General features: G+C 35.0%; 73 protein-coding genes (1 of these 73 running past the window's edge). 41 read left to right on the top strand and 32 right to left on the bottom strand.

The window, feature by feature from the left end; all coding sequences use genetic code 11:
• The 3 genes from DIT68_RS10510 to DIT68_RS10500 all read right to left on the bottom strand — a co-directional run.
• Positions 1 to 265 (bottom strand): hypothetical protein (locus tag DIT68_RS10510; RefSeq protein WP_146194188.1); only part of this gene is annotated, 265 nt, incomplete at its 3' end.
• A gap of 361 nt (positions 266 to 626) precedes the next feature.
• On the bottom strand, positions 627 to 3005 hold the full coding sequence (locus DIT68_RS10505; protein WP_109359761.1) for a TonB-dependent receptor domain-containing protein: 2379 nt from the start codon (positions 3003 to 3005) through the stop codon (positions 627 to 629).
• Entirely contained in the window at positions 3002 to 3412 is a 411-nt protein-coding gene (locus tag DIT68_RS10500) for a DoxX family protein (RefSeq protein WP_109359760.1), read from the bottom strand. The genes DIT68_RS10505 and DIT68_RS10500 overlap by 4 nt, the downstream gene beginning before the upstream one ends.
• A gap of 226 nt (positions 3413 to 3638) precedes the next feature.
• On the opposite strand from DIT68_RS10500, the gene DIT68_RS10495 reads away from it, so the two are divergent.
• Together DIT68_RS10495 and DIT68_RS10490 are read left to right on the top strand one after the other, a co-directional pair.
• Positions 3639 to 4670 carry a sensor histidine kinase gene (locus DIT68_RS10495; protein WP_109359759.1) on the top strand — a complete coding sequence of 344 codons (1032 nt, stop codon included), beginning with the start codon at positions 3639 to 3641 and terminating at the stop codon, positions 4668 to 4670.
• The gene (locus tag DIT68_RS10490) at positions 4667 to 5371 is read left to right on the top strand and encodes a LytR/AlgR family response regulator transcription factor (RefSeq protein ID WP_109359758.1); all 705 of its coding nucleotides are present in this window, start codon (positions 4667 to 4669) and stop codon (positions 5369 to 5371) included. Before DIT68_RS10495 ends, DIT68_RS10490 begins: the two co-directional genes overlap by 4 nt.
• Before the next feature lie 17 nt (positions 5372 to 5388).
• Here the strand turns inward: DIT68_RS10490 and DIT68_RS10485 are convergent, their stop codons facing one another.
• The 5 genes from DIT68_RS10485 to DIT68_RS10465 all read right to left on the bottom strand — a co-directional run bounded on the left by DIT68_RS10485 (position 5389) and on the right by DIT68_RS10465 (position 10226).
• Entirely contained in the window at positions 5389 to 5871 is a 483-nt protein-coding gene (locus DIT68_RS10485) for a hypothetical protein (protein ID WP_109359757.1), read from the bottom strand.
• Positions 5872 to 6067: 196 nt separating this feature from the next.
• Entirely contained in the window at positions 6068 to 7033 is a 966-nt protein-coding gene (locus DIT68_RS10480) for a hypothetical protein (RefSeq protein ID WP_146194187.1), read from the bottom strand.
• Between the two features lie 89 nt (positions 7034 to 7122).
• Positions 7123 to 8337, bottom strand: a complete 1215-nt coding sequence (locus DIT68_RS10475; protein ID WP_109359755.1) for an ATP-binding protein — start codon at positions 8335 to 8337, stop codon at positions 7123 to 7125.
• A 587-nt stretch (positions 8338 to 8924) separates the two neighbouring features.
• Positions 8925 to 9863 (bottom strand): DMT family transporter, encoded by a 939-nt coding sequence (locus DIT68_RS10470; protein WP_109359754.1) that lies wholly within the window; start codon positions 9861 to 9863, stop codon positions 8925 to 8927.
• A 6-nt stretch (positions 9864 to 9869) separates the two neighbouring features.
• Positions 9870 to 10226: an arsenate reductase family protein gene (locus DIT68_RS10465; protein ID WP_109359753.1), complete on the bottom strand. Its 357-nt coding sequence runs from the start codon at positions 10224 to 10226 to the stop codon at positions 9870 to 9872.
• A 140-nt stretch (positions 10227 to 10366) separates the two neighbouring features.
• Between DIT68_RS10465 and DIT68_RS10460 the strand changes: the two genes are divergently transcribed.
• Positions 10367 to 10594 (top strand): UPF0175 family protein, encoded by a 228-nt coding sequence (locus DIT68_RS10460; RefSeq protein ID WP_109359752.1) that lies wholly within the window; start codon positions 10367 to 10369, stop codon positions 10592 to 10594.
• Positions 10587 to 11042: a DUF3368 domain-containing protein gene (locus DIT68_RS10455; protein WP_109359751.1), complete on the top strand. Its 456-nt coding sequence runs from the start codon at positions 10587 to 10589 to the stop codon at positions 11040 to 11042. Before DIT68_RS10460 ends, DIT68_RS10455 begins: the two co-directional genes overlap by 8 nt.
• A gap of 160 nt (positions 11043 to 11202) precedes the next feature.
• Here DIT68_RS10455 and fbp read toward each other — a convergent pair whose 3' ends face one another.
• Positions 11203 to 12219, bottom strand: a complete 1017-nt coding sequence (gene fbp, locus DIT68_RS10450) for a class 1 fructose-bisphosphatase (RefSeq protein WP_199223415.1) — start codon at positions 12217 to 12219, stop codon at positions 11203 to 11205.
• A 120-nt stretch (positions 12220 to 12339) separates the two neighbouring features.
• Between fbp and DIT68_RS10445 the strand changes: the two genes are divergently transcribed.
• The 4 genes from DIT68_RS10445 to DIT68_RS10430 are packed head-to-tail and all read left to right on the top strand — an operon-like array spanning position 12340 to position 16177.
• Positions 12340 to 12990: a Crp/Fnr family transcriptional regulator gene (locus DIT68_RS10445; protein WP_109359750.1), complete on the top strand. Its 651-nt coding sequence runs from the start codon at positions 12340 to 12342 to the stop codon at positions 12988 to 12990.
• Between the two features lie 39 nt (positions 12991 to 13029).
• Positions 13030 to 13959, top strand: a complete 930-nt coding sequence (locus DIT68_RS10440; RefSeq protein ID WP_109359749.1) for an ABC transporter ATP-binding protein — start codon at positions 13030 to 13032, stop codon at positions 13957 to 13959.
• A complete protein-coding gene (locus DIT68_RS10435) occupies positions 13952 to 15262 on the top strand; it encodes an ABC transporter permease (protein ID WP_109359748.1) in 1311 nt (436 codons plus the stop codon). The genes DIT68_RS10440 and DIT68_RS10435 overlap by 8 nt, the downstream gene beginning before the upstream one ends.
• 3 nt (positions 15263 to 15265) lie before the next feature.
• Positions 15266 to 16177 carry a Ppx/GppA phosphatase family protein gene (locus tag DIT68_RS10430; RefSeq protein ID WP_109359747.1) on the top strand — a complete coding sequence of 304 codons (912 nt, stop codon included), beginning with the start codon at positions 15266 to 15268 and terminating at the stop codon, positions 16175 to 16177.
• 165 nt (positions 16178 to 16342) lie between these two features.
• Here DIT68_RS10430 and DIT68_RS10425 read toward each other — a convergent pair whose 3' ends face one another.
• From DIT68_RS10425 to DIT68_RS10390, 7 genes are all read right to left on the bottom strand, one after another.
• Positions 16343 to 18016, bottom strand: coding sequence for a T9SS type A sorting domain-containing protein (locus DIT68_RS10425; protein ID WP_109359746.1), 1674 nt, complete (start codon positions 18014 to 18016; stop codon positions 16343 to 16345).
• Between the two features lie 115 nt (positions 18017 to 18131).
• Positions 18132 to 18389, bottom strand: coding sequence for a T9SS type A sorting domain-containing protein (locus DIT68_RS10420; protein ID WP_109359745.1), 258 nt, complete (start codon positions 18387 to 18389; stop codon positions 18132 to 18134).
• 3 nt (positions 18390 to 18392) lie between these two features.
• Positions 18393 to 20510 carry a methionine--tRNA ligase gene (metG, locus tag DIT68_RS10415; RefSeq protein ID WP_255411170.1) on the bottom strand — a complete coding sequence of 706 codons (2118 nt, stop codon included), beginning with the start codon at positions 20508 to 20510 and terminating at the stop codon, positions 18393 to 18395.
• 520 nt (positions 20511 to 21030) lie between these two features.
• Positions 21031 to 21420 (bottom strand): hypothetical protein, encoded by a 390-nt coding sequence (locus DIT68_RS10410; protein ID WP_146194186.1) that lies wholly within the window; start codon positions 21418 to 21420, stop codon positions 21031 to 21033.
• Positions 21421 to 21576: 156 nt separating this feature from the next.
• The gene (locus tag DIT68_RS10405; RefSeq protein WP_109359742.1) at positions 21577 to 21918 is read right to left on the bottom strand and encodes a hypothetical protein; all 342 of its coding nucleotides are present in this window, start codon (positions 21916 to 21918) and stop codon (positions 21577 to 21579) included.
• Positions 21919 to 21999: 81 nt separating this feature from the next.
• On the bottom strand, positions 22000 to 23715 hold the full coding sequence (gene lysS, locus DIT68_RS10400) for a lysine--tRNA ligase (RefSeq protein WP_109359741.1): 1716 nt from the start codon (positions 23713 to 23715) through the stop codon (positions 22000 to 22002).
• Between the two features lie 534 nt (positions 23716 to 24249).
• The gene (locus tag DIT68_RS10390) at positions 24250 to 26361 is read right to left on the bottom strand and encodes a M43 family zinc metalloprotease (protein ID WP_109359739.1); all 2112 of its coding nucleotides are present in this window, start codon (positions 26359 to 26361) and stop codon (positions 24250 to 24252) included.
• A 317-nt stretch (positions 26362 to 26678) separates the two neighbouring features.
• Here DIT68_RS10390 and DIT68_RS10385 point away from each other — a divergent pair, with 317 nt between their 5' ends.
• Positions 26679 to 26945: a hypothetical protein gene (locus DIT68_RS10385; protein ID WP_109359738.1), complete on the top strand. Its 267-nt coding sequence runs from the start codon at positions 26679 to 26681 to the stop codon at positions 26943 to 26945.
• A gap of 82 nt (positions 26946 to 27027) precedes the next feature.
• Here the strand turns inward: DIT68_RS10385 and fumC are convergent, their stop codons facing one another.
• On the bottom strand, positions 27028 to 28422 hold the full coding sequence (gene fumC, locus DIT68_RS10380) for a class II fumarate hydratase (protein WP_109359737.1): 1395 nt from the start codon (positions 28420 to 28422) through the stop codon (positions 27028 to 27030).
• Positions 28423 to 28502: 80 nt separating this feature from the next.
• On the opposite strand from fumC, the gene DIT68_RS16435 reads away from it, so the two are divergent.
• On the top strand, positions 28503 to 28664 hold the full coding sequence (locus DIT68_RS16435) for a hypothetical protein (RefSeq protein ID WP_165366102.1): 162 nt from the start codon (positions 28503 to 28505) through the stop codon (positions 28662 to 28664).
• A gap of 489 nt (positions 28665 to 29153) precedes the next feature.
• Here the strand turns inward: DIT68_RS16435 and DIT68_RS10375 are convergent, their stop codons facing one another.
• From DIT68_RS10375 to dut, 5 genes are read right to left on the bottom strand one after another with little or no spacing between them, the layout of a single operon-like run.
• Positions 29154 to 30470: a murein hydrolase activator EnvC family protein gene (locus DIT68_RS10375; RefSeq protein WP_158276164.1), complete on the bottom strand. Its 1317-nt coding sequence runs from the start codon at positions 30468 to 30470 to the stop codon at positions 29154 to 29156.
• Positions 30463 to 31197: a DUF4292 domain-containing protein gene (locus DIT68_RS10370; RefSeq protein WP_158276163.1), complete on the bottom strand. Its 735-nt coding sequence runs from the start codon at positions 31195 to 31197 to the stop codon at positions 30463 to 30465. The genes DIT68_RS10375 and DIT68_RS10370 overlap by 8 nt, the downstream gene beginning before the upstream one ends.
• A gap of 58 nt (positions 31198 to 31255) precedes the next feature.
• Positions 31256 to 32995, bottom strand: coding sequence for a tetratricopeptide repeat protein (locus DIT68_RS10365; RefSeq protein WP_109359734.1), 1740 nt, complete (start codon positions 32993 to 32995; stop codon positions 31256 to 31258).
• Positions 32995 to 34005: a sugar phosphate nucleotidyltransferase gene (locus tag DIT68_RS10360; protein ID WP_109359733.1), complete on the bottom strand. Its 1011-nt coding sequence runs from the start codon at positions 34003 to 34005 to the stop codon at positions 32995 to 32997. The genes DIT68_RS10365 and DIT68_RS10360 overlap by 1 nt, the downstream gene beginning before the upstream one ends.
• Before the next feature lie 3 nt (positions 34006 to 34008).
• Positions 34009 to 34443, bottom strand: coding sequence for a dUTP diphosphatase (gene dut / locus DIT68_RS10355; protein ID WP_109359732.1), 435 nt, complete (start codon positions 34441 to 34443; stop codon positions 34009 to 34011).
• Positions 34444 to 34879: 436 nt separating this feature from the next.
• Here dut and DIT68_RS10350 point away from each other — a divergent pair, with 436 nt between their 5' ends.
• The gene (locus DIT68_RS10350) at positions 34880 to 35734 is read left to right on the top strand and encodes a multicopper oxidase domain-containing protein (protein WP_109359731.1); all 855 of its coding nucleotides are present in this window, start codon (positions 34880 to 34882) and stop codon (positions 35732 to 35734) included.
• Positions 35734 to 36900: a multicopper oxidase domain-containing protein gene (locus tag DIT68_RS10345; protein WP_109359730.1), complete on the top strand. Its 1167-nt coding sequence runs from the start codon at positions 35734 to 35736 to the stop codon at positions 36898 to 36900. Before DIT68_RS10350 ends, DIT68_RS10345 begins: the two co-directional genes overlap by 1 nt.
• A 470-nt stretch (positions 36901 to 37370) precedes the next feature.
• Here DIT68_RS10345 and DIT68_RS10340 read toward each other — a convergent pair whose 3' ends face one another.
• Positions 37371 to 38282 (bottom strand): class I SAM-dependent methyltransferase, encoded by a 912-nt coding sequence (locus DIT68_RS10340; protein WP_109359729.1) that lies wholly within the window; start codon positions 38280 to 38282, stop codon positions 37371 to 37373.
• Positions 38283 to 38863: 581 nt separating this feature from the next.
• Complete coding sequence (locus tag DIT68_RS10335; RefSeq protein ID WP_109359728.1) at positions 38864 to 42340, bottom strand: PKD domain-containing protein; 3477 nt, start codon at positions 42338 to 42340, stop codon at positions 38864 to 38866.
• A 113-nt stretch (positions 42341 to 42453) separates the two neighbouring features.
• Here DIT68_RS10335 and DIT68_RS10330 point away from each other — a divergent pair, with 113 nt between their 5' ends.
• From DIT68_RS10330 to DIT68_RS10300, 7 genes are all read left to right on the top strand, one after another.
• On the top strand, positions 42454 to 44253 hold the full coding sequence (locus DIT68_RS10330) for an ABC transporter ATP-binding protein (RefSeq protein WP_109359727.1): 1800 nt from the start codon (positions 42454 to 42456) through the stop codon (positions 44251 to 44253).
• Between the two features lie 22 nt (positions 44254 to 44275).
• Positions 44276 to 46114 carry a protein kinase domain-containing protein gene (locus tag DIT68_RS10325; RefSeq protein ID WP_158276162.1) on the top strand — a complete coding sequence of 613 codons (1839 nt, stop codon included), beginning with the start codon at positions 44276 to 44278 and terminating at the stop codon, positions 46112 to 46114.
• A 109-nt stretch (positions 46115 to 46223) separates the two neighbouring features.
• Positions 46224 to 47123, top strand: coding sequence for a glycosyltransferase family protein (locus DIT68_RS10320; protein WP_109359725.1), 900 nt, complete (start codon positions 46224 to 46226; stop codon positions 47121 to 47123).
• Positions 47102 to 48052 (top strand): glycosyltransferase family 61 protein, encoded by a 951-nt coding sequence (locus DIT68_RS10315; protein WP_109359724.1) that lies wholly within the window; start codon positions 47102 to 47104, stop codon positions 48050 to 48052. Before DIT68_RS10320 ends, DIT68_RS10315 begins: the two co-directional genes overlap by 22 nt.
• On the top strand, positions 48053 to 48970 hold the full coding sequence (locus DIT68_RS10310; RefSeq protein WP_109359723.1) for a glycosyltransferase family 2 protein: 918 nt from the start codon (positions 48053 to 48055) through the stop codon (positions 48968 to 48970).
• The gene (locus tag DIT68_RS10305) at positions 48967 to 49710 is read left to right on the top strand and encodes an FkbM family methyltransferase (RefSeq protein WP_109359722.1); all 744 of its coding nucleotides are present in this window, start codon (positions 48967 to 48969) and stop codon (positions 49708 to 49710) included. Before DIT68_RS10310 ends, DIT68_RS10305 begins: the two co-directional genes overlap by 4 nt.
• Positions 49711 to 49726: 16 nt before the next feature.
• Positions 49727 to 50848 carry a glycosyltransferase family 4 protein gene (locus tag DIT68_RS10300; RefSeq protein WP_109359721.1) on the top strand — a complete coding sequence of 374 codons (1122 nt, stop codon included), beginning with the start codon at positions 49727 to 49729 and terminating at the stop codon, positions 50846 to 50848.
• Here DIT68_RS10300 and DIT68_RS10295 read toward each other — a convergent pair.
• Both DIT68_RS10295 and DIT68_RS10290 read right to left on the bottom strand, forming a co-directional pair.
• Positions 50843 to 51739: a glycosyltransferase family 2 protein gene (locus DIT68_RS10295; protein WP_109359720.1), complete on the bottom strand. Its 897-nt coding sequence runs from the start codon at positions 51737 to 51739 to the stop codon at positions 50843 to 50845. The two genes, DIT68_RS10300 and DIT68_RS10295, sit on opposite strands and share 6 nt — an antisense overlap.
• The gene (locus DIT68_RS10290) at positions 51726 to 52676 is read right to left on the bottom strand and encodes an NAD-dependent epimerase/dehydratase family protein (RefSeq protein WP_109359719.1); all 951 of its coding nucleotides are present in this window, start codon (positions 52674 to 52676) and stop codon (positions 51726 to 51728) included. Before DIT68_RS10290 ends, DIT68_RS10295 begins: the two co-directional genes overlap by 14 nt.
• A 206-nt stretch (positions 52677 to 52882) precedes the next feature.
• On the opposite strand from DIT68_RS10290, the gene DIT68_RS10285 reads away from it, so the two are divergent.
• From DIT68_RS10285 to DIT68_RS10235, 11 genes are all read left to right on the top strand, one after another.
• The gene (locus DIT68_RS10285; RefSeq protein ID WP_109359718.1) at positions 52883 to 53719 is read left to right on the top strand and encodes an ABC transporter permease; all 837 of its coding nucleotides are present in this window, start codon (positions 52883 to 52885) and stop codon (positions 53717 to 53719) included.
• 374 nt (positions 53720 to 54093) lie between these two features.
• Complete coding sequence (locus DIT68_RS10280; RefSeq protein ID WP_109359717.1) at positions 54094 to 55407, top strand: M43 family zinc metalloprotease; 1314 nt, start codon at positions 54094 to 54096, stop codon at positions 55405 to 55407.
• A 393-nt stretch (positions 55408 to 55800) separates the two neighbouring features.
• The gene (locus DIT68_RS10275) at positions 55801 to 56748 is read left to right on the top strand and encodes an NAD-dependent epimerase/dehydratase family protein (protein WP_109359716.1); all 948 of its coding nucleotides are present in this window, start codon (positions 55801 to 55803) and stop codon (positions 56746 to 56748) included.
• 219 nt (positions 56749 to 56967) lie between these two features.
• Positions 56968 to 57822 carry a MerR family transcriptional regulator gene (locus DIT68_RS10270; RefSeq protein ID WP_109359715.1) on the top strand — a complete coding sequence of 285 codons (855 nt, stop codon included), beginning with the start codon at positions 56968 to 56970 and terminating at the stop codon, positions 57820 to 57822.
• Between the two features lie 185 nt (positions 57823 to 58007).
• Positions 58008 to 58520 carry an RNA polymerase sigma factor gene (locus tag DIT68_RS10265; RefSeq protein WP_109359765.1) on the top strand — a complete coding sequence of 171 codons (513 nt, stop codon included), beginning with the start codon at positions 58008 to 58010 and terminating at the stop codon, positions 58518 to 58520.
• 36 nt (positions 58521 to 58556) lie between these two features.
• Positions 58557 to 60044: a phytoene desaturase family protein gene (locus DIT68_RS10260; protein ID WP_109359714.1), complete on the top strand. Its 1488-nt coding sequence runs from the start codon at positions 58557 to 58559 to the stop codon at positions 60042 to 60044.
• Positions 60045 to 60881, top strand: a complete 837-nt coding sequence (locus tag DIT68_RS10255; protein WP_109359713.1) for a phytoene/squalene synthase family protein — start codon at positions 60045 to 60047, stop codon at positions 60879 to 60881.
• The gene (gene idi, locus DIT68_RS10250) at positions 60881 to 61405 is read left to right on the top strand and encodes an isopentenyl-diphosphate Delta-isomerase (protein ID WP_109359712.1); all 525 of its coding nucleotides are present in this window, start codon (positions 60881 to 60883) and stop codon (positions 61403 to 61405) included. The genes DIT68_RS10255 and idi overlap by 1 nt, the downstream gene beginning before the upstream one ends.
• A gap of 69 nt (positions 61406 to 61474) precedes the next feature.
• Entirely contained in the window at positions 61475 to 61879 is a 405-nt protein-coding gene (locus DIT68_RS10245) for a 6-pyruvoyl trahydropterin synthase family protein (protein ID WP_109359711.1), read from the top strand.
• Positions 61880 to 62014: 135 nt separating this feature from the next.
• Positions 62015 to 62659: a flavin reductase family protein gene (locus tag DIT68_RS10240; protein WP_109359710.1), complete on the top strand. Its 645-nt coding sequence runs from the start codon at positions 62015 to 62017 to the stop codon at positions 62657 to 62659.
• Positions 62660 to 62867: 208 nt separating this feature from the next.
• Entirely contained in the window at positions 62868 to 64157 is a 1290-nt protein-coding gene (locus DIT68_RS10235; protein ID WP_109359709.1) for a cryptochrome/photolyase family protein, read from the top strand.
• A 199-nt stretch (positions 64158 to 64356) separates the two neighbouring features.
• On the opposite strand, the gene DIT68_RS10230 is transcribed toward DIT68_RS10235, so the two are convergent.
• The 4 genes from DIT68_RS10230 to DIT68_RS10215 form a co-directional block, all read right to left on the bottom strand.
• Positions 64357 to 64623 (bottom strand): hypothetical protein, encoded by a 267-nt coding sequence (locus DIT68_RS10230; RefSeq protein WP_109359708.1) that lies wholly within the window; start codon positions 64621 to 64623, stop codon positions 64357 to 64359.
• Between the two features lie 173 nt (positions 64624 to 64796).
• Positions 64797 to 65324, bottom strand: coding sequence for an AAA family ATPase (locus DIT68_RS10225; RefSeq protein WP_109359707.1), 528 nt, complete (start codon positions 65322 to 65324; stop codon positions 64797 to 64799).
• Positions 65299 to 65919, bottom strand: coding sequence for a nicotinamide riboside transporter PnuC (gene pnuC / locus DIT68_RS10220; RefSeq protein WP_109359706.1), 621 nt, complete (start codon positions 65917 to 65919; stop codon positions 65299 to 65301). Before pnuC ends, DIT68_RS10225 begins: the two co-directional genes overlap by 26 nt.
• 458 nt (positions 65920 to 66377) lie before the next feature.
• A complete protein-coding gene (locus DIT68_RS10215; RefSeq protein ID WP_109359705.1) occupies positions 66378 to 69032 on the bottom strand; it encodes an AsmA-like C-terminal region-containing protein in 2655 nt (884 codons plus the stop codon).
• Between the two features lie 59 nt (positions 69033 to 69091).
• Here DIT68_RS10215 and DIT68_RS16340 point away from each other — a divergent pair, with 59 nt between their 5' ends.
• The 11 genes from DIT68_RS16340 (at position 69092) to rdgB (ending at position 80506) form a co-directional block, all read left to right on the top strand.
• Positions 69092 to 69736 carry a hypothetical protein gene (locus DIT68_RS16340; protein WP_158276161.1) on the top strand — a complete coding sequence of 215 codons (645 nt, stop codon included), beginning with the start codon at positions 69092 to 69094 and terminating at the stop codon, positions 69734 to 69736.
• Positions 69681 to 70346: a hypothetical protein gene (locus DIT68_RS10205; RefSeq protein ID WP_109359703.1), complete on the top strand. Its 666-nt coding sequence runs from the start codon at positions 69681 to 69683 to the stop codon at positions 70344 to 70346. Before DIT68_RS16340 ends, DIT68_RS10205 begins: the two co-directional genes overlap by 56 nt.
• 100 nt (positions 70347 to 70446) lie before the next feature.
• Entirely contained in the window at positions 70447 to 71376 is a 930-nt protein-coding gene (locus tag DIT68_RS10200) for a PfkB family carbohydrate kinase (RefSeq protein ID WP_199223414.1), read from the top strand.
• Positions 71377 to 71387: 11 nt separating this feature from the next.
• A complete protein-coding gene (locus tag DIT68_RS10195; protein ID WP_109359701.1) occupies positions 71388 to 73091 on the top strand; it encodes a DUF349 domain-containing protein in 1704 nt (567 codons plus the stop codon).
• Positions 73084 to 73764: a hypothetical protein gene (locus DIT68_RS10190; RefSeq protein ID WP_109359700.1), complete on the top strand. Its 681-nt coding sequence runs from the start codon at positions 73084 to 73086 to the stop codon at positions 73762 to 73764. Before DIT68_RS10195 ends, DIT68_RS10190 begins: the two co-directional genes overlap by 8 nt.
• Before the next feature lie 188 nt (positions 73765 to 73952).
• A complete protein-coding gene (locus DIT68_RS10185; protein WP_109359699.1) occupies positions 73953 to 75779 on the top strand; it encodes a T9SS type A sorting domain-containing protein in 1827 nt (608 codons plus the stop codon).
• A 102-nt stretch (positions 75780 to 75881) separates the two neighbouring features.
• Positions 75882 to 77213, top strand: a complete 1332-nt coding sequence (rseP, locus tag DIT68_RS10180; RefSeq protein ID WP_109359698.1) for an RIP metalloprotease RseP — start codon at positions 75882 to 75884, stop codon at positions 77211 to 77213.
• Positions 77214 to 77524: 311 nt separating this feature from the next.
• A complete protein-coding gene (locus tag DIT68_RS10175) occupies positions 77525 to 78187 on the top strand; it encodes a hypothetical protein (RefSeq protein ID WP_109359697.1) in 663 nt (220 codons plus the stop codon).
• 39 nt (positions 78188 to 78226) lie between these two features.
• The gene (locus DIT68_RS10170; protein ID WP_109359696.1) at positions 78227 to 78892 is read left to right on the top strand and encodes a hypothetical protein; all 666 of its coding nucleotides are present in this window, start codon (positions 78227 to 78229) and stop codon (positions 78890 to 78892) included.
• A gap of 18 nt (positions 78893 to 78910) precedes the next feature.
• On the top strand, positions 78911 to 79861 hold the full coding sequence (locus DIT68_RS10165) for an alpha/beta fold hydrolase (protein ID WP_109359695.1): 951 nt from the start codon (positions 78911 to 78913) through the stop codon (positions 79859 to 79861).
• 54 nt (positions 79862 to 79915) lie between these two features.
• Positions 79916 to 80506 (top strand): RdgB/HAM1 family non-canonical purine NTP pyrophosphatase, encoded by a 591-nt coding sequence (gene rdgB / locus DIT68_RS10160; RefSeq protein ID WP_317133898.1) that lies wholly within the window; start codon positions 79916 to 79918, stop codon positions 80504 to 80506.
• Between the two features lie 78 nt (positions 80507 to 80584).
• Here rdgB and DIT68_RS10155 read toward each other — a convergent pair whose 3' ends face one another.
• On the bottom strand, positions 80585 to 81235 hold the full coding sequence (locus DIT68_RS10155) for a response regulator (protein WP_109359694.1): 651 nt from the start codon (positions 81233 to 81235) through the stop codon (positions 80585 to 80587).
• A gap of 55 nt (positions 81236 to 81290) precedes the next feature.
• Positions 81291 to 81385, bottom strand: the end of a protein-coding gene (locus DIT68_RS10150) for a tetratricopeptide repeat-containing sensor histidine kinase (protein ID WP_146194184.1). 1723 nt of this gene lie beyond the right edge of the window; 95 of the gene's 1818 nt are visible here — the last part of the coding sequence; its start codon lies beyond the right edge, outside the window; it ends in the stop codon at positions 81291 to 81293.

The following is an 81385-nucleotide window of genomic DNA, read 5'->3' as shown; positions in this document are numbered from 1 at the left end:
TGTTTTTATCAAGGGCTGACAATAACGCAAAACCATCTCTGTAAACTCTACTTGAATTCTTTAATTTGATGTGTAAAACCTTTCTGATCTCATCCGTTTCATCTATTGGACTTGGTTTAGATTGATAATACTCAATTTGCCCTTTTACATAGTTTAAATTGTCGAGTCCATTCAATATTTTATTTTTCACAAAAAACTGACTGCCAACAAGAGCTGATAAAGTAAATATGAAAATAATGTATCCTATTTTAAACTTATTACTCATCAATTGATGTTTGTCAACCTTAATGATAAAGTTAGAATAATTACTGAAAGCAGAACAACAATCTCAAATCCCATTTTTTATTTTGGAAATAGGACGACCTAAAACAAAGCGCTCCGAATTTTGAAATCCAAGGCGTCCCGACGACAAATCGGGACAACTACTTCCAAAACATCCAATAATACAGAAAAACCTTATTCTAATTGAAAATCCTACTTTTGGAAATAGGATGACCAATAGCAAGGCGCTTCGGATTTTGGAATCCAAGGAGTTGACAAATGTCAATGCGATGTCCAGAGCTTGTCAAAGGAACTACTTTCAAAACACCAAGCAACGCAGATGGTGCTTATTCTATTTACAAAAATTATCGTCGACGACCAGTGTAATTCATCGCTTCACCTTTCCCAAACCCATAACTAATTCCAAAAGAAATTTGTCTTTGTCTTTGACCAAAACTGTAATTATCAAAGGTATCTTGACTCACGAAGTTTTCTCTAATTCTAGATTCAAATACATCTCTCACAGAAAGATTCAACATGATTTTTCCTTTGAGCACTTTCTTTCTGATTCCGAAATCTAAAGTTGCATAATCAGAAACTTCTCCTTGCACAGTTTCATATCCTGATTGATATCTTCCTGTTAATTCTAAATCGATGTCATACGGCAACTTAAACTTTGGAGTAAGATTTAATGACCACTGACTTCCAGAAAAATTGAAATTTTGATTTTCAAACTCTCCTTTCCTATCGAAAAAATTGAAATTGAAATCGGCATTAACCGTTAGCCATTTTGTTGGAATATATTTTCCATTTGTTTCAAAACCAACCTTTGAATTTGTACCCACATTGTAAGGACGCGTGAAAACGGTGTTGTCTTCAATGGTAGAAACACGCTCAATAACATCTGTTGTGTATTGGTAATATAAACTAGAGCTAAAAGATGCTTTTCCAATTCTATAAATACTCGTCAATTCATAAGAATCTGTGTATTCTGACTGTAAGTTTGGATTTCCTGCACGAACATTAAAGTTGTTACTTATGTTAAAGAATGGATTCAAATCCCATAAACGAGGTCTGTAAATTCTTCCTGAATAACCGGCTTGAAATGATATTTTATCCGATACTTTATAAGAAGTATGTAAGGTCGGAAAGAAGTCAGTGAAATTTCGATTATTCTCTTCGTTTGTATTCACTAAAAAAGTATTTAATTCAGTGTTCTCCACCCTTAAACCTGCTTTTACTCCCCATTTATCTTTTTCGTAAGCTCCTGTAGTGTAAACTCCTAACACTTTCTGAATATATTCGAAATCGTTGGTCTGACTTTGATCAATTACGTATTCACCATTCGTATAATCTTCTACTTTAAAATCATTTCCAACATTGTTAATCTCATATTGCGATCCCGCTTCAAGTGAAAACTCTTTAGAAATTGGATTCATATAATCCGCTTTAAACGTATAGTCAACTTTATTGAAATTTGTTGCTGTTTTTTGATCTCTATTTTCTTCTAATCCTGAAATTGTTCTAGAAGTAAATTGAGAAGATTGATCTTTCCCAAAGAAGCTTCCCAATCCTGAAACTTGAAGTGTGTGGTCTTTATTATTCTTGAATTGTTTCCTATAATTCAAATCATATTGCCATTTTGGATTTATCGCATCCGTAACTTCATTCCTTGTCCAGCTTGAAATTAAATCTCCATTTGCATCTAAATATTTGAAATTAGTTTCCGATGGCTGGTCTTCAATTTCATAAGCAAAATTCCCAGATAAAGTCAGCACATTATAGTCGTTGATGTGATAATCCGTTCCCAGTGTAATATTAAAAAATGTTTCATTTCGGAAGTTTTCACCTTCGCTTGAGATGGTTTCACCTGTTACTTTATTAAAATTACGTGTTTCGGAAATCCTAGGCATGGAACGATATCCACCGCCCATTTGAGTAAACAAATTAAACTTTTCTGTTCTTCTATTTAAACTCAAACCAACGCTATGACTATATGGATATCCCGTATTAGCAGTAATTGAACCGTTCCATCCTTTTTTCTCCTCTTTTTTCAAGATAATATTCAAAATTCCGGCAGTTCCAGAAGCTTCATATTTGGCAGAGGCATTTGTAATTACCTCAACACTTTCTATCATATCAGCGGTAATTGTTCCCAAAGCATTGCTCGATTCATCGGCTAAAACAGAAGGTTTTCCATTAATTAAAATTTGAACTCCGGCTCCACCTCTCAAAGTAATATCGCCATCAATTCCTACATTTACGGAAGGAACATTATTCAACACTTCAAGTCCGCTCATTCCAGTACTGCTCAAATCTTTTCCAACGTTGAAAACACGTTTATCTAGCTTAAAAACAGTTTTAGAAACTTCACCTCTAATCTCCACTTCTTCCAAATTTTGACTTTCAGATTCAAGTTCTATTGTTCCTAAATCAAGCAAAGCATTTTCAATTTTGAAATCTGAAATTACTTGTGTTGAATAACCCATAAAGCTAATTTCAACGAGAAAATCTTTTTCTTTGGTCGTTAAACTGAACTCTCCTTTGTCACTGGTTGTCGTTCCTACAAATACATTCGAAGTATCTAAATCTTTCACCACAATTGTGGCATAAGGAATGGGCTGACTTGTAGCTTTTTCGATTAATGTTCCTGAAATAGTTATTTCCTTTTCTTGGGAAATAGAAACTCCAACAAACATCAAAGTGAAGACAAGTAATGCTGTATATTTTATTAAATTTCTCATTTTTTAAATTTTAAATTAACCAATGAATCCACTGCGTATTTTCCAGGTCCAGCAACAAACAATGTAATGTATCCCATCAAGTATAGAAATGCTCTTTCAAACCCTGCGAAGCCTTCAGAAAAATGAATATAGAAAACAGCTACTGCCATGGTAACAATCAAGGGAATTAAAGTTAAACGGGTTAATAACCCAAACACAAGTAAGGCTGAACAGAATACTTCAGCAAAAACAGCGAGCACAAGAGAAGCGGTCATTCCAACACCAAAAGGATCTGCAAATTGAATTTCTCCCCCTTCGATTAGTTTAGACCATTTCGATAAACCATGTCCTAAAAGCATTCCCAAACCTAGAGAAACTCTCAAAATTAATAATCCAATGTCTTTTAATTGTGTGTTGTTTTTAAACATAATTTTACTTTTTGAATTCTTAAATCTCCACAAATCAAAGGATTTAAAAACGAGATAAAAAATCAAACTCGATAAACGACATATCGAAACCTGTGAAAGTCAAAATGTAGTGATAATAAAATTGTTCTATTTCGTGGAAAGACAAAAATCTGTCGTTTGAGGTTTAGAAAACGTCGTTTACCTAAAATCCAATCAACTAAACTTTCAATTTCTTATTTTTACCCTCATGATTAAGTCAGGATTTAAAAAGATAAGCCTAAAAGAGATAATTTTTCAAATTGTTTTGAATGTTATTGTCTTCGTCTTTTTTGCATTCGACAGGCGTCATCCGGAAATTGAATTATTCAAAATCTATTTTTATCTCAACTATGCGATTCCCGCACTAATTATCAATTATGTTTTGCTTCCAAAGTATCTTTACAAAGGCAAGCACATCGGATTTATACTCTATTCTTTGGTGTTAATTGGGATCATTATTTTCATAGAAGAAGCGGTTTTAGAACAAATTTACTACCCAGATACACGTGGAAGAAAATTCCTAGGAATCTTCCATAATTTAATGGGAACGATGCCCACATTAACAGTGTTGGTAGGTTTCAAATTTGCTTGGGATGCACTTACGAACCGGAAGAAAATGGAGGAACTAAAAAGCTCTGCCAAAGAAAGTGAATTACAATTTTTAAAATCTCAAATCAATCCGCATTTCCTTTTCAATAACTTGAATAATTTATATGCTTATGCGGTTGAACAGTCACCAAAAACTCCTGAAATAATCTTGGAATTATCAGCTGTTTTGAGGTACATGCTTTATGATTGCAAAGCCGACTTTGTTTCATTAGAAAATGAAATTAAGCAGATAAAAAGCTACATCAGTTTGAGTGAACTCCAAATCGAAGACAGAGGAAAAGTAACTTTTAAAACGAATAACATTTCGAATACAAAATGCATCGCTCCGTTAATTTTGATTGTTTTCATTGAAAATGCATTTAAACACAGCTCTTCAAGTCAAAGTGATAAGATAGAAATTGATATTGTATTGGAAGAGTTGGAGAACGGAACATTGAAATTCAAATGCAAGAACACCTATCGAAATCAAAGTAATATTATTAGTTTAGATGGCGGAATCGGATTAGAGAATGTTCAAAAAAGGTTAGAATTGCTTTATCCAAATGCCCATGATTTGAAAATTGAAACAATTGATAATGAGTGTTTTTTAGTTGATTTAACGATTGATTTAAATAAAACGACCTCAAAATGAAGTGCATAATCATTGAAGATCAATTACCAGCACAGCGAATTCTAAAAAAATACATTTTAGACTTTGAATCACTGCAATTAGAAGCCGTTTTCACCAATGCTTTAGAAGCGATTGAGTTTCTAAAATCCAATGAAATTGATTTAATGTTCTTGGATATTCACCTTCCAAAATTATCGGGAATTGACTTTTTAAAGTCATTAAACAATCCACCACAAGTGATTTTCACCACAGCATTTTCCGAATTTGCATTGGAAGGATATGAATTAAATGTCGTAGATTATCTCCTCAAACCTTTCTCCTTTCAACGATTTGTTCAAGCTGTTTCGAAAGTTAATTTAAGCGACAACGAAGACTCAAATTCAACACCAAATGAAGACCCTGAAAACAATAAAAAAGATATTTTCATTAAAAGTGGATTTGATCATATTCGTGTTAAAATAGACGACATCGTTTATATTATGTCTGACGCCGATTACACAGAAATTCATTTAGAAAACAACAAACACCTTTCATCAGAGACGCTACGTTTTTGGGAACAATCTCTACCAACACAACAATTCAGCAGAGTCCACAAATCTTACATCGTCAATACAGAAAAAGTAATAAAGGTTTCAGGAAATCAAATTTTCCTGGAGAATAAGAAGGTGATTCCAATTGGAAGGGCTTATAAAAATGGATTTTTGGAGGGGTTTGTGAATTAACTGTGTGAGATTTGAAATTAAAAAGAAACACCTATTCCAAAATAAATTCCTTCTGGAACACCAAATCCTGACCTAATAATTAAATTTTTGTCCGGTTTTTGAAATCTCCAACCAATATTTCCTGCAAAAGGATGACCTAAAGGTTCATCACTCCAGCCAATCCTTGGAACATCTAAACTAAAGCCAGCACTTATTTCAAGGTGATGATTATTCTCACCTGTTAGCAGTCCTATTTGAACCATTGTATAACCTCCATCACCACCCCAGTTTTCGAAAACCCCAACTCCAACTCTTCCAAAAGACGAAATATTTTTATTCCATATATGCTGTTTTATTATACGCTCATAATTCACATTTAGGGTTGCATAAACGAATAAATAACCTGCATTAACATATATAGAATTGTTATTTAATTCCCCTGGAATGGAAATCTCCTTTTGCGCATTGACATTAGTCATCAAAAAGGTTGCGAATAGAATAACTGATAAAATTTTCTTCATTTGTTTTAAATTGAAATTAATGATTTTACACAAACCTCTATGCTTTTCCAATTCATATACTCTCTACTGAAATTAATCATTTATTTTCAAATCCAAGTTGTTTCTAAATACAAATCTTTCAAAATTTAAATTCTTAAATCGTCAACTGTAAAAGCATAAAACACTCAGTAGGCTCATAAGTCGTAGTCATATAAATTCAAAATGTGGTGTTATATATCTCTTTATTTGCACGATAGATTTCATCTTGTTCTGTTGGATATGGGCGCCATCCTTTCGGATATAATCGCCAATTATACCCATAATAAGGTGATAACCCCATTGATTTACAATTCATAAATAACAAAAAGGGATCATTAAAATTTTTACCAAAATAACTATTGTATGGACTGACAATCTCATTGCAACTTGTCTCATTAACAAAATAGCGGTCAATTGCCCTGGTCAACGCAACAGGCTCGATGTTTCCTTTTTTCAATTCACCCATAAGATAATAGTAATTCTCAATTATCCAATCACGACCTAAATGTAAAACTACTCTGGAAATGGATTGATCCCAAGCCCCATTTACACCAGCCGGAAAACCGTGCTTTTTAGAATATTCAATTAGCGCAATTCCATTTTTAATATCTTGCGCTCTCATAAGTTTATAGTGATACTCTAACAAAGTATCATTCTCACGTAATGAATAATAAGGTTGAATTGAGTCTGAAATCAACTTTCTAATTCTTTGATCATGATAAGTCAATGAATCTATAAAATCGGTATGTTTCCAGTTTAGCATCACTTCTTTCTCATTCTCTTCCATGATTTTTACAATTCTATTTCGAGTATCTAAAGTCATCCCTTCGAAATAGGTAGTATCGGCCAAAAAGTAATTTGAATAAGCTGATTTATTTAACTCTTTTATTGATTTCTTTGTTTTATCCACCTCCCACAAAGCTCTGCAATAATTATAATGGTGATCAGGTTTTCGAATGTCAACAATTTTAAATGCTTTTTCAAACAAATCAACCGATTTAGGATAGTCCATTTCGTAAAAATTGTATTCGGCCTCATTTACGAAGTTGTAATAATCAATATAATTACTCTTTTCTGACTGCGTGATAGCTTGAGACTGGGCACAAAAAATAAAAATGGACAGGAGTAAAAGTGATTTAATCATTTTCATATGTTTTTGATTTTAATTATCTACATATTTCTACTCAAACTTAACAAAATTATCAAAGCAAAAAAGCCTCAAACCCCAAATAATTAACCCCAATCCATGCTCAAAAAATCACTCACATGCAAATGCTTAACTCCCTCCACAGATTCTTCCCAGAAATCATCCATTGACACAACATATTTAGGATATTGGTCTTTGATTGCTAATAAGTTTCCAAATTCTCGTTCTACAGTTTGTTCATTTTCCAACTTATAACAAACTTGCACATAAATTTTTTCTCCTTGTTTCTCAGCGACAAAATCGATTTCTGTTTGGGCTAGTTTTCCCACATAAACTTTATATCCTCTTCTTTTCAATTCCAAAAACACAATATTTTCCAATATTCCTGAAATCATCTGGTCTTTGTATCCCATTGTAGCATATATCAATGAAACATCACTCACAAAGAATTTCTCTTGGGTTTTTAGAATTTCTTTTCCATTAATATCGTAACGTGAAACGCGGTGAAGAATAAATGCTCCCTCCAATGCATTGAGGTAATTGTAAACCGTATTGATGTCCATTTTACGCTGTTGACTTTTAAAATAATCTGCTACATTTTTTCCTGAAAAAGTATTCCCAATATTGTCAAAAGCAAATTTTATAACCCGCTCTAATAATTCGACATCACGGATTTTATAGCGTTGGATGGTGTCACGTAAAATAACAGAGGAATAAATATCATACACCACTTTATATGCTGATTCACGTGTATAATCCATCGTGTGAATAACTGGAAATCCACCGTAGCGCAAGTACTGCAAGAAAGACTCTTTTGCAGATTTACTTTCATTAAAATAATGAGTTCTAAAAGTTAGAAACTCTTTAAACGACAATGTATAAATAGGAATTTCAACATATCTTCCAGCCAAATAAGTGGCCAATTCCGATGAAAGCAAATGCGAATTAGAACCAGTCAAATAAACATCTACATCAAAATCAACTAAAAAAGAATTAATTGCCTTTTCCCAACTTTCTACCTCTTGAATTTCATCTAAGAGTAAATAATATCGTTTTTTGGATGTGATTTTTTCTTGGATATAATTATAGAGACTCAGTGCATCAAACAATTGAGAAAAATTAAAACTTTCAAAATTGATGTAGATAATTTGTGCATCTTCAACCTGTCTTGCAAGTAGCTCTTCCTTTAACAATTTTAAGACTGTAGACTTACCTGACCTTCTAATTCCAGTAATAATTTTTACCTGTGGCTTGTCGATAAAGTCATTGATGTACGCCGTGTATATTGGTCTTAAAATCATGAAGTTAATAGTTAATATATTTAAAAGTATAAAAATACGATAAAAATATATACATAACCACAAAAAGAAATAAATATTATAAGTTTTTATGGTTACAACCCTAAAAAAATAAATAATTATCTTAAAAAATGGATTACAACCATACAAATCACACTAAATTCATATTTCATCAGCGATTAAGAATGTCTTTCTGCGTCAATAAAGGTTAACTTCCATTTCAACAAAAGCTGTAGAAACAGCAAATCCAATCATTTGTCAAACTTAAAACCTGCTTCTTTAAAAGTCTCGACCTCTTTAAATCCAAACTTTTTGTGGAATTCAATACTTCCTAAAAAAGACGGTTTTATTAAATATGATATATAATTATATCTCAAGATGTGAGAATATTTAGGATTCATGAAGCAAGAAATCCGTGACCATCCGCGTTGCTTGCAGTTCTGCTGCGTAAGCCCAAAGCATCCGTGTCATCAGCGTTCCATTACAGCGCAAACCATTTGCTAGGTAATACATCTTAAATAATTTCATTACTTTATAAAATATTGATAGGCACCTTTCATCAGATTACTACTTCCCACCGAACCAATTTTTCACTTTTCATTCTTCATTTTTAATTTCCTTTCTCGATAACTCGACCTCGAAATCATAAAAACTCCAGCAAAAATCATCAGCATAAAGAGAATCTTTTCTAAACTTATTGCTCCTATAAAGTTTTCTGTCCAACCAATATAGGCGAATAAAAATGTAAAGAACATTACTAAAACAGGTTGGGTATAAATGTAACTTCCGCTGACACTCGGGGTAACGTGTTTTAGGGCAAAAGTGTTTAACAAATAGGTGAAAAACGTAGCTCCAATGATAATATACGCAGTTTTTAACCAAACATCTATCGGGAATATATTGAATTCTGCAACAGCTACTTCCGTCCAAACTGGTGGATACATCATGATGAAAATAAATCCAAAAATGAAGTTGTAGGTAATTACCGTCAAAGGTTTGTACTTGCTCATCAGCGGTTTCACCAACACCAAATACAACCCAAAAGAAAGCGCATTTATGAAAATATATAAATCTCCCAATGGAGAATCAAACTCAGGTTCTTGACCAATTGTAGTTAAAGCAATTGCTCCTATCGCTCCAACAAAGACTCCAAGTGCTTTGAGTTTTGTAATCTTTTCTTTGAGAATAAAATAGGACAGAATAACGACTAAAATCGGAGTTGAAGTCATGATAATTCCAACATTCATGGGAGAAGTCAATGCTAATCCATTAAAGAAAAATAGTTGATTCAAACAGACTCCAAAAAGTCCAGTAATGGCTAAGCGGGGTAAATCCTTTTTGTCTACTTTTTCACGAATAAAACCAAAAAAGATAATCAGAAAAAGTACAGTTGTAATTCCACCACGTAGCAAGATAAATCCATTGGGACCTAAATAATCTGGGGTAACTCCTTTGGCTAATAAATGATTGGCACCATAAATTGCGTTAAGAGCGAAAAGCGCGAAATGCGCAAGGATTACTTTATTCATAAGGTATTAACTCCCGTGATAAGATTTTTTGGCTGCTTCAACAGTTTTCTTCGCATTTCCGATAAAAACCTCATCGTCAAAAATGATAAATGGTCTTTTCAAGAAAGTATATTCCTCTAACATATATTTTTTGAAGTCATCCTCAGAAAGTTCCATTTCATTCAATCCCATCGAACGGTATTTCATCGCTCTTTTAGAAAACAAAGCTTCGTATGAACCCACTTTTTCCATGATGAAATCCAATGTTTTTTCGTCGATATTTTCTTTCTTGATGTCTTGTAATTCAACATCATCACCCAATTCCAATTCTTTTAGAATACGTTGGTTTGTGTTACACGAAGAAAGATGATATATTTTTTTCATGATTATTTACTTTTTGAAGTGACAAAGGTAGGGAAATGATGGAATGAAAGCTATTCTAAAATCACCTTCAATCAAATATTAAGACAGATTATATTGAGTATTGATATTTTGATTTTGTATTTTTGATAAAAGATGTTATTATGAGAACAATTCAATTAAATATACCGGACAATATTGATTTGGAAGATTACGATTTTTCAATGATAATTGCTGCAAAATTGTATGAGGATGCAAAACTTTCGGCGGGACAAGCAGCTCAAATTGTTGGATTATCTAAAAGAGCTTTTATTGAGATGTTAGGAAAACATGGAGTTTCGGTTTTCAGTAAATCAATTTCTGACTTACATTCAGACATAGAAAATGCCTAAAGTTGTTATCTCAGATACTAGCACATTGATACTTTTCCATAAGATTAATCATTTTAGTCTTTTGCAAAAAGTATATGGGGAACTGATTACCACACCTGAAATTGCAGAAGAGTTTGGAGATCATCTACCGAGCTGGATAAAAATTCAATCAGTTGGAGATAAAAAATACCAAGACTTTCTTGAAACTCAGCTTGATTATGGCGAAGCTAGTGCAATTGCATTGGCCGCTGAATATAAAGATGTATTATTATTACTGGACGACTTAAAAGCTCGAAAATTAGCAACTCAATTAAAGTTTAAAATCACTGGAACATTGGGAGTCATCCACAAGGCAAAGCAAATGTCGCATATCACCGAGGTAAAACCTTTGATTGATAAATTGTTGCTGACGGATTTTCGAATAGCCGACAATATCATCGAAGAAATTTTGAAACTAAATAACGAATAAGATATTATTCGAGACCAAATTAACACTTTAATATTTTAACCGTTCCTTCCGCTTTTACATCATTCAACCATGAATCAACATCGGTGATTTTACTGAGATAAGTTGAAGCTTTTTCGACAAGAACAGAAGCCACCAACAACATTCAATACGCCGTTAATAATTAAACATTAATAAAAGCCTCCTTATGCTTCAACATACTCATCGCCTTTTCCACCATCGTTGTAGAACCCACATAATAACCACATCTTTCGTGTAATTCTTTAGGCTCAATATCCAAAATTCTTTGGTGACCGTCTGTTGCGATTCCTCCTGCTTGTTCAGCGATAAATGCCAATGGATTACATTCATAAAGCAGTCTCAATCGACCTTCTGGACAATTGTTTGTTGTTGGGTAAACATAAATCCCTCCTTTCAATAAATTACGGTGGAAATCGGCTACCAACGAACCAATATATCTTCCTGAATAAGGCCTTCCTGTTGATGGATCATCTTCACGACAATATTCTGCATATTCTTTTAATCCTGGATCACAGCGGTCAAGATTTCCTTCGTTGATTGAGTAAATCCTTCCTGTTTCAGGAGATTTAATATCTGGATGCGACAAACAGAACTCTCCTATTGAAGGATCTAATGTAAATCCATTCACTCCATTTCCTGTTGAGTAAACCAACATGGTTGAAGAACCGAATAACACATATCCTGCAGCAACTTGATCAGCTCCTTTTTGTAAGAAATCTTCTAAAACAGCTGGTGTTCCTGGCTTTGATATTCTTCTATAAATTGAGAATATTGTTCCAATTGAAACGTTTACATCGATATTTGAAGAACCATCTAATGGATCAAATAACACAACATATTTACCATTCATTGCTGTTTCATCATCGAAAGCAACGAAATCGTCGTTTTCTTCTGATGCAATACCACACACTTCACCTCCAGTTTTGAATGCCCTAATAAAAGCCTCGTCTGCAATTACATCCAACTTTTGCTGCTCTTCTCCTTGAACATTTGTTTCGCCTTTAGCACCCAAAATATCAACAAGCCCCGCTCTATTTACATCTCGATTTACAATTTTTGAAGCAACAGCTATATCATTCAACAAGCTTGTAAGCTCTCCAGTTGCATAAGCAAAATCCTTTTGACGGTCTAAGATAAAATCATTCAGTGTGGTAATCATCGCAATAATCTTTAATTTATTTTGCAAATATCGTGATTTGTAATGACATCTCAACGAATATTCGTAAAAAGGGTCTTGAAATGATGTCAGAGATGTCTAAATTTCGTTTATTTTTGAGACATGGAAATTCTTGAAAAATTTAAATATACTTTCGAACCAAAACTTTTAGAAGAGTTTGAAAGTATCGCTAAGGAAGTCTCAGTAAAAGCTGGAGATGTGATTTTAGATTATGGTCAAATCGTGAGAAGCATGCCCATTATTGCTTCTGGTACAGTAAAAGTCTCACGAATGGATGATCAAGGAAGAGAAATTCTTCTCTATTATGTCAATGCAAAAGAAAGTTGCGCAATGACTTTCACTTGTTGTATGGAACAATTTCCGAGCGAAATAAAAGCCGTTGCAGAAGATGATGTAGTGATGCTAACCGTTCCTATTACTGTGATGGATGAATGGTTGATGAAATACTCGACTTGGAAAAGCTTCGTGATGGGAACTATTCGTGATCGTTTCAACGAAATGCTGAATACTATTGATCAGGTTGCTTTTCAAAAACTAGATGAAAGACTGAAATACTATTTGCAACAAAAAGCTAAACATACGGGATCGAAGTTATTGAACTTGTCACACGAGGAAATTGCAAAAGATTTAGCGACTTCAAGAGTGGTAATTTCAAGACTGCTGAAGAAATTGGAAAACGACGACCTACTTTTATTGTATCGAAACCAAATCAAGTTATTGAATGCTTTCGAACTAGAGCCAACTAATAATTAATGCAAACATAATTCGTAATTGACAATTCGTAATTGATTCATGATTAGTGTAGAAAACATATCGAAGTATTTTAATCGACAAACGATTTTACACGATATTTCATTTTCTCTGGAAAAAGGGGAAATCCTTGGATTACTGGGTCCAAATGGCGCGGGTAAAACAACATTAATGCGAATTATTAATCACATTATTTCAGCGGATAAAGGGCATGTCACTTATGATGGGAAGCTGCTTAAAGAAAAGCATTTAATCAACATAGGTTATCTCCCAGAAGAGCGTGGTTTGTATCAATCTATGTCGGTTGAAAAACAAATTATTTACCTCGGAAAACTGAGGGGGTTGTCTTCTACCGAGGCCAAAACCCAAATGGAATATTGGCTCAAGAGGTTTGGAATTCAGGCTTGGAAAAAGAAAAGAATTGAAGAATTATCGAAAGGAATGGCGCAAAAAGTTCAATTCATTTGCACCGTTCTGCACGATCCTGAAGTGCTTATTCTTGACGAACCATTTAGTGGTTTCGACCCGATCAATATCGAATTGATAAGAAAAGAATTACTGAATTTCAAAAAGCAGGGGAAATCGATAATCATTTCTACACACAACATGAATAATGTAGAAGAAATCTGTGACCGAGCCATTTTGATTAATGAAGGACATAAGGTTTTGGAAGGTACGGTGCACGAGCTACGTCATCAATTTAAAGAAGGAATTTACAAAATCTCTTTTGTTGGCAATATGATTGCTTTTGCCAATGCGCTTTGGGCAGGATATGAAATAATTGACAAGGAAATTCATGGCGATGATGCATTTACCATTTACTTAAAAATGCGTCAGGGCAACAAAATAAATGACTTACTCAACACCGTAATTGATCACATCAGCATCACTGGAATTGAAGAAGTGCTGCCCAGCATGGAAAATGTTTTCGTAAAATCTATTAACGCTCAAAACGAAATCGTCAGTGAATAAAGTAATTTTAATAGCGAAAAGAGAAATTGCAGAGCGATTCCAAAATCGGTCTTTTAAATGGCTGATGATCTTGGGTCCGCTAGCCGTTTTAGGATTAATCTATTTATTTCTTTCCACAACGACATCCACAAATAAGGAATGGAAAATCCTTTTAATGGACAAAAAAGAGATTTTTGATAGTAAATTGACTTCAAATCCACCAAAAAACCTGCAATTTGACTTCATTAATACATTTGTAGATTATGACGAATTTGCCTACCAAGAAAAATATCAAAGCTATGACATTTCAGTTTGGATTAACGAGAAAATCGTCAGTAATAAAAATGTAATCATTTCCTATAGAGAGCGGCCACCAGAAAATATTCAGCGTAAAATTCGGTATTTAGTTGAGCGCCGAATGGAAGAAATAATGGTGGATCAATTTACTGATTTATCTGTCTCTAAATTCAGAGAAATAAAACAAGCATTAAACTTTAGTTTAAAAGATGTTTATGATCCTAAAAACGAGAAATCTACAACAGCCAGTTGGGTTGGCTTTAGCTTTGGCGGACTCATCATTCTCTTTGTTTTCATGTTTGGAATGACAATTCTGAGAAGTGTATCTAGAGAAAAATCAAATAGAATAGTTGAAGTTTTATTGTCAAGCGTAAACCCAAGGCAGTTGCTCACAGGAAAAGTTTTAGGTGTTGGTTTTTCGGCCTTGGTGCAATTTACCGCTTGGGTAATCATAATCGGGACAGGATTATATTTATTTCGATTAACATTATTTCCTGATATGTTTAGTCCAGGTTTTGTAGCCGATGAAGTATCAAAAACAGATTTCAGTCAAGAACTATCCAACCAAAGTCCTTTTGTAGAGTTAATTTACAAACAAATCCAATATTTGAACATGTTGGTTTTCTTCGCTTTATTCTTTATTGGTGGCTACTTATTTTACGGTTCATTTTTCGCTATGATTGGCGCTTCAATGGGTTCAGAATCTGACGGACAACAATTTATAATTCCATTAACATTGCTTTTATTCGTTTCTGTTTTGTCTGGGTATTACGTAGTTTATTATCCCTCTACCACTTTGAGCTCATGGCTCGGATTCATTCCTTTTACTTCTCCAATGGTGATGATGGTTAATCTGTCGAATGGATTTGAAGACGGAAGTACTTGGCAACTGTTTTTGTCATTGATCGTTCTTTTTATTTCGGCAATTTTCATGTTGATGATTGCTGGTCGAATTTACAAAAACGGAATTCTTCGCTTTAACCACAGACTAAAACTAAGAATGCTAATCAAATGGACTAAAAAATAACTTATGAGAGGAGCCGTCATTGATTTAGGAACAAACACCTTTGGACTTATCGTTTTCGAAGTCATAGAAGGCAACATGGAAATCTTAATCACCGACAAGTCTTTCGTGAATTTGGGTGAAGGTGGAATAAATTCGAACATTATTACTCCAGAAGCAATGGAGCGCGCCTATTTTTCAATTGATCATTTTGTTGAAACTTGTCGCATGTATGATGTTTATCCTGACAGAATTCGAGGATTTGGAACTTCTGCACTTCGTGATGCTAAAAACGCGAAAGAGTTTCTTGATAGAATTGAAGAATTACACGGCCTGAAAATTGAATTAATCAATGGAAATCAAGAAGCTGAACTGGTTTATGAAGGCGTAAATAATATTCATCCTTTTGTAGAATCTTCTTCTTGTATTATGGATATTGGAGGCGGAAGCACAGAGTTTACCACAACAAAAGGAAGCACTGTAGAGGAACAAAATAGTTTTAATATAGGGATTTCGAGAATCACTCAATTATTTGATCTTTCAGATCCACTGACAAACGAAGATCTTAAGCGCATTAAAGTATTCTTAGACTTTCAATCTAAAAGCTATTTCGAAGGACTTTCTGCCGACTGTTTAATTGGTGCTGCGGGGAGTTTTGAAACTTTCTATAATTTGATTTTCAAAACTTCAACTTATGACAGAAACACAACTCATTTGCTACCTATGAAAGAATTAAATCAAGTTTTGAATGAGCTCATTTATTCCACAAGAGCAGAGCGAGATGAAAACTTTTGGATCATAGATTACCGCAAAGAGATGATTAACATTGCGGCTTTCAAAACCAAGTGGATTCTAGACCAAATTGGCGCTACATCTTGTTATTTCTCTCCATCTGGATTAAAAGAAGGAATTATTGCTACTGCTTTCAAGAAAAAATGAAAAGAATGACGCAGAGCGCTGCACTGAGCTTGCTGAATGTGTTAAGCATGAGGGGCGGAGATACGCAGAGAAAAAGAAGTGGAAGAAAGGTGTCTTTACGTTTTTTCAAAATGTTTACTTCATTTGTTTAACGTACCTCTTGGTAGTTAGCAAACTTATCCCCCTCTACTCCTTCACAAACTTTCCATTAAAAACATTCCCCTCTTTTCCAGTCATGCGAATCACATAAATGCCTTTATTCAACTGCTCAACATTTATTTGATTTATCGCTTGACCATTTTCTTGAATGACCAATTCTCCTAAATAATTATAAATGGAAACTTTTTGAATTACCTTATCTGACTGAATATTCAGAATTGAATTTGTAGGATTGGGGTAAATGGTGAAATTATTTTTGGTTTCTTGGTTTACACCAACACCACCTCCTTCGCTAATTCCTTGGATGGTGTAACGGCTTAGATTAATGCTTATGTTGTCAATTGCTCCAAATCCTGTTCCATTCGTTTGGAAATCATAAGGGTCATAATGAGGCGTAAAACCCATTAAGACCACCTTTCCGTCCTGTTGAATGAAACTATTCGCTAACCAATCTAAACTGTCTGAGGAATGAAAATAACTTTCTCTATAAACATGGCCCAAATTACCAAACGAACTTACGGGGTTTCCATTGTCATCAAACAATGCCAAGGCAAATCTTTTAGAAACCTTTCCGGTACTTGGTTCAAATGTATTCTGATAAACACCTCCGCTTACAAGAAAATAATTGTCGTCAATCATCTTCACAGAGTTAATATAGTTACTTTCCGATGAGTCTCTTCTAAAATCAACAACAAAGGAACCGTTATTTGCAAAGCTTGAATCTATACTTCCATCAGATGAATACTTTACAACCATGCCTTTTTTGTTCATCGCTGGACAACTGTATCCAATTCCTGCTACTAAAAAAGAACCATCATTTAGCAGTTCTGTCCTTCTGTGAATAATTGAGCTAAAGCCATCGGGGCCATGAGCAAAGCCAGTATTTGCAGCAATTCCAAGACCACATGGCAGTTCTATGAAACCATTATTACCAAAAGTGCTGCTAGTATCCACTTCGAAATCTGACGTTAATTGATAAAAGCGTGTACTAAAATATGCACGTATTTTATTATTGTACAATTCACAATGAAAATTACCACCAAAATACCCGTTCAGGTTTATTTGCATAAAGCCATTGGTTCCAAATCCTGAATTGAGATTTCCTGTTTGTAAGTCAAAAGAAATAACTCCATGTGCTTGTGGATTAACTATTGTTCCTGTGAGGTAAATACTGCTATCCATTACCATAAATGATCTTAATGAAAAGTTGCCAGGATTTAATTGTGTATGATGAACAATACCATTTACACCAAAAGTGGAGTCTACCGAACCATCAGTCTTAAATTTTATTACGTAGTTATCTGGTTCTCCATTTCCAATATTGTAGTCCCTTACTCCAGCAAGTAATATTTGGCCATTATCTAACTCTGTTATACCAAAAATAAGATTGTTATCTATTGTATCGTAGACCTCTGAAATACCATTTAACCCCCAAGTAGAATCTAAATTACCATTTACATCATAGCGTGTAAGAACGGGATATCCCCCAAAAGTTGAAGCCCCAACAAACTTACCATCCGTTTGTCGTAGAGTATGTAACTTATTCCTAATATGACCATCTGGGTTGATAGTAGTTACCGTTTTACCACTAACTCCAAATGTGCTATCAAGACTTACTGGATTTTGAGCGTTTGAATAAAAGCAAATAAAGACATCACCATAAAAAGCAAATAAGACGAATAAGAACAGTAGGTTTTTCATAGCAATAGATTTTTTAATTTAGGCTAATTTATAACTACTATATCAGTTAACCAACAAAATACAGGTAAAACCCCATACAATCAACCTCTTACGAAGAAACCCGTTAAAAACCCACCTATTCTTTAACAAACTTTCCTGTAAAATAACTTCCGCTTTTTCCAGCCATGCGTATCACATAAATCCCTTTATTCAACTGCTCAACATTTATTTGATTGTTAGACTGACCATTCTTTCCAATAATCAATTCCCCTAAATAATTATGAGCTAACCCAATTTTTAAATTCGAATTTTCAGTAACAAGCGTTGTCCTGAGCTTGCCGATAGAACTGCTTTCCAAAACAATTGCAACGCAGGTAATGGAATTTCTAAACAAAAATCATCGTATTTCAGCTCCGACTTCCATATCCTCACGCGGTGCAATAAAATTCAAGTTCCCTTTCTTATCTTCTGCCATCAAAATCATTCCATTAGAAACTACTCCACGTAATTTTCTTGGAGGTAAATTCATTAAAACAGAAACTTTTTTCCCAACGATTTCATCAATTTCGAATTGTTCTGCAATTCCAGAAACAATTGTTCTTTGGTCAAGTCCAGTATCAACAAGCAATTCCAATAATTTATCGGCTTTCTTTACTTTTTTGGCAGAAAGAATTTTTCCTACGCGAATGTCCATTTTTAAGAAATCATCAAAAACGATGTCTTCTTTTTGTGGTGCTGTAGGTTTTTCTACTTCCTCAACTTCTGTTTCCTTTTCAGATTCGTTTTCTTTTTGTGAAGCGATTAAAATTGCTTTTTCGTTTTCCACAAATTCATCATCTATCTTTTGGAATAGAATTGATGGTTTGTTTGTGATTGTTCCAACTGGTAATAAATCAATTGAACCTGCTTGTGACCAATTAAAAGTTTCCATGTTCAGGAAGTTTCTAATTTTCGCTGAAGTAGCTGGAATAAATGGATCAAATAATATCGCTAAGTTGGCTGTAATCTGCAACGCAATGTGCATGATCGTTTCCACACGTTTTGGATCAGTTTTCACAACTTTCCATGGCTCAGTTTCCGCTAAATAACGGTTTCCAATTCTTGCCAAGCCCATTACTTCACTTTGGGCTTCTCTAATTTTATAGTTGTAAAGTAATTCTTCTACTTTCGCTGGAATCTCCTTAATTGCATCAATTACTTTTTGATCTTCTGCTGTTAATTCGCCCAATGCTGGAACAGCTCCATCGTAGTATTTGTTATTCAAAACTAAAGCACGGTTCACGAAGTTTCCAAGCACATCCGCTAATTCATTATTTACACGCGATTGGAAGTCCAACCAAGTAAATTCACTGTCTTTGCTTTCTGGTGCAATTGAAGTCAAAGTATATTTTAATTCATCCACTTTATCCGGATGTCTTTCTAAATATTCGTGTAACCAAACCGCCCAATTTCTTGAAGTAGAGAATTTAGCTCCTTCTAAGTTCAAAAATTCTGATGCTGGAACATTATCTGGCAATATAAATTCGCCGTGCTCTTTCAGTAAAATCGGGAAAATGATTGCATGGAAAACAATGTTGTCTTTTCCTATAAAGTGTACCAATTTACGGTCGCCTGTCCAGTAATCTTTCCAATCTTTATTGTTGGCTTTCGCCCAGTCTTTGGTTGCAGATATATAGCCAATTGGCGCATCTAACCATACGTAAAGTACTTTTCCATCGGCTCCTTCCACGGGAACAGGAATTCCCCAATCTAAATCTCTGGTCATGGCACGAGGGTGTAATCCTCCATCAATCCAAGACAAACATTGTCCGTTCACCTGATTTCTCCATTTCTTAGGATCATGTTGTTCAACACCGTCTAATTTCCCTTCTTTCACCCATTCTCTTAACCAATCTTCGTGGCGCTCCATTGGCAAAAACCAGTGCGATGTTTCTTTTAGAATTGGCGTTTTTCCACTTAAAGTAGAAACTGGGTTAATCAAATCTGTTGGACTTAATGCGCTACCACATTTTTCACATTGATCTCCGTAAGCATCAGCATGTCCACACTTTGGACATTCTCCAAAAATATATCTATCCGCCAAAAACTGCTCATGTTCCTCATCAAAATACTGTTCAGTAGTTTTCTGAGTAAATGCACCTTTATCGTTCAGCACTTTAAAGAAATCTTGTGCTGTTTTCTTATGTGTCTCTGTCGTAGTACGGTCAAAAATATCGAATTGAATGTCGAATTTATTGAAAGCATCTCCAATTATCCTATGGTATTTATCCACGATTTCTTGAGGAGTAATTCCTTCCTTTTTCGCACGTAAAGTAATTGCAGCTCCATGTTCATCACTTCCACTAATAAAAGCAACATCGTGTTCTTTATGTCGCAAGAAACGCACAAAAATATCAGCAGGTAAATAAACTCCTGCCACGTGTCCAAGATGTAAAGGCCCATTTGCATAAGGTAATGCTGCGGTAACGGTATATTGCTTTTTCTCCATCGATTCAATTTTTCTATGTGCAAAGATAGGGAATCAATTATGAACAGTGAAGACCTCATCCCAGTTAATTGCGTATTTATGCACTGAAAATTCTAGACTGAAATGGAGTGGAGAGGTTTTGCTATTGTTGGTCTAAAATAGCCGCGGTCTTGAAGCGAGACAAATTTTAAAGTTTGAGCTGCACTTTCAATATGCTTCAAACAGAAATCACATAAGCTCTGGATGCCCTAAATTCAATTGCTATATAGTGGTTGGTCGGAAACAGACGAATTTTATAAAATAGATTATTTTTGATGAGAGTTGAATTTATTTTTATGAGGTGATGCCATAGTATCAGGCGATTAAAAATAGAGGGAACTATCGCAAAAAGAAATGTTTTTAATTTTGATGTGTTTCCGTCCAGACACTATAAAGTGTAATCTAACGATAAGTAATTTAGAATGTAGTGCATTCAAAAAAGGACTAAAACCCACAGAAAGAAATCCGTTGTTTAAACGACAAAAACCTCATTATCAAAACGTTGAAAGCCTGAAAAATCAAGCTTTCTTTACTTTTTAATCTTCTGAGATTTTCCGTAGATAATTTTGGTTATGCCGTTCCCATTCAGTGATATTTTCTCCTTTTTATCCTCAGGTATCAACAGTTCATACAATTCATCCTTGTATTTCATATTTATGACGCTCACCTCATCTATGGTCTCCTTAGTCAGAATTTTGTAATCAATTTTCTCAATAATTCCTCCCACATGATCTAGCAATTGATATTCAACTAAACTGTCCCCTACAATAAATTCCATGTAGTAACCTGTATTGTATTCGTTGAGGACTTCATTTGTTTTTTCGTCCACCTCAATCACGTTTATTTGTTTGTAGGCCACAGATTGACAAAATCCTAAATGAGAAAGAAAAATCAATAAAATTGTTAGGCTAGTTTTCATACGATTCTGGTTTAATCCGATAGTTATCAGATGATTTCAGGTGAAAATACTAATTATTGAGTGAAAAGGATTTAAAAATCGAAATATTTTTCTGAATTCCATCTTATTAAATCCTAAATCAAGCCTATCATCAGCTGCATAAAAAAAGCACCTTGGCTATTCACATTCACCCAATGCTTGCTCATACGCTTCAGCAAATTTTTCTTGATCCGCTTTTGATGGATATTTTTCTTTTAATTCTCTTGAAACTTTCTCTGCCTCACCATTAATTTTTTCGCTTTTCATTAATGCGCTAGCATCTCCGTTTTTGGCTTCACCTATTAAGTTCTTCACCTGACATTGTAGTTCTACCAATCTTTTAGCATCTGCAACAATATCGCCGTGGTTCGAACTAGTTTCTATTGCCTCACCTTCCGCAGATTCCATTCCATTTGAACAACTGCTCAAAGTAAATAGAGCGAGTAAAGTGATGGAAAATATTAATTTCAGTTTTATCATAATTGTACTTTTATTTTAAAAAAAGGGCGAAATTCAATTGAAATCCGCCCTTTTCTGATCTTATTTTAAAATTCGGGCGTTTTATCCAACAATTTCAATTGTCAAAACATCATCCGCTTTTGTCACTTTAGTTAAACCGTGTTTTGCTAATCCTTTCACGCCTTTGTCCCATTGTTTGTTGCTCAATCCTGTTTTTTCTTTCAATGAATTCAACTCCATCGATTGTTCTTTGGCCAATAAGTCAAAAATCAATTGTTCATTTTCATTCAATTCAGGTCCTTTCTTCGCTCCGAAATTCTCTGGTTTCATTTGTGGGAAGAAAAGCACTTCTTGTATCGCTTCATTATCTGTTAAATACATAATTAAACGATCCATTCCAATTCCTAAACCAGAAGTTGGTGGCATTCCGTATTCCAATGCACGTAAGAAATCTTGATCAATTAATTCCGTGGCTTCGTCGTCTCCTTTTTGTGCCAAGCGAACTTGTTCTTCAAAGCGTTCTCTTTGGTCAATTGGGTCGTTTAATTCAGAATAAGCATTGGCAATTTCCTTTCCACACACCATCAATTCAAAACGCTCTGTTAATTCCGGATCATCTCTGTGCGACTTACATAATGGTGACATTTCTTTAGGGTAGTCAATGATAAATGTTGGCTGTATGTAGTTTCCTTCACATTTTTCACCAAATATTTCATCAATCAATTTTCCTTTCCCCATGGTGTCATCCACTTCGATTCCCATGTCTTTAGCAGCAGTTCGCAGTTCATCTTCCGACTTTCCTTTGATGTCGAATCCCGTAAAATCTATAATTGATTGACGCATGGTAACGCGGGCATAAGGTGCTTTGAAGTCGATTTCTTTTCCTGCAAAAGTTGTTGTGGTAGCACCGTTTACCTTCATAGCACAATGCTCTAACAAGTTTTCGGTGAACTCCATCATCCAGTTATAGTCTTTGTAGGCTACATAAATCTCCATTGCTGTAAACTCTGGGTTATGTGTTCTATCCATTCCTTCATTTCTGAAGTTTTTTGAGAATTCATAAACCCCATCAAATCCACCAACGATTAATCTTTTAAGGTATAATTCGTTGGCAATTCGCATATACAAAGGAATGTCCAAAGCATTGTGATGCGTTACGAAAGGACGCGCTGCTGCCCCACCAGGAATGGGTTGCAAAACGGGTGTTTCCACCTCCATATATCCCGCTGCGTTGAAGTAATTTCTCATTGCAGAGAATAATTTACTGCGTTTAACAAAAACGTCTTTCACCTGTGGATTAACCACCAAATCAACATAACGTTGACGGTAGCGCATTTCGGGATCTGTGAAAGCATCATGTACTTTCCCTTCTGCATCTGTTTTCGGCAAAGGCAAAGGACGCAAAGCTTTAGACAACATCGTAAATTCCTCAACTTTTACAGAAATTTCACCTACTTGTGTTTTAAAAACTGTTCCTTTAATTCCGATGAAATCACCTAAATCTAAAAGCTTTTTGAACACATCATTGTACATTGATTTGTCTTCACCTGGACAAATTTCATCCCGATTAAAGTACACTTGAATCCTACCTGTATCGTCTTGTAGATCTCCGAAAGAAGCTTTTCCCTGAATTTTACGACGCATTAAACGTCCAGCAATCACAACCTGTTTATCTTCTTCAAAATTATCCTTGATCTGTTTGGCCTTATCCTGCACGGGATATAAAGCTGCTGGGTACGGATCGATTCCATGCTCACGTAATTTGGTCAACGTTTCTCTACGTTGAATTTCTTGATCAGACAATTCTAAATTGCTCATAACTGTTTATTTAACCGTTTTAAAATTCTTCCGTATTCTAATTTTATAGAATCGGATTTGGAGGGCAAAGATAAGTATTATACCAATACATGCTTTCCGGTAAGCAGATTTGTTTGAAAAGCAGAAAGAGCTTCAAAGATTTTCCGGATTTATATGAATTTCTTACGCATTTCTTAGGCGTTTCAGAATATCCACTGAGCACGAAATTGACTCTACATAGTGTGACCAGCATCCTCGATTTTAAAGCTCTGCTGAAATCCTTACGCTTAATTCATGTTCAATTTCCTGAATATTTTTTGACAAAGAAAATGGATATTGAATCGCTTGACAAAAAAACTCCTCAAACCCCAACATTTTCTGATAATATCACGCCAAATGAATGTATTGACTTCTTGCTTGGCTACTCACACCTACATTCATCTTGAATAACTGAGTCAGTTGCGCAAAATCCAATGAACTTATAAGCTTTAAAAATAAAACAACAAAAAAAGGCGAACAAGTTCATGTTCGCCTTTTATTTCAAGAATTGTGATATTACTTAATGATCAATCTTTTGACTTGTTGAGATCCTCCAGTATTCACCTTCACAAGGTAAATTCCTGCTTGAACCTTTTCTGTATTTAACATTACTAGGTTTTCTCCCGTCATTGCTTTCACAGTGCTAGACTGGATTGTTTGCCCCATCATGTTTACCAAGCTTACATTTACGTTTTTATTGTTCTCTAATGAGAATCTGATATTGGCCATTTGATCAGCTGGATTTGGATAAACGCTAAAAGATGTAATTAAATCTTCGTTATCCACACTTAAAGGGTCATCTGCTTCCGCTCCCTCATAGATATTGATATCGTCTAAATAGAAATTGTTTCCTCCATCCGATTCAAATTCGAATTTAAATCTAAAGTTTGAAGACCAATATGCAGAAGTAATGTTTAACATGTGTACTGTAACCCAATCTTCTTGCATTGTTGGTTTCCAGCTACTACTCGCTACTTGGTCTCCTAATGCGTTCCCCCTAATTGTTTTACGTTGAACCCAGTTATCTCCACAATCATTTGAGATGAATATTCTTAACCATTCATCATTTGATGATGATCTTTTGCGGTATGCGTATCTAAAACTTAAAGTAGTTTGCGTTGTAACCGTCGATAAGTCAACAGGACTAGAAACCAATGCATCGAAATTTTCTGGTGACTGACCAAAGTTTTTCAACATTACAGATTTTGAACCTGTGAAAGCCGCCGTTGTTGTAAGATCAAATCGGGCGTTATTTTGGTTATTTTCTACTTGCCAGAAAGTGTTATTCAATGTAGAAAGCGATTCAAATGTCTCTACAACTGGAAGAGTCGCACCCTGTGGCAACACAGTAATGAAAGAATTTTTTGTTACAGACTTTGATGTTGTTCCATCTGTTGCTGTCAAGGTTACCGCAAAAGTTCCAGGTGTGTTGTATGTCACTGTTGGGTTTTGACTTGTTGATGAAGAAGGACTTCCACCCGGGAAATTCCATGTCCAAGATGTAGGTCCTGAATAAGATAAATCTTCATAAGAAACAGTTTCTCCTAAACAAACTTCGCGAGCGCTAGATGTAAATTCTGCTTCACACATTACGTCTGGTAAATTTACTCCAGTAGCCGCTAGGTTTGCTGCCGTGTGAATGTTATTTCTTCCACCAATTGAGCTGTTCAATGCTGCATGCATACGTGCTTTTTGTCCGTTTGTAAACATTTTTGAACAGTAAGAATATTCCATAATATTTTCAACGTTGTCCAATGATCCACAAGAAGTTCCATTTACATTACAAGATTGCCATCCAATTGTATTTGGTGTATCAGCAATTCCGTCATCATCGTTACAGTTTGAGGCTAAACCCGGTGTGTTTGTTCCTCCCCAAAGATGAGGTAAGTCTAACCAGTGTCCCACCTCGTGTCCTAAAGTATGTTTTCCTGATGAACCTGCTGTACCTATTGTTCCTACATAGTTATGTAAAACGTGAATTCCGTTAAACATTCCAGAACCGATTCCGTTACTTGGACGGTAAGTATAACCTGCTGCACCATTAATATCTTTGGCGATATAGAAGTTAATGTATTTGTCACCAGGCCAGTTTCCATGTGCTCCTTGAACCGCAGAAATTCTTTGTTGACCTGTTGCTCCTTCTGTAGCTGTGGTAAAAGTTCTTGTGATTCCGTTAGTACAGTTCCCGTTTCCGTCTAATTTCGCTAATTTGAATTCGATTTCAACATCTGCTACTCTGTCTAAAAATGCAGGATTCACATTAGGCCATCCTGAGTTTGATTTTTGGTAGTCTTCATTTAAATGCTGAAGTGCATTCATGATTTGGGCTTCAGAAATGTTTTCTGGTCCTCCTTGGTGAAGGATATGAAAAACAACTGGAATCGTGTAAGTTATTGCTCTTTGGTTCCCGTTAGACTTTGTTAAAAGTTGTGGATTATTTGCAATAAAATTTTGGATTTCTAAATCGTAGGCTTGTTGATCTGCTTCATGTTGTATCCTTTGCTGCGGAGTTAATGTTTCAAGGAACTCTTGCGTTTTCTCTACCTGATGACAAAAACTCACATCTTGAGCGTTTGTTGCAGTAATGGCTGAAAAAGCAAGAGCAAAGGACAATAATATTTTCTTCATAATTTTGTTTAAATAGTTTAACTAATTGAAATTTACCATTATTTGGAGGATTAGCCCCAAAAGATTCTTTAAACGGTCTTATTCATTGATTAAATGGGACTGTCTGCAAATCGCATGGCTTCTCACCGCTAAATTAAAGGATTTCATTCAATTGTAAAACAACAAAATAGGCATATTGTTTGAATGCTAAAAATAAGTTGCGGGGTTGGAAACTGAAATATTTATTACTTGGTAAATTATGAGACCATTATTTTAAACAAATTCAAGAATTTAAACATTTAAATTCCATAACTTTATCAAAAGTAAATCATTTGCTCATGTATAAACTAACAGTTGCGGCGTTATTCTTCACCTTATTTTCTTGTGATGGATCGGAAAAGCTTGAATCACTAAAGGAGTACAAGGATCAGTTCATTGAAACTAAAAGCAAAGAATTGAGAGAGGAATATGAAAGAGCTATTCAATCTACTGATAGCCTTTTTCAAGAATCTAAAAAAGGTTTAGAAAAAAAACTCGATGAACTACAAATTGACAGTCTAAGCTTGGAGACCAAACAATCGGTCAAGGAATTTTTAAATGAGTAGTGAAATTTAGGTATTCGATGTAGGTATTAAGCGGTTACCCATTCTTTGCGAAATGAGTAACCGCTTTTAAATCAAAAATAGATTATTGGTCTCCTGTCATTTTTTTAGGATCAACCCATTCGTCGTATTCCTCAGAAGTAAGGTGTCCAAGTGCCAAAGCAGATTCTTTCAAAGTAATGCCTTTTTCATGTGCATTTCCTGCAATTTCAGCTGCTTTGTAGTAACCGATTTTTGTGTTTAATGCAGTTACTAGCATTAATGAGTTGTTCACTAATTCATCGATGCGTGCATGATTTGGTTCGATTCCCACTGCGCAATTATCTGCGAAAGAAACACATGCTTCTCCGATCAAACGAGCAGACTGCAATAAATTCGCTGCCATCATCGGTTTGTAAACGTTCAACTCATAATGTCCTTGCATTCCCCCTACAGTTACTGCTACATCGTTCCCCATTACTTGCGCTGCCACCATAGTGATTGCCTCTGCTTGGGTTGGATTCACTTTTCCTGGCATAATTGAAGAACCTGGTTCGTTTGCTGGAATAATGATTTCTCCAATTCCCGAACGGGGTCCAGAAGCCATCATACGAATGTCGTTGGCTATTTTGTTGATAGAAACAGCGATTTGTTTTAAAGCTCCATGTGTCTCCACCAAAGCGTCGTGTGCTGCCAAAGCTTCAAACTTGTTTTCTGCTGTGATGAATGGTAATCCTGTAAATTCAGCGATTTTCTTTGCTACTAATTCAGAATAACCTTTCGGAGTATTGATTCCTGTTCCAACTGCTGTTCCCCCTAAAGCGATTTCAGAAAGGTGTGGCATTGTATTTTCTAATGCTTTTAAACCGTGATCTAATTGCGCTACATATCCGGAGAACTCTTGACCGAGTGTTAATGGTGTTGCATCCATCAAATGTGTTCGACCAATTTTCACAATGTCTTTAAAGTCTTTTGCTTTTTGGTCTAAGATATCGCGTAAATGTTTTACTCCAGGAACTGTTGTTTCAACGATACGCTTGTAAATCGCAATGTGCATTCCTGTTGGAAAAGTATCGTTTGAAGATTGAGATTTATTTACATCGTCATTGGGTGCAAGTGTTTTTTCTCCTTCTCCTAATTTATTCCCTGCAAGTACGTGGGCACGATTGGCGATTACTTCATTGGTGTTCATGTTGGATTGTGTTCCTGAACCCGTTTGCCAAATCACTAAAGGAAATTGATCGTCTAATTTTCCGGCTATGATTTCGTCGCATACTTGTGCTATTAAATCTCTTTTCTCTTCTGCTAAAACGCCCAATTCACAGTTGGTGTAAGCCGCTGCTTTCTTTAAGTAAGCAAAACCATGAACAATTTCTAATGGCATTGAAGCTTCAGGACCAATTTTAAAGTTGTTTCTAGAACGCTCTGTTTGAGCTCCCCAATACTTATCAGCAGGCACCTTCACCTCGCCCATCGTATCTTTTTCTACTCTATATTCCATATTATATCGTTTTGTATTAATTTATTTTTTATTTTTACGGCGTAATTACTTACAATAATAGTTTACAAAAATAATATATCATGAGTATTTTCGGTATTGTTATGTTTCTTTTAATTGCGGGAATGGCTTTTTGGCTGTTACTTTTCTTAATGGCATTCGTTGTTCCTTATTGGATTACATTAGGGGCTATTGAACAAATGCGACCAAAGAAAGTCTTCGACGACGAGGAAGAGGCAGCTTAAAGACTGTTTTTTTAATATAATATTACTGGGAATTCTTAAAAGGAGTTCCCTTTTTTGGTTTGTAGTGGGGTGGTTTCGGTGGATTTTTTTGGGTCGCTGGCGCTCATTTGGGTTCCCGCGGATTTTCGCAGATTGCGCAGATCTTTTTTTGGGTCGCTGGTGCTCAATTATTTTCTCCCGCAGATTTCGTGGATTTCCGTGGATCTTTTTTGTGAGCGGTGCTCTTTTGGGTTCCCGCGGATTTTCGCAGATTGCGCAGATCTTTTTTTTGGGTCGCTGGTGCTCCTTTATTTTCTTGCGCTGATTTCGTGGATCTTTTTTGTGAGCGGTGCTCATTTGGGTTCCCGCGGATTTTCGCAGATTGCGCAGATCTTTTTTGTGAGCGGTGCTCATTTTCTCTTTCTCTGTCTCACTCTGTTTTCACCCGTGGAGGCGCAATGCATTTTCACCCGTGGAGGCGCAATGCATTGCGCCTCTACGGGTGAAAAATTATTTTGCAATCCACAGATTTGGGTTCAATTGGCTTACAGAATTTCCTTTTACGTGGTGAACTTCGAAATGGGCTACGGAAATGTCTCCTGCGGAATTGGGGAGTAATGAGCCAATTGCGGTTTTTGTGTTTACAACGCTTCCTTTCGTTACGTAAACGTCTTGCAGGTTGGAATAAACCGTTCTGTAATCTCCATGCTTGATGATGACTACTTTTCCTGCCCCAGGAATGTTGATTACACTCGTAACTTCTCCTTTGAATACCGCCAATACATTCGCGTTTTTAGGCGTACTGATGTCTACTCCGTTGTTTTGGGTGAAAACATTGGGTAGGCTTGGGTGCTTGTTTTTACCATAGTTTTGAGTGATTGTTCCTTTTTCAACTGGCCATGGAAGTTTTCCTTTGTTGGAAGCAAAATTCTCCCCAATTAATGCTGCCTCGGCGGTTAATGAGAATTCTCGTTCTACTTTTTTCGGAGCTTCTTTTTCTACCGTTGGCGTATTGGCATTCCTTTTGGCTTCTTCTGCTTTCCTCCTGGCTTCGGCAGCGGCGGCTTCACGTCTTGCTTTTTCTATTCTTGCGCGTTCTGCAGCAATTTCCTTTTGAATGGCTGCGGCAATTTCTTGCTTTAAGCGCTCTTTGTCTTCTTCTTGCTTTTTTAACGCCCGAAGTAATTCGTCTTCTTGTTCTTTAAATCGTTTATAGATTTCTTCTTTTTCCTTCTTCGTTTTAATGATTTCAGCGCGCTCTATCCGTTTTTGACCAGCTAGCTCAACTTGTTTCTTTTTCTCTTCGTCCAACGCTTTAATCTCTTCTTTCAATAAATCTGTGTTCTGTTGAATTAAGCGCATTTGCTTTTGCTGAATCTCTGCGAGCTTTTCAAGGTATAGCTTTCTTTTTAATGCTTCTTCAACTGTCTTTGCACTGAAAATAAACATTAAATCTCCATACTTATTCCGTTTTTTGTATGCATAAAGAAGAAGTTCTGCGTATTGCTTTTTTAATCTTTCAATTTCTGCATTCAATTCCTGTATTCTACCTTCCTTTTGTTCTATTTTTAATTCTGAAGAGCGGATCTGATTGTCAATATTTCGCAACAAACGCTCACGATATTCCACTTGACGATCTATTAAATTGACTTCTTCTAATGAAAGCTGTGTGTTTTTTTTAGACTTTTCCAGTAAGGTTTTTGTGGTTGAAATCTGTTTTTCAAGCGCTTTTTGTTCGTTTTTTAAGCGTTGTGATCCTGGCTGAGCCCATAATTGGGCAGCAGTAATAAAAAGAATTGAAAAAAGTAAGATGATGTTCCTATTCACACTTTTCATATTTATTCGGGATAGACAAATACAATACCCTCGGATCATTTACACTTGTTTTATTATATTGAAAGTCTACAAATAGAGTATCGCGAGGAGTTTCTACATTAATATTTCCCTCTAGCGGAATGCTAAATCCTGAAACCATTTCTCGACCATAATAGTTAACTGTGATCGTTGTAGTATCTTTTGGACTGTCGATAATTACCTTTTTCAGAGACTCTGTGTCTTCGCTTAGAAAATAGCGAATAATGACTTCTTCTTCACTGTCTTGCCTTCTTATTCTTCGCTTAGAAAGTGATGAAACCACATAGTTGTATGGGTCTTTGATTTGCTGATATTCTGTGTCCTTATCCCAAGCAATTGGCAGACCTAAGACTAATTCTTCAATGTTTTTATGTTTGAAATCTACTCCAAATGTAGTTTTCAGGTATTCCATGTTTTCTATCATAAAACAATTGTTGCGCTTGTCTACCATGGTTAAAGTGTCGGGTGTAACCATCACGTTGTATATAGGAATACGCGCAAAAGTAATCAAAGCATGAAAAGCACTGTCTGCCCGCATGCGAATGGAAGTTTTAAAAGAAACGTTGTACTTACTATCAGAATATTTAGAACTCAACTTGGTATAAAAGTGATCTGCACGTTGTTTTGATAGACTATCCAAGCGATTGATGAGTATTTCCTCTTTCACTTTTGGAAGTTTATCTGTGTTTTCAAGGTCCATATTTCTCTTGCTTCCACACGCAACAAGCGATGAAAATAAGAGTACTGAGAAAATATATTTAGTAATATTTTGGAGCATAAAGTTTTTCTTCGTTTATCTTTTTTGGTAAATTTTTATTTCGTGATTCAGCTGTTAAAGCTTGGTTCCATGCTTCTTTTGCTTTAGACAAAGATTGATTTTTAAAATGTAAATCTCCCAAATAATCAAGAAGTTCTGCAATATTATGCTTTTTACTAATTCCTTTCTCTAAAAGATCAATTGCTTCTCTTAAGTTATTTTCATTGGCAGCTAACATCGCTTTGGCTAAATAGAAGTCTCTGCCTCTATTCTTTTCCGCTATTTTGCCTAACATTTCCGCAGCAATATCTGTGGCTATATTCGCTTTACTTAAGGCCAAAGCATAAGTAACTTGCGTGTTTTGGTCTTCTGGATTTAGATTGAGTGCTTTCTCAAAAGCGACTATTCCTTTCTTGTACTCTTTGGTGTAAAAATAGACCTCTCCTTTTCGCATGGAAAACAAAGACGCTTTCTTTTTATCGTCTAAAAGGTAAATTTCACCTCCCGCCAAATATTGCATTGCTTCATCTGGATGATTGGTGTACAACGCGCCTTCTGCAGCGGCAAAATAAACAAATGGAATATTGGGGAAAAGTTCTAATGCTGACTTCCCATCTTCATAAAGGGCTTGGTAATCCAGAAAAGTGGACGCTACAGAGAGTGCCATTCGCCAAGACTCGAAATTATTTGAATTATCTTGAGTAGCCTTCCTTGCTACACGCAATGCTTCTTTCGACCTTCCTTCATACATTAGAATATTTACATATTTTGAAGCCACTTCCAAATCTTCTGAATGCCCTTGATAAAATTTCTCTGCCATTGCTAAAACCAAAGGATCTTCTGTTCCTTTTTGCTTTATCAGGTGGTCAAAAACGAAGAGCTTTTGCTCTACATCCACTTGACTGTTCTCTAATATCCCAGGGGCAATTTTAAAGAATTCTTCAAACTTTCCCTGATCTATTAAATTGCTTGCCAAGATAAATTGTGCATTCCCATTTTCGGGATTGTCTTTGGCTAATTCATTCACCAATGCTACGGCTTTTTCCTTTTTTCCACGTTGCTCATAAAAAGCAATAATGTGATTAAGCACTTCCTTATCGGCAGGGTATTCCTTTTTTAAAAGCAATAAAGTTTCCTCTGCTTTTTCAAATTCTTTGATTTCTGAATATAAATCTGCCTTCATCATCATCAACTCAGGAACAATTCCTGCTTGATTTTGCAAGCTATTTAATTCGTCAATGGCCAATTGGTAAGCCTTGTTGTAAATGAGCACTTTACTGTATCCGTATCGAAAATCTAAGTTTCTTGGCTCACGCTCCACCATTTCTTTAAACAGATGTTCTGCTTGTTCGAAATTCGCCCTTTCAAAATGAATGTAGGCCAACTCTTGCAAATAAGAGATGTTTGTTTTGTCAATTTCGTAGGCTTTCTGAAAATTTTCTAAGGCACCTATGACCTTGTTTTCTGCTTTTGCTATTTCTGCTAAACCAAAATAAACCGCGTCGTCATCTTGTTTAATTTCTAAACATTTGTTGAACAGTTTTTTGGCTTCGCTATAATTTCCTGACATTTTTTCTCGAACCGCTTCATGAAACTGCTCGATGTAAGGATAGTTTTTTGATGAAAGCGCTTCAACATCATCCAATACTTGTTCCTGCATGGAGTTTTCCTTCCCCTTTTGACCCAAAATTGGAGTCAGCGGGAACAGTATTAAGGATGATATGAAGAAGAATTTTTTCATTAAATGTCTAACGTGGTATAATCTCCAGCACTTAAATTGTTGGGAGTTTGTTTAATATTCGCATGATTACCTACCATGGAATCTTTCAAGTTTGCACCTTCTATTTTAGTATTCCCTTGAATAATTGTGTTTTGAATTACACTTCCATTCACAGTAGAATCCGCTCCAATAGATACATGAGGACCTACAACGCTGTTGTTCAAAACAACATTCTTGCCAATAAAACAAGGGTGAATTACCACACTGTTGTTGATTTTTGCAGAAGCATCAACCAATTCAACATTTTTCTCTTGATCGAAGTTTAAAATATGTTTGTTGGCATCTACTGTAACAACTTTATTACCACAATCCAACCAAGCATTTACCTTTCCAGGCTTAAATATTTTACCTTTTTCTGTTAATCTTCTTAATGCGTCTGGCAATTGGTATTCCCCGCCCTTGATAACGTCATTATCGATTAAATAGTTCAATTCTGTTCTTAAATCTGCTGCTTCTTTGAAATAATAAATTCCAATCATGGCTAGATCTGAAACGAAAGTTTGTGGTTTTTCTACGAAATCAACAATTTCATTCTTTTCATTCATTTTGATTACGCCAAAAGCACTTGGGTCTTCAATTTGCTTCACCCATAAAATACCATCGTCGTTCGGGTCAATTTTGAAGTCTGCTTTAAACAATGTGTCTGCGAAAGCCACAACAACAGGACCATCCAATTTTTCCTCGGCACATAAAACGGCATGCGCTGTTCCTAAAGGTTCGGTTTGATAATGGATGCTTCCTTTAGCGCCCAAACTTTCCGCTACTGCGATTAATTCTTTTTCAGCTTCTGGGCCAAAATCTCCAATGACAAATGCAATTTCCGTGATTGGATCGCTGCAAACTCCTGCAATATCTTCTACAAGACGGTGCACAATTGGCTTTCCTCCTACAGGAACTAATGGTTTTGGTACTGTTAAGGTGTGTGGTCTAAGACGAGAACCTCTTCCCGCCATGGGTACGATTATTTTCATGATTTATTTTTTTCCGGTGCTTCCAAATCCGCCTTCTCCGCGGTCGGTTTCTGTTAATTCTTCAGTTAATATAAATTCGGCTTGTTTCACTTTCGAGAAAACCATTTGTGCAATTCTGTCTCCGTCTTCAATAACGAAAGGTTCGTTTGAAAGATTCACTAAAATTACGCCTACTTCACCTCGGTAATCTGCATCGATTGTTCCAGGGCTATTTAAAACGGTAATACCATGTTTTATGGCTAATCCACTTCTTGGTCTTACTTGGGCTTCATATTTTTCAGGAATCTCTAAAAACAATCCTGTTTTAATCAATGTACGCTCCAATGATTGAAGTGTAAATGGCTCCTCAATATTTGCACGTAAATCCACGCCAGCAGAAGCTTTCGTTTCATATTTTGGCAAATCGTGCTTAGAGCGATTTATGATTTTTACTTTCATTTTCCTTTTCTGTTAGTTATTAAAGACTTGGTGTAAACAAATCGAACTAATTCCAATTTTTTACAATCTTCAAAAGTAGTTTTTTTCCTGACAATTCGGGTGTTTTTGCCCGATTTTAATTCGGGTGGAGCTTGGGTGACTGCGGTACCCTAAACAAGCTCTGTCAACGAAAAACCATCCTGAGAATTTCGAAACGGCGGGTATTCCCCTTTTTTTGACTTTGTCCCTTTCTGCACCTGTCAACCTGAAAATCGAGAAAGTCTATGATTTTCCGATTGAAGGATCTTTAGCGGTGTTGGGGAGTATCTCGATATATTGAAACAACCGAAATAATGTCTTCTCGAAAACACATCAAAATTAAAAACAGTTTTATCACCTGTGAAATTTATCGTAATTTTATAACCTATTCAGAACACAACTCATTTAATTCGGACAGATGACTTTAAAGACAATCATTTCAATTTTTATCATCACATTTAGTTGTTCCACTTATGCTGCGTTAAATGATACGCTTTTTATCCTTAAAACAAATGTTACTTACAATGGAACGGGTTTTCAGAAAGGAGTTATTTCAGATAGCCTGAATCCTGTGCAATTTGATAATGCAGTTTTGAATTTAACGGAAGGTGTAACAAATGCCTTTACACTTATAAATACGGATACCATTTCTTACGATTTTTATCTGAATACCAATTCATCTTTGACTTGGAATATTGGTTCCGAAGACACAATAACAGTCAATTTGCCCATATTGCCTTCTGGAACACATGCTATTTTATCTTCAACAATTGAAGGTGATTTATTAGGTGCTGCGTGCATTTTAAGAATTGGTTTACACGGAGATTATCTTTACAGTTGGGATTTGTGGGATATGAACGCTGATTTGTCTCAAGAAATCGCATTAACGAATGTGTTGAATATTCCTTCAAATTATCAGCCCAATGTGTTTACGATTAATGCAGATCCTTTGGCGCCAATGGATACGAGCAATGCTATTATTTATGGAAATGTTGGAGACACGATTATAATTTCTGTGTTGAATTCTGGAAATATGGTTCACAATATTCATTTTCATGGATACCACATTACAATAATGGGTGCATCGGTTCAAAGTGACCGTATTGGTTGGTCAAAAGATAGTTTTCCGATTTACAAGAATGAAACAATGACTTTGAGACTTGTGCCAGATCAGCCCGGGACTTATCCAGTTCACAATCATAATTTGGTCACCGTTATTTACAATAATAATTATCCTTCTGGGATGATGACCATGTTAAAAATCAATCCATAATGAAAAATTATACGCTAATCTTCAGCTTTATATTTAGTTTGTCTTTTTTGAATGGACAAGTAAAAGAGGTTTCCCTTGTTTCTAAAATGAACGGACAAAAAACATTAATCGACGGTCAAGACATTGTTTTTTGGGGCTATGGAATCGATGATCCTTCGTCACAGAACAATAAAATATTTTTGCCAGGCCCGGTTCTGAGATTTGATGTTGGCGATACAGTAATTATTCATTTAAGAAACGATTCGCCAGAAGATCATACCATTCATTGGCACGGTTTAGATGTTGATCAAGCCAATGATGGCGTGCCACACACAAGCACTTCGGTCAATGGAGGCGGAGCAGAATTCACCTACACTTTTGTGTGTAAAGAACCAGGAACATACATTTACCATTGTCATGTTTTAACCACTTTGCACTTGGCCATGGGCATGTATGGAATTTTCATTATTGATGCCAATACAGAAAATCAGATTTACAATAACTCAGGAAAATATACGAAAGAATATAATTATTTGTTTTCAGAATTAAACTCTGCTTGGAACACCAACGCACTTTCGCCTGGCCCTTTCTATTTGTATGAAGCAGATTATGGAATGGTGAATGGTTGGGCTGGTCCAGAAATAAAGGTGAAAAATCAATCCATAACGGGAGATATAGAAGATTCAATTGGCATGAGATTGGCAAATACTGGTTATGGACGCGTAGAAACTATTTTTCCAAAGGATTTAGAAGTTAAAGTTTACGGAAGCGATGGGAGAGAAGTCAATAGTTTCGTCACAGACACAATACAAATGTTTCCAGGAGAACGCTTTGGTGTTGTGGGTTATCCGCAAAGCACCATTAACGATAGCATTACAGTAAATTATTACGATTTGAATAATGATGAGCTATATTTTACCAATTATATTCCCGTAGACATTTCACCAACCTCAAGCACAATATCTCAAAATTTAGAAACCCTAATCCTCTACCCCAATCCCTTCGATTCCCAAATCACCATAGACAACATTCCAAAAAATGGCACAGCAACAATCACAGATCTCAATGGAAAAGAAGTCTGGCAAGGTGACCTAAAAAAAGGCCAAAATCAAATTCAATTGAATGTCGATAAAGGGATTTATGTGTTGCGTTTTGGGGGAATGCAGGTTAAGGTGGTGAAAGAGTAGAGAGTAAGAGTTTTGAGGTGGTTCCAACTAGATGTTTCCTGTAAATCTGAAATTGCCTTTTTAGTTGTTGTCATTTAGCAAAGTCCTCCCTCTTTATCTCTCCGTCAGCTGATGAAGTGAGTTTGATAATGCCTTCGATTAGTTTTTATGTTATTGAAAATGTTAAAAGACTCCGTAAAAGTTCCTTCGCAAAAATTAAAAACAAGTTTTTAGAGTTTTACTTCAGGATGACAGTTTGGTATGGTTTGGGGTCAAAACGAGGTGGGTAAAATGATGGCCCTGCGCGCCATCATTTTACCCACCTCGTTTTGATTATATCTCTCTCTGTGCCTGTCATCCTGAAAATCGAGAAAATCTATGATTTTCCGATTGAAGGATCTTTTTTATGCCTATTTTTTTCTAAATGTAAAAATCAAAGAGCCAATCTCATTCCAGCAAGTAGATAAAGCCTATAACCTACAGCCAAAAACCTAAAGTCCATCCCCTTTCCTTAGATAAACCGTCAATTGCATTCCCTTATCAGTAGCTTTCATATAACTTTTCAGTGGACCATGCAGGAATTTCGGCATGTAGTATATCGAACATACTTCATAACGGTGTTTTTCAATACTGAAATTGAGTTTGTTAGATAGTTCTGTAAAAGATTTTAAATCGAATTCATGCAAGTGAAAAGGAGTATGCATTGGACTTAAGTTTGTCACATAATTAGTACCAATCAGCTTAAAGTAAAAGTTCATAAATTTTGGCATTAACCATTTTGAGGAAGGAACTTCAATCTGGATAATACCGTTTGGTTTTAGCCAACCTAGTGCTTTTTCTAAACATTTAGATGGTTCATAGAGGTGTTCGAATACAGCCCCAAATGTGATGAAGTCAAAAGTGTTTTTTTCATAATCTAATTCTTCAATTGATCCTAATTTTAATTTTTCTTTGTCTATTCCCATTTTAGAGATAGCTCTTTCATAAAACGGAATTGAAGGTTCTAGGCCATGAACATCAAATCCTTTATGTTGCATTGAAAGCATAGACTTACCTAGCCCAGCTCCAATATCAAGTGATTTCATGCCTTTCTTAAAACTGATAAGTTCTGAAGCTTCTTCAATTTGTGGTTTGAAATAGGTTGGCTTCCATTCAAAATAATCTTCTTTCCAATACTCTTCTGGTGGAGTTCCATAGTGGTCTTGAAGGTCAAAAGGAATAGGTTGAGGATTAGAATAAATTAGATTACAATTTGTACATTTTACAATTCCAACAGAAATTCCTGTTTTACTCTTTGGTTTGTATCCTTGAGTTTTATTTAACCGTTGACCCAGAATTTTATGGTTCTCTGTTTTGTCACCACACATTTCACAAACGGTAATTTCTTTAAAGTTGTATTTCATAATTTTATTAGGGGTATGAGATTTATATTTTATAAACGATTAAAGCCATTTAAAACTCCAAAGATTAAGCATTTATTAGAAACCAAAAGCAGTCAAATGTCAATTTACAAATATAGAAAATTGAAGATGGTTTGCACTTAAAGTCAATAAAACTTTAGGGATATATTCGGGAGTAAGACTCTCTATGTAGTTATACATGCTCCGATTTTAGTTTTTATGTGATCGAAAATGCCAAAAGACTCCGTAAAGATCCTTCGCAAAACTTAAAAACTCGTTTTTAGAGTTTTACTTCAGGATGACAGTTTGGTATGGTTTGGGGTCAAAACGAGGTGGGTAAAATGATTGCCCTGCGCGCCATCATTTTACCCACCTCGTTTTGATTATATCTCTCTCTGTACCTGTCATCCTGAAAATCGAGAAAATCTATGATTTTCCGATTGAAGGATCTTTATTATGCCTATTTTTTTCTAAAAGTGAAATTGAAATGAAACCCCACTCCAAAAGCCCACAAAACCTCAATTTTAACGCAGTTGAAATTCATCACCAACCCACGTTAAACATTAATAATTAACCATTAAACATTATAATTTAACAAACCCAACACTCGGCACCTCCCCTTCACCTTCATAAACAATAGTATAACTCCCATTCGACCAAGTTCCGGTTTCTACAGTGAAAATTGTCAAACCTTTTTCCAATTCTTGTTTTTCTGTTATTGTATAGATGATCTTTCCATAACTATCATAAACATTTAAAGCAACCACTCCTTTTTTAGGCATCACCACTTTAACAGTCAACTCATCTTTTACTGGATTTGGATACGGGAAAACAATTACTGTCTGATTTTCTGACATTGTTTTACATACCTCATTATTGCTGATGTCTTCTTCTATAAACTGTGCCGGAAGAACAATTGTTCCTGCAATACATAAGAAGTTTTGTAAAGAATCTTCAACTGTGGTTTGAGCGCTTGGCGATGCTGAGAAAATATAGATTTCTTCTTCATCCGCTTGTAACATTCCAACCCAAGTTTCCTTTATAAAACCAGTACTTGGACTGTTCAACACCAAATCTACTTCTGAAATTGGTGTGCTTCCAATGTTTTTTAATCGAACACCGATTGTTAAGAATCCATTGATGTCTTGACTAAAGATTTGAGATATTTCTAAATCTGTTCGTTGTTCTAAAACGGGTAACTTAACACTGATACTGTCTGAACAATTCCATTGATTTTCTACGCGCAGCTCAACTGTTTGTTCTGTTCCGATTAAATATTCTTCAAAAGTTATACTCGTATCTGCTAGTGTTGAATTGGCAATGTTTCCAAAACTCCATAAATAGGCATTTTCACCTGAACTTGTACTCTCAAAAGCAATAGGATATTCTGCGATAAATGCATTAGGTGTGAAAATGAAATCTGCATTCAAATATGGATTAATCGTTATGGTTGAAACCGCCGAATTAATACAGCCAAAACCTGAACTCACCGTTTGCTCCAGTGTGTAATTTCCGCTATTCGTGAAGTTTTTGGTAATGTCAAATCCACTCATTGGTGTCTCATTTCCAAACTTCCAATTGACTTGCGCCACACTACCATCTGGAACAAAAGAATTGTCTTCAAATGATGTTTCAATTCCTGCACATGCCTGATTCATTGAAAACTGGACTTGTGGCGTTGCATGAATTTTAATGTCCTTACTTATGCTGTGACTACAACCGTTATTTGCCGAAGTTGTTAAATCAACGGTATAAGTGCCGTATAAACTATAAGGTTTTTGCGGATTGCTTTGATTTGAATTCGTTCCATCTCCAAAGCTCCATTGATTTGCGCTAATTACCGACGGTGAACTTACAGTAGAATTATTTTGAAATGTCACTGTATTTCCTTCACAAACTTCAGTAAATGAAAAGTCAGCAACAGGAGTGGGTTCGATAGTTTTTGTTTGAATCAAAGTATCCACACATCCAAAAACATCTGTTCCAATCAACATTACATCATAATCTCCGAATGCATTATAGCTATGCGCCACATTTTGTCCATTAGCTGTATTGTCCGTTCCACTTGCAGGATCATCAAAATTCCATTCCCAATTTGTTATGGTCTGCGGACTCATTTGCCCTCCATTAAATTGTATGCTTTCATCCTGACATTGATTAGAAGTCGCATAAGTTAAAATAGGATTTTCCTTCACTTCAATGGTAAATGTTTGGTCGTTAAAACATCCCACCGAAGTTTCTACTGTTAATTCTACATCATAAATCCCACCTGCCGAATAAGCATGATTTCCTTGGTTGAGCAATGATGTTGTGCCATTACCAAAATCCCAATCCCAACCTATGATTGTGGAACCATCGGTTGTGGTGGAAAGGTCTTGGTAGTTGAAATCTTCTGCTACGCAAGTTATGCTTGGAAGTTGTGCATTTATGATTGGTGCGTCTCCTAAAATGGTCACGTTTATGGTGTCTTTGACTTCGCAACCGTTGGCGTTTTGCACGATTACGGAGTAAGTTCCGGAGGTGGTAATGGTGATTTCTGGAGTTGTTTCGTTGGTGTTCCAAAGGTAGTTGGTGGCAGAAGTTGCGCCGGCTGTTAGGGCGATGTTGTTTCCTGAGCAGAGGCTGAGGTCTGGGCCTAGGGTGGCTAATGTTGAAAAAGGATCTTCGGCGAATGTTAAAGTGTCGGATTTGAAGATGCAGCCGTTGGTATCTGTAACGGTTACATAATAATCTCCTGGAGAATCTATTTCTAGGGTGTCTGCTGTTGAACCATCAGACCAGAGGTAGGAATAATGTTGAGCGAGGTTGGTGTTCCAAATGATGGAATCGTTTTGGCAGTAGAGTTGGGTTGTTGGGTATTGTGGTATATTTCTTTCTACATAAATAGTATCCCGAGAGGTATTTCCGAAGATGTCGGTTACTTCCACCCAGTAAATTCCTGAGGTTTGAATAATTAAACTATCGGCATCAGAACCGTCTGACCAGAGGTAAGATTTAAAGTTTTTTCCCGCATATATTATTGAATCACATATTGAGTGAGAAATATCTCTGCCTAGGTTGACTGGAGGAGCATATTTATTATATAAAAATGTTCTAACCAATCTTTCTAAACTATCATTCAATACAGTATTGAATAATAAGGTTTGTCCAATTTCACCATCCAAATAATAGTCGTCTTTAGATTTTCCTAAATAAGAATTTGGTCGAAAGGATACTGAGCCATTACTTGAAGTGTATTCGAAACTATGGTTAATTTTTAAATTAAAAGACTGATTTGAACTCATATTTATAATATGATACTTATCAAGTTCTACAGAACTAGAATGATTTGTAATTGTAAACCTAATGTTTCTACCAAAAGTCGGATACAGATTATTATCCGACCATTTTGGATACCATGGATTGGGCTGGCCTCCTCCAAAGAGCCAAAGACCTGAATGTGTTTTTACAGTAACAGGCATAATACTCCGTTTAACTAGACTAAAAATCTCTCCTTCGTTTAAGTGAGACAAGTTAACTTCAGATAAATATTCTTCATTGTCGGCATTAAAACTAAGTGTTTTGTGATTGCCTAAATTTGGATTTGAGTTTTGAATAGGTCTTTTACTTAGATCTACTTGCTTGAAAATATACCCGTTTGCAGATAAATCCTTCCATTTTTCAACTCTTCCATTAGCATCCAATAATACACTATCAGGATCCAAAATAAACTCAAGTTCTGACCATGTTGTAAAGTCTATTAAGGTAAATGAATAAGTATTTGACCAAGTTCCATTATTAGGCTTTATCCTCCAATAATAAATATTATTAGGTATGAAGTTTTGAGCTAAGTAAGAAAGAGATGTTAAAGAATTATTATTTACAACTAGGTTAATAAAATTGAGATTATCTGAAACCTGCAAATGATAACTATTGGCTCCTACATTGCCGTTCCATTCCAATTGGATTTCTGTTTTATTATAGACTGTACTATCTTTTGGATAAACCAGCAAACCTTGTGTTAAGGATAAAGTACTAATGAAGGTAATGAAAAAAAGTACTATTATTTTGATATTTGACATACTTGGTAAGATGAATTTAAAACAAAAATAGAGAAAAGGATGAAAACAAACCTTATAACTGCTCTCATGTTTTATTAATTCCTTACATTTGGAACTGCTTATACCTTGCACAAATGAAAACCATTAAAAACTTTATAAAAAAGTATTTCTCTTCTTTTGCTTATTTCTATGGTTACCTTAGTCATAGAATATTTGTTATGCTTTTTTTGAGTATTTTGATAGGTGTGCTAGATGGACTTGGCTTGATTATGTTTCTGCCATTGCTTCAAATGACAGACGGCGTTTCGAATCATACAGCAGACAATCTTGGAGGTATGGGTTTCATAATAAGCACTTTAGAAGGCGTCGGTTTAGAGTTGAATATTCGTATTGCACTTTTACTTATGTTTTTATTTTTCATTCTAAAAGGAATTATTTCATTTTATAGTTTACGATATAATGTTAAAATTCAACAAATATTCATATCATCTTTACGTTTTAAATTAACAGACTTATTTACAAAATATTCTTATAAACATTTTGTTTCAGCTGATGTAGGTAGAATACAAAATGCTTTTACAGCTGAAATATCACGTGTTGGAATCGCTTATAAAGGTTATTTGGATAGTATTCAAAATTTAATATTAGTTGTTGTTTATACAACCTTTGTGTTTTTAATTGATTGGAAATTTGGGTTGCTTGTATGTGTAGGAGGAGCAGGGACTAGTTTTTTGTTTAGACTATTTTTTAAAAAAACCGAACAAAAATCAAACGAATTTACTCACTCTGCAAATACTTATACTGGAGCGGCTATGGAGTATATTTATAACTTCAAATACTTAAAAGCTACAGGTTACTTGCAAGCCTATGCTTCGAAACTTAAAAAGAAAATATCTGTTGTTGAGGGGAACAACAGGCAAATTGGCTTTCTTGGAGCAGCTGTAACAGCCATCAAAGAACCCCTGGCGGTGGGTGTAGTTTGTTTAGTGGTGCTTCTTCAAGTTGAATTAATAGGAGGTGGAGTTGCTAGTATTCTAATTAGTTTATTGTTTTTTTATAGAGCACTTTCATCTTTAATGTCATTTCAAAATTCCTACAACGATTTTCTATCAGTCTCAGGTTCGTTGAAAAACATTATAACCATTGAGAAGGAGTTGTTAGAAAATTCAGATCAAAAGGGTATTCATATCTTTAATAGCTTTAAAGATCGGATAAGCTTTAAAAATGTAGATTATGGTTATAAAGAGTCAAATGGTATTTTGAAAAATCTCAATATCGAGATTTTAAAGAATCAAACTATTGCTTTTGTTGGAGAGAGTGGAAGCGGAAAAACTACATTAGTTAATCTTATAAGTGGACTTTTACAGGCGAATAAGGGTGAAGTAAATATTGATGGAATTTCATTTGAAGAATTAGACTTTAGCTCTTATCAGTCTAAAATTGGTTATATAGCTCAGGAACCTGTTATTTTTAATGATTCCATTTTTAATAATGTCACCTTGTGGTCTGAACCTACACCTGAAAATATAGATAAATTTCAAGATGCATTAAAGAAAGCTTCCTTATTGTCTTTTATTGAAAGGTTGCCAGATAAAGGAGAAACTTTATTAGGGAATAGCGGTGTTAATTTGAGCGGGGGGCAAAAACAACGTGTTTCTATTGCTCGAGAATTATTTAAGGACATTGATATTCTTATTTTAGATGAAGCTACATCTGCCTTAGATTCAGAAACAGAGAAAGAAATTCAAGTTAATATTGATGAAATTAAAGGAAGATATACAATTCTAATTATTGCACATCGACTTTCTACAATTAAAAATGTAGATAAGATATACCTTATGGATAATGGACAAATTGTAGGGGAAGGAAGTTTTGATGATTTAATTAATTCTAATTTAAGATTTAAAAGGATGGTTGAATTACAGGATGTCTAATAGTAAAAAACACAAAGTACAATTGAAAAGGGAAATACATACATTAATTATTTGGTCCGCATCAAGTGAAATTAGACCTAAAGTTGACAAACTATTAAATCAGAGTTTTAAAGTTTTAAAAGAATATACTTGTAATTGGAGTGAGAAAAATTTCGAGAAAAATTTAATGAGTTTTTATGCCCATTCACAAATGGGTAAAAATATTATTGAATATAAAAAAATTTTAAGGCAAAAAGCTCACCATTGTGGGATGGGAGAATTTTATTTATTCGTTTTAGAAGATGAAAAACCTATTTATGAGCTGAGGGACACTTCTAGTGGTAAACGAAATGTAAATATTAATTTGTTTGATTTAAAATCGGCATTAAGAGAACAAACAGGTGGTGGGTTTAGAATACATGCTTCTGATAATACCTTTGAAAGTAATAAGGATTTAACAATTTTATTGGGGAAAAACACAAACGATTTTTTAAACAATGCAGATTTTTCAGCACAAAAAGAAAGTTTAAATACTAACTGTCTTGGTACAGACGGGTTTAAATCGATCGAAGAGTTTTTTTATCTTCTAAACAATTCTATAGACTATGTAGTTTTAAGAAATTATGAATATTTGCCTAAGGAATATACACTTGAGGAGCATGATGATATAGATTTGTTGGTTGAAAATCTTAATTTCATTCGTTATTTGACTCATGCAACACCAGTTTATCCAAATTCAGATAATCGTGTTTATTTTAATATTAAAATCGCCAATGAAAATATTCCATTTGATTTTAGGCATATAGGGGATAATTATTATGATTTGTATTGGCAAAATAATATTCTTAAAAATAAACTCACTTATAATAAACTCATAAATGTACCAAATCAGGAGGATTATTTTTATACTTTATTATACCACGCCTATGTTCAAAAGAAAGAAATCAAAGAGGATTATTACCCTAAATTAGAGAAGTTGGCCGTTTCGTTGGGTATTAATTACACTAGATTAATGGCAATAAGTGATGTTAAAACTTTACTTGATAGATTCTTGGTGAAAAATGGTTATAAGTACACTATTCCAAACGATAACTCAGTCATCTTTAATTATACTTTTTCGAAAAGTGATATCAATACAGATTCATACGGTAAACGGCTTTCATCAATGTTGGTTAGACAAGATGATCACGTTTATTTCACGGAAGTATTTTATAATCAAGAGAGCAATAGTATTTATAAGCTCTGCTCAAGTTATTTGGGTAATAATGAGAATAGATTTCTTAAATTATTAGAAAAAGACAACATAGCTCCAAAGGTGATAAGTTATAAAGATGATGGTAAAAACACCACTGTTGAAATGACTTTTATAGATGGAATAGGACTTAATCAATTAAACAGTTTTAGATTTTTTTGGCGTAAGAAAAACATAAATATTGTTCTTGAGAATGCTTTTCATGTTTTAAAAGTATTGCATCAACACGAAATAGAACATCGGGATATTAAGCCAGATAATCTGATCCTAATTAACGATAAAAATCAATATAAGCTGAAGGTGATTGATTTTGCGTGGTCGAAATTAAAAAACGAAAAAAACAGTATTACACCAGAAATTCTAAACGGTAGATTCTGTAACAAAGACGGTGATCATTCCGATGTGTTTTCAATGCAAGAAACACTGCTCTTTGTTTATGATGGTTTCCCAACAATTAAAAAATACATTATCGAGCAATTCTCAAATCTGGATTTAGCAAATAATAAAACATCTATTCAGGAGAAAAAACTTAATTTAACTATAGTAGAAAAAGTTAAGTGGATGATGAAAAATTATCCAAAACTAGATAAGGCGCTTCACGAATGGTATTATAAACTTCGAAAAGGCTAACAACACATCATGAGTATCTATCGATTCTAAACATTTTATTTAAAATTTTATGAACATAACCTTTACAATTTGCTCATCCAACTATCTTTCTCAAGCATTAAGTTTGAAAATGAGTTATTTAAAACACAATAAAGACGCCGAATTCTACATAATTCTGGCAGATAAGAAACCTGAATTTATAAAGGATGAATCAATTGTAGAAGTTGAGAATATAGGAATCATTGCAGAAGTGTTTTCTACTTTATTGAAAGAATATAATATTATTGAATTTAATACAGCAATTAAACCATTTGCCTTTGATTTTTTGGTAAAAAGTAGAAAACCTAACAATATTGTTTATTTGGATCCTGATATTTTAGTTTATCAATCTTTCGATAAATTGTTTAATGAGTTGGAGGGAAATAATTTCATGCTTACACCTCATATTCTGAATCCAATTAAAAATAAAGCTATTTATCACTTGCTATTGGCTACAATAAATACTGGAACTTATAATTTAGGTTTTTTAGGTTTAAATATAAATGAAACAACTATTGGTTTTATTGAATGGTGGAAAAGTCACTTAACGCATTATGGTCATAACCGAATTTTGGAAGGACAATTTTATGATCAGAAAGTCATGAATTTGGTTCCTGCTTTTTATGAAAAAGTCTTGATTACTCGAAATTCGGGTAGAAATATTGCAGAATGGAATTTTCATGAGAGAAGTTTATCAAAGAAGGACGAAAAGTATTACGTGAATTCTGATCTGCTGGAGTTTTTTCATTTTAGCGGGGTGAAAATCACCAGTTATGAGGATAATTTAGGATTAAATAAATTAATTAGATTAGCGGATTCAGTAGAATTGAAAGTATTAATTGAGAATTATATTTCTGAGAACAAATTAAATCATTACGAAAAACTACGCACAATTCCCTGTGCATATCAATTACAACCTAATATACATAGAGCAAGTAAGAAGGAGGTCTACATCTATAAGATTAAAAAATGGCTATCATCAAAAAAATAACTAAATTTCCCCCAGCTCAACAAAATTTTATATTCGAAGAGGAAGATAATGACCCACCTATATCGGAAGAGATACAGATATGGGAAGTGCCGAACGCTTATGTGACTGCGTATGGCTATGTTTTAAAGAAAGGCAGGAATATTGATTTTTTCACGTCGCCAAGACATAGGGAGTCAATAGGTCTTAAAACTATATTTGCTAATTATTTCTTAAAAGAAAAAATTAAAATAAAAGGGACAGTTATAAGTTTTGTCCATGGATGGTATGAGAATTATTATCATTTTCTTGCGGAATGTTTACCTAAGCTATATGTTTTAAAGGATTATCTTGAGGATTCAGTTGTAGCTTTTCCTAAAGAGTATAAAAGCTTTCATAAGGAATATTTAGATATTTTAGGAATAAAGAACATTATTTATATTGATAAAAATCAAGTTATTGATGCTAGTAAAGTGGTTTCTTGTAATTTTATGAACAGAGACTTAAATCATCATCATATTATTACACCTCAGTTTAGAGATTGGGTAATTTCTAAGATTGATTTTCAGGAAAACAATAACCTCCCAAAGTCTTTTTTTATTAATAGAGAAAAAGCTACCTATAGAAAAGTACTAAATAATGAGGAATTAATAGATAATCTTGGAAGTCTTACTAATATTAATTTAGAAGATTATTCAGTTTTGGATCAAATAAAACTATTTTATCACGCCAATGAAATTGAAGCCGTTCATGGTGCAAGTTTAACAAATTTAATTTTCTGTCAAGAAGATACAGTTGTTAAAGAGTATATTCATAAAGATTTCAAACAGCATTGTTTTACTAAGTTAGCTATGACTCTACAGTTGAACTATTCAAGAATCCAATGTGAAGGTAATTCAGTTAATGCTTTACCTGGCTATTGTGACATTATTATACCATTAAATAAAGTTTAAATGATTTCAATAATAATTCCAACATATAAAAGAGGTGATATATTTTATGAGTGTATCGAAAGCGTAGTTGATAGCGTAGGTTTATTAGATGAAATTATTGTAGTGAATGATTTTAAAGAAAAGGAGCTTGACCTTGATCAAATTGATAGAAAAGGTAAAAAGGTAAAAGTTATAAACAACCCCAAACAAGGTGTGGCATCAGCACGGAACTATGGAGCTAAGTATGCAAAGGGAGATGTTTTACTTTTTATTGACGATGATATGTTGATTAATTCAGATGCAATTGAAAAATGTTTAGAAACATTAAAGTCTTCAGATAAATTAGTTGTGAATGCAGATTGGATATACTTCCCTAAGGAACTAGAAAGAATTAAAGATTCTCAATTTGGAAGGTACCTAGTTTCTATAGACTTCACCTCTTTAAAAGGTTGGAATAACGGTCTTAACTGGCAAGAAAACTCTACAATTAAAGCAAATGGGATTACCTCTCAATTTTTTATGATTCAAAAGAAGGATTTTGAATTTTTAGGCGGGTATAATGAAAACTTTCCATTTGCCGGATTTGAAGATAGCGAACTTTATGTTAGAATTAAAAATTCAGGTTATCAACCAATTATAGATACACGATGTTTAATTTATCACAATGAGAAAGATAGAATGGATTTAAAACCATTTTTAGATAGGAAATATCGTGGAGCTGTTACTAGAAGAAAAGCAGTCGATTTAGGTTTTGATGATTTTGTTCTGGAATACTCTTATAAAAAGAAAATATATTACATTGGTTTAGAGAAAGTAGAGTCAATCCTTAGGTTTTTAATAGAAAAAATTCCAAACAACAAACTTTTTGATAATCTTTATGCTAAACTTGTAAATCAGCAAATTGGGTTAAATATATACAAAGGATATACAGCAGAATGAAAAACAAAATAAGAGAGTACATTCAAAACAAACTAGGCTACTGGTTTTATAAGACGAAGCATCTTCCAGTTGGAACAGATGTCTTTATTGATTTAAAGAACAAGGTTGAATATCCCTTAGAAGTTATATTTGATGTTGGGGCTAATATTGGAGAGTTTACAATAAATTTCAATTCGGAATATCCAAAATCAACTATATATGCATTTGAACCATTTAAAAAAACCTTTGACTTTTTAGAAAAAAGTACTAGAGAATTGAGTAATGTTGAGTTGTTTCAACACGCTGTTGGAGACAAGAATGAAAAGGTTGAAATTGAACTAAACTCAGACGATTATTCACCACAAAATTCATTATTAAATAAAGTAACTAATTCACTAAAGAAAACTGAGTTAATTAGTGTGGTGACGATTGACGATTTTTTAAAAGAAAAATATATTGATAAAATAGATTTTTTAAAAATTGATACTGAGGGATATGAAGAGCAGGTTTTATCTGGTGCAACAGAATCAATAAAAAGTGGCAAAATTAAAATTATATACCTTGAGGTTGGATTTTCCAAACTAAATTTGGGTAACACCAACTTTCTTAAATTATACGAAACCTTAGAAAATTTAAATTATACTTTCTTTGGTTTGTACGAAATATCTCAAATTGGCATATCCTCCAATTTACACTATGGAAATGCACTATTTATTCATAATTCCATAAGTTCTAAAATAGAGAATTGGCAATTAAAATAGTATTTAAAAAAAAACTATGAAAATCACAACCATCCTTTTCTCCATTGACAAAGCGAAAGAATTTGAGTGGTATATTGATGAAATCGACCGTAATCGTTTTGAGATTAGCTTTATATCTATCAACGAAAAAGAAGAAACACATTTAAAAGAATATTGTGAAGCGCATAATGTTCCTTTTTACCATGTTTCTTATCAAAGTAAGAAAGATATTCTTCAAGCTATTTTTAAGACACGTAAAATTTTAAAAAAACTCAAACCAAACATTGTACACAGTCATATATTCGAAGGAGGTTTAATTGGTGTCACTGCAGCTTGGTTAGCAGGAGTTAAAAACAGGATTTACACTCGGCATTATTCAGATTTTCATCATGTTTATTATCCAAACGGTTTGAAATATGACAAGTGGATTAATTCAAAAGCAACACATATTGTTGCTGTTTCTGAGGTCGTCAAATCGATTTTAATTGAAAAAGAAAATGTACCATCGAAAAAGGTAAGTGTTATACACCATGGGATTAAAAATATTGATGATTCTGACACCACAATTTATGATAGGATACTTAAAGTAAAGCAAAAGAACTCCATTCCGAATTCCAAGATTGTAATAGGTGTTATTTCTAGATATACGAAACTAAAGGGATTGCAATACATTATTCCTGCCTTTGAAAATTTACTTGAAACACAACCAAATTTACATCTCGTTTTAGCAAACGCTAAAGGAGAGTTTAAATCAGAAATTGATTTAATGTTGAGAAAAATCCCGAAATCATCATATACTGAAATTCTTTTTGAAAACGATTCCGAAGCTCTTTTTAAAGTTTTTGATGTCTTTGTACATGTTCCGGTCTCCCGAGAATCAGAAGCATTTGGACAGATTTATATTGAAGCGTTGAAATTTGGAATACCGAGTATATTCTCCCTTTCTGGAATCGCCAATGAATTCATCAAAGATGAAGAAAACGCTTTGGTTGTCAAACATGAAAGTGCTGAAGATATTAAATTAGCAGTTGAACGCTTGTTGAAAGACGATAAGCTATGTGAAAACCTCATCAAAAATGGAAAAGAGGCGGTTAAAGGGTTCACGACGATGAAGAAAACGAAAGCTTTGGAAGCACTTTATCTTAAAATAGGTTCATAGTATCAAGTGTTTTAACGTCGCATATAAAGTTCTATTAAAAAGTGCTTTTTTATCTGCCTTCAAAGCCTTCTTTAAATATTTTTTCGCTTCTTTTTTGTGTTTATTGGCGGCTAAATCTACTGCTAGAATCAAATAATTTTTCATGATAAAGTAGGAGGCTTTATTTCCTAAGAATTTCATCACTTCTTGATTGGACGTAGTGTAATAAATGAATTTTTCAAAGCGATTGATGAGTTTATTGGCGTCTATCATTGAGGTTACACTTCTTTCTTTGTGAACAATTAATGCCCAAGTAATTTTTTTACTTGTATGAATTTTAAATTGAGCTGCTAAGCGTAACCATAATTCGTAATCTTCACTAGCAGTAAGCTCTCTGTCTTCATTGAATAAGTTATCAAGTGCAATGTCTTTTCGAACAATTACTGCGTTACAAGCAAAATAATTTCCCTTGTAGAGGTGTTTGTTTATATCTAGCTGAAGAATTTCTCTAGAAATTTCAGTTCCTTCTGCATTCAAATAGTGATGCGATAATGCCAACACTTCTGGAGCATTTTTATTGTCAATAATATCAATAGCGTTAGCCAAATAATTTGGGTACATGATGTCATCAGAGTCAAACCAAAGTACATACTTTCCGTTTGATTTATGCGTTCCAAAATTCCGAGCTGCAGCTCTTTCAGCATTGTCTTTTTTGTAATACTTGACTTTATCACCATACTTAGCAGAAATCACTACTTCCGTGTTATCTGTACTTCCGTCATCAACTACAATAACTTCAAAGTTTGTAAACGTTTGTGAAAGTATAGAATCTATAGTTTTACAGATGAGGTGTGCTCTATTGTACGTAGGTACTACAACAGAAAAAGTAAGGTTTTCTCTAATTGAGTTCATTTAATTTTTTATAAAGTTCAGAAGAAACCACCTTCTCAATTCCATCTTTTAATGGCAAAAACTCTCTTCCCAACAAACTACGAATATTTGTCGTGTTCGGTTGCCTTCTTGTCATATCCCCTTCTTTTAGAGGAGGTAAAAATATAATCTTTGATTTTGATTTTGTTATTGAAATAATGGTTTTTGCTAATTCAAGAATGCTGATTTCTTTGTCATTACCCACATTAATCACATCATTGACAAATTTGTTTTCCTTAAATGCTTTTATGCAACCTTGAATGTTGTCATCTATATAGCAGAATGTTCTTGTTTGAGAACCATCACCATAAATGGTAATGTCTTCATTATTCAATGCTTGTTTAAGGAATTTACTCATCACGAAATCTGGACTTTGCTTAGGACCAAAAGTATTGAAAAAACGGAATATGGTATATTCTAAACCATAAGCTTGGTGATAAGATCTACAAAATGCCTCGCCAATATTTTTAACTATGGCATAAGGTAGCTTTGAGTTTAGTGGTGTTGTTTGTTCGTGCTGTGGTAATTCTACAGGTTCACCATATACTTCTGATGAGGAAGAAAAGAAAATTCGTTTTACATTTTGCTTGGCCGCTAAGCCAAAAATATTTTTTAATCCTTCAATGTCTTCTAATACCAAAAGTGGTTGGTCAGTAGTTCTTTTCACTCCCACAACAGCAGCATAATGAAAGATGTAGTCAAAAGAATGATCATCGAAGATAGCCTCCATTTGTTTTAAATCGTTACAATCACCTTCAATAAATTGATAATTATCTAATTTACTTTTAGAAACTTTCAAAGGGCTACCTGTGAGAAAATTATCCACTGCAATTACTGTGTTGTCAGGGTCTTTTATTAGTTCGTCAGCCATACAACTAGGGATAAATCCAGCTCCTCCAGTAATGAGAATTTTTGTCATATTCTTAGATTTATGATAATGTATTAAGTTTGAATAAGCTGCGAAATTACTGTTTTAATTTAGAATGTACGTTTATTAATTTCTAATATTCTGAAATAGAAGACCTGTTTTCATTTTAGAAAAAAAATCTATATTCGGCAATCTCAATAGAGAAACTCTAAAATGATTACTTTTACCATCTAAATTAGCAAATAAGAATATCCCAAATGAGCAAAACAGTCCACAAAACAATAATAGATGCCAGCAAGAAATCAATCATCCCTGATTTCAAGGAATTATATCAATACAAGGATTTATTTGTCACACTTGCATGGAGAGATTTTCGTGTACGCTATGCGCAAACCACCATTGGCTTATTGTGGGCGATTTTACAGCCTGTCGTTACTTTATTGATTCTTTCTTTGGTTTTCGGTCGTTTTGTTGGAGTAGAAACAGAAGTTCCGCACATTTTGTTTACAGTAGCCGGAATGAGTGTTTGGAGCTACTTTTCTTATGTGATGACCAATTCTGGGAGTTCAATTATTGCCAGTCAAAACATGGTGAAAAAGATCTATTTCCCGCGCTTGATTATTCCTTTGTCGAAAGCTGTGGTTGGTTTTATAGATTTTGGAGTTGCATTGTTAATCATGGTTGTGTTAATGATTTACTTTCAAGTTCCACCTTCACCAAATGTTTGGTTAGCTCCGGTGTTTATTTTAATCGGTGTTATTGCTGCCTTGGCAGTAGGGATTTGGTTAAGTGCATTAACAGTTCGTTACCGAGATTTCCAGCACATTGTTCCTTTCATGGTTCAAATAGGTCTATACATTACACCAGTTGCTTACCCAGCTGAGTTTGCAGTTAAGCAACTTCCAGAATGGGCAGCCACTCTTTATTACCTCAACCCAATGGCAGGAGTTGTTCAAGGTTTCCGTTGGTCAATGTTTGGCGGTGATGCTCCAGGTCCTTTGATGTATGTTTCAATTCTTATGATTTTGGTGATATTTGTATCTGGGCTGTTTTACTTTAGGAAAGTTGAAGGGGATATGGCGGATTATGTTTAACTGTGACTTTTGCTTCGCTTAGTCTCAGTTAAACATAACAGTGTGGGGAGTGAGTGAGGAGAGTGGGGGATTAACTTTTAATGATGAGGAATTGAGAAATATTTTAATCGTTATCCTAATGACGAACAAATAACACCCCAACCTCATGTTTCATATAATCATAGCTAATCAACTAATCACACGAATCACAGTGCAGACAATTTTCGAAGAGCCTCTATGCTTAAAACCCAATACTCCCCACTGAACTTCAACATCAAAATCAACCCTCCATCAAATTCCCGCCCAATATCCCTATTTTTTTCATACATTTAGAAATTCATAACAAACAAAGACAACTGTATTTTTCTAAAAGACAGTTAAATACAAAAAACACTATGAAAAAATATTTACTTTTCGGGATTTCCCTAATCACAGGAATATCTTTTGCTCAGCAGGAAGTTCCAACATTTGAGCGTTGTTTATCTCATAAACTAATCGAAGCACAAGAATTAAAAACGCCAGGTTTCGCAGCGCATGTTGATGAACAATTTGAAATTGCCAAGAATAGTCCGCTAACAAAGAGTGGACCAAGTGAATACACCATTCCTGTGGTGGTCCATGTGGTTTATGATCCTGAAACTCCGGAGCAAAATATTCATGACAGTATTGTGTTGAATCAAATTGAGATTTTGAACAATGACTACAATCGCAGGAATGCAGATACGGTGAACATGCGTAGCGATTTTGATATCATTGCGGGAAGTCCGAAGATTAAATTTAGATTGGCAACGATTGATCCAAATGGAAATCCGACAACTGGAATTACGCGAACGGAAGCAGATAAATACTCCTTTGGGGACCTTTCCGTTTTTACCAATGGAGATTTTGGTCCATTGGAGGAAATTAAATCTACACAAAATGGAGGAATTGACCCTTGGGATCAAAGTCGCTACATGAATATTTGGGTGGGAAACATGGAGATTTTAGGATTGACAGCTTTATTGGGCTACGCTACTCCACCAGCAAATTTACCGAATTGGCCAGGTGGAACAACTGCCGGAATGAGCGATGGAGTTGTAATTCAATATCAGGCCTTTGGATCCAACAATCCCAATCCTTTACTTTTAGGTGGCGGAGCGCATACAGTTTTGGGAAGAACTTTAACGCATGAAGTAGGACACTATTTGGGATTACGCCATATTTGGGGAGATGGAGATTGCACAAATCAAGATGGAATTGACGATACACCAAATGCAATAGAACAATCAACAGGATGCGATACTACGGCAAACACATGTATAGATAATATTCAAGGTTTTGATTTGCCAGACATGTTGGAGAATTATATGGATTATACCAATGAAGATTGTCAAAATTCATTCACCGAAGGTCAAGTGGATTTAATGCATGGCGTTTTAGAAAATCAGCGTTATGATTTAGTTTACAACAATCCAGCTTCGGTTTCTACTGAAGAATTGGTGGCAACAATTTACCCAAATCCAACAAGAAATGTGTTAAACATTCAATTGGACAATGGGGTGATTAATGCTGTTGAAGTGTACAACGCTTATGGACAGAAATTAATCAGTTCAGAAGAATCAAATTCAGCAATTCAACTAGATGTTAGTGAATTAAAACAAGGTGTTTATTTTGTGAGGATCTTCACAAATACTGGAAGTGTTGCCGTAGAGCGATTTGTTAAGGAATAATGAGTTTTTAAGGAGATAGTTACTCACTTTTTTTGACCCACCTCCACACCACCGGTGTCATCCTTCGTAAAGCTTTAAAAAGTTGTTTTTAAGCTTTGCGAAGGATCTGTACGAAGTCTTTGAACTTGCTCCGTTTGCTTTTGCGTTTTCACAAGCACCACTTTATATTCGCTTAGTATTTAAGGTCAGGAATTTCCACAAAACCTGTTTTTTAATTTGACGTTGTAAGTCGCTTGTATTCTCATTATTTGTAATTTAATAAATTAATGAAAGCTAGGGTAAACCCTATAAATGCACGTTTTTGATAGATTAATTTCTATAATTCATATTTAATTGTTAAAAATATTTACTTTTGCTTTTAACTTTCTTTCGATCCATAAAAATCAATACGGTATGACAAATATTTTAGTTACTGGCGGTGCAGGCTTTATTCCTAGTTGTTTAACAAGTGAACTGGTTAAGAATCCTGACTATAATGTTGTTGCTGTAGACAATTTTTTGACCGGCCATAAACTAAAAATATCCAAGAGCGAATATGACAATTTCGAGTTTATCGAAGCTGATTGTAACAACTTTGCTCAAATGGAAGCGGTATTCGAAAAAACTAAGTTTGATTATGTTTTTCACTATGCAGCAGTTGTTGGAGTGAAAAGAACAACAGATCATCCATTGGCTGTTTTAGAGGATATTGAAGGATTGAACAATATCTTTAAGTTGAGTTCAGCAGCAAAAGTTAATCGTTTGTTTTTCTCTTCTTCTTCTGAAGTATATGGAGAGCCTGTTGAATTGCCACAAAATGAACAAACAACACCATTAAATTCGAAACTACCCTACGCCATTGTAAAAAATATGGGAGAAGCGTATTGCCGATCTTATTTTCACGAATTTGGCTTAAAATATACAATTTTCCGTTTTTTCAACACTTTCGGACCAAAGCAGAGTCCAGATTTTGTGATGAGCAAGTTTATTCGTCAAGCCTTAAACAACGAAGACATTACAATATATGGCGACGGTTCTCAAACAAGAACTTTCTGTTATATCGACGATAATATCTCTGCATGTATGACTGCATTTGAAGAAGATAAGTTTATTAACGATGTTGTGAATGTAGGAAATGACAAAGAAACAACAATCTTAGAATTGGCAAAACTGGTCATCAATCAAACCAATTCGAAATCTAAAATCGTATTTCTTCCACCATTAAAAGAAGGAGATATGAGCAGAAGACAACCAAGCACAGAAAAAGTGAGAAGTCTTTTGGGAAGAGAGTTTTTGCCACTGGAAGAAGGAATACAAAAAGTGATTGATTCTCCTTTATATAAGGAGTTGAATAATCTTTGATTTTCTAATGTTTAATTATTAAGGTTTAATGATTAACGGTGACGTGGTTGCGCTGAACGCTTTTTAACGAAAAGCTACCATTTCAACACCGTTGAAATTCAACACTCTGAGCGTTAATCATTAATAATTAAACCTTAGCCATTAGGTTCCGTTAAACATTAATAATTAAACATTAAACATTAATTTTGAACCAAACCAACATATAGATGTTATTTGAACATGGCGGAGTACAAAATTAAGGATTTAGAAACCCTCACGGGAATTAAGGCGCATACCATTAGGATATGGGAAAAGCGTTATGAATTGCTATCTCCTGAAAGAACGGAAACCAAGATCAGAACTTATTCGGATGAAGACTTGGTGAAGTTGTTGAATGTCTCCATTTTGTATGACAGTGGGTTGAAAATTTCGAAGATTGCTGAATGTTCCGAAAATGAAATCCGTCAGAAAGTACGGAGCATTTATGATGCTAACCACTCGTTTAACGCTGTCGTAAGTTTGCTTGTTCAATCGATGATTGAGGTGGATTGTGATACATTCGAACGCGTGCTCACTAATGTTATTCAAAAAGAAGGGTTGGAAGTGGTTTATAAAAACTATTTGGTTTCTTTCCTTCATAGAATTGGTGTGCTTTGGGTTGTAGGAACAATAAATCCATTGCAAGAACATTTCGTTTCTAACATTATTCGACAAAAGATTATTGTGGAAACCGATAAACTTCCCAATGTCGATAAAAGAAGATTTGATGCTGTTTTGTTTACTCCAGAAGGTGAAACGCATGAAATTAGTCTCCTTTATTATAATTACGTTTTAAGGAAGAGGAATTATCGCACATTATATCTTGGGGTAAATCTTCCCATAACAGACCTAAAAAACTCTCTGCCTACCACAAACCCAAAGAATCTCGTTGTTTCTATGATTGCTAGCGTTAGTGAAGAATATTATAACGCTTATTTAAATCAGCTCATCCAAGAACTGAACTTGCCCGTTTTTATAGGAGGAGGAATGGTGGATCAGTTTGGTTTGCCAGATTCCGAGATGATTTTCCCTATACAAGATTGGATTGGGGAATAAATTACACTAAAAGCGAGATTTAATTCTACACTTCTCAAAAATTACTGTCACTTTCTTATACTAAGCTTTGCTTTAAGTCATTTAATTGACTTGATTTTATTGCTTTTGTTGCGTTTTGTTTAATTATGTCTAACTTTGGCACGATTCTGTTTAACAATTTAAACATAACTTTAAACAAAAATAAAATGTCAACAGTAGAATTCAATAACACGCTAACATCGATGGAGTCCTATTTATTGGCTTTCGCGATGAATTACACGAAAAATCTCGAAGATGCTAAGGATTTGACGCAAGAAACAATGTTGAAAGCAATCCGTTACAAAGATTATTACAAGCCAAAAACTAACTTTAAAGCTTGGATCTTTACCATAATGAAAAATACTTTTATTAATCAGTACAGAAGAAAAGTAAGATCAAAAACTATTTTTGACAACTCAACTGATTTATATTTGTTGAATAATTCAACAGAAAACAGAGATTCTCCGTATAATTACATCGCAGATGGTGAAGTCAACGCTCAATTAGATACCTTAAGCGATGAATACAAAGAGCCATTTGAAATGCATTATGAAGGCTACAAGTACAAAGAAATTGCTGAAAAATTAGATATTCCGTTAGGAACAGTGAAAAGCAGAATCTTTATCGCGCGTAAAAAATTAATGGATCTTTTACCAGAGTATCAGCACTACAACAACTAAGAAGCTTTCAAACGAATACCAGTTTTACAACAACTAATGGAAAAGAAAAGAGTAACAGTAATAGGAAGTGGCGTGGCAGGATTGTCAACAGCTAGCTACTTGGCCAAAGCAGGTCATGAGGTAACGCTAATTGAAAAAAACAGCACCACAGGAGGTCGCGCAAGAAAATTCGAAGTAGACGGTTTCAACTTCGATATGGGGCCCAGCTGGTATTGGATGCCAGATGTTTTTGAGCAGTTTTACAACGCTTTCGGCTACACAACCAAAGATTTTTACCAGCTAGAAAGGTTAGATCCAAGTTACCGTGTATTCTGGAAAGACAATACTCAAGATGATGTCCCTGCCAATATTGATGAATTCTATCAGTGGTTCGAAGATTTAGAACCTGGTTCAACAAAAAAATTAGATCAATTCTTAAAAGAAGCGGCCTATAAATACGAGGTGGGAATGAATGATTTGGTACACAAACCAAGTTTAAAAATCACCGAATTTGCCGACATGAGAATTGTGAAAGGAACACTGAAATTACACTTATTTTCCTCTTTCACGAAATATATAAAGTCCTATTTTTCTCATCCAAAAATCATTGAATTACTGGAATTTCCCATCTTATTTTTGGGAGCAATGCCAAAGGACACACCTGCGCTTTATTCCTTAATGAATTACGCAGACATAAAGTTAGGAACTTGGTACCCAATGGGTGGAATGCACAAAATAATTGAAGCTTTTGAAAAAATTGCTGTTGCCCAAGGAGTGAAAATCATCACTGACTGCGAAGCTAAAAATTTCAACTACAAAGACAATACAATTTTTGAAGTCAATACCTTAAACAAAGGAACAATTCCATCAGACATTGTGGTTTCTGGAGCAGACTATAATCATACAGACAGAATGTTGGCCGCCGGAAACTCTAATTATTCTGAAGAATATTGGGACAAACGCTTAATGGCACCTTCTTCCTTATTATTCTATTTGGGAGTTGACAAAAAAATTGATAATTTACTCCATCATAACTTGTTCTTTGACGAAGATTTTGGAATGCATGCTGAGGAAATTTACAAAGATCCACAATGGCCTTCAAAACCTTTGTTTTATGCTTGTTGTCCATCCAAAACAGACGATAGCGTTGCGCCAGAAGGAATGGAGAATTTATTCTTATTGATTCCTATTGCGCCGGATTTAGAAGACACCGAAGAGCTAAGAGCAAAATACTTCGACATTATTATGAAAAGATTGGAGGACAAAACAGGAACTGAAATTAAATCGCATATCGTTTACAACAGAAGCTATTGTTTGAAAGATTTCAAATCTGATTATCACGCTTACAAAGGTAATGCCTATGGATTGGCCAACACTTTAAAGCAAACTGCATTCTTAAAACCAAGAATAATAAACAAAAACATTAAAAATTTGTTCTACACTGGACAATTAACAACACCCGGACCAGGCGTTCCGCCAAGCATCATTTCGGGGAAAGTTGTCGCAGAAGAAATAAATAAACGAATTCAAGCTAATAAAATATAAATGAAACTACTTTTTGATAATCTTTCTAAGGAAATAAGTAAAAAAACAACACGTGCATACAGCACCAGTTTTTCCATGGGAATTAGATTCTTGAGCAAGGATATTCAACAGCCAATTTATAATGTTTACGGTTTTGTTCGTTTAGCGGATGAAATAGTAGATTCATTTCATGATTTTGAAAAATGTAGATTATTGGAAGAGTTCAGAGTAAGTACACAATTGGCTATTGATAGAAAAATATCACTGAATCCAATTTTGAATTCCTTCCAAGAAACCGTTCACCGATACAATATTACACCAGATTTAATTGAAACCTTCCTCGACAGTATGGAAATGGACCTCAATAAGGTGGAATATACACAAGAAAATTACGAGAAATATATTTTAGGATCTGCCGAAGTTGTTGGACTCATGTGTTTGAAAATTTTCTTGAACGGCGACCAAAAAGAATATGAAAGATTAAAGTCTGATGCGATGAGCTTAGGTTCAGCCTTTCAAAAAATAAATTTCCTCAGAGATTTACAGGCAGATTTTAAAGATTTAGACAGAACATACTTTCCAAATGTTGACATGTCAAAATTCAATGATGTCATCAAAAAGGAAATCGAAAAAGACATAGAAATTGATTTCGCTAAAGGATTGGAAGGAATTAAGAAACTTCCGAAAAAAGCCCGTTTTGGAACTTACATGGCTTATATTTATTACTATAAGTTGTTTGTGAAAATTAAAAATACAAAAGCGGAATCTATTTTAAATGAAAGGGTAAGAATTCCGAATAACAAAAAGTATATGTTGTTCTTTTCTTCGTTTTTACGCCACAAATTGAATATAATATAATGGAATTAACAGGTACAAAAGATGTAGTGCTCGTTGATGAAAACGATCAAGTCCTGGGGACAATGGAAAAGCTTCAAGCGCATCAAGAAGGTCGTTTGCACCGAGCTTTTTCGGTGATTGTTTTTAATGACAACGATGAAATGCTGATTCATAAAAGAGCCAGTGATAAATACCATTGTGGAGGTTTGTGGACAAACGCTTGTTGCTCACATCCGCGGCTCGACGAATCACCAAAAGAAGGTGCTTTACGGAGAATGCAAGAAGAAATGGGATTCACAACTTCTATTGAATACATTGGACAATTCATCTATAAAACATCGTTTGAAAATGGTTTAATTGAGCATGAATTAGACCATGTTTTTGTTGGACGATTTAACGGAGAACCAATTCCAAACTCAGAAGAAGTGGAAGATTTTAAATATATTGGGATGGATGAACTTAAAAAAGACATTGAAAACTCTCCGCAAAATTACACTGTTTGGTTTAAGAAAATAGTAGAAGATTACGCCGTTTGGTCAGTATAATACAACGTTAAAACTAGCAGTATTTCCAATATTTGAACAACAAATTATTACAATAAAAAGAACTTATAGATTATGATTAAGATTGGACGCAGAACAACTTTTAATGCAGCACATCGCTTGCATAACCCAGCTTGGTCTGAGGAAAAAAATCAAACTGTCTTCGGAAAATGTAATTCACCGAACTACCATGGACACAATTATACCTTGGAAACTTGGGTAAGAGGCGATATTGATCCAGATACTGGTTTTGTGATTAACCTTACGGATCTCAAAAAAATCATCAAGGAAGAAATAGAAGATGAGTTTGACCACCGAAACCTAAATCTAGATGTTCCAGACTTCAAAAACTTAAATCCCACGGCAGAAAATATAGCTAAAGTGATTTACCAAAAGTTGAAGCCTAGACTGCAACATTACGAACTTACAGTAAAGTTGTACGAAACAGAAAACAACATCGTAGAATACACGGAATAGCCTTTGCGAGGAATCTTGACTTTAAGCAGAGGTATTTAGAATGGGATTTTTCCTCAATTTTAAAAGTCCTGTTAAACTCAATTTCTAAGCGACCAAGACAGAGCCTTAGGGAGTAATTCTTTCATGATAAAAGATATGACAACAATCACATCAGAACAAATAAACGATTTCGATAAACGCTACAGAACCAACCTCATCAATTGCCTGAGTGGGATAAAAAGTATGAACCTGATTGGCACAAAAAACACATCAGGCCAAACGAATTTAGCTATTTTCAATTCCGTAATTCATCTTGGGGCTCACCCCCCACTGATGGGATTTATTCAAAGACCAGCAACGGTAGAAAGACATACTTTTGAAAATATCCAAGAAACAAAATATTTCACCATCAATTCCGTAACAAAGGAAGTTCATAAGCAAGCCCACCAAACATCTGCGCGTTATGAAAGAGCAGAAAGCGAGTTTGATGAAACCTCTTTGGAAAGCACATTCATCAATGATTTCCATGCTCCATTTGTAGCAAAATCTCCATTGAAAATTGGATTAGAATTAGCAGATATTATTCCCATTCCTGTCAACAACACCCAGTTGGTCATCGGAAAAGTAAAGTTGATTCAATTGAATGAAGAGTTCTTAAAAGAAGATGGTTTTTTATCTTTACACGACCAAGGAATAGTGGGCGGAACGGGTTTAGATAGTTATTTATCCGCAAAAGAGATTGGAAGATACAGTTATGCAAAACCGGATTTGCCTTTGAGTAAATATAGCCATAATAGATGATTCGAAGCGTCTCCCCCTTTGGAGATGAATAAGGAGAGGATAAAATACCGCTGCAAACACAAGACAATTAACAATTAAAAAAAACCAGCGCAACCCCGTTAATCCTTAAACCTTAATAATTAAACATTAGAAATACAGCGCAACAACATCCCCGTTAATCTTTAAACATTAACAATTAAACATTAGAAAAATTAAACATTAAAAAAGTATGACAATTTTTTGGCACCGAAGAGATTTAAGAACGAATGATAATGCTGGGCTTTTTGCGGCTTTACGCAAGGAAAAAGAAGTTCAACCTATCTTTATTTTTGATAAGAACATTCTAAATGAATTAAAATCTGAAGACCAAAGAGTACTTTATATTTATAAGCACATTCAAAAGATAAAAAAGCAATACAAGGAGCATGGAAGTGACTTGCTAGTTTATTATGGCGAGCCAAAAGAAATATTCAAACAACTAATCGCTGAGCACAAAATCTCCTCTGTTTACACCAATAGAGATTATGAACCCTATGCTAAAACGAGAGATGAGGAAATAGCCCATTTATTGGAAGAGCAAGATATTAAATTTCGCACTTTGAAAGACCATGTTATTTTCGAAAGAAATGAGGTTGTAAAAGGCGACGGAACACCTTATCGCGTTTTTACTCCATACATGAAGCAATGGAAAAAAGAACTTTCGGATTTTCATTTAAAAACTTACCCAACAGAAAAATATTTTGAAAACTTGAAGCAAAGTAAAGAAGCTTCAACATTAATTTCACTCAAAGAAATGGGCTTTTCTGATGAACAAACACAGGATTTCCCTTCAATTGAAGCCAGTGATAAAATCATTAAAGACTACGAAAACACCAGAGACATTCCAGCCATTCGTGGAACAACCAGAATGAGTTTACACCTGCGTTTTGGAACGATATCGATTCGAGAATTGTGTCAACAAGGTCGAAAAAACGAGAAGTATTTTAATGAATTAATTTGGAGAGACTTCTATCAGATGATTCTAGATCATTTTCCAAAATCGGCAGATCAATCCTTTAAACCACAATACGACAATATTCCTTGGGAAAACAACGAAGCACATTTGAAAGCTTGGAAAGAAGGAAAAACGGGCTATCCTATTGTTGATGCTGGAATGAGAGAGCTGAATGCTACAGGATTTATGCACAACCGTGTGAGAATGGTCGTTGCGAGTTTCTTGACCAAGCATTTAATGACAGATTGGCGATTGGGAGAAGCTTATTTTGCAGAAAAACTCCTCGATTATGAAATGGCAAGCAATGTGGGCGGATGGCAATGGGCCGCTTCTTCAGGAGTAGATGCACAACCCTATTTTCGAGTTTTTAATCCGACCAGTCAACACAAAAAATTTGATCCAAACGATAAATACATCAAAAAATGGGTGCCAGAATACGGAACAGATAAATATCCAGATCCCATTGTAGAGCACAAAAAAGCCAGACAACACGCGATTGATACGTACAAGGAAGCGTTGAATTAAGAGCTTTAATGTTTTGTTTTAATGTTTAAGGGTTAATTATTAATGTTTAACGCCCAGGGCATTGAATTTCAACAAGATTGAAATTGTGCTTACTCCGAAAAAGCGTCCAGCGCAACAACGTCCCCGTTAATCCTTAAACATTAATAATTAAACATTAGAAAAAATTAAACATTAGAAAAATACAGCGCAACAACGCATCCTACCCGAACTTCTTCTTAAACGCTGTTTTGATTTTCTTGCGGAACAAAAGCGCTATCACTCCTATTAGAATATACGGCGAAGCCATGATGTATAAAATTGCGGAGTTGATGTTATTTCCGTTGGTGTTATCAAGAATACTGTCGTCCACAGAATCACCACTTTGCTCAGCCAGCAATTTACATTGTGAACATTGCGCTTCTACATCTCCGGTGAAGAAAAAAATAAAAGCAACTAATAATAGAATATAAGGAAGCCATTTTTTCATGCTACAAAGATAGGGTATAAACTCATCAATCCATAAAATAAAAAGTGAATTTCGTCAGTTGTTGACTAACCTGAACTTTTAAATTATTGCCTTCGACGCTTTCGACAAGCTATGCTGCGATGAATGCGTGGGCTGAGCGTAGTCGAAGCCCACGTTCCATTACAGCGCCTAACTTAAACACAAAATCCACCCTGCGACAAGCTGATCTCCTCAATTATCTCAATTGCTTTTTCTTTTCTTGCTTCAAAATCACCTTCTAAAATCGTGAAATCGACCTTTTGCCTTTTTAATTCCGCTAAATACAAATCAAACAACTCTTCTCTTTGATTTGGGTTTTCTCTTAATGGATCTTCTTCCCAAGGAATCCCCTCTGGACTGCATAAAAAGTAATGAGAAAAGCGCTGATTCTCCATTAAGGATTTCACACTTTCAGCACATTTTTGGTATTTGAAAGTCGACCAAATGTAGAGCACTGTATTTTCGGTGTCATAAATTTTCATTCCTCTCTTTTCTTCCGCTTGTCTGATCATATCTTGGTTAAGCGCAATTTGCTCAATATGATGAAACTCATATTTTCCATCACGATTCAAAAGATATTCTCTCGCATGTTCAGGAAACCATTGTGCTTCAAAATGTTCTGCGATTGCTTTCGAAATACTTGTCTTTCCCGAGCTTTCAGGTCCTGTGAACGTGATTTTCATTTTTTTGAGCTTTAAATAATTTATACCAAGAGAAAAAAGCAAAAATAGCAATAATGGTATAAACTAAATAATGGAATCCTGTGAGGTAGAAGCCACGGTCTGCATAAAGAAAGATAAGCGCTGCGTCAATAACAATCCAATAAATCCAGTTTTCTAGAACACGCTGGGCAACCATAAATGTAGCAACCAAACTAAAAACAGTTGAAAAAGCATCGAGATAAGGACTTTTTTGATCTGTATATTTCGCCATTATGAACCCTAAAAGTAAAGTGACAACCGAGCTGACCAAAATATTGATGATATGATATTTTATTGGCCATTTTATGATTAATCTTTTTTCGGAAGGAGTTTTGTTCCAAGAAGCCCAGCCATAAATAGCCATTACAAAATAGAAAATCTGTAAACCAGATTCAATATATAACCCAACACTGTAAGTAAGATAAATATAGATTGAAGTACTCACCATTGCGAAAAGCCAACCAAATCGGTTTTTTCGTGCAATAAAAATCAGGTAGAATGTTCCAATTATAACACCAGCCCATTCAAGTGCTGAAGTGTCAATTAAACCTTGAATAATTTCATTAATAATCTCCATTTTCCCAAAAGTAATTAAATAAGAGAATTACGTATGTTTCATTTAAAAAATCGTGATTTGAGTGTAGATAATTGCGGAGGGGTTTAGCCCTCAATGAAACCAATTTGTGTAGTGTTCGCGTTTCTCAGGGGTATTATTGAGAGGGTACGGAGCAAAAGAGATTCACAGAGTTTTTTTTGTGCATGGCGCTAAACGTTTGGAGAAAGAGAGGTTGAATTCTATGGCGCTGTGATGACTGAGTTTTCTAAGATAAAACCAACTTATATGTTTCAATTGTTGCCTTCAACATGCTAGTCAGCGGGATTATCCTTCGGTGACTGAGCTTGTCGAAGGCGCCGAAGGATAACGAATTTAGATGGTGCTCACTACGCTAAATTTTTAAATCCGTGAAAATCCGCGATTGAAAATCTGTGTCATCCGCGTCCTATTGCAGCGTCTAACATTCATAATTCTCAACATCATTCTATTTCAAACGTAGGTTTCTCTTTTTCATTTTCCTTTTTCCAAGCATCGATTTTTCGTTGCAAGGCATTCTTTTTCTTCTTTTTGTTCGCTGGTGAAAATTCATCTTGCAGCGTATCTTTTCCGAAATCCATTATAATTTTTTCCTCTTGCTTTTCTTTTTCCTTCAAATCTCGAATGGTGCTGTCTTTCTTATTAATCCCGAAACCTGTTTTTAAGGCGCTTTTCAAATCTTCCTTTGCTTGCTCTCGCTGTTCTTCTTTCACCTCTTTTTTCGCTTCTTTATCCCACGAAAATTTCGGATTTTCAATCGTTCCAGACATTTTTAGAAAAACACGAAATCCGGTACCGTCATCCACAATATCACCAAACTCGGAGTTTTCCATTCCTTTAATCTCCCTAAATCTGAAATCAAAAGAATAATCGATTACATTTTCAAAAGAATGTGTTCCGGAAAGATTAACATCCAGTGCATTTGAATTAATGGCCATTCTTGGAATTGTGATGACACCGTTTTTCACTGAAAATTCATTCTCAAAAGAATCAAACTGTAGGTTCAATAAACGCTTTTCAAATTCATCTATTTTTGATTTTGGAATGAGTAAATTCCCGCCAGACGCCTTTAGACTATTGGTAATTTCCTTAAACGGCAAAACATTAATCAAAGCGCCTTCAGAGATTTTTACATGTGCTTTAACATCAAAGTCGTCTTTCAAAATTTTCTCTTCATACAAGTCAAATGGGCCGCTGAAATTTAGTTTAATTGCCGCCTTGCCACGAATATTTTCTGACGTGATTACCGTTTGATCAAAATTATTCCATTCAGCAAACAAAGGCTCAAAGTTGACCGCGTCTGAGTTTAGGTTCGTTTCCACCAAAAGAAACATGGGTTTTTCTTCCGTAATTTTTAAACTTCCGCCTATTTTAGAATTTGCACTCACTCCCTCCACCAGCGGAAAATACAATTGTCTATTTCCAAAGTCCATTCTCCCTTTAATCTCAGAATATTCATGTCCGCTGTACTCCACTTTACTCAAGGACAGAATTACTTTTCCGTCGATATCATTGGGCAAAATCCAAGCTTTTGATTTGATTTCCTCTTCATTTGTCGTAGAAAGATCGTCCAAAAACAAGGCTTCACTTGTCACATTTGCATCAACCTTCAAATTTCCCTCTCCCTTAAAATAGTTGGCCAAATTATCAAACTCTCCATCTAAAACTAAGGATGAATTATTGAGACTTAAGGCTAAATCTGTAATCCCAGCAAATTGATTCCTTATGGTTATGTTTCCATTTGGAATGTGCAACAATCTATCATCATCCACAAACTGCGCACTTATGTTTTCAAGTGCTAAACTTGCTCTTAAATCATAAATGCTAATGTCTTTTTGATCTGTTTTGGGTTGATTCATTCTCAAATCAAAGTCTCCTTTTAACGAAATATTTCCCGAAAGTTCCTGCAGCGAAAATGGTCCAAATAAACGGTGAACAGCTTTTAAATCTAACAATCCATCTGCTTTCCCCCTTAGGCGTGGTCTATCGAAATCTGAAACCAATAAATTTCCCGTAAATTTTTCATTTAGGGTATAAAATGACAAGGTAGAAAGTGTGAGCTGCTCTTTTCCGTTTTCTACGCCGTTAGAATATTTCCCCTTCAAATTAATTTGCGACAATGAGAATCCTTGATCAGAGAGACTTCCGTTTTTCACATCAAAATTAGCATCAATTGCGGGTGAAGCCGTTTTTTCATTCGCTCCCTTGATAAACAGTTCAAAATTTACTTTTCCTTGTCCGTTAATTTCATCCACGACATCCAGCTCTTGCAGGGTGAAGTTTTTGGCAACATCAGCTAAATTCAAATCTTTTGCTCCGATATAAAAGTCTAAACTGTCATTACTTACTTTTCCCTTGATTAAAAATGGAAGTTGATTAATTGATAAATCTGCAGATATAATTTCAAAAACATCATTAATCTGATCCATTTGAATAGAAATATCGCACTCCGCCTTCTTATTTTCGACTAATCTTACGGATTTTGATTGAATTGTATTGATGTCAAACTTTGTCTGCGCATCCAAGATAAATTGCTTTTCATTAAACGAACCTTGAAATTCCAATGCATTAAAATAAGCTGAATAAAACTGATCTGTAGATTCATTGTTGTAAGTAAAGTCGGTAGCTCTTAGATTGATTTTCTTTAGATTGAATTCGAATGGTGTAACTGTAGTGTCTTCGCTTGGTTTAAGGAAATCATAGTTTACCTCCCCATTTTTCAGAATTTTCAAATTGAGCTTTGCTCTTTCTATGTCAATACGGTGAACATCCATTTTACTTCCTAAAAGGTCTAATGGATTGAGGCGTAAATCAATTTTTTTAGCAAATATTGCCGTATCGCTTGTTTCCAACTTATCAAACTTGCTATAAACCAAAACATCGTCAAAGGAAAGCGTTAAATCTGGAAAGCTTTTCCAAATTCCTACATCGATATAGCTGATATGAACGCGTTTATTGATGTATTTATTGGCTTCATTTAAAGCATAAGATTTTATGTCTTCCTTAAAAACCAAGAGCAAAGCACTGATCAACAGCATCAAGGACAGAACTATGCCCGCGATCCATTTAAAAACAGTATACCCTTTTCTCCAATTCATAAAACAAATTTAATAGCATATCAATTCCTTTGTTACATCGATAGCTATACTTATTAACGTTGGAAGTTTTAAAAGCGTACATTGGGGGCGTTGTGCTTTTTTGGGTTTCCCGCAGATTTTCGCAGATTTCGCAGATCTTTTTTGGGGGGTCTGGCGCTCTTTTGGTTCTCCCGCAGATTTTCGCAGATTTCGCAGATCTTTTTTTGGGGGGTCTGGCGCTCTTTTGGTTCTCCCGCAGATTTTCGCAGATTTCGCAGATCTTTTTTTGGGGGAGCTGGCGCTCTTTTGGTTCTCCCGCAGATTTTCGCAGATTTCGCAGATCTTTTTTGGGGGAGCTGGCGCTCTTTTGGTTCTCCCGCAGATTTTCGCAGATTTCGCAGATCTTTTTTTGGGGGAGCTGGCGCTCTTTTGGTTCTCCCGCAGATTTTCGCAGATTTCGCAGATCTTTTTTGGGGGGTCTGGCGCTCTTTTGGTTCTGGCAGATTTTCGGGGATTGCGTAGATCGTTTTTTGGGTGGAGTGGGGCTGTTTCTGTATAACTCTGCACTTTGGATTCATATAGAGCTGTTAATTAGTTATTTATATTTCAAAACATTATTGTCTTTTCATTTTTTTGATTTATATTTGCGCAACCCAAATCAAACCAATCATGAAATATTCATTATTTTTTATCACCGTAACCTTTTTATTTTTAAGCTCCTGTAATAAAAATTCAGACAACAATAGATACTATAAAGACGTAGATTTATCCGAAAATCCTTGTGAATACCTCACCAAACAAATGGTTTTATCGCATTTTGGTATATCCACATCAAAATTAGAACTCAAAAATGTTTACCCGCAATCCAGTAATGATATTTCTCAATGCGGTTATTTCTGGGAAAAGTCGCAAGATGCAGAGCACAAAATTTCTAACAAAAAATCAGAATTTGCCAACAACCATATCAAACTAGGAAGTTTTAGAAAATACAAGAATGAAATTGCGGCAGAAAGGGATTTTCAACGCAATTATTGGATTTCTTCTAACGAAGACCTAAAGGCAAGTACGACTGATAGTGGAACAGGAAGTTATTCTACTGAAAACCCAAACGCAAGCAGCATGCATTATGGTGTTCAAGGAAATTACAACTCCGACTTTAAACTCACCGAAGTTTTTGGAATTGGCGACCAAGCTTTTTACGATCACCTGAATAAATCTTTAGACGTCCGCTTTGGAACTATCTCCTTCTCCATTTTTATTGAAACGGAATACGACACCGAAACCAACATTCTAATCGCTAAAAAATTGGCAAAAGAAGTTTGGGAAAAGCTATAAATGTAACTTTTCAAGGCTTTTGTTTATAAAAATGTGATGAAAGCACCTTACTAAATGGCGTATCTATATTAATAACAATATATTTGCATCAAAATTATAGATTATGAGTTTAGTAACAGTTGGAAGTGTCGCATTTGACGCCATTGAAACACCTTTTGGAAAAACAGATAAAATTATTGGAGGAGCGGGAACATACATCGCTTTTTCGTCTTCTTATTTCATGAAGAATCAAAATATCGTTTCCGTTGTTGGAGAAGATTTTCCTCAAGAAATGCTTGATAAATTGAGTAACAAAGGGGTAAACCTTGAAGGTCTTCAAATCATCGAAGGAGAGAAATCTTTCTTTTGGTCAGGAAAGTATCACAACGATATGAACTCAAGAGACACTTTAGTAACTGAGCTAAACGTTTTAGAAAATTTCGACCCAATTATTCCAGCATCTTACCAAGGGTGTGAATACCTAATGTTAGGAAACCTAAGTCCAGATGTGCAGTTGAAGGTAATCAACAGAATGGAAAAACGTCCTAAGTTAGTCGCAATGGACACTATGAATTTCTGGATGGATATCGCCATGGATGATTTGGTTAAAGCCATCGCTGCAATAGATATGTTGATCATCAATGATGAAGAGGCAAGACAACTTTCAGGAGAATATTCTTTGGTTAAAGCAGCGAAAAAAATTCGCGAAATGGGACCAAAATTCTTAGTAATTAAAAAAGGTGAACATGGCGCTTTATTGTTTCATGGAACAGATGTGTTTTTCGCACCAGCTCTACCTTTAGAAGATGTTTTTGATCCAACAGGAGCAGGAGATACTTTCGCAGGTGGATTTATGGGATATTTAGCATCAACAGATGATATTTCATTCGAAAATATGAAAAGAGGAATTATTGCAGGTTCTGCTATGGCTTCTTTCTGTGTAGAGAAATTTGGAACAGAAAAATTAGAAAACTTAACGAAAACTGAAATAGAAGACCGCATACAAGAGTTTGTTCAATTGACAAACTTCGACATGGTTAAATCTATTTAAACCCCACTATTATGGAGAAAAGAGAATTTATTGATGCGCTTAAAGAGCTTACGGAAAAAGAAAATGTACTGAGTACCGGAAGAGAAGTGAATGAACTGCGTACGCAATTCGAAGATTATTTAATTGAAGCAACACGACAGTATCAAATTGCTGAATTAGAAGCCAAAGAGAAAAACGAAGAATTTACTCAAGAAGAATGGATGATTCCATTAAAAGAAGAATTCTATGAAATCTTTTCTCCATATAAAGAAAAGCGCAAAGCAATCATTGATGCCAAACGTTTAGAAGAGGACGAAAACCTCAAAAAGAAAAGGGCCTTAATTACGCAATTGCAAACGGTAATTACCAATGAAGAAAACATTGGAGCTGCTTTTTCTGCACACAAAGAAATCAATGACAAGTGGAAAAAAATCGGGGACATTCCACGTGAAAAAAGAAATGATATTCAACAAGAATACAGCCGCTTATTAGAGCAGTTCTTTTACAACATCAATATCTACAAAGAAATTAAAGATTATGATTTCAAAAAGAATTATGAAGCAAAGAAAGAACTCCTTACGCAAATTAAAGGGCTAAGTAAGCTTGAGAAAATTAAAGAAGTTGAAGCAGCCATCAAACAATTGCAAAATGAATGGGAAGACGTTGGTCCTACTACTCAAGAGCATTGGGAAGAGCTTAAAGACGACTACTACTCTACTGTAAATAAGATTTACGACAGAATTCGTTCTTTTTACGATGAAAGACGCGAGAAGATGCAAGAAAATATCGTGAAGAAAAACGAATTGATTGCCAAAACTGAAGCTGTTTTAAGTTTAACTAAAGACTCTGTAAAAGACTGGTCTGCACAAACGAAAGAAATCTTAGGTTTACAAAAGGAATGGAAAACTATTGGATTTGGACCAAAGAAAGAAAACGATGAAGTATGGAAAAAGTTCCGTAGTTTGTGTGATGATTTCTTTGCCTTGAAAAGTGAGTTCTTCAAAGATATTCAGCAAGAATATGACAAAATCGCTGAAGGAAAAAAGAAATTGATTGAAAAAGTCAATGCTTTAAAAGACAATACCGATTGGGGTCCAACGACAAAAGCCATCATTGACGTTCAAAAACAATGGAAAAAAGCCGGTAGCGCAGGTCAAAGAAATGAACAAAGCTTGTGGAAAGAATTCCGCGCAGCTTGTGATTCATTTTTTGATGCCAAACAAGCTCATTTCGATCAAAAAGACAAGGTTTTTGAAGATAACCTGAAGGAAAAAGAAGCTTTAATTGAAGAAATAGCTGCATTTGTACTTCCTTCAGATAAAAAAGAAGCCATTGAAGCGCTTCATGATTTCTCAGAACGTTTCTCCGCGATTGGATTTGTGCCAAGCAAGCAAAAAGACGAAGTGTTCAAAGCGTATAAAACAGCTATCGACAAGCACTACGATTCTCTAGACATGAAAGGCGAAGAGAAAGAAAAAGTAATGTTTGAAGCACGCATAAAAACTTTACAAGGAAGTGGAAATGCTGCTGAGTTATTTGAAAAAGAGAGGCAAGCGATTCGCAATGATATCAATGCGATTCAGCAAGAGATTATTCAATTCGAGAACAATCTTGGCTTCTTTGCTAATTCAAAAGGAGCAAACGCGTTAAAAGGTCAGGTTGAAAACAATATTAAAGCAGAGCAAGAGAAGTTAAAAGCACTTAAGGCTAAGCTTAAAATGATACCCAATGAATAAAATATACAATACTTGGATTTTTATCATCTCACTGCTGACACTGCCATTTGCATTCGCTGTGGGCTTGAATGAAGTCTTTGGTATTTTTGGATTAAAAATTCACGGAGATCAGTTCGAATATAAAGAACTGGTCTTCGGAATTTCCGCAGGATTAATATTCTTGCTTGGAGCTACGCGTTCTTCTAGAAAATGGTCTGGAATAAGAGTGGTAAACCAAATAGATCGTTTTCAATTCAATAGTTTGATAAGTGAAGAAAGAAAACAACGGGTCATTCTCAATAATAGCATCGAAATTATAGGATTTGCACTGATAGGAGCTGTCTTTTTCATCTTTTCAAAAGATGCCATCTTTATCTCGCTAATTTTCCTGATTTTTATTATTGACGCATTAATCAATACATTAAGAGGGGTGCTTGGAGGAAAATACCGTGTGGGTATGACAAGCAAAGCGATAGTATCCGTTGACCGAGAAGTGGTGGCCATTTATTTCAAAGGATTAAAACGTATTTCTATCACGAAAAACCAGCTTTTTTTCGAATACAATAATAACGATTTGGTTTTGGATTTTCAGCTCAACACCATTCCTCAAGAAAAGCAAGAAGAGTTCATGCGACTTTTGCGCTTAAACGTAGATGACACCCAAGTTTATTTTTCTGGCTTTGAAGAAGAGTAAAAATCACTTTTGATTGATAATCAACTGCTGCATTATACTTTTTTGTGAAATTCCTTAGTTTATTTTAATCTATTGTTTTTTAAGTAGATAGACTCATACAGACGCTATCTGCTTGATTGTGTGAGTTTTGATACAGTATTTTTTCTCTGAAATTATTAACTTTGAAATTATATCTACGAAAATACTACATGATTAAATTACTGTCGTTTCTGTTACTGCTACTTTTCCCTATTATTATACATGCTCAGTTTGGGCCAGGAGGTGTAGGAAACTCCACCAACAACGGTTTATGGCTAAAAGCGGATGACCTTACATTATCCAACGGAGCACCTGTTGCTGCATGGAATGACCGTTCAGGAAATGGGAATAACGCAGGAAATAGCCTTACAAACGAACAACCCGTTTTTAGAACGTCAAGTGCTATAAATAATAGACCCAGTGTGTATTTTGATGGTGTTCTAGATCAAATGATTATTGCAGATGATGATATTTTAGATGGAAGTTCGGGAATTACATTTTATACCGTAATTCGGCCAAGTAATCTAGATACTGGACCAAGAGGAATACTCGGAAAAAGAACAAACCAAAGTACTTCCACAAACTATGCGTATACATTTTTCTTTTTTAATTCAAATAAATTATACGTTGACTTAGATCGTCAAAATAACAGATTCGATACTGGCCCTATTACTTTTTTAAACCTTAATAATTACATGTTGGGCTTTGATTTTGACGGAGGTAGACAGCAAAGTGTTAGGTCAAGAATATTAAGCGCGGGGAATATTATTAAGGAATCAACAGAAAGTTCAACAACAATACCAAACAGCAATGAACCCCTTGTTTTAGGAGGTTTAAATAGAAATTATAGTAATGGTGGACAGCCACGTCTTGGAGGTGACTACGCAGAAGTCATTCATTACAACCGTGCGTTAAACACCGCCGAAAGAAAAATAGTAGAAAACTACTTAGGAGCAAAATACGACATTACAATTGCCAACGATTTATACAACCATGAAGCTACGTATGCGGGAGAAGTTGCTGGAATTGGACAAGATGACGCTTCAAATTCACACAGTGACGCTCAAGGTTCTGCAATTGTCAGAATCAACTCGCCTTCTAACTTAAGCGACGGTGACTTCTTGCTCTGGGGTCATAATGAATCATCAGTATATGTTTATGATACATTGGATGTGGACGGAACAACTATCGAATCAAGAATGTCAAGGGTTTGGGCTTTAGATAAAACCAACGATGTTGGCACAGTCACGGTTATTTTTGATCTTTCAGTTTTTTCACCAATAACACCTAGCGATGTTCGATTGCTGATCGACAGAAACGGCAATGGTTTTACAGACAATGATGTTGTACCAATCACAGGCTCAATTTCGGGTTCTAGCATCACTTTTTCAGGCGTTAATTTTCAGGATAACGATAAATTCACATTGGGTTCAATTAATTTCGATCAAACTCCACTTCCAGTAGAACTCACGGATTTCTACTTGAATTCAAATACAGAAAGTGTAGATGTTATGTGGACCACCGCCTCAGAATTGAACGCAGATTATTATCATTTATTAAGAAGTAAGGATGGTAAATCATTTGAATATTTGGCAGAAATAGCAGCCAATGGAAATACGTCCAAGGTTTCTAATTATAAATTCACAGATTATTCACCTTACAGCGGAGTCTCTTATTATCAGCTTGTACAAGTAGATTTTGACGGTAGAAAAACAGATTATGCTCCAATTTCGGTCAATAGAGAACAAGAACAATCTTTTGCTTTAGTGCCTAATCCAAGCAATGGAGCTTTTCGATTAAAAAGCCCAGTTCAGCCAAAAGAAAATACTGAAGTTTTTGTTTACAGTTCTTTGGGCGAATTAATACACAGCGTGACTTTCTCTCCAGAAGAATTAAACTCAAAACACATTGATTTAGGATTGAAATCTGGTGTTTATTTCATAAAAATAAACCAGAAGAATGAACAAGTTGAAACTTTAAAATTGATAATTCGCTAAATAAAGCGTCAAAATATGAATTAAACGACGGTAAATATCCATTTTCAATTGTGAATTATCAATTACTATTCCGCATCTTTGCACTAAAATTTTTACAGAAATATGGATTTTTGGATTAAAGCCGCTCAACTACTACTTTCACTTGCCATTTTAGTTACAGTCCATGAATTTGGGCATTACCTTGCTGCGCGCGCATTTAAAATACGTGTAGAAAAATTCTACCTTTTCTTTGATCCTTGGTTTTCCTTGCTAAAAAAGAAAATTGGGGATACCGAATGGGGAATTGGATGGCTTCCGCTTGGAGGTTATGTGAAAATTGCCGGAATGATTGACGAATCTATGGATAAAGACCAAATGGCTCTGCCTCCAAAAGATGATGAATTCCGTTCAAAACCAGCTTGGCAACGCTTGATTGTTATGGTAGCCGGTGTGGTGGTAAACATTGTGGTAGGATTCTTTATCTACATTATGGTCGTTGCCGCTTGGGGAACAGATTCTCTGAGTAATGATTCATTGAAATATGGAATTTCTGTGAATGAAAACTTTGCCGCACTGAATTTAGGCATTGAAGACGGAGATTTGATTACTGCCGTTGATGGAGAAAAAGTTGAAAATGCACAACTCGTAAATCTTCAGATTTTCTTGCGAGGCTACAGAGAATTAGAAGTTCAAAAACCTAATGGAGAAAAGAAAATTGTGGTTTTAGATAAAGACATCAATGATTGGATGTGGGCCAATGATGCGGTAATGGCTTTTGGAACAAGAATGCCAACTATTGTAGATTCGGTTATGACAAACAGAGACGCTTTCACAAAAGGACTTTCAAAAGGAGACAGTATCGTGAGTATAAATGGAGTAGAAACACCTTTCTTCCATGAATTACAAGCACAATTAGCAAAACAAGAAGGCGATTCAACCTTGGCTACTGTTGGTTTATATAGAAACGGTGAATACAAAGAATTAGATGTTTTCACAGATGCAAACAAAACAATAGGATTTATGCCACAATTCCCAGAATGGTTAGAAGCAACGCATACTGACTATTCTTTTGGTGAATCCATTTCAAAGGGATTTGAAAAAGCAGGTTGGACAATGCATGATTATGCAGCGCAGTTACCGCTTATTTTCACTGCAAAAGGAGCGTCTAGTGTTGGTGGTTTTGGTGCGATAGGAAGCCTTTTTCCTCCAACGTGGGATTGGCAAGTTTTCTGGGCAAATACTGCATTCATTTCTTTGGTTTTGGCAATTATGAATATCCTGCCAATTCCTGCACTGGATGGTGGACATATTATGTTCCTTTTGTATGAAATGATTACAGGAAAAGAAGCACCACAAAAAGTATTAGAATATGCTCAGTTGATTGGATTCGTATTGCTGATGACCTTATTCTTGTATGCCAACGGGAATGATGTATACCGCGCTTTCTTTGAGTAAGTAGTGCTTGGACGGAATGTGCAAACAAAACACGAAGCATGTAGACACGTTGAGAAGACGTGCTTGCATGCTTTTTTTCGTTTTAGACGCATGGTTTTATGGGTTTTTAGTGTGACTAAAATCGAAGCCAGTTTAATTATTTAAAACCAACCGAATTTTTAAAATACTCTTATATCAAGAAAATAATTTGCAATTTTATTTCAGCACTATGAAATAATGGTCAATTACTGTTGAAAGACTAAAAAAACATGCCTTTTAAGGCTAAAAAACAAGTTTAAAGACGTAAATTTGAGACTAACAAATCAAATTTTATGAGAATTACATCTATTTTAATCGTCTTCTTATCTGTATTCCATTTTTCATTCGCACAAGAATTAAAAATCAAATACAATATTATCATGGAGTCCAGTGATCCCGCAATGCAACCCCAATTGCAAATGTCGAAAGGATCTACTTTAACTGTATTTGCAAAAGGTGAACAGTCACGTGTGGAAATGAAAATGGGACAATTGATGACCACTACCACTATTTTGGATGTAAATAAGAAAAAAGGTCTGACTTTGATGGAAGGAATGTTGGGTAAACAAGCCGCTACTTTTGAAGGAGAGGACTTTGATACTTATCATGGAGAGGACAATGATGCTGAAATCGAATTCTTAGATGAAACCAAAACTATTCTTGGACATAAGTGTAAAAAAGCCATTGTTTACATCGATGAAGAGGGTGGTGAAATGGTATTTTGGTATACCGAAGATGTAAAAGCAAATTATGCATTTGTTGGCGATTATTCAAAATATGGACTTCCAGGTGTAGCATTGGAATATGGTGTGGAACAAGAATCCATTTCTATGAAATTTGTAGCTACTGAATTAAACACAAATTTTAAAGCGGATAAAAACCTATTCGATTTAAATATTCCAGCGGGTTACACAGAAAAATCATTTAAGGAAATGATTAACATGTCAGGACAATAATTATCAACTTTTGAGCACATAACTCAAACAAATAGTACAATGAAAATAAAAGCAATTTTAAGTATCGCAGTATTCATGTTTTCGATGACTGCAATTTCACAAGTCAATAAAGGGAAAATTTCCTACGATGTCTACCTATCTTCCGACGACCCAGCTGTTGCAGCCTATGCTGACCAAATGGAAGGAAGCATGTTAGAACTCACATTCATGGATGGAAAAATACGCAGCGATATGTTTATAGGTCAAATGATGACAACCACTTCTATAAGCCACAAAGGCCAAGACACTACCTTGGTTTTGCTTGATGGAATGATGGGGAAAATCGCGATGAAAGTTACAGAAAACGACATGGACGAAGAGCAAAGATTAGCCTATGAAGACAGAGAAATAGAGCTAATTGATGAAACAAAAGAAATCATGGGATATACATGCAAGAAAGCAATCCTTACCGCAGGCGACGCCAATGAATCTGTAATCTGGTACACAGACGAAATCATGCCAAGTTATAGGGAAGGACAATATCTATATGAGGAGATTCCTGGAACACCATTGGAAATGTATTCTAAATGGGGAAAAATGGACATGAAAATTGTTGCTTACGAATTCAAAGAAAAATTGAAGAAAACCGAAGAGATTTTCAACAAAAATGTGCCAGATGGTTTTACAGTAAAAACGTCTGAAGAAATGAGAAAATTCGGTCGATAAACCCTTGTTAATTAAGCCATGCTAAAAATCCAAATTTCCGCGATTTTAGTGATTCTTCTGAGTTTAATGAGTTGTAAAAATATAGTAACGAGATACGATACATTTGTTCACAAAAGCTATGTACGTAAAGACTTCTCTAGCGAATCAATTGCGCTGGGCAATCACGAAGTTTTCTATTATGACAACAAAAGAAAAGACGCTCCTGTAGTGCTATTTGTGCATGGATTTGGTGGAGATGGAAAACTTTCTTGGATTGAACAAGCCAAAACCTTTAGCAAAGATTACCGTGTAATTATTCCAGATATATTATGGTTTGGAAGGAGCAAAAGTAAAGACGCTCCAGAGTTACAAACGCAAATCAATGCAATGGCTGCGCTAATTAAATCCTTAGAAATAGAACGATTGCATTTGGTAGGAATTTCCTACGGAGGATTTATCAGTTTAGGGCTTGCTCAAGAATTGAACGAAAAACTTGCGTCACTTACAATTGTAGATTCTCCAGGAGTTCACTTTTCAGATGAAGAACAAAAAGCTTTTATAGACAAAATAGGTGTAGATCACATCGCAGATGCCTTTATTCCTAAAAATAGTGAAGAAGTGGAAAGAATGTTCAGTTTTGCATTTCGAAAACCACCCAAACTTCCAAAATTCATTAGAACGCAAACGTTAGGTGTTTATTTAAGCCAGAATCCTGAAGAACAGCGAAGTTTATTGCTTAATTTACCCCAGAACCGCAAAGCATTCGAACATTTAAACATCAAAACACCTACTTTAATTCTTTGGGGCGAGGACGATGAAATATTTCTGGTGAAAGACGCCAAAGAATTACAAAAACAGTTGAATGCTGAGCTGATTGTGATTCCAAAAGCGGGCCATGGATTGCCCTCAGAAAAACCCAAAGCTTTTAATGAAGCGCTAAACAGTTTCATTCAAAGAATTGAGATGGAAAGCAATGCAATTAAAAAATAATTATTTTGGATTTATATCCTTTCAGACATTCCTATTTAAAACATAAAAAACAGTATGGCATCACAACAAATTGAACTCATTTTTGCAACTCAGAATAAAAACAAAGCACTCGAAATTCAAGGGCTCTTACCCTCAAATACCGTGGTAAAAACTTTACAAGACATCAACTGTGATGATGATATTCCTGAAGACCAACCAGATTTAGCGGGAAACGCATTACAGAAAGCAAGATATGTTTACGAGAAATTCAATGTGAATTGTTTTGCAGATGATACCGGTTTGGAGATCGATGCCTTGGACAATGAGCCTGGTGTTTTCAGTGCACGCTATGCAGGACCAGAAAAGGACAGTGAAAAAAACATGGACTTAGTTTTAAAAAAACTAGCAGACAACACCAACAGAAAAGCTCAGTTTAGAACAGCTATTGCTCTAATTTTAGATGGAAAAGAATACCTTTTTGAAGGAAAAGTGATCGGTGAAATAAGAAAACAACGCAGCGGAGCAAAAGGCTTTGGTTATGACCCTATTTTTGAACCAGAAAACTATGGAAAAACCTTTGCTGAAATGAGCCTTGAAGAAAAAAATGAGCGCAGTCACCGAAGTAGAGCCATTGCTGCTTTGGGGGAGTTTTTGAGTAAGAAGTAGGTTGTAGGCTGTAGGCTTTAGGCTTTAGGCTTTAGGCTTTAGGCTTTAGGCAAATAAGGATTTTCGAATTCAACAAAACTAAGAAATTAGTTTATTCTTTAGTCCTTTCTGAATAGCTTCCACTTTGTTGTGTACTTGCATTTTTTTGTAGACATTTTCAATATGTTTTCTCACAGTTGAAGAACTAATTACTAAGTTTTCTGCTATTTGATGATGGTTTAAACCTTTGGCTATTTGTCCCAAAACTTCTTGTTCTCTATTGGTAAGTTTTATCTCCTCCTCCTCTACTTTTGTGTTTGCTTGCAAAGGATTTCTCAGCAAGTTTAAGGCTTTTAAAGCAATAGAGGGATTCATAGATGCACCACCTTTCAACACTTCAACTAACCCCTTATGAAGAGTTTCCGGATCTGTGTCTTTTAACAAATATCCATTGGCTCCTGCCTTAATTGCATTGTAGACATTTTCGTCGTCATTAAAAACAGTGAGCATCACAATCTTGATTTGTGGATATTTAGCCCTTATGATTTGTGTCGCCTCAATTCCATCCATTTGTGGCATCTGAATATCCATTAGAATGATGTCTACATTAAGGTCCTCCGCCAACATCCCTATGAGTTCAGCACCATTTTCGGCAATATATTTCAACTTCAAATCTTCAAAAAGCTCAATTTTTTCGGTGATGGCTTTAGCCAAAAATATATTGTCTTCTGCAACGGCTACTCTAATCATATGCTTATTTTTTTGTAAAGATAAAGATTGTTTACTCCAACAGTAATTAGTCAAATTACGTATTTTTTGGGAACTCAATTATAACATGGGTTCCACTCCCCAATTCAGACCTTAATTCATAGCGGGCATTAATTTCCTTAGCCCTTGCTT

The organism is Brumimicrobium oceani (assembly GCF_003143775.1).
In the GTDB taxonomy this organism is placed as follows: domain Bacteria; phylum Bacteroidota; class Bacteroidia; order Flavobacteriales_D; family Crocinitomicaceae; genus Brumimicrobium; species Brumimicrobium oceani.
Note: the sequence above shows the minus strand (reverse complement) of the source record. Positions and strands in the feature narration are given on the sequence as shown.

What these genes read in the sequence shown, in the direction of transcription:
- fumC (WP_109359737.1), bottom strand. Translation starts at nt 28,422, where the DNA reads ATGGAATATAGAGTAGAAAAAGATACGATGGGCGAGGTGAAGGTGCCT.
- DIT68_RS10340 (WP_109359729.1), bottom strand. Translation starts at nt 38,282, where the DNA reads ATGAAATACAACTTTAAAGAAATTACCGTTTGTGAAATGTGTGGTGAC.
- DIT68_RS10280 (WP_109359717.1), top strand. Translation starts at nt 54,094, where the DNA reads ATGAAAAAATATTTACTTTTCGGGATTTCCCTAATCACAGGAATATCT.
- DIT68_RS10475 (WP_109359755.1), bottom strand. Translation starts at nt 8,337, where the DNA reads ATGATTTTAAGACCAATATACACGGCGTACATCAATGACTTTATCGAC.
- DIT68_RS10425 (WP_109359746.1), bottom strand. Translation starts at nt 18,016, where the DNA reads ATGAAAAACCTACTGTTCTTATTCGTCTTATTTGCTTTTTATGGTGAT.
- DIT68_RS10300 (WP_109359721.1), top strand. Translation starts at nt 49,727, where the DNA reads ATGAAAATCACAACCATCCTTTTCTCCATTGACAAAGCGAAAGAATTT.
- rdgB (WP_317133898.1), top strand. Translation starts at nt 79,916, where the DNA reads ATGGCATCACAACAAATTGAACTCATTTTTGCAACTCAGAATAAAAAC.
- DIT68_RS10265 (WP_109359765.1), top strand. Translation starts at nt 58,008, where the DNA reads ATGTCAACAGTAGAATTCAATAACACGCTAACATCGATGGAGTCCTAT.
- DIT68_RS10225 (WP_109359707.1), bottom strand. Translation starts at nt 65,324, where the DNA reads ATGAAAATCACGTTCACAGGACCTGAAAGCTCGGGAAAGACAAGTATT.
- DIT68_RS10500 (WP_109359760.1), bottom strand. Translation starts at nt 3,412, where the DNA reads ATGTTTAAAAACAACACACAATTAAAAGACATTGGATTATTAATTTTG.
- DIT68_RS10485 (WP_109359757.1), bottom strand. Translation starts at nt 5,871, where the DNA reads ATGAAGAAAATTTTATCAGTTATTCTATTCGCAACCTTTTTGATGACT.
- DIT68_RS10320 (WP_109359725.1), top strand. Translation starts at nt 46,224, where the DNA reads ATGAGTTATTTAAAACACAATAAAGACGCCGAATTCTACATAATTCTG.
- DIT68_RS10310 (WP_109359723.1), top strand. Translation starts at nt 48,053, where the DNA reads ATGATTTCAATAATAATTCCAACATATAAAAGAGGTGATATATTTTAT.
- DIT68_RS10365 (WP_109359734.1), bottom strand. Translation starts at nt 32,995, where the DNA reads ATGAAAAAATTCTTCTTCATATCATCCTTAATACTGTTCCCGCTGACT.
- DIT68_RS10190 (WP_109359700.1), top strand. Translation starts at nt 73,084, where the DNA reads ATGAATAAAATATACAATACTTGGATTTTTATCATCTCACTGCTGACA.
- DIT68_RS10405 (WP_109359742.1), bottom strand. Translation starts at nt 21,918, where the DNA reads ATGATAAAACTGAAATTAATATTTTCCATCACTTTACTCGCTCTATTT.
- DIT68_RS10445 (WP_109359750.1), top strand. Translation starts at nt 12,340, where the DNA reads ATGGAAATTCTTGAAAAATTTAAATATACTTTCGAACCAAAACTTTTA.
- idi (WP_109359712.1), top strand. Translation starts at nt 60,881, where the DNA reads ATGGAATTAACAGGTACAAAAGATGTAGTGCTCGTTGATGAAAACGAT.
- DIT68_RS10295 (WP_109359720.1), bottom strand. Translation starts at nt 51,739, where the DNA reads ATGAACTCAATTAGAGAAAACCTTACTTTTTCTGTTGTAGTACCTACG.
- DIT68_RS10470 (WP_109359754.1), bottom strand. Translation starts at nt 9,863, where the DNA reads ATGAATAAAGTAATCCTTGCGCATTTCGCGCTTTTCGCTCTTAACGCA.
- DIT68_RS10350 (WP_109359731.1), top strand. Translation starts at nt 34,880, where the DNA reads ATGACTTTAAAGACAATCATTTCAATTTTTATCATCACATTTAGTTGT.
- pnuC (WP_109359706.1), bottom strand. Translation starts at nt 65,919, where the DNA reads ATGGAGATTATTAATGAAATTATTCAAGGTTTAATTGACACTTCAGCA.
- rseP (WP_109359698.1), top strand. Translation starts at nt 75,882, where the DNA reads ATGGATTTTTGGATTAAAGCCGCTCAACTACTACTTTCACTTGCCATT.
- DIT68_RS10330 (WP_109359727.1), top strand. Translation starts at nt 42,454, where the DNA reads ATGAAAACCATTAAAAACTTTATAAAAAAGTATTTCTCTTCTTTTGCT.
- DIT68_RS10370 (WP_158276163.1), bottom strand. Translation starts at nt 31,197, where the DNA reads ATGGACCTTGAAAACACAGATAAACTTCCAAAAGTGAAAGAGGAAATA.
- DIT68_RS10440 (WP_109359749.1), top strand. Translation starts at nt 13,030, where the DNA reads ATGATTAGTGTAGAAAACATATCGAAGTATTTTAATCGACAAACGATT.
- DIT68_RS10170 (WP_109359696.1), top strand. Translation starts at nt 78,227, where the DNA reads ATGAAAATAAAAGCAATTTTAAGTATCGCAGTATTCATGTTTTCGATG.
- DIT68_RS10195 (WP_109359701.1), top strand. Translation starts at nt 71,388, where the DNA reads ATGGAGAAAAGAGAATTTATTGATGCGCTTAAAGAGCTTACGGAAAAA.
- DIT68_RS10305 (WP_109359722.1), top strand. Translation starts at nt 48,967, where the DNA reads ATGAAAAACAAAATAAGAGAGTACATTCAAAACAAACTAGGCTACTGG.
- DIT68_RS10285 (WP_109359718.1), top strand. Translation starts at nt 52,883, where the DNA reads ATGAGCAAAACAGTCCACAAAACAATAATAGATGCCAGCAAGAAATCA.
- DIT68_RS10260 (WP_109359714.1), top strand. Translation starts at nt 58,557, where the DNA reads ATGGAAAAGAAAAGAGTAACAGTAATAGGAAGTGGCGTGGCAGGATTG.
- DIT68_RS10455 (WP_109359751.1), top strand. Translation starts at nt 10,587, where the DNA reads ATGCCTAAAGTTGTTATCTCAGATACTAGCACATTGATACTTTTCCAT.
- DIT68_RS10335 (WP_109359728.1), bottom strand. Translation starts at nt 42,340, where the DNA reads ATGTCAAATATCAAAATAATAGTACTTTTTTTCATTACCTTCATTAGT.
- DIT68_RS16435 (WP_165366102.1), top strand. Translation starts at nt 28,503, where the DNA reads ATGAGTATTTTCGGTATTGTTATGTTTCTTTTAATTGCGGGAATGGCT.
- DIT68_RS10240 (WP_109359710.1), top strand. Translation starts at nt 62,015, where the DNA reads ATGACAACAATCACATCAGAACAAATAAACGATTTCGATAAACGCTAC.
- DIT68_RS10360 (WP_109359733.1), bottom strand. Translation starts at nt 34,005, where the DNA reads ATGAAAATAATCGTACCCATGGCGGGAAGAGGTTCTCGTCTTAGACCA.
- DIT68_RS10390 (WP_109359739.1), bottom strand. Translation starts at nt 26,361, where the DNA reads ATGAAGAAAATATTATTGTCCTTTGCTCTTGCTTTTTCAGCCATTACT.
- DIT68_RS10410 (WP_146194186.1), bottom strand. Translation starts at nt 21,420, where the DNA reads ATGAAAACTAGCCTAACAATTTTATTGATTTTTCTTTCTCATTTAGGA.
- DIT68_RS10165 (WP_109359695.1), top strand. Translation starts at nt 78,911, where the DNA reads ATGCTAAAAATCCAAATTTCCGCGATTTTAGTGATTCTTCTGAGTTTA.
- DIT68_RS10430 (WP_109359747.1), top strand. Translation starts at nt 15,266, where the DNA reads ATGAGAGGAGCCGTCATTGATTTAGGAACAAACACCTTTGGACTTATC.
- DIT68_RS10205 (WP_109359703.1), top strand. Translation starts at nt 69,681, where the DNA reads ATGAAATATTCATTATTTTTTATCACCGTAACCTTTTTATTTTTAAGC.
- DIT68_RS10495 (WP_109359759.1), top strand. Translation starts at nt 3,639, where the DNA reads ATGATTAAGTCAGGATTTAAAAAGATAAGCCTAAAAGAGATAATTTTT.
- DIT68_RS10185 (WP_109359699.1), top strand. Translation starts at nt 73,953, where the DNA reads ATGATTAAATTACTGTCGTTTCTGTTACTGCTACTTTTCCCTATTATT.
- DIT68_RS10255 (WP_109359713.1), top strand. Translation starts at nt 60,045, where the DNA reads ATGAAACTACTTTTTGATAATCTTTCTAAGGAAATAAGTAAAAAAACA.
- dut (WP_109359732.1), bottom strand. Translation starts at nt 34,443, where the DNA reads ATGAAAGTAAAAATCATAAATCGCTCTAAGCACGATTTGCCAAAATAT.
- DIT68_RS10480 (WP_146194187.1), bottom strand. Translation starts at nt 7,033, where the DNA reads ATGATTAAATCACTTTTACTCCTGTCCATTTTTATTTTTTGTGCCCAG.
- DIT68_RS10465 (WP_109359753.1), bottom strand. Translation starts at nt 10,226, where the DNA reads ATGAAAAAAATATATCATCTTTCTTCGTGTAACACAAACCAACGTATT.
- DIT68_RS10505 (WP_109359761.1), bottom strand. Translation starts at nt 3,005, where the DNA reads ATGAGAAATTTAATAAAATATACAGCATTACTTGTCTTCACTTTGATG.
- DIT68_RS10290 (WP_109359719.1), bottom strand. Translation starts at nt 52,676, where the DNA reads ATGACAAAAATTCTCATTACTGGAGGAGCTGGATTTATCCCTAGTTGT.
- DIT68_RS10235 (WP_109359709.1), top strand. Translation starts at nt 62,868, where the DNA reads ATGACAATTTTTTGGCACCGAAGAGATTTAAGAACGAATGATAATGCT.
- DIT68_RS10215 (WP_109359705.1), bottom strand. Translation starts at nt 69,032, where the DNA reads ATGAATTGGAGAAAAGGGTATACTGTTTTTAAATGGATCGCGGGCATA.
- DIT68_RS10230 (WP_109359708.1), bottom strand. Translation starts at nt 64,623, where the DNA reads ATGAAAAAATGGCTTCCTTATATTCTATTATTAGTTGCTTTTATTTTT.
- DIT68_RS10315 (WP_109359724.1), top strand. Translation starts at nt 47,102, where the DNA reads ATGGCTATCATCAAAAAAATAACTAAATTTCCCCCAGCTCAACAAAAT.
- fbp (WP_199223415.1), bottom strand. Translation starts at nt 12,219, where the DNA reads ATGATTACCACACTGAATGATTTTATCTTAGACCGTCAAAAGGATTTT.
- DIT68_RS10490 (WP_109359758.1), top strand. Translation starts at nt 4,667, where the DNA reads ATGAAGTGCATAATCATTGAAGATCAATTACCAGCACAGCGAATTCTA.
- DIT68_RS10460 (WP_109359752.1), top strand. Translation starts at nt 10,367, where the DNA reads ATGAGAACAATTCAATTAAATATACCGGACAATATTGATTTGGAAGAT.
- DIT68_RS10155 (WP_109359694.1), bottom strand. Translation starts at nt 81,235, where the DNA reads ATGATTAGAGTAGCCGTTGCAGAAGACAATATATTTTTGGCTAAAGCC.
- lysS (WP_109359741.1), bottom strand. Translation starts at nt 23,715, where the DNA reads ATGAGCAATTTAGAATTGTCTGATCAAGAAATTCAACGTAGAGAAACG.
- DIT68_RS10385 (WP_109359738.1), top strand. Translation starts at nt 26,679, where the DNA reads ATGTATAAACTAACAGTTGCGGCGTTATTCTTCACCTTATTTTCTTGT.
- DIT68_RS10175 (WP_109359697.1), top strand. Translation starts at nt 77,525, where the DNA reads ATGAGAATTACATCTATTTTAATCGTCTTCTTATCTGTATTCCATTTT.
- DIT68_RS10275 (WP_109359716.1), top strand. Translation starts at nt 55,801, where the DNA reads ATGACAAATATTTTAGTTACTGGCGGTGCAGGCTTTATTCCTAGTTGT.
- DIT68_RS10345 (WP_109359730.1), top strand. Translation starts at nt 35,734, where the DNA reads ATGAAAAATTATACGCTAATCTTCAGCTTTATATTTAGTTTGTCTTTT.
- DIT68_RS10270 (WP_109359715.1), top strand. Translation starts at nt 56,968, where the DNA reads ATGGCGGAGTACAAAATTAAGGATTTAGAAACCCTCACGGGAATTAAG.